The 115343-nt window shown below is 44.5% G+C and carries 106 protein-coding genes, 2 pseudogenes and 1 other annotated feature (1 of these 109 only partly in view); of the genes and pseudogenes, 60 read left to right on the top strand and 48 right to left on the bottom strand.

Annotation, left to right across the window (positions count from 1 at the left end; all coding sequences use genetic code 11):
* The first annotated feature begins 150 nt into the window (after nucleotides 1-150).
* The 7 genes from B5D54_RS00825 to B5D54_RS00795 all read left to right on the top strand — a co-directional run bounded on the left by B5D54_RS00825 (nucleotide 151) and on the right by B5D54_RS00795 (nucleotide 6086).
* Nucleotides 151-834 (top strand): DUF3334 family protein, encoded by a 684-nt coding sequence (locus B5D54_RS00825; RefSeq protein WP_078924578.1) that lies wholly within the window; start codon nucleotides 151-153, stop codon nucleotides 832-834.
* Nucleotides 835-1025: 191 nt separating this feature from the next.
* On the top strand, nucleotides 1026-1709 hold the full coding sequence (locus tag B5D54_RS00820) for a DUF2786 domain-containing protein (protein ID WP_078924577.1): 684 nt from the start codon (nucleotides 1026-1028) through the stop codon (nucleotides 1707-1709).
* 150 nt (nucleotides 1710-1859) lie between these two features.
* On the top strand, nucleotides 1860-2528 hold the full coding sequence (locus B5D54_RS00815; protein ID WP_078924576.1) for a YiaD family glycine zipper/OmpA-like lipoprotein: 669 nt from the start codon (nucleotides 1860-1862) through the stop codon (nucleotides 2526-2528).
* 215 nt (nucleotides 2529-2743) lie between these two features.
* Entirely contained in the window at nucleotides 2744-3745 is a 1002-nt protein-coding gene (locus B5D54_RS00810; protein WP_078924575.1) for a J domain-containing protein, read from the top strand.
* A gap of 163 nt (nucleotides 3746-3908) precedes the next feature.
* Entirely contained in the window at nucleotides 3909-4094 is a 186-nt protein-coding gene (locus B5D54_RS00805) for a hypothetical protein (RefSeq protein WP_078924574.1), read from the top strand.
* 308 nt (nucleotides 4095-4402) lie between these two features.
* Nucleotides 4403-4813, top strand: a complete 411-nt coding sequence (locus tag B5D54_RS00800) for a hypothetical protein (protein WP_078924573.1) — start codon at nucleotides 4403-4405, stop codon at nucleotides 4811-4813.
* 160 nt (nucleotides 4814-4973) lie between these two features.
* Nucleotides 4974-6086, top strand: coding sequence for a phosphoribosylaminoimidazolesuccinocarboxamide synthase (locus tag B5D54_RS00795; protein WP_078924572.1), 1113 nt, complete (start codon nucleotides 4974-4976; stop codon nucleotides 6084-6086).
* A 116-nt stretch (nucleotides 6087-6202) separates the two neighbouring features.
* Here B5D54_RS00795 and B5D54_RS00790 read toward each other — a convergent pair whose 3' ends face one another.
* Together B5D54_RS00790 and B5D54_RS00785 are read right to left on the bottom strand one after the other, a co-directional pair.
* On the bottom strand, nucleotides 6203-6580 hold the full coding sequence (locus tag B5D54_RS00790; protein WP_078924571.1) for a transporter: 378 nt from the start codon (nucleotides 6578-6580) through the stop codon (nucleotides 6203-6205).
* 200 nt (nucleotides 6581-6780) lie between these two features.
* The gene (locus B5D54_RS00785; RefSeq protein WP_078924570.1) at nucleotides 6781-9129 is read right to left on the bottom strand and encodes a helicase-related protein; all 2349 of its coding nucleotides are present in this window, start codon (nucleotides 9127-9129) and stop codon (nucleotides 6781-6783) included.
* 206 nt (nucleotides 9130-9335) lie between these two features.
* Here B5D54_RS00785 and B5D54_RS00780 point away from each other — a divergent pair, with 206 nt between their 5' ends.
* The 10 genes from B5D54_RS00780 (at nucleotide 9336) to B5D54_RS00735 (ending at nucleotide 21742) form a co-directional block, all read left to right on the top strand.
* Entirely contained in the window at nucleotides 9336-11024 is a 1689-nt protein-coding gene (locus tag B5D54_RS00780; RefSeq protein WP_078924569.1) for an NAD-dependent malic enzyme, read from the top strand.
* Between the two features lie 109 nt (nucleotides 11025-11133).
* Nucleotides 11134-11457: a DUF3392 domain-containing protein gene (locus tag B5D54_RS00775; RefSeq protein ID WP_078924568.1), complete on the top strand. Its 324-nt coding sequence runs from the start codon at nucleotides 11134-11136 to the stop codon at nucleotides 11455-11457.
* Between the two features lie 86 nt (nucleotides 11458-11543).
* Entirely contained in the window at nucleotides 11544-12176 is a 633-nt protein-coding gene (locus B5D54_RS00770; protein ID WP_407834921.1) for a SanA/YdcF family protein, read from the top strand.
* 60 nt (nucleotides 12177-12236) lie between these two features.
* Nucleotides 12237-13064, top strand: a complete 828-nt coding sequence (locus B5D54_RS00765; RefSeq protein WP_078924566.1) for a DUF2797 domain-containing protein — start codon at nucleotides 12237-12239, stop codon at nucleotides 13062-13064.
* Nucleotides 13065-13301: 237 nt separating this feature from the next.
* A complete protein-coding gene (locus B5D54_RS00760) occupies nucleotides 13302-13766 on the top strand; it encodes a MarR family winged helix-turn-helix transcriptional regulator (RefSeq protein ID WP_078924565.1) in 465 nt (154 codons plus the stop codon).
* Between the two features lie 12 nt (nucleotides 13767-13778).
* Nucleotides 13779-15122 (top strand): MATE family efflux transporter, encoded by a 1344-nt coding sequence (locus B5D54_RS00755; protein WP_078924564.1) that lies wholly within the window; start codon nucleotides 13779-13781, stop codon nucleotides 15120-15122.
* A gap of 78 nt (nucleotides 15123-15200) precedes the next feature.
* Nucleotides 15201-16166, top strand: coding sequence for a thioredoxin-disulfide reductase (trxB, locus tag B5D54_RS00750; protein ID WP_078924563.1), 966 nt, complete (start codon nucleotides 15201-15203; stop codon nucleotides 16164-16166).
* Between the two features lie 110 nt (nucleotides 16167-16276).
* Nucleotides 16277-18064 carry a heme ABC transporter permease/ATP-binding protein CydD gene (gene cydD, locus B5D54_RS00745; protein ID WP_078924562.1) on the top strand — a complete coding sequence of 596 codons (1788 nt, stop codon included), beginning with the start codon at nucleotides 16277-16279 and terminating at the stop codon, nucleotides 18062-18064.
* Nucleotides 18057-19778 (top strand): heme ABC transporter ATP-binding protein/permease CydC, encoded by a 1722-nt coding sequence (gene cydC / locus B5D54_RS00740; RefSeq protein WP_078924561.1) that lies wholly within the window; start codon nucleotides 18057-18059, stop codon nucleotides 19776-19778. Before cydD ends, cydC begins: the two co-directional genes overlap by 8 nt.
* A 260-nt stretch (nucleotides 19779-20038) precedes the next feature.
* Complete coding sequence (locus tag B5D54_RS00735) at nucleotides 20039-21742, top strand: hypothetical protein (protein ID WP_115174004.1); 1704 nt, start codon at nucleotides 20039-20041, stop codon at nucleotides 21740-21742.
* Between the two features lie 89 nt (nucleotides 21743-21831).
* Here the strand turns inward: B5D54_RS00735 and rluB are convergent, their stop codons facing one another.
* The 3 genes from rluB to rnm all read right to left on the bottom strand — a co-directional run bounded on the left by rluB (nucleotide 21832) and on the right by rnm (nucleotide 24480).
* Nucleotides 21832-22866, bottom strand: a complete 1035-nt coding sequence (gene rluB / locus B5D54_RS00730; protein WP_078924559.1) for a 23S rRNA pseudouridine(2605) synthase RluB — start codon at nucleotides 22864-22866, stop codon at nucleotides 21832-21834.
* Between the two features lie 118 nt (nucleotides 22867-22984).
* Complete coding sequence (locus tag B5D54_RS00725) at nucleotides 22985-23605, bottom strand: L-threonylcarbamoyladenylate synthase (protein ID WP_078924558.1); 621 nt, start codon at nucleotides 23603-23605, stop codon at nucleotides 22985-22987.
* Between the two features lie 2 nt (nucleotides 23606-23607).
* On the bottom strand, nucleotides 23608-24480 hold the full coding sequence (rnm, locus tag B5D54_RS00720) for an RNase RNM (RefSeq protein WP_078924557.1): 873 nt from the start codon (nucleotides 24478-24480) through the stop codon (nucleotides 23608-23610).
* A 95-nt stretch (nucleotides 24481-24575) separates the two neighbouring features.
* Between rnm and trpL2 the strand changes: the two genes are divergently transcribed.
* The 12 genes from trpL2 (at nucleotide 24576) to B5D54_RS00660 (ending at nucleotide 34990) form a co-directional block, all read left to right on the top strand.
* Nucleotides 24576-24686 (top strand): tryptophan operon leader peptide, encoded by a 111-nt coding sequence (gene trpL2, locus B5D54_RS17520; protein ID WP_078924556.1) that lies wholly within the window; start codon nucleotides 24576-24578, stop codon nucleotides 24684-24686.
* Nucleotides 24633-24733: a sequence feature (Trp leader region), on the top strand. It overlaps the preceding gene by 54 nt.
* An 86-nt stretch (nucleotides 24734-24819) precedes the next feature.
* A complete protein-coding gene (locus B5D54_RS00710; RefSeq protein ID WP_422398709.1) occupies nucleotides 24820-26373 on the top strand; it encodes an anthranilate synthase component 1 in 1554 nt (517 codons plus the stop codon).
* 11 nt (nucleotides 26374-26384) lie between these two features.
* Nucleotides 26385-26966 (top strand): aminodeoxychorismate/anthranilate synthase component II, encoded by a 582-nt coding sequence (locus B5D54_RS00705; RefSeq protein ID WP_078924554.1) that lies wholly within the window; start codon nucleotides 26385-26387, stop codon nucleotides 26964-26966.
* Between the two features lie 81 nt (nucleotides 26967-27047).
* Nucleotides 27048-28046: an anthranilate phosphoribosyltransferase gene (gene trpD / locus B5D54_RS00700; RefSeq protein WP_078924553.1), complete on the top strand. Its 999-nt coding sequence runs from the start codon at nucleotides 27048-27050 to the stop codon at nucleotides 28044-28046.
* 6 nt (nucleotides 28047-28052) lie between these two features.
* A complete protein-coding gene (trpCF, locus tag B5D54_RS00695; protein WP_078924552.1) occupies nucleotides 28053-29474 on the top strand; it encodes a bifunctional indole-3-glycerol-phosphate synthase TrpC/phosphoribosylanthranilate isomerase TrpF in 1422 nt (473 codons plus the stop codon).
* A gap of 62 nt (nucleotides 29475-29536) precedes the next feature.
* Entirely contained in the window at nucleotides 29537-30727 is a 1191-nt protein-coding gene (trpB, locus tag B5D54_RS00690; RefSeq protein WP_078924551.1) for a tryptophan synthase subunit beta, read from the top strand.
* Nucleotides 30727-31536: a tryptophan synthase subunit alpha gene (trpA, locus tag B5D54_RS00685; RefSeq protein WP_078924550.1), complete on the top strand. Its 810-nt coding sequence runs from the start codon at nucleotides 30727-30729 to the stop codon at nucleotides 31534-31536. The genes trpB and trpA overlap by 1 nt, the downstream gene beginning before the upstream one ends.
* 262 nt (nucleotides 31537-31798) lie before the next feature.
* Entirely contained in the window at nucleotides 31799-33001 is a 1203-nt protein-coding gene (nhaA, locus tag B5D54_RS00680; RefSeq protein ID WP_078924549.1) for a Na+/H+ antiporter NhaA, read from the top strand.
* Between the two features lie 161 nt (nucleotides 33002-33162).
* Nucleotides 33163-33711 (top strand): septation protein A, encoded by a 549-nt coding sequence (locus B5D54_RS00675; RefSeq protein WP_078924548.1) that lies wholly within the window; start codon nucleotides 33163-33165, stop codon nucleotides 33709-33711.
* Nucleotides 33712-33804: 93 nt separating this feature from the next.
* Entirely contained in the window at nucleotides 33805-34206 is a 402-nt protein-coding gene (gene yciA / locus B5D54_RS00670; RefSeq protein ID WP_078924547.1) for an acyl-CoA thioester hydrolase YciA, read from the top strand.
* A 95-nt stretch (nucleotides 34207-34301) separates the two neighbouring features.
* On the top strand, nucleotides 34302-34598 hold the full coding sequence (locus tag B5D54_RS00665) for a YciI family protein (RefSeq protein ID WP_078924546.1): 297 nt from the start codon (nucleotides 34302-34304) through the stop codon (nucleotides 34596-34598).
* Nucleotides 34599-34600: 2 nt separating this feature from the next.
* Nucleotides 34601-34990, top strand: coding sequence for a GspS/AspS pilotin family protein (locus B5D54_RS00660; protein WP_078924545.1), 390 nt, complete (start codon nucleotides 34601-34603; stop codon nucleotides 34988-34990).
* Nucleotides 34991-35042: 52 nt separating this feature from the next.
* Here the strand turns inward: B5D54_RS00660 and metE are convergent, their stop codons facing one another.
* The gene (gene metE / locus B5D54_RS00655; RefSeq protein WP_078924544.1) at nucleotides 35043-37334 is read right to left on the bottom strand and encodes a 5-methyltetrahydropteroyltriglutamate--homocysteine S-methyltransferase; all 2292 of its coding nucleotides are present in this window, start codon (nucleotides 37332-37334) and stop codon (nucleotides 35043-35045) included.
* Nucleotides 37335-37579: 245 nt separating this feature from the next.
* Here metE and metR point away from each other — a divergent pair, with 245 nt between their 5' ends.
* Nucleotides 37580-38491, top strand: a complete 912-nt coding sequence (gene metR / locus B5D54_RS00650; protein WP_078924543.1) for an HTH-type transcriptional regulator MetR — start codon at nucleotides 37580-37582, stop codon at nucleotides 38489-38491.
* 20 nt (nucleotides 38492-38511) lie between these two features.
* On the opposite strand, the gene B5D54_RS00645 is transcribed toward metR, so the two are convergent.
* A complete protein-coding gene (locus tag B5D54_RS00645) occupies nucleotides 38512-38706 on the bottom strand; it encodes a DUF4250 domain-containing protein (protein ID WP_078924542.1) in 195 nt (64 codons plus the stop codon).
* Between the two features lie 87 nt (nucleotides 38707-38793).
* Nucleotides 38794-39501, bottom strand: coding sequence for an HI_1241 family integral membrane domain (locus B5D54_RS00640; protein WP_497012640.1), 708 nt, complete (start codon nucleotides 39499-39501; stop codon nucleotides 38794-38796).
* Nucleotides 39502-39696: 195 nt separating this feature from the next.
* Here B5D54_RS00640 and B5D54_RS00635 point away from each other — a divergent pair, with 195 nt between their 5' ends.
* Nucleotides 39697-42450, top strand: coding sequence for a M16 family metallopeptidase (locus B5D54_RS00635; protein WP_078924540.1), 2754 nt, complete (start codon nucleotides 39697-39699; stop codon nucleotides 42448-42450).
* Nucleotides 42451-42513: 63 nt separating this feature from the next.
* Here the strand turns inward: B5D54_RS00635 and B5D54_RS17185 are convergent, their stop codons facing one another.
* Together B5D54_RS17185 and B5D54_RS00630 are read right to left on the bottom strand one after the other, a co-directional pair.
* A complete protein-coding gene (locus B5D54_RS17185) occupies nucleotides 42514-42672 on the bottom strand; it encodes a hypothetical protein (protein ID WP_167514887.1) in 159 nt (52 codons plus the stop codon).
* A 67-nt stretch (nucleotides 42673-42739) separates the two neighbouring features.
* On the bottom strand, nucleotides 42740-43129 hold the full coding sequence (locus tag B5D54_RS00630; protein WP_078924539.1) for a VOC family protein: 390 nt from the start codon (nucleotides 43127-43129) through the stop codon (nucleotides 42740-42742).
* Between the two features lie 306 nt (nucleotides 43130-43435).
* Between B5D54_RS00630 and B5D54_RS00625 the strand changes: the two are divergent.
* A pseudogene (locus B5D54_RS00625) lies at nucleotides 43436-45593 on the top strand (YgiQ family radical SAM protein); the annotation flags it as partial.
* Nucleotides 45594-45754: 161 nt separating this feature from the next.
* Here B5D54_RS00625 and B5D54_RS00620 read toward each other — a convergent pair.
* The 3 genes from B5D54_RS00620 to B5D54_RS00610 all read right to left on the bottom strand — a co-directional run bounded on the left by B5D54_RS00620 (nucleotide 45755) and on the right by B5D54_RS00610 (nucleotide 50522).
* Nucleotides 45755-47623 carry a methyl-accepting chemotaxis protein gene (locus tag B5D54_RS00620; protein ID WP_078924537.1) on the bottom strand — a complete coding sequence of 623 codons (1869 nt, stop codon included), beginning with the start codon at nucleotides 47621-47623 and terminating at the stop codon, nucleotides 45755-45757.
* Nucleotides 47624-47958: 335 nt separating this feature from the next.
* Nucleotides 47959-49053: a 3-phosphoserine/phosphohydroxythreonine transaminase gene (gene serC / locus B5D54_RS00615; RefSeq protein WP_078924536.1), complete on the bottom strand. Its 1095-nt coding sequence runs from the start codon at nucleotides 49051-49053 to the stop codon at nucleotides 47959-47961.
* A gap of 206 nt (nucleotides 49054-49259) precedes the next feature.
* Nucleotides 49260-50522, bottom strand: coding sequence for a DUF945 family protein (locus B5D54_RS00610; protein ID WP_078924535.1), 1263 nt, complete (start codon nucleotides 50520-50522; stop codon nucleotides 49260-49262).
* A 262-nt stretch (nucleotides 50523-50784) separates the two neighbouring features.
* Here B5D54_RS00610 and B5D54_RS00605 point away from each other — a divergent pair, with 262 nt between their 5' ends.
* The 3 genes from B5D54_RS00605 (at nucleotide 50785) to B5D54_RS00595 (ending at nucleotide 54172) form a co-directional block, all read left to right on the top strand.
* A complete protein-coding gene (locus B5D54_RS00605) occupies nucleotides 50785-52719 on the top strand; it encodes an ATP-binding protein (protein WP_078924534.1) in 1935 nt (644 codons plus the stop codon).
* A 17-nt stretch (nucleotides 52720-52736) separates the two neighbouring features.
* A complete protein-coding gene (locus B5D54_RS00600) occupies nucleotides 52737-53234 on the top strand; it encodes a response regulator (protein ID WP_078924533.1) in 498 nt (165 codons plus the stop codon).
* A gap of 389 nt (nucleotides 53235-53623) precedes the next feature.
* Nucleotides 53624-54172, top strand: coding sequence for a hypothetical protein (locus B5D54_RS00595; RefSeq protein WP_078924532.1), 549 nt, complete (start codon nucleotides 53624-53626; stop codon nucleotides 54170-54172).
* 66 nt (nucleotides 54173-54238) lie between these two features.
* On the opposite strand, the gene B5D54_RS00590 is transcribed toward B5D54_RS00595, so the two are convergent.
* The gene (locus tag B5D54_RS00590; RefSeq protein WP_078924531.1) at nucleotides 54239-54826 is read right to left on the bottom strand and encodes a TfoX/Sxy family DNA transformation protein; all 588 of its coding nucleotides are present in this window, start codon (nucleotides 54824-54826) and stop codon (nucleotides 54239-54241) included.
* A gap of 373 nt (nucleotides 54827-55199) precedes the next feature.
* Between B5D54_RS00590 and B5D54_RS00585 the strand changes: the two genes are divergently transcribed.
* The 5 genes from B5D54_RS00585 (at nucleotide 55200) to B5D54_RS00565 (ending at nucleotide 60655) form a co-directional block, all read left to right on the top strand.
* Complete coding sequence (locus tag B5D54_RS00585) at nucleotides 55200-56120, top strand: HDOD domain-containing protein (protein WP_078924530.1); 921 nt, start codon at nucleotides 55200-55202, stop codon at nucleotides 56118-56120.
* Between the two features lie 20 nt (nucleotides 56121-56140).
* Nucleotides 56141-57046 carry a LysO family transporter gene (locus B5D54_RS00580; protein WP_078924529.1) on the top strand — a complete coding sequence of 302 codons (906 nt, stop codon included), beginning with the start codon at nucleotides 56141-56143 and terminating at the stop codon, nucleotides 57044-57046.
* Between the two features lie 130 nt (nucleotides 57047-57176).
* Entirely contained in the window at nucleotides 57177-57689 is a 513-nt protein-coding gene (locus B5D54_RS00575) for a hypothetical protein (RefSeq protein ID WP_078924528.1), read from the top strand.
* Nucleotides 57690-57818: 129 nt separating this feature from the next.
* The gene (gene panP, locus B5D54_RS00570; RefSeq protein WP_078924527.1) at nucleotides 57819-59474 is read left to right on the top strand and encodes a pyridoxal-dependent aspartate 1-decarboxylase PanP; all 1656 of its coding nucleotides are present in this window, start codon (nucleotides 57819-57821) and stop codon (nucleotides 59472-59474) included.
* Nucleotides 59475-59800: 326 nt separating this feature from the next.
* Nucleotides 59801-60655 carry a MurR/RpiR family transcriptional regulator gene (locus B5D54_RS00565; protein ID WP_078924526.1) on the top strand — a complete coding sequence of 285 codons (855 nt, stop codon included), beginning with the start codon at nucleotides 59801-59803 and terminating at the stop codon, nucleotides 60653-60655.
* Nucleotides 60656-60708: 53 nt separating this feature from the next.
* Here the strand turns inward: B5D54_RS00565 and B5D54_RS00560 are convergent, their stop codons facing one another.
* A complete protein-coding gene (locus B5D54_RS00560) occupies nucleotides 60709-61959 on the bottom strand; it encodes an iron-containing alcohol dehydrogenase (RefSeq protein WP_078924525.1) in 1251 nt (416 codons plus the stop codon).
* Nucleotides 61960-62258: 299 nt separating this feature from the next.
* Between B5D54_RS00560 and B5D54_RS00555 the strand changes: the two genes are divergently transcribed.
* Nucleotides 62259-62525 (top strand): GrxA family glutaredoxin, encoded by a 267-nt coding sequence (locus tag B5D54_RS00555; protein WP_078924524.1) that lies wholly within the window; start codon nucleotides 62259-62261, stop codon nucleotides 62523-62525.
* Nucleotides 62526-62694: 169 nt separating this feature from the next.
* Nucleotides 62695-64371: an aspartate:alanine antiporter gene (locus tag B5D54_RS00550; RefSeq protein ID WP_078924523.1), complete on the top strand. Its 1677-nt coding sequence runs from the start codon at nucleotides 62695-62697 to the stop codon at nucleotides 64369-64371.
* 75 nt (nucleotides 64372-64446) lie between these two features.
* Here B5D54_RS00550 and fabV read toward each other — a convergent pair whose 3' ends face one another.
* From fabV to psrA, 3 genes are all read right to left on the bottom strand, one after another.
* Nucleotides 64447-65649, bottom strand: a complete 1203-nt coding sequence (gene fabV / locus B5D54_RS00545) for an enoyl-ACP reductase FabV (RefSeq protein WP_078924522.1) — start codon at nucleotides 65647-65649, stop codon at nucleotides 64447-64449.
* A gap of 190 nt (nucleotides 65650-65839) precedes the next feature.
* Entirely contained in the window at nucleotides 65840-68122 is a 2283-nt protein-coding gene (locus B5D54_RS00540; protein WP_078924521.1) for an acyl-CoA dehydrogenase, read from the bottom strand.
* Between the two features lie 60 nt (nucleotides 68123-68182).
* Entirely contained in the window at nucleotides 68183-68809 is a 627-nt protein-coding gene (gene psrA / locus B5D54_RS00535) for a TetR family transcriptional repressor PsrA (protein ID WP_078924520.1), read from the bottom strand.
* A 414-nt stretch (nucleotides 68810-69223) separates the two neighbouring features.
* Here psrA and B5D54_RS00530 point away from each other — a divergent pair, with 414 nt between their 5' ends.
* Nucleotides 69224-70117, top strand: a complete 894-nt coding sequence (locus B5D54_RS00530; protein ID WP_115174058.1) for a 1-aminocyclopropane-1-carboxylate deaminase/D-cysteine desulfhydrase — start codon at nucleotides 69224-69226, stop codon at nucleotides 70115-70117.
* A 21-nt stretch (nucleotides 70118-70138) separates the two neighbouring features.
* On the top strand, nucleotides 70139-70414 hold the full coding sequence (locus tag B5D54_RS00525) for a DUF1496 domain-containing protein (RefSeq protein ID WP_078924518.1): 276 nt from the start codon (nucleotides 70139-70141) through the stop codon (nucleotides 70412-70414).
* 2 nt (nucleotides 70415-70416) lie between these two features.
* Here B5D54_RS00525 and B5D54_RS00520 read toward each other — a convergent pair whose 3' ends face one another.
* The 6 genes from B5D54_RS00520 to B5D54_RS00495 form a co-directional block, all read right to left on the bottom strand.
* The gene (locus tag B5D54_RS00520; RefSeq protein WP_078924517.1) at nucleotides 70417-71865 is read right to left on the bottom strand and encodes an NAD-dependent succinate-semialdehyde dehydrogenase; all 1449 of its coding nucleotides are present in this window, start codon (nucleotides 71863-71865) and stop codon (nucleotides 70417-70419) included.
* Between the two features lie 104 nt (nucleotides 71866-71969).
* Nucleotides 71970-72689: a carbonic anhydrase gene (locus B5D54_RS00515; RefSeq protein ID WP_078924516.1), complete on the bottom strand. Its 720-nt coding sequence runs from the start codon at nucleotides 72687-72689 to the stop codon at nucleotides 71970-71972.
* Nucleotides 72690-72894: 205 nt separating this feature from the next.
* On the bottom strand, nucleotides 72895-74106 hold the full coding sequence (arsJ, locus tag B5D54_RS00510) for an organoarsenical effux MFS transporter ArsJ (RefSeq protein WP_078924515.1): 1212 nt from the start codon (nucleotides 74104-74106) through the stop codon (nucleotides 72895-72897).
* A 49-nt stretch (nucleotides 74107-74155) separates the two neighbouring features.
* Nucleotides 74156-74650, bottom strand: a complete 495-nt coding sequence (locus B5D54_RS00505; protein ID WP_078924514.1) for a cyclin-dependent kinase inhibitor 3 family protein — start codon at nucleotides 74648-74650, stop codon at nucleotides 74156-74158.
* Between the two features lie 11 nt (nucleotides 74651-74661).
* On the bottom strand, nucleotides 74662-75663 hold the full coding sequence (locus tag B5D54_RS00500) for an ArsJ-associated glyceraldehyde-3-phosphate dehydrogenase (RefSeq protein ID WP_078924513.1): 1002 nt from the start codon (nucleotides 75661-75663) through the stop codon (nucleotides 74662-74664).
* A gap of 26 nt (nucleotides 75664-75689) precedes the next feature.
* Nucleotides 75690-76031 carry a metalloregulator ArsR/SmtB family transcription factor gene (locus tag B5D54_RS00495; RefSeq protein ID WP_078924512.1) on the bottom strand — a complete coding sequence of 114 codons (342 nt, stop codon included), beginning with the start codon at nucleotides 76029-76031 and terminating at the stop codon, nucleotides 75690-75692.
* A gap of 335 nt (nucleotides 76032-76366) precedes the next feature.
* Here B5D54_RS00495 and B5D54_RS00490 point away from each other — a divergent pair, with 335 nt between their 5' ends.
* The 5 genes from B5D54_RS00490 (at nucleotide 76367) to phoU (ending at nucleotide 81841) form a co-directional block, all read left to right on the top strand.
* Nucleotides 76367-77389 (top strand): substrate-binding domain-containing protein, encoded by a 1023-nt coding sequence (locus B5D54_RS00490; RefSeq protein ID WP_078924511.1) that lies wholly within the window; start codon nucleotides 76367-76369, stop codon nucleotides 77387-77389.
* A gap of 65 nt (nucleotides 77390-77454) precedes the next feature.
* A complete protein-coding gene (gene pstC, locus B5D54_RS00485; RefSeq protein ID WP_078924510.1) occupies nucleotides 77455-78840 on the top strand; it encodes a phosphate ABC transporter permease subunit PstC in 1386 nt (461 codons plus the stop codon).
* A 16-nt stretch (nucleotides 78841-78856) separates the two neighbouring features.
* Nucleotides 78857-80227 carry a phosphate ABC transporter permease PstA gene (gene pstA, locus B5D54_RS00480; protein WP_078924714.1) on the top strand — a complete coding sequence of 457 codons (1371 nt, stop codon included), beginning with the start codon at nucleotides 78857-78859 and terminating at the stop codon, nucleotides 80225-80227.
* Nucleotides 80228-80281: 54 nt separating this feature from the next.
* On the top strand, nucleotides 80282-81073 hold the full coding sequence (gene pstB / locus B5D54_RS00475) for a phosphate ABC transporter ATP-binding protein PstB (protein WP_172459900.1): 792 nt from the start codon (nucleotides 80282-80284) through the stop codon (nucleotides 81071-81073).
* Nucleotides 81074-81097: 24 nt separating this feature from the next.
* Entirely contained in the window at nucleotides 81098-81841 is a 744-nt protein-coding gene (phoU, locus tag B5D54_RS00470; protein ID WP_078924508.1) for a phosphate signaling complex protein PhoU, read from the top strand.
* A 181-nt stretch (nucleotides 81842-82022) separates the two neighbouring features.
* Here the strand turns inward: phoU and arsB are convergent.
* The 4 genes and pseudogenes from arsB to B5D54_RS00450 form a co-directional block, all read right to left on the bottom strand.
* Nucleotides 82023-83043, bottom strand: a pseudogene (gene arsB, locus B5D54_RS00465) (ACR3 family arsenite efflux transporter).
* 218 nt (nucleotides 83044-83261) lie between these two features.
* On the bottom strand, nucleotides 83262-83498 hold the full coding sequence (locus B5D54_RS00460) for a thioredoxin family protein (RefSeq protein ID WP_078924507.1): 237 nt from the start codon (nucleotides 83496-83498) through the stop codon (nucleotides 83262-83264).
* 8 nt (nucleotides 83499-83506) lie between these two features.
* Nucleotides 83507-84523, bottom strand: coding sequence for a permease (locus B5D54_RS00455; RefSeq protein WP_078924506.1), 1017 nt, complete (start codon nucleotides 84521-84523; stop codon nucleotides 83507-83509).
* Between the two features lie 184 nt (nucleotides 84524-84707).
* Entirely contained in the window at nucleotides 84708-84887 is a 180-nt protein-coding gene (locus B5D54_RS00450; protein ID WP_078924505.1) for a hypothetical protein, read from the bottom strand.
* A 258-nt stretch (nucleotides 84888-85145) separates the two neighbouring features.
* On the opposite strand from B5D54_RS00450, the gene B5D54_RS00445 reads away from it, so the two are divergent.
* Nucleotides 85146-86870 carry an SgrR family transcriptional regulator gene (locus tag B5D54_RS00445; RefSeq protein WP_078924504.1) on the top strand — a complete coding sequence of 575 codons (1725 nt, stop codon included), beginning with the start codon at nucleotides 85146-85148 and terminating at the stop codon, nucleotides 86868-86870.
* Between the two features lie 38 nt (nucleotides 86871-86908).
* Here B5D54_RS00445 and B5D54_RS00440 read toward each other — a convergent pair whose 3' ends face one another.
* Together B5D54_RS00440 and B5D54_RS00435 are read right to left on the bottom strand one after the other, a co-directional pair.
* Nucleotides 86909-87469, bottom strand: a complete 561-nt coding sequence (locus B5D54_RS00440) for a sigma-70 family RNA polymerase sigma factor (RefSeq protein WP_078924503.1) — start codon at nucleotides 87467-87469, stop codon at nucleotides 86909-86911.
* Between the two features lie 68 nt (nucleotides 87470-87537).
* On the bottom strand, nucleotides 87538-87858 hold the full coding sequence (locus tag B5D54_RS00435) for a metalloregulator ArsR/SmtB family transcription factor (RefSeq protein ID WP_078924502.1): 321 nt from the start codon (nucleotides 87856-87858) through the stop codon (nucleotides 87538-87540).
* Nucleotides 87859-88103: 245 nt separating this feature from the next.
* Between B5D54_RS00435 and B5D54_RS00430 the strand changes: the two genes are divergently transcribed.
* Together B5D54_RS00430 and B5D54_RS00425 are read left to right on the top strand one after the other, a co-directional pair.
* Complete coding sequence (locus B5D54_RS00430) at nucleotides 88104-89594, top strand: SulP family inorganic anion transporter (protein ID WP_078924501.1); 1491 nt, start codon at nucleotides 88104-88106, stop codon at nucleotides 89592-89594.
* Nucleotides 89595-89604: 10 nt separating this feature from the next.
* Nucleotides 89605-90453 (top strand): universal stress protein, encoded by an 849-nt coding sequence (locus B5D54_RS00425; RefSeq protein WP_078924500.1) that lies wholly within the window; start codon nucleotides 89605-89607, stop codon nucleotides 90451-90453.
* Nucleotides 90454-90529: 76 nt separating this feature from the next.
* On the opposite strand, the gene B5D54_RS00420 is transcribed toward B5D54_RS00425, so the two are convergent.
* The 5 genes from B5D54_RS00420 to B5D54_RS17180 form a co-directional block, all read right to left on the bottom strand.
* On the bottom strand, nucleotides 90530-92167 hold the full coding sequence (locus tag B5D54_RS00420; RefSeq protein WP_078924499.1) for a BCCT family transporter: 1638 nt from the start codon (nucleotides 92165-92167) through the stop codon (nucleotides 90530-90532).
* Between the two features lie 201 nt (nucleotides 92168-92368).
* Nucleotides 92369-93592, bottom strand: coding sequence for an MDR family MFS transporter (locus B5D54_RS00415; protein ID WP_167514889.1), 1224 nt, complete (start codon nucleotides 93590-93592; stop codon nucleotides 92369-92371).
* A gap of 133 nt (nucleotides 93593-93725) precedes the next feature.
* Nucleotides 93726-94493 (bottom strand): ABC transporter ATP-binding protein, encoded by a 768-nt coding sequence (locus tag B5D54_RS00410; RefSeq protein WP_078924497.1) that lies wholly within the window; start codon nucleotides 94491-94493, stop codon nucleotides 93726-93728.
* Nucleotide 94494: 1 nt separating this feature from the next.
* The gene (locus B5D54_RS00405) at nucleotides 94495-95547 is read right to left on the bottom strand and encodes a FecCD family ABC transporter permease (RefSeq protein ID WP_078924496.1); all 1053 of its coding nucleotides are present in this window, start codon (nucleotides 95545-95547) and stop codon (nucleotides 94495-94497) included.
* Nucleotides 95548-95565: 18 nt separating this feature from the next.
* The gene (locus B5D54_RS17180) at nucleotides 95566-95709 is read right to left on the bottom strand and encodes a hypothetical protein (RefSeq protein ID WP_154115722.1); all 144 of its coding nucleotides are present in this window, start codon (nucleotides 95707-95709) and stop codon (nucleotides 95566-95568) included.
* A 234-nt stretch (nucleotides 95710-95943) separates the two neighbouring features.
* Here B5D54_RS17180 and B5D54_RS00400 point away from each other — a divergent pair, with 234 nt between their 5' ends.
* From B5D54_RS00400 to B5D54_RS00390, 3 genes are all read left to right on the top strand, one after another.
* On the top strand, nucleotides 95944-97029 hold the full coding sequence (locus B5D54_RS00400) for an ABC transporter substrate-binding protein (protein ID WP_078924495.1): 1086 nt from the start codon (nucleotides 95944-95946) through the stop codon (nucleotides 97027-97029).
* Between the two features lie 174 nt (nucleotides 97030-97203).
* Nucleotides 97204-98136: a homocysteine S-methyltransferase family protein gene (locus B5D54_RS00395; RefSeq protein ID WP_078924494.1), complete on the top strand. Its 933-nt coding sequence runs from the start codon at nucleotides 97204-97206 to the stop codon at nucleotides 98134-98136.
* Nucleotides 98133-99485 carry a basic amino acid/polyamine antiporter gene (locus B5D54_RS00390; RefSeq protein WP_078924493.1) on the top strand — a complete coding sequence of 451 codons (1353 nt, stop codon included), beginning with the start codon at nucleotides 98133-98135 and terminating at the stop codon, nucleotides 99483-99485. Before B5D54_RS00395 ends, B5D54_RS00390 begins: the two co-directional genes overlap by 4 nt.
* Before the next feature lie 2 nt (nucleotides 99486-99487).
* On the opposite strand, the gene B5D54_RS00385 is transcribed toward B5D54_RS00390, so the two are convergent.
* The 4 genes from B5D54_RS00385 to B5D54_RS00370 all read right to left on the bottom strand — a co-directional run bounded on the left by B5D54_RS00385 (nucleotide 99488) and on the right by B5D54_RS00370 (nucleotide 102881).
* The gene (locus B5D54_RS00385; RefSeq protein ID WP_078924492.1) at nucleotides 99488-100345 is read right to left on the bottom strand and encodes a D-amino-acid transaminase; all 858 of its coding nucleotides are present in this window, start codon (nucleotides 100343-100345) and stop codon (nucleotides 99488-99490) included.
* 10 nt (nucleotides 100346-100355) lie between these two features.
* Complete coding sequence (gene dgcA / locus B5D54_RS00380; protein ID WP_078924491.1) at nucleotides 100356-101330, bottom strand: N-acetyl-D-Glu racemase DgcA; 975 nt, start codon at nucleotides 101328-101330, stop codon at nucleotides 100356-100358.
* On the bottom strand, nucleotides 101330-102334 hold the full coding sequence (dgcN, locus tag B5D54_RS00375; RefSeq protein WP_078924490.1) for an N-acetyltransferase DgcN: 1005 nt from the start codon (nucleotides 102332-102334) through the stop codon (nucleotides 101330-101332). The genes dgcA and dgcN overlap by 1 nt, the downstream gene beginning before the upstream one ends.
* Nucleotides 102335-102641: 307 nt before the next feature.
* Complete coding sequence (locus B5D54_RS00370; RefSeq protein WP_139364764.1) at nucleotides 102642-102881, bottom strand: hypothetical protein; 240 nt, start codon at nucleotides 102879-102881, stop codon at nucleotides 102642-102644.
* Nucleotides 102882-103158: 277 nt separating this feature from the next.
* Between B5D54_RS00370 and B5D54_RS00365 the strand changes: the two genes are divergently transcribed.
* Nucleotides 103159-104532 (top strand): alanine/glycine:cation symporter family protein, encoded by a 1374-nt coding sequence (locus B5D54_RS00365; protein WP_078924488.1) that lies wholly within the window; start codon nucleotides 103159-103161, stop codon nucleotides 104530-104532.
* A 63-nt stretch (nucleotides 104533-104595) separates the two neighbouring features.
* Complete coding sequence (gene alr / locus B5D54_RS00360) at nucleotides 104596-105684, top strand: alanine racemase (RefSeq protein ID WP_078924487.1); 1089 nt, start codon at nucleotides 104596-104598, stop codon at nucleotides 105682-105684.
* 197 nt (nucleotides 105685-105881) lie between these two features.
* On the opposite strand, the gene rcnR is transcribed toward alr, so the two are convergent.
* Nucleotides 105882-106154, bottom strand: a complete 273-nt coding sequence (gene rcnR, locus B5D54_RS00355; protein WP_078924486.1) for a Ni(II)/Co(II)-binding transcriptional repressor RcnR — start codon at nucleotides 106152-106154, stop codon at nucleotides 105882-105884.
* A gap of 156 nt (nucleotides 106155-106310) precedes the next feature.
* Here rcnR and B5D54_RS00350 point away from each other — a divergent pair, with 156 nt between their 5' ends.
* Nucleotides 106311-107387 (top strand): nickel/cobalt efflux protein RcnA, encoded by a 1077-nt coding sequence (locus tag B5D54_RS00350; RefSeq protein ID WP_078924485.1) that lies wholly within the window; start codon nucleotides 106311-106313, stop codon nucleotides 107385-107387.
* A 183-nt stretch (nucleotides 107388-107570) separates the two neighbouring features.
* Here the strand turns inward: B5D54_RS00350 and B5D54_RS00345 are convergent, their stop codons facing one another.
* From B5D54_RS00345 to rsxA, 8 genes are all read right to left on the bottom strand, one after another.
* Entirely contained in the window at nucleotides 107571-108110 is a 540-nt protein-coding gene (locus B5D54_RS00345) for a flavodoxin (protein WP_226970338.1), read from the bottom strand.
* A 135-nt stretch (nucleotides 108111-108245) separates the two neighbouring features.
* Complete coding sequence (locus B5D54_RS00340) at nucleotides 108246-108500, bottom strand: RnfH family protein (protein ID WP_078924483.1); 255 nt, start codon at nucleotides 108498-108500, stop codon at nucleotides 108246-108248.
* Between the two features lie 2 nt (nucleotides 108501-108502).
* A complete protein-coding gene (locus tag B5D54_RS00335; protein WP_078924482.1) occupies nucleotides 108503-109183 on the bottom strand; it encodes an electron transport complex subunit E in 681 nt (226 codons plus the stop codon).
* A complete protein-coding gene (locus tag B5D54_RS00330) occupies nucleotides 109176-109784 on the bottom strand; it encodes an RnfABCDGE type electron transport complex subunit G (protein WP_078924481.1) in 609 nt (202 codons plus the stop codon). The genes B5D54_RS00335 and B5D54_RS00330 overlap by 8 nt, the downstream gene beginning before the upstream one ends.
* Nucleotides 109785-109786: 2 nt before the next feature.
* On the bottom strand, nucleotides 109787-110782 hold the full coding sequence (locus B5D54_RS00325; protein ID WP_078924480.1) for an RnfABCDGE type electron transport complex subunit D: 996 nt from the start codon (nucleotides 110780-110782) through the stop codon (nucleotides 109787-109789).
* Nucleotides 110779-112356, bottom strand: a complete 1578-nt coding sequence (gene rsxC, locus B5D54_RS00320; protein WP_078924479.1) for an electron transport complex subunit RsxC — start codon at nucleotides 112354-112356, stop codon at nucleotides 110779-110781. The genes B5D54_RS00325 and rsxC overlap by 4 nt, the downstream gene beginning before the upstream one ends.
* A gap of 9 nt (nucleotides 112357-112365) precedes the next feature.
* Nucleotides 112366-112893, bottom strand: a complete 528-nt coding sequence (locus tag B5D54_RS00315; RefSeq protein ID WP_078924478.1) for an RnfABCDGE type electron transport complex subunit B — start codon at nucleotides 112891-112893, stop codon at nucleotides 112366-112368.
* Between the two features lie 13 nt (nucleotides 112894-112906).
* The gene (rsxA, locus tag B5D54_RS00310; RefSeq protein ID WP_078924477.1) at nucleotides 112907-113482 is read right to left on the bottom strand and encodes an electron transport complex subunit RsxA; all 576 of its coding nucleotides are present in this window, start codon (nucleotides 113480-113482) and stop codon (nucleotides 112907-112909) included.
* 294 nt (nucleotides 113483-113776) lie between these two features.
* Here rsxA and nifL point away from each other — a divergent pair, with 294 nt between their 5' ends.
* Together nifL and nifA are read left to right on the top strand one after the other, a co-directional pair.
* The gene (nifL, locus tag B5D54_RS00305) at nucleotides 113777-115318 is read left to right on the top strand and encodes a nitrogen fixation negative regulator NifL (protein WP_078924476.1); all 1542 of its coding nucleotides are present in this window, start codon (nucleotides 113777-113779) and stop codon (nucleotides 115316-115318) included.
* A protein-coding gene (gene nifA, locus B5D54_RS00300; RefSeq protein WP_078924475.1) for a nif-specific transcriptional activator NifA crosses the window boundary here: on the top strand, nucleotides 115315-115343 show its start. Its footprint extends 1570 nt past the window's final position; the window shows 29 of its 1599 coding nt (coding positions 1-29); it begins with the start codon at nucleotides 115315-115317; the stop codon falls past the right edge of the window. Before nifL ends, nifA begins: the two co-directional genes overlap by 4 nt.

Here is a 115343-nt window from a genome sequence, read left to right as displayed (position 1 = left end):
TAAAACAATTTGCAGATGTTCGTTGACAACCTACTCATAACCAGACATAAGGGCTATGATTAGCCAATACCTGCAGCATGTTTACTGTATATTCAACGAAGAAAGGTATAATTCCATTTCCGTTATAAATGAGTCTCTACGAGCATACTTATGAGAAAAAATAAAATCGTTACAACCGAAGATATCTTATTAAAACTTTGCCAATCTGTTTCTTCAGTACTGTCATCAGCCACCGGATCAAGCATTACCTATTCTGCGATGGTTCAAAAAATCAGCAAAACGTCACTTAAACCCGATTTCGGCTGTTTTGTTTTGTTTGATGGTGGCTTTTCAGGCTTAGTCGTAATCAATTTTACCGCCAAAGCGGCATTAGAAGTCTATTCTCAGTACATGCGCAATATGGGCATGCCAGAAGAAGAACTCGCCGTGTTACACACCTCCGATGAAGTGGGTGATGTGTTAGGTGAGCTGATGAACCAGCTCGTGGGTGATTTCACCAATAAAGTCCGTAAAGAGTTGCAAACCAACATCACCCAAAACCAGCCCAAAATGCTGTCGTTAAACAAACAAGTAATTCTCTCTGTAGATACCAATCTTGATCGGCCACAAGCTCGTCGAGTCACGTTCTCAACCGCAAACAATAATATTTTCTACCTAGAACTGGCCATGGATAAAACCGAATTTATTCAACTTGAAGAATTTGAAATTCAAGATGATGAAAGCCCAGACTCCATTTTGGAAGCAACCCAACAAAAAATGTCATCAAAACCTCATGAAGACAATACCTCCAATATAGACCTCGCTTCCGATCTCCTCGATGAACTTGGCCTATGATCTTATTCAAATAGCCCCACCACCGTGAGCGGTGAACGATCTAAAATCGTGATTACCGCTCACAACCCCTCTCTGAGACTTAAATAGCACTCCAGTCTGCATATGTCTGTTTCACTTCCCTTTAATTCCTACAAGAAAAACGGTAAAATAGCTGACTTTTCTCAACGCCATGGAACCGTTTTTACAACTCGATGGATAAACAAAAAGCCTTAAAGAAAATTGCGAAATGCCTTGAATTAGGTAATTCAGCAAATGTGAATGAAGCCGCGAATGCCATAAAGATGGCTCACCGACTTATGCTCAAATATGGTCTGGATAAAGACGATATTGAGTTTATCAAAATGGGAAAAACCCAATCCACCCACTTACTTCCAGCTTCTATCAGCTCTGGAATTTTGCGTGTTATTCGAGGCATTAATACTAAATTTGGGGTAGAAGCGGTCTTACTGAATCACAAAGGCTTAAAGCGGGTTGAATTTATTGGCGAAGCGGATCGCGCCATCTTTGCGGCTTTTGCTTTCGATATTATCTACCGTGAAATGAATGAACATACCGGGCAATTTCGTAACAGTTTTGCCGGCAGTGGCACGCCTGCCAGTGAAGTCTCTCGCCGAGTAAATTCCTTCCTCTCTGGCTGGGTTGAAGGCGCTTTAGAAAAGCTTCCCACCATCACGCCGGATGAAGACTCAACCAATAAAATCAATAATTACATTGATAAAGAGTTTCAAAATATTGACCGCGAAACCTTTAAGCAACAATTAAGAGAAGCGATGAAAAACCTCACCGCAGATTATGAAGTTGGGTTAAAAAAAGGGCGTAGAATCTCGGTCAACCGCCCGATTGATGGTGCTCAAGCCCCCAAATTATTAAAGTAATTAACCTAAAAATCGTAAAGATAGCGTAAAATTGCCCACCTTTGATTGACATTGTTCGGTAATTTTTGTTTATTCCACAACACTTCCCAAGCAATTTATCAATACGGGTAAAAAGGGAATCTTAAGCCAAATACATATGGAGAGACGGCCTTGAAGAAAATAACTCTGGCAATGGCACTATTGATTGCGCTATCGGGCTGTGCCGCAACGCAAAGACAAAATGCGACCACAGGAGAAACAGAAACCAATTCCGCCACGAAAGGGGCATTATTGGGAGCTATCACAGGTGCCGCAGTAGGTTTAGCCAGTGGCGATAACGCGAAAGAACGCCGCCAACGCGCTTTAGTTGGAGCAACGGGCGGTGCCGTCGTAGGGGGTGGGATCGGTTACTACTTTGATCAACAAGAAGCCGCCTTACGTGAAGAATTACTGAATTCTGGAGTTCAAGTCGAGCGCGTAGGTGAAAACCAACTCCTGTTACGTTTAGAAAATGGGATTGGTTTCCAAACGAACTCTTATCAGTTAGATCCCACTATTCACAACACCTTACGTGGGGTCGCCAAAATTTTGGTTGAATACCCAGAGACCAGTTTAGTGATTGATGGACATACCGATAGCACGGGCAGTGATACCACAAACCAGATCCTTTCGGAGCGCCGAGCAGAATCGGTTCGTTCTTTTCTTCTTTCGCAAGGTGTCGCAACTGGGCGAGCCATTGCACGCGGTAACGGCAAGCGTTACCCCATCTGTACCAACAGCACCGCAGAAGGTCGAGCCTGTAACCGCCGGGTTGAAATCCAAATACTGCCACTGAAATAAATCGCTAAGACTTCAGTGCCAGATGACAACACACTAAATAATAAAGTGTGAAATTCTTTGCTGATGACTTTGAAAGCCCTTTTAGGGCTTTTTTATTTTCATTTCCAGCCACCTAGTGTTAAACGCAAAGCAATCGGCATATTGAAAACGGTGACGTATACTGGACACATAGGGCTATTTTCACAAATACTTTCGTTAACAAGGAATGTTTATTGATGAGACGGTGGATAGTACGGCTACTGATTGTGACGGCAATACTTCCCTCTTTGGGAATAGCAACTGAATTGACCTTATTACAAGAACAAGCCAGACTCGGTGATGCAGAATCCCAATATCAACTGGCGCAACACTACCAATTCGCCTCAACCGATACCACCACCGATCAAGATCGCCTTTACTGGCTTACACAAGCTGCGGAGCAAGGGCATATATCAGCGATGGAGCAACTCACTTACTACTATTTAGCGGAAACAGAAAACCCCGAACACTTAGAAAACGCTCTGCGTTGGCTGATAAAATTAACCAGCTTAGGTCAGACTCAAGCTGCCATCACCATCGGTGACATGTATCAACAAGGCCGACCTTTTCCCGAAACATTCACCATGGCCGAACTTTGGTACTACAGTGTTGCGGATCGAGAGCCTGACGCAGAACAACGTTATGCCTTTCTATTACAGAAGAAGTTTGACCAACAACGAGCAAAACAAATCTCCAACATGACAGCGTTAGAAAAAGCCAGCGTCTATCCGCCCTCGCCGGTATTACCCGTTGCCGATGTAACCCCCCCATCCCCCCGAGAGCTTGATTCTCCCAACCTATTGATTGTTGTCTTGCTTTTGATTATCGCGGTGGGGGCATCTTCTTATTTATTTCTAAAACGTTACCCACGCTTACCTCAATCTCCCCACCTAAGCCAAGTGGATCAGTTACATGAGCAAGCTCGAATTATTCAGCAACAAAAGCGACAATTAGAGAAACTCTATCGAGAACTTACTCGCCGTCAACAGCAACAAAACCATCAACAGCATGAACAGCAATGGATCGTCGCCTGCGCACTTTTTGGGTTTTCTCCCGACCAATTACCCAATGAGCAAGCGATTAAAGCCCGCTATAAACAATTATCAAAAATTTATCACCCCGATGCACAAGGCAGTGATGAGGAGATGAAACGCCTTAACCATTCACTCAACTTAATTCTACAAAAACGCAACAAATAAAGATTACTTATTCATTAACTTTGACATTCCACTTCATTTTCTTGAATGAAAGCTTGCAAAGCAAACGATTAACTTCGCAGTTTTATAACAAATAGTTAACTTAACACTCTCTTTATGTGATAATTCGCCGCGATAAAACACCGCGACAATCAAGGTGGGGGAAATGTTTAATATTGAAGGTACATGTGACTGGTGTAAACAACCAAGACTACTGGCTAAGCATGAATATATTGATGGGAAAGCCCATTATGCTTGCCAAAATTGTAATGATTTCGCTCAAATGGATGTACGACTTTTTAATTTAGCTGAAATCGCTCAACAAGAACGACGAGCCGCACAACAAATGTAAAAAAAGCGCCATATGGCGCTTTTTTTACATTCCTCTCACCCTCTTCGTTTTCACCATTTCAGAAAGCAAGCAAAAAGCAACCCTACATGTAGAGGACATGAAAATTTCTGGTTGATCACAAAACCACCAACTTTTCTCCACTTTATGACCTCGTCAAATAGGAATAAATATATTATTTATCAACTAGATAAAATACAGCCATCAACAACACTTACTCTTTAGCTTCATAAATTCAGTAATTATGACTTGATCCAAATAGCAACCCATAATACTGTATACGCATACAGCATGTATGAAAGGACAGTATTATGCTTAACGCTCATTTCAATCACACTCTTATGGTCGGTAAACGCTCTCCTTCCGTATCTTACCCGACATCATCCGTCGGTAACGAAATGGTCGGTAACGGAATAATGGCGAAGTTGGCTAATTTGTCGCAGAAAAAACAGTGGATTTTTTATACTGCGCAATGTCCTCGCCCCCAATATCATGAATTGGCAGCCCACCAGGTACAATGCGAAAAAATTATTCACCTAAAAGCTTCTCAAGCTCAGTCAGAAATTGAGATTGTCATCAAAGCGATTTTATCCAAAAATGCGAGCGCAATCGTCGCGTCTGGTGAGATTGATATTGTTAGCCAAAAATTACTGACTCAAATGGGAAAAGAGAATCAATGCGATGTTTTTTTCCTTACCCCGCTCATCCACCCCTTTCACTAGACAGTGAGAGGTTTACTGGATAAGTTAATTTAAGCAATCGTTTGCTTTTTTCTGGCGAGCATCGAGAATTCTGGTATGATGCGCTCAGTGATAACGGCACCTGCTCTAATGTAGGCGCTTTCTTTTCCCTACGACGTTTAACCCAGATAGGAATGTCTCAATGAGCCTTGCTGATCAAGTTCTTGCCGTCAATGACGACCTCCCAATTCGTACTCATCAACCTGTTCATAGCGGTAAAGTTCGCTCCGTTTACTGGCTAACGGAACACGATAGTAAACGTCTGATTCAGCAAAAGGGCTACCCTATTGCTGAAGATGCGCCTTTAGCCATTATGGTGATCAGTGACCGAATTTCAGCCTTTGACTGTATTTGGCATGCTGAAGGCGGTGTCCATGGTGTTCCCGGTAAGGGAGCGGCACTGAACGCTATCTCAAACCATTGGTTTAACTTATTTAAGCAGCAAGGCTTAGCGGATAGCCACATTGTGGACATTCCTCACCCATTAGTGTGGATTGTACAAAAAGCAAAACCGGTCAAAATTGAAGCCATCTGTCGTCAATATATCACGGGGTCCATGTGGCGAGCTTATGAAAAAGGGGAACGAGAATTCTGTGGAATTGCGTTGCCAGAAGGATTAGAAAAAGATAAAGCATTACCAGAATTACTGATCACCCCCTCCACGAAAGGGATTTTAAAAGGCATTCCGGGTGTCCCGGAAGCGGATGATGTCAATATCACACGCCAAAATATCGAAGCAAATTTTGCGGCCTTCAACTTTAGCCAAGCCTCAGATATCACTCTCTATGAAACCTTACTAAAGCAAGGCTTTGCTGTAATTAGCCAAGCATTGAAAGAGATTGGACAAATTTTTGTTGATACTAAATTTGAATTTGGTTACGTCACCGATGCCAATGGGCAAGAGAAATTAATCTATATGGATGAAGTGGGAACGCCTGACTCTTCACGAATTTGGGATGAACAACACTACCAAGCCGGAAAGATAGTGGAAAATTCCAAAGAAGGCTTCCGTCAATTCTTGCTCAACTATTTCCCTGACCCTGATATTTTGTTAAACAAAGAACGTATGCCAGAACGTGAGGCGCTTGCACGTGATAATGCCCTCCCACTTGAAGCGCTCATGGCTATTTCACATACCTACCTTGGCATCGCAGAAAAAATTGTGGGCCATCCGATTGAGCTGAGTCACCATCCCAAACAAGAGATTATTGATATTCTGCGTGATCAGTATGATTTGATCGACGAAGACCAGTAAAGGGTTCAGAAAAAATAATGACAAACGGTGAAACGTGCCACAATCGGCAAGCTTCACCGTTTTGAAGACTTCATCGTTTAAGCAAGAGAAATACGGATAATACGTAAAAATCTAAGCTATAACGTGATCATAAATTCATCCATCTCCAATACTTTGATCTGCGAAGCACTTTTCTCTTGAATCAACGTAATTTGCTCCGGCTCTAGTGGATAGGGCATGACCAATTTTAGCTCATCAATCCCTTCTGACTTAGCCAATTTCAGTAAAGTGATCAAATTGGCCTCATCACTTCGACGACTGGATAAGCGCCGTAAAGCCATATCCCATAGCCGCTCTTCCTGCGTTTGGCTGAGTTTTACCGTATCTTGCCAAACGGTACCAAAGATGGGTGTGAACGATAATAACGCCTCTGAAAACGTCCATTTTTTACGACAAGACACACCTAAAAAGTTTGTGTAATCAAACACTACAGCGACTCGTTGTAATTGGTCCATATCTTCCTCGATATCAGTAGTATCCTACTTGTTTACTATTATGCAGGAATTCTCATATAGCAATATGATATATAAAAACAATCTTTTATGCTTACGAATTCAAACGACGAGGAATATAAAAACCAAGGTAATAACAAGCTATGTACAAATCCACCTCAATATGTGTCTTGTTGATTAATATTTCGAATGGTAAAGAAATCTTAGTAAATATCAATCACTCGGCTTGCTTTCTTAAATTGAATCCGATAACCCTCCCAGCGCGGTAATTCCCAACGTTTAGGGGCGGTTTTACGTAGCCCACTCTGGTAGATAACATAGATCCACTTTCGTTTAGGATGGTATTCAACTGAGAGTTGTAAATCGCCTAAATACAACTCAAAAGGATAACGTTCCGAAAAGTTTGCTTTCTCCCAGTAAGGTATGCCTTCAAAGGGGAAATCATCGGCACTAAATAGCTCAAGTTCGGCTAATGAATGGATCCCCAATTGAGTCAGTTGGTCGGTAAACCACTGCTCAAATGTGATTGAGTGGTGCTCATGAGTCGCACTGTCTAAACCTAAATCGACATACAGTTTCCAGAGTAAAATTTCCTGCTGACGCTGCTTGGCAAAACCGGGAAAACACTGCTCGCTCGTCACCATATCCAGTAAAGATTTTACGGCCAACTCGCCTTCAGCTTGGACCTGTTTCTGCGCTATCTCCCGCCCGGCATAGTAGAGTTTCAACACCGTCAAAAGCGTGCCATCTTGTGATTCCGTTTCAGCTTGCCGCCACTCCCCCAAGTCTAAATGCTCAATGGCTTGTTGCTCTATCGGCATCATCACCGTAGCTAACGTCATTGTTTGCTTGATTCCCCGACCAGGAAGTGAGTGGTGATCCAGAACTAATGCCGCTTCATGCTCAGTAGAGAATCGACTATTTCGACCAATCAACACTTCCATTTTTCCATTCCCCATGGCCTCTTTACGTCGAACTCTACGTACAAAAAGCAACTCGGGATGTATACGGGCAATGGCATAAGCCAGTTGCTGGTGAGAATATCGAGAAGCCACTTCCAACTGGGGCAATTGATAGATCTGCCGCATCTGTTCGGCCAAGCCTTGCGCTTCATGTAATGCCTCCGTTTCAATGCTAATACCCTCAAAGACGGTTCCACGAACCAGTTGAATCAATAACTGGGCATCACAGCGCAGCGGTTCTTGTTGGTTCAGTTTTTCGCGTTGCTCTTCACTAGGCAGCAATGTGTATAAACTGGCTGGTACAGATAACGCCGCGGTAAGGTCGATCATCGCTTCTTGTAAGCTTTTCTCTGCCATACGGGCAACTAAGTCAGCATAAAGCGCATCTATCGGCAGTGGCGCTATTTTTTGTCCATGCTCAGTAATCACACCATTTTCACTGATCGCTTGCATGGTCACTAACTGTTCAAAGGCTTGCTGTAGCGATTTTTCTGGTAATGACTCAAGAAACGTTAACTGCGTAATAGGTCGGCCACAACTGGCTGATGCCAGCATAGGCTCAAGTAGCGATTCTCGCTGCATTTCAGCGGGAGTCACTGCCTCTAATGCTGCATGTTGGCCATATAGACGCACCGCCACCCCATTCATCACACGCCCTGCGCGTCCCGCCCGTTGCTGCGCACTGGCTTTGGAAATGGCTTTTAACGTGAGTGTTGTGCGACCATTTCGTTGTTCGGTTCTTCGCTCTAGTCCACTATCGATAACATAAGCAATATTCGGAATGGTTAACGAGGTTTCGGCAACATTGGTAGCCAGCACCACCTTCTGCTGAGGCTGTGGATTGAGCGCTCGATGCCTATCTTGCTCACTAACGGAAGCATGCAGCGGTACAACCAATAAAGAAGACTGCCCCGCTAATAATTGCTGGCACTGACTGATTTCCTTCCGCCCAGGTAAGAAAACCAAAATATCGGCGGGAGTGTGTTCTCTCGCATGTCGCACTTCGTGTACCACTCGTTCAGCCAACCGATAGCTTGCCGGTAATTGGTGGCTTTCTTTACTGTGATATTCAATCACCACTTCATACTGCCGTCCATCCGCTTGTAGGCGTTTGGCATTCAGGTAATGCGCTAAGCGCTCTCCTTCCAGAGTGGCAGAGGTCACCACTAAACGTTTATTTGCCTGTTCACGCAGTAGCGCCAGCAGCAGATCGCTGTCCCAACGCCGCTCATGAAATTCATCAATGATCACGATATCAAATGTCGCCAACCCCTCTTCCGCCAACCACCGTAAAGCAACCCCGGGAGTCACAAACACGATTTGACTCTGCTCGTTATAACATGACTCCAATTTAATGGCGTAGCCCACTGTTTGACCCACGGATTCAGAATGTTGCTCTGCTAAAAACTGGGCAAGAGAAGTGCAAGCGATCCGCCTTGGTTCAATCACCAACACTCGCCCTTGTTGTGCGGCCCATAGTGGTAAACAGGTAGACTTACCTGAGCCCGTTTGTGCCTCTACAACAAGATGCTGATGAGGGAGCGTAGATAAAAAATCGGAGTATAAAGATTGAATCGGGAGATGAGGCATAGTGCACAAGAATATAGGCAAGAGAGGTGGGTCAATAGTAACGGAAAATACGTCACTTTTCGTCCCTTTTCGTTGGTCTGAGATCGGTTATCAGCCCTAATTAACATAATCAGCGGAAGGTTAGGGCTTCTCTATTTACAAGCGAGTCGATAAGCCGTTATCATTTTTGAGTTCCTTGTTCCCATCACCCTACTATAGGTCGAAAAATGAATAACGATAAACGTCCGCTTTACATTCCTTATGCGGGCCCTGCCCTGCTCAGTACTCCTTTATTGAATAAAGGCAGCGCTTTTAGTGCAGAAGAGCGTGCCTCTTTTAACTTAGAAGGTTTGTTACCCGAGTCAACAGAAACCATCCAAGAACAGGTGGTTCGTGCTTATCAACAATACTGTAGCTTTGAAAGCGATATGGATAAGCATATTTATCTACGTAATATCCAAGATACCAACGAAACCTTATTTTATCGTTTAGTACAAAATCACATTTCCGAGATGATGCCGATCATCTACACCCCTACCGTCGGGGCGGCATGTGAAAACTTTTCAAATATTTATCGTCGTGGTCGCGGCTTGTTCATTTCTTATGCTAACCGTGATCGTATTGATGACTTACTAAACAATGCAGCAAACCATAACGTTAAAGTCATCGTTGTCACCGATGGTGAACGCATTTTAGGGCTTGGTGACCAAGGTATTGGTGGCATGGGGATTCCTATCGGAAAACTATCACTCTATACCGCCTGTGGAGGCATTAGCCCAGCCTATACTTTACCCATCGTGTTAGATGTAGGTACAAACAACCCACAACGCCTGGCTGATCCTATGTATATGGGCTGGCGTCACCCACGCATTACCGGCATTGAATACGACAATTTTGTTGAAGAATTTATTCAAGCCGTACAACGTCGCTGGCCAGAAGCCTTAGTTCAGTTTGAAGACTTTGCACAAAAAAATGCCATGCCCCTACTTGAGCGTTATAAAAATCGCATCTGCTGCTTCAATGACGACATCCAAGGCACAGCAGCAGTCACCGTGGGTTCACTACTCGCAGCATGTAAAGCGGCAGGAAGCAAGTTGTCTGAACAACGTATTACTTTCTTAGGGGCAGGATCTGCTGGTTGCGGGATTGCCGAAGCCATCATCGCCCAGATGGTTTCAGAAGGTATTTCCGATGCACAGGCCCGTTCTCAAGTCTATATGGTAGACCGTTGGGGCTTGTTGGAAGAAGGAATGCCTAATTTACTCGATTTCCAACAACGCTTAGTTCAGAAAAAAGCCAACACGAAGAAATGGAAATCGGAAGGTAATGGCTATTCTCTTCTCGATGTCGCTCGTCAGGCAAAACCCACGGTATTGGTTGGTGTTTCGGGAGCTCCTGGCTTATTTAGTGAAGAAGTGATTAAAGCGATGCATGCTCATTGCCCACGTCCAATTATTTTCCCACTTTCCAACCCAACCAGCCGAGTAGAAGCAACACCTGCTGATATTATTCGCTGGACGAATGGTGAAGCGTTAGTCGCCACCGGTAGCCCTTTTGATCCCGTCTTACATGACGGTAAAACTTATGCCATTGCACAATGTAACAACAGTTATATTTTTCCTGGTATTGGGCTTGGTGTCCTCGCTGTCGGCGCGAAACGGGTGACCGACGAAATGTTAATGGAATCGAGCCGAGCACTGGCTTTATGCTCTCCATTAGCGATCAACGGTCACGGTCCACTGCTTCCACCGTTAGAGTCCATCCATTCGGTCTCGAAAAAAATCGCGGTAGCGGTAGCGAAAAAAGCCATTGAACAAGGTGTCGCTTTAGAAATTACCGATGAGGCTCTAGAGGTTGCTATCGAGCAACATTTCTGGCAGCCTTCTTATCGTCGATACAAACGTACTGCTTTCTAATTGGATTACAGCCCGTTAAAAGGTGAGAGAGTCAGCCAAGTAGGCTCCCTCTCACCATGAAAAATAGAGATAAGCCCCTGTTTGGGGCTTTTGTTACTAGAGCACAGATATGCTGAGTTTTTTTGCCCCTGCTGGCCACTATATCGCCCCTTACCTTGCTGAGATTTCAATGGCACTCATTGCCTGTTTACTGGTCATGCTGGGTGGAGAAATTAATGCCCTGTTACGTCGGATAATGTTAAATCAACACTTTATTCTGAGAACACTGGCCTTTATTGCTATCAACGCATTTGGTTATGGATTAATCATTGTTAAGGCGAGCCCTTACTTAACTCGGACACTTTCTCATTTAGAGCGAGGCATGATGTTTAGCATTGTTATCATCAGCTTTGTCGTGATAGGCCTATGGGCACAAAAAAATCGTCAAATTTAACCATTTTTCCGCTTATTCGCCGCCTGCGAATTGGCTTTTGGTTACGTAGAGGCATCACCATTCTAGGCTTAGTCAGCCTTACGGTAATGATCGTCATTTTTAGCCTCGACCGCTGGGTCAGTTGGAAAGCACAAGATCAGATTATCAATAACCCCCAGCAACTGCCTCATTTTCAAGTTGCCGTTGTACTGGGTACCAGTAAATATCTCGGTCGGACTCTCAATGCCTATTACCTACATCGAATTGATGCCGCCATTGAACTATACCAACAGCAGAAAGTGACCCATTTTTTACTCAGTGGCGATAATGCTCACCGTTCATATAACGAGCCATGGACCATGAAGCGAGATCTACTCAAAGCTGGGGTGCCGGATGAGGTCATCTATCTTGATTATGCCGGATTTAGAACCCTCGACTCCATTGTGCGCGCTAAACATATTTTTGATACCGATGATTTTTTAATCATCACTCAACGCTTTCACTGTGAACGTGCCTTATTTATTGCTAAGCACCATAATATTAACGCAACCTGTCTAGCGGTTCCGGGCCCAAGCAACGCTTCTGGCTTTAAAGTTCGTCTGCGAGAAGTCTTTGCCAGAACCAAGGCATTTTTAGATCTTTATCTATTTGATACTCAGCCTAAATTTTTAGGCCCTAAAGAACCGATAATATTAGAAAAATTCATAGAAGAGCCCATATCAGAGTCACCATTAAATTAATTGGTACCATTCACGACTCAAAAAAATGAGTCACCCGCATTTAACCCAATGAGTCATACCATGTCTTTCACTGTTTGCGGCGTATTGCATAAAATGCGCACCCATCTTGATACCCAGGTTCATTATCAACTGCCCGTTGGTGAGCATTTTATCGATCTCAATCCCTTGATTGGCAAAACACTCACCCTACAGCATACAGGTAATATTTATTGCTGTGCTTGCGGAAAGAAAACCAAAAAAAGTTATTCACAAGGCCATTGCTTTCTTTGTATGAAAAAACTAGCCAGCTGTGACATGTGCATAATGAAACCAGAAACGTGCCATTTTGATCAAGGAACTTGCCGAGAGCCTGAATGGGCACAGACTCACTGCATGGTTGATCACTATGTTTACCTTTCTAATACCTCTAGCTTGAAAGTCGGCATTACACGCCATAACCAGATTCCAACACGCTGGATTGATCAAGGAGCCACGCAGGGTTTACCTATCTATCAGGTCAAAACGCGTCACATTTCTGGATTAATTGAGGTTGAACTCGCCAAACATATTGCCGATAAGACCAACTGGCGGACACTCTTAAAAGAAGAAGGATCGCCACTGGCTCTCGTGGAAAGAGCTGAAGCACTCAAGCCCCTTTTGGATAAAAAAATTACCGAAATTAAACGGCAGTTTGGCGAGGATGCGGTTACAGAAATCAACCACAGCACGACAGAGATGAAGTATCCGATTCAACAACACCCAAGCAAAATTATCTCGCACAATTTTGATAAACAACCGCGGGTAACAGGACAACTACAAGGTATTAAGGGGCAATATTTAATTTTTGATAGTGGGGTCATCAATATTCGAAAATTTACCGCTTATGAAGTGGAAGTGATCCATGATTAAACGTTATGCCACCTAAACCCTCTGAGCAGAAGATCACCTCTTCTGTACTTGCCTAGGATGACGGATACATACTATCGAGAGTGTTTGGCTGACGGTTTAAGTCTTTGCGAATGCTCATGACATAAATAAAAACCGTATCGACATTCCCTCTCCCAATCTGAATTTACCGCTTGTAGACAAAAATATTGTTAGTTAGACTAACTAAAGTTTAAATAAACCCACCAGAGTCAGCTTCCTATGGATTTAAGATACAGCCTACAAAGGTTAGAGTGGCATTTATGGCACCACTGGCGTGAACAGGCAAAACATAATGGCAACTTAGATCTCACCAGCAGTGAATTACAATATATCTATACGCTTCTTTCTCATTCAGACAAAGGGCTACGCTTAACCGAACTGGCTGAGCTGATGAAAGTCAGTAAGGCATCAGCAAGTACAATGGTCAACAAACTGCAAAAACAAGGCTATATCATTCGCAAACCTTGCCCAGAAGATGCTCGAGCACAGCGACTGCTACCCAGCCCAAAGATGTTAGTGATGCAGCAGTATGAAAGCCATGTCTATCAATCTGCCATTGAGCATTTTCAGCAAACATTAACTTACGATGAGCTAACGCAATTAGAACAGTTGCTGAGCAAAGCTTGCCGTGATTTAGATTTAGGGGAAATGGAGCCTCCTCAACTCGCATCTCGCCCCTATTAAATGAGAAATAGCATGATAAATTTACAACAATCCTCCGTAGGAAAAGCTTTTTGGCATTACACCTTACCCTCTATTGCAGCGTTAATGGTGAGTGGGACATATCAAATTGTGGATGGCATCTTCATTGGCCATTTCATTGGTGGGGATGGTCTCGCCGCCATCAGTCTCGCTTGGCCGTTTGTGGGCATCTTACTCGCGTTTGGAATGATGATAGGCATGGGAGCTGGCGCACACGCTTCACTAAAAATGGGGGCAGGTCAACGATCTCAAGCCAGTCACTATTTGATGCATGCTCTCTTATTATTGATGGTTGTTGGCTTACCTTTAGGTTTCCTATTGCATTTTTCCAGCCCCCTATTTTTGGATTTTCAAGGCGCAACTGGCGGTGCTTATGACCAAGGTACCGATTACCTTTACTGGATGATGGCGGGAGCCCCCATTGTATTAGGAAGTATCGCCCTCCCTCTTTTAATCAGAAATGCAGGAGCCCCTCGCTTAGCCACCATCGCTATGGCAATAGGAGCGCTTTGCAACATCGCATTCGATGCACTCTTCATCGGTTATTTCCAGCTAGGGTTACAAGGAGCAGCATTTGCAACACTGATAGGGGAATGTATTTCTGTCGTTATCTGTTTGAACTATCTCCTTAGCCGCCGCAATCAATTACCATTTTCTTGGCCAGCCTTTCAGTGGCAAAACTCGGCAGTACTCGATATTCTTAAAACAGGCCTATCAAGTATGCTGATGTATCTCTATGTCAGTTTCTCGATTGTGTTACATAACATGTTATTGCTGCATTATGGACAAGCCATTCATGTAGCGGCCTACAGTATTGTGGGGTATTTGATTACTTTCTACTACTTGATGGCAGAAGGAACGGCAGGAGGGATGCAGCCCTTAAGCAGTTTTTACTATGGGGCTAACCTAAAAAACCGAGTTAAAGCCGCCTATAAAATTGCCTGTTTGTTTACATTAGGTAGTGGCGTGATACTGGTACTGGCGATTCAATGGTCACCCAACTTTTTTGCTCAATTCTTTATTGCACCAAATGATGAGGCCTTGCTTACAACGACAACCTGGGCAATGCGACTATTTTTATGTGCCATGTTTTTGGATGGTTTCCTTGTTTTGACCGCAACTTGGTTTCAGTCTCTTGGGCTAGGTAATAAGGCGACCTTCATCACGCTCAGCAATATGCTCATTCAAGTCCCATTTTTATTAATCTTACCTCAATTTTGGGGGCTAAATGGTGTCTGGCTCGCCGTCCCTCTGTCCAATATCTGCCTCTCATTGGTCGTGGGTTATATGCTATTTCAACAGTGGAAAGCATTAGGGTATTCATCTGAAGAACAATAACTTGCTGCAATACTTTTCATTACCTTCAATATTTTCTACAATCGATTAACTTTTTTAGCATTCAACCGCGGAGTCATCATGAGCGTCGTGAAACACTGTAAACTTCTTATCTTAGGCTCAGGCCCAGCTGGTTATACTGCGGCTGTCTATGCTGCACGAGCTAACCTGAATCCCGTTCTTGTCACTGGGATGCAACAAGGTGGTCAACTCACCACAACCACAGAGGTTGAAAACTGGCCCGGTGATGCCGAAGGGCTTACTGGTCCCGATTTAATGGAGCGCATGAAAACACATGCAGAGCGGTTTGAAACTGAAATCATCTTTGACCATATCCATCAAGTCGACTTTTCTCAGCGCCCTTTTCGCCTCAAAGGTGATGGTAGCGAATACACTTGTGATGCGTTAATCATCTCAACCGGAGCCTCCGCGAAATACCTTGGTTTAGAATCAGAAGAAGCGTTTAAGGGACGAGGAGTTTCCGCTTGTGCCACCTGTGATGGTTTTTTCTATCGTAACCAAAAAGTAGCGGTAGTTGGAGGAGGCAATACCGCTGTTGAGGAAGCCCTTTATCTGTCAAATATCGCAGCAGAAGTCCACCTAATTCATCGCCGTGATAGCTTCCGCTCTGAAAAAATCCTGATCAATCGTCTGATGGAAAAAGTGGAGAGCGGCAATATTATTCTTCATACCGAAAGAACGCTAGACGAGGTACTCGGCGATGAAATGGGCGTCACAGGCGTGCGTTTAAAAGATACCGTATCGGGTGATTGTGAAGAGTTGGCCGTGATGGGCGTTTTTATTGCAATTGGACACCAACCCAACACAGATATTTTCCAAGGTCAATTGAACATGAAAGATGGGTATATTTGGGTACAGTCTGGCCTTGAAGGTAATGCAACACAAACCAGTGTAGAAGGTATTTTTGCCGCTGGTGATGTGATGGATCATAATTACCGTCAAGCCATTACTTCGGCAGGTACCGGCTGCATGGCGGCATTGGATGCGGAACGCTATCTTGACAGCTTAAACGACAATACCCCCTAAGTATCGCCATCTTAGGTAGCAACTCTCTAACCCAGCGGTATATCCGCTGGGTTTTCTTTTGTATACTAGCGGACTTCCGTTCCTATAATAATTATCAATAAGCCTTCAAAATGGATAAGAAAAAGCAACGTAGCCTCAATATATGGCTCAAACAGCAAAGTAAACGAGCCAAACGCTGGCTTATATTTGCCATTGGGTTAGGGGTTATATCAAGCCTATTATTGCTCGCTCAAGCCGCGTTTATCGCCACAATTCTTCACCAGTTAATCATCGAACAGGTGGATAAACACACTCTCATCCCTCAATTTGCAGGGTTAGCTATCATGGTGGCGTTGCGCTCAGGTTGCTCATGGGGCAGAGAAATTGCAGGTTTTCACGCCGGAAAAGAGATTCGAGTCTACATCCGGCAACTGATTTTTGATAAGTTACGCACACTAGGTCCCGCTTACATTAAAGGTAAACCCGCAGGCGCTTGGGCTACCTTAACGCTTGAGCAAGTCGAAGATATGCACGACTTTTTTGCTCGCTACTTGCCACAAATGTCACTGGCAGTGTTGATTCCGTTTATCATTTTAGTGGTCGTTTTTCCTGTCAACTGGGCTGCGGGGTTAATCTTCTTGATCACCGCGCCATTAGTCCCTTTTTTCATGGCATTAGTTGGGATTAAAGCCGCAGATGCCAGTCGTAAAAACTTTAAGGCTCTACAACGTTTATCTGGTCACTTTTATGACCGTTTACAGTCAATGACGACGATTCGACTGTTTGACCGAACCCAAGCGGAAACCGAACAAATGCGCGGTGCATCCGAAGTGTTTCGTAAACGAACGATGGATGTATTACGTATCGCTTTCCTCTCTTCCGCTGTATTAGAGTTTTTTACCTCAATTTCCATTGCTATCACTGCAGTTTATTTTGGCTTTAGCTTTATTGGAGAGTTGAACTTTGGCCACTATGGCGCTGGGGTGACACTGTTTGCAGGCTTGTTTGTGCTGATCCTTGCGCCTGAGTTTTATCAACCGCTGCGTGATCTCGGCACTTTCTACCATGCAAAACAACAAGCGGTAGCGGCGGCTGAAAGTATTGTCGATTTTTTAGCCATTGATATTGAGAAAGTACGTTCAGGTAGTCAGGTACTGAATAATCAAGAGCCCATTGAGATTATTGCTCAAGATCTGTGCGTATTTAGCCCCAAAGGGCATCCACTTGTTGGCCCCGTCTCTTTTACCTTATCCAGAGGGCAAACGACTGCATTGGTCGGGCCCAGTGGGGCGGGTAAAACTAGCCTAGTAAATGCCATTCTTGGCTTTATGCCTTATCAAGGAAGCCTAACCATTAATGGTGTAGAGTTAAATCAATGTGATCATCATACTTGGCGTTCACTCATCAGTTGGATAGGACAGAATCCACTATTACTGCACGGCAGTATACGTGACAATGTCACGCTTGGAAGACCTCAAATTGATGATCAACAGCTACAACAAGTGTTAGAAGAGGCTTTTGCTAGTGAATTTGTCAATCATCATGGCTTGGATTACTCCATCAGTGATCGATCCGGAGGGCTATCCGTTGGTCAAGCGCAGCGTCTCGCCTTAGCAAGAGCGATGATTCAAGATGGTATGTTCTGGCTGCTGGATGAACCCACTGCCAGCTTAGATGCCCGAAGTGAACGCTTAGTGATGCGTAGCTTAGATAAGCAAATCGCCCATAAAACAGCGCTGCTGGTGACCCACCAACTTGAGCCCCTTCGCTCAGTAGATCAAATATTAGTAATGCAAGATGGCCAGCTTGTACAAGTAGGAAATTTTACTCAGCTCAGTCAGCAAACCGGGCTGTTTGCTTCCATGTTAACGGCGAGCCAAACAAGAAAAGAAACAGATAAGGGGAATTTAGATGCGTGATTTACTACCCTACCTCAAACTGTATAAAAAACATTGGTTTGGCCTATCGCTTGGCATGTTGCTAGGATTTTTAACTCTCGGAGCGTCCATGGGCTTGCTCACACTTTCTGGCTGGTTTCTATCGGCCGCGGCCGTTGCTGGGTTAACCATTGCACGAGAAACATTCAACTACATGCTTCCTGGTGCTTTTGTTCGTGGTTTTGCTATGCAACGCACCGCTGGGCGCTGGGGAGAACGAGTCGTCAGCCATAACGCCACGTTCAAATTGTTGACGGATCTTCGGGTTTTCTTTTTCAAAAAATTGGCCCCATTAATTCCAGGTCGAATCTCGAACCTACGTGATGCTGATCTATTAAATCGCCTTGTGGCCGACATTGATGCGATGGATCATGTTTACTTGCGTCTAGTTAGCCCTGTGACCATTGGTGTTTTAGGAATTGCAGCGTTAACTGCCTTGATCTGCTGGTTTGATTTTACCTTAGGGCTGATACTCGGTGGGATATTACTCAGCTTATTAGTTATCTGGCCTCCCGTCTTTTATCTATTGGGGAAAAATAACGGGCAAGGTTTAACTCAACACAAAGCTCAAATGCGTATTGCAGCTTTAGATTGGTTACAAGGCTACAGTGAACTGGTTATTTTTGGGGCAGAAGCTCACTATAGAAAAGCCGTTTTTACAGCACAGGATAAATTACTGTACAACCAAAAAATCAATGCTCATTTTACTGGCTTAGCTCAAGCCCTATTACTGCTTGCAAATGGTTGGGCTCTGGTATTGATGCTTTGGCTGGCGGCTGATGGAGTGAATGGCCAAGCACCCGACCCAATGATTGCCTTAATCGCTTTTGCGACCATGGCGAGTGTTGAACTACTTATGCCCATTGCAGGGGCCTTCCAGCACCTAGGGCAAACCTTAACCTCCGCTCGACGTTTAAATGAGATTATCCTCACCGAGCCTGAGGTCGTTTTTTCTCAACAACCAACCTCACATTCTAATCAATATGATATCTGTTTTGATAAGGTATCTTTCCATTACCCAGACAGCCAACAAAAGGTATTAAACCACGTTAACCTGACCGTTCCTGCGGGAAAGAAAGTAGCGATTGTGGGGCAAACTGGCTCAGGGAAGTCCACCTTAATCCAACTTTTATGCCGTTATTGGGATGTGCAACAAGGGAAAATTACATTGGGAGGCACTCATTTGCCCGCGTGGAAAGAAAGTGACTTACGTTCCGCAATCAGTGTGGTTAGCCAACGTGTCGATATTCTAAACGGCAGCCTACGCGATAACCTGCTGATGGCAAAACCTCACGCGCAAGAGAGTGAACTTTGTCAAATACTTACCCATGTCGGCTTGAGTAAATTACTCGATGGCTCAGGCTTAAACACTTGGTTAGGAGATGGAGGCCGTCAACTTTCTGGTGGAGAAAAACGTCGTATTGGTATCGCAAGAGCCTTATTACATAATGGCCCAATTTTATTACTGGATGAACCAACCGAAGGGCTAGATAAACAGACTGAGCAGCAAATCATGGCATTACTGCAAACACACTTTGCTGATAAAACGGTCATTTTTATTACCCATCGATTGGTCGACTTAGAATCCATGGATACGATTTGTTTGATTGATCAAGGAGAAATCGTGGAGCAAGGCAATCACTCAACGCTACTTGCTCAGCAAGGCCGCTACCATCAATTGTACCAGACCTTATAACCCTTTCCTCGTGTGGCTCTTGGCAAGAAAACGTTGCCGGGAGCTTATCGGCAGAAAAGGAACGAACCTCCCGATTCTCCCCCAGCATGTAGCAAAGATATAAATAACACATTGATCTCGTTGTTTATTTATATATGATACCTTCCCTATAGCCATTATTTTTTACATCTCATCTATGGTAATGGATATAACCTTTATTGATTCAATTACAACAAAAACTCTTTATCTAAGGATTAAGAGATAAAAAAACGGAGTTGCTAGTGAAAAAACTATTACTTGCCTCAGCGGTCGCTGCCGTCGCAGTGGGTGGCTACTATTATAGCTCGGGTTCGAACGTTCCATCTGATCCACTATTTTCCTTGATCCCCGCAGACTCACCATTGGTGGTAGTGCAAACAGAAGCCTATGATCACTTTGAATATGTCAATGCCATGGGCGCCTCTGAGGAAAGTTTGTATGATCTATTTACTGGTATAGAACTGACCCCAGAACAAGATTTTCTTGTTGCTTACTTAGAAGGCTACATACAAAGCGCGACTGATAAACAGGCGCTGAAAGCGTATTTAGGTGCACCTGATAAAGTAAAACCTGTTTTTTATACCTTAGGTATGATCCCTGTCTATAAGATAGAACTCGAGAATACCGACGCATTCTGGAACACCATTGATAAAACTGAGCAAGAGACGGGAGCCTCTCACCAGCTCGGCAAACAGGATGATATTGAATATCGTCGCTATAAGCTAAGTCATGAAGATGCCGAAGATATCGGTCTTGTTATTGCTGTCGATGGCAATATAGCCACCTTTACCCTTGACGTCCCTCTATTTCAAGACGTTAATCCGCTGAAATTGGCATTAGGTATCGACAAACCTCAGAAGGCTTTTGCTGACAGCAATATTCTAACCGCCCTGAAAAGTAAATATGGCAAGCAATACACGGCTTATGGTTACCTTGATCACCAAGAAGTGGTTAAGGGTTTTACCCAGCCTGCCAGTAATCTACTGGCCCAGCAAATTGATAGGCTACAACAGCTCTCGCCAGAACCCTTTATTGAAGAAATTCGCCAACCGAGCTGCCAAAGTGAGTTAGCAACCATCGCAGGTCATTGGCCAAGAACGGTTTCATTCGCGCGTTATCTTGCTCAAGATGGACAAGCAAGTGTTGATGGGAAAGTGGTCGTAGAAAGTCATAACCGAGTCATTCTGAATGCGCTCAAATCAATCCGAGGATTCATGCCTCAAATGACCGCACAAGACAGCATTTTTGAAGTAGGCTTTGGATTGGATGTTGAAAAATTAGCACCTGCAATCAATATGATTTGGCAAGATCTACAACAGCCCACTTATCAATGTGAATGGCTGTCGGAAATCCAGCAAGATATGGGAGAAGACAACCCATCCATGATGCTAAGCCTTGGTGCGAGTATGGTAAATGGAATGAAAGGAATGCATTTCACATTAAATGACATGACATTGGATACACAAAATCCATTTGCCCTACAGTTTGAGAAACTCGATTTCCTCTTTACCTTGTCAGCAGAGAACCCAGCGGTATTACTACAAACCGCTCAGATGTTCATTCCTCAGCTATCACAATTGGCACTTCAGCCCAATGGTGATGCCGTGGATCTCTCCGCACTCATAGAGTCAGAAACTGGAATATCGGCTCCACTCTCAGCTCGATTGAATGATAAACACCTTGCCCTTTACTCGGGTGAACGATCTGAGACGAACTCACAACGTGTATTAGCCTCGCCTCTGACCGCCAAAGGTTTATTCCAATTTAGCGTGAATGCTCCACGAGTGTTAGAACTGATGGAACAGGTGTCAGACATGACGGGTGAATCTGTACCAGAGGATCTCAGCGCTGGATTAGGCGGAAATGCGGTGACTCAAGTTATTTTTGATGTTAATGATCATGGTTTCATCTTTGGTTATGAGCACCATGTTAAAACACAAAAATAATTTTAATTCGCGTTGAAATAGCAAGAAACCCGAGTAATGCTCGGGTTTCTTATATTGATAGCCATCATATTGACGACAACAGTGCACACTTAACGACGAGGGGCTTTTCCACCTTGAGAGCGGCGGCTGCTTGGGCGTCCTTTTTGCTCAACACCGCTATTACGCGTACTTGAGGCAGGTTTGCGACGGCCAGTTGTCGTACCATTGGTTGTCGGTGTTTTATTGGTTGTCGTACCATTTGTGGTACGGCTTTGCGGTTTCGTTGAACCTGTAGTTACACGCTCTTCATGACGACGCACCGCACGACGAATTTTCTGACTACGTGACCGCTCACGCTTACGAGAAGTATTGTCTTTAGACTGATCAAGCATGGTTTCTCGTTCTGGACGTAGTTCAACCAGTTCACGCAAATAATTCACTTGCTTAAGATCGAGCTCCATCCAACCACCGCGTGGTAATTTCTTATCTAAGAAAATATCCCCGTAACGTACCCGTTTCAAACGGCTGACCGTGGTATCTTGAGATTCCCACAAACGACGAACTTCGCGGTTACGTCCTTCGTTAATCACCACATAAAAGGTATGGTTCATACCTTCACCACCCGCATAGACAACATCTTCAAAACGGGCTAAACCGTCTTCAAGCTGCACACCTCGAACTAAATTACGGACTTTTTCTTCGTTAATTTCGCCAAACACACGGACTAAGTATTCACGTTCAACTTGACGGCTGGGGTGCATCAAACGGTTCGCTAATTCACCATCCGTCGTAAACAGCAGTAAACCCGAGGTATTCGCATCCAGACGACCCACTGAAATCCAACGAGAGCCACGAATTTTGGGTAGGCGATCAAACACCGTACGACGACCTTCTGGATCATGGCGAGTACATAACTCCCCTTCCGGCTTGTAATATGCCAGCACACGACAAATGACCTCTTCCTGTGCTTTTGCCGAAACTGCATGCCCATCGATACGTACGACCGCATTTTCATCGTCTAGGCGTTCGCCCAGAACAGCTACCTTGCCATTAACACTTACACGTCCAGCTCGGATCAGAGCTTCAAGCTCTCGACGAGAACCATGACCAGCACGTGCTAAAACCTTTTGTAACTTTTCGCTCATTTATCTACCTATGATGTCGTCTTCTCAGACGTCGAATGACAATATGCGACGTTAAAATCGCGGTCGCGCATTATGGCAAATTATCAGGAGAAAAGCATCCGTTTTATGCATCACCACCTTACTCAAACGGTGCCGGGTCTCCTGCGCCTAAGCGAGCCACACGCATCTCTTCCTCACTAAAATCAATAACCGTGGTGGGCTGCTCTCCCAAGTAACCACCATTTAAAATAACATCGACCGCATGCTCTAAACGATCACGAATCTCTTCCGGATCCGCTTCCGTTGTTTCTTTACCGGGTAAGATCAACGAGGTAGACATCAAGGGTTCACCTAACGCTTCCAGTAAGTCTAGCGCAATTTTATTATCAGGGACTCGAATACCAATTGTTTTACGTTTTGCGTTCATTAAACGACGTGGAACTTCTTTGGTTCCTTTAAAAATAAAGGTATACGGCCCTGGGGTATTGTTCTTCAGTAAACGGAAAGCGGTATTGTCCACACGGGCATACAGTGAAAGCTCCGACAAATCACGGCATAACAGTGTGAAATTGTGCTTATCATCTAAGCGACGAATTTGGCAAATGCGCTCTAAAGCCTGTTTATTTTCTAGCTGACAACCCAGCGCATAACCAGAATCGGTTGGATAAACCACAACCCCACCGTTGCGAATAATGGCTACCGCTTGATTAATCAAGCGAGCTTGTGGGTTTTCAGGATGAACATAAAAAAATTGACTCATTATCATTCCTCATTATCGAGTCTCTCGACTCTAAGGTCTGGAAGATGTTTCCAATCTTTCCAAACCGGTTCAACGCCTGCGGGCAACCAGAGATTTCGCCCTAACTCCATCCACGGAGAAGGATAATGGAAATCACTGCCTTGCGAAGCGAGTAAATTATACTGTATCGCGTAATCCCCAAGGGTACGCTTCTCTTGTGGGGCCTGTTGCGGTTGAGCGACTTCCATCGCATCGCCCCCTGCCTCAACAAATGCGCTAATTAAGCGCTTAAGCCATTTTGCCGTCAAGTCATATCGACCCGGATGCGCTAATATCGCCTGCCCACCTGCAGTATGAATAGCTTCTATCGCGTCAGCCATAGAACACCAAGTGGGGGGAACATAACCTGGGTTATTACGGGTTAAATATTTTTTAAAGACTTGCTGCATGGTTTTTACATAACCTTCATCCACTAACCATTTCGCAAAATGGGCACGCGTTATCGGCGCATCACCAGCAATCGCTTGTACTTCTTCCAGCACCCCAGGTCGAGTCGCTTTGGCTAGTCGTTCTGCTATCAACTCGGCTCGGTAAATACGGTGCTGCTTTTGCTTTTCAATCAACGTTGTTAATGCCACATTCTCAGGGTCAATATTCAACCCAACAATATGGATATCTTTATTTTGCCAGACGGTTGAAAATTCAATACCGTTAATCAAGGTAATCGGATATTGACCCGCTTCAATGTACGCATGAGCAGGAGACAAACCATCCACCGTATCATGATCGGTAATCGCCAATACATCGATATTGAATTCCAGTGCGCGATCAATCAATTGGTTGGGCTCAAAGCGTCCATCCGATGCTGTAGTGTGACTGTGTAGGTCAATTTTCATCATTTTTTCATTTTGTCTATTATTAAGGCTTGACTTTTTTCTCTCGCACTAGTTAACTAGTACACAAATACGAGAGTACAGTGCTAAGGCTTGCTATGTTACAAGAATTTAACTCAAACCCTAAATCTAATTTCAGATCAGTCAATACTGAACTGAATGGGTGGCGTATCTGGGTTAATGCCTGGCGGGCTCATGTGTACTTTTAGTTAAGCAACGCATTGATAAAGCCCGCTCCCACAGCGGGCTTTTTGTTCGCTGAATCAAAACAAATGACACGCGGTAAATCGCCCCTAAAACGTCACCGTATTGAATAGACAAGGAGGTCTTGTGAACAAGACCATGAACAGACAAAAACCAGCACCGATTCGCGTTATCAAGCAAGCGCTGGACTATACACAAGATCCCACCGCACTCTTTCACGCTTTATGTGAAGGGAAAACAGACTGCTTGCTGCTGGAATCAGCAGAGATCAACTCCAAACAAAATCTCAAAAGTTTGTTACTGATTGATGCCGCAGTACGCATAACTTGTATCGGTCATGAAGTGACATTTAAAGCCTTGAGCGACAACGGCCGCCACTTAATTCAAGTGCTGATGGAGCATCTCAATGAATCTGTCATCGCGCAGCAGCAAGAAGAAACTCTAACCTTAACCTTTTGCGCACCGTGCAATACGCTTGATGAAGATTCTCGTTTGCGTGAGGCTTCTTCCTTTGATGCCCTTCGGCTGGTTCAGCACAGTTTTGACCTCACCCAACAAGATAAACATGCCATCTTTCTCGGTGGATTATTTGCCTATGACTTAGTGGCGAATTTTGAACCATTAGGTGAGGCTCAAGCGATTAATCACTGCCCTGATTATGTTTTTTACGTGGCAGAAACACTGATGGTGGTTGACCACCAACAAGAAAGCTGCCAATTACAAGCCACCGCCTTTACAGCAAACACTGAGATTCATGGCGCACTACAGCAGCGTCTCAACCAAATAAAACAACAGGCGAGTCAATCGTTAGCTCAACCTGTAGCACAAACACTGGCAGAGATAGAGGTGACCACCAATATCAGTGATAACGATTTTTGTCACTTAGTCGAAGATCTCAAACAGTATGTGGTACAAGGCGATATTTTTCAGGTTGTCCCTTCACGCCGTTTTACTTTGCCCTGCCCTTCGCCGTTAGCCGCTTACCAACAGTTAAAAGTGAGCAACCCAAGCCCCTACATGTTCTATATGCAAGATGAGCATTTTACTTTGTTTGGTGCATCGCCTGAAAGCGCACTCAAATATGAAACGCACACTAACCAAATTGAGATTTATCCGATCGCCGGAACTCGCCACCGAGGGAAACGAGCCGATGGCACGATTGATTTTGATTTAGATAGCCGAATTGAACTGGAATTACGCTGCGATAAGAAAGAAAACGCCGAACATATGATGCTCGTCGATTTGGCTCGTAATGATGTTGCGCGGATAGCCAAAGCGGGCACTCGCCATGTTGCAGATTTACTAAAAGTGGATCGATATAGCCATGTGATGCATTTGGTTTCTCGTATTGTCGGTCAGTTGCGTGACGATCTTGATGCGCTACACGCTTATCAAGCCTGTATGAATATGGGCACCTTAACGGGAGCACCGAAAATTCGGGCAATGCAACTGATTCGAGACGTCGAACAAGAACGTCGAGGTAGCTATGGGGGTGCCGTCGGTTACCTAACCGGTGAAGGGGATTTGGATACCTGTATTGTTATCCGCTCAGCGTATGTCGAGAATGGTATTGCTCATGTTCAAGCGGGTGCCGGTGTCGTTTATGACTCTGACCCACAATCGGAAGCCGATGAAACGCGAGGAAAAGCCCAAGCCGTTATTTCTGCAATTCAATTCGCGCACCAAGGATAAGGATAGCGATCATGGCAAATATCATTTTTATCGATAACTTTGACTCCTTTACGTATAACTTGGTCGACCAATTTCGTTCACTCGGACATCACGTCACCATTTATCGAAATAATATCGCGGCTGCCGTTATCGAGCAGGCTATCCAACACCTTGATAATCCGGTACTCGTGTTATCTCCGGGCCCAGGAGCCCCCTCTCAGGCAGGAGCCATGCCCGACATTCTTCAACGCCTGAAAGGAAAAGTCCCCATGATCGGGATCTGCCTCGGCCATCAAGCGATGGTGGAAGCATACGGCGGCATTGTAAGCGGAGCCAATGAGATTGTTCATGGCAAAGTTTCAATGATGGAACATCAACAGCACCCTATTTATCAAGGCTTAGCCTCACCACTGGCGATTGCTCGTTATCATTCACTCGTCGCCACTCAAGTGCCCGAATGTTTAACCGTCACCGCACAAGTCGATGGCTTAGTCATGTCTGTCGTACATGAACAAGACAAAGTGTGCGGATTCCAGTTTCATCCCGAGTCCATCATGACCACTCAGGGAGCCACTTTATTAAAAAATGCCATTAATTGGGCTTTAGGACAATAAACCGTCGATAACCGCCATTTTACCCCGCTCTTTATAAGTAAATCTAAATGCGGGTCTTCAGGGATACGGAGAGATAACATTATGCAACACATTATCAATAAACTTTATCAACAACAGCCACTTAGCCAGCAAGAGAGCGAAACGCTCTTTACCGCCATTATCCGTGGTGAATGCGATTCCGCATTAATGGCAGCGGCATTAACGGCGCTTAAAATTAAAGGGGAAACCCCCGCAGAGATTGTGGGAGCCGTCCGCGCTTTACTCGCTAATGCGGAATATTTTCCACGCCCTGATTATGACTTTGCCGATATCGTGGGTACGGGGGGAGATGGTGCCAATACCATTAATATTTCGACTACCTCCGCGTTTGTTGCCGCGGCTTGTGGCATCAAAATCGCCAAACATGGTAACCGGGGAGTCTCCAGTCAATCAGGATCCTCAGATCTCTTAGACGCATTTGGTATTAACATGACCATGAGCGCGAATGATTCACGTCAAGCTCTGGATGATTTAGGCGTCGCATTCTTATTTGCTCCGCAATATCACGGTGGCGTTCGCCATGCGATGCCTGTGCGCCAAAGTATGAAAACTCGCACCATTTTCAATATCTTAGGCCCTCTCATTAACCCAGCGCGTCCCAATATTGAATTGATGGGAGTCTACAGTTTAGATTTAGTTCGTCCTATTGCAGAAACCATGTTACAAATAGGGATGAAGCGAGCCGCTGTGGTTCATGGATCAGGATTAGATGAAGTGGCTATTCATGGTGAAACTCATGTTGCTGAAATCAAAGATGGAAAAATTATTGAGTACACATTGACGCCAGCCGATTTTGGTTTAGACACCTACCCACTGGACGCGATTCAAGGAGGCACTCCACAAGAGAATCGCGCCATCATCACCAACATTCTAACTGGCAAGGGAACACCTGCTCAAATGAGCGCCGTTGCAATTAACGTTGCCCTCTTGCTACGCTTGTTTGGCTTTGAAGATCTCACCGCCAATGCCCAGCGAGCCATGGATGTCATGAATTCCGGTAAAGCCTACCAATTGGTTCAACAACTAGCAGAGCGAGGTTAAATTCACATGTCTGAGCATGATGTATCCCAGCAATTATCCGAACATATCTCTCTAAAACACACTCAAATGGCGGAAGTGTTGGCAAAAATCGTAGGAGATAAGGCTGTCTGGGTGGCTGAGAGAAAACTCGCTCAGCCTTTGGACACCTTTCAATCATTACTTTCAAAAACGGATCGAGACTTTTATCAAGCCCTTAATCAGAGTAAAACCGTTTTTATTTTAGAGTGTAAAAAGGCTTCCCCCTCGAAAGGGTTGATCCGTGATTCATTTGACTTAGATTATATCGCTTCGGTTTATCACCAGTATGCTGATGCAATTTCAGTGTTAACCGATGAAAAGTATTTTCAAGGTAACTTCGATTTTATTGCCCGAGTTCGCGCTCAAGTCTCGCAACCGGTGCTGTGTAAAGACTTTATGATTGACCCTTACCAAGTCTATCTCGCTCGTCATTACGGCGCGGATGCGATTTTACTCATGCTCTCTGTTCTTAACGATGAACAATATGGCCAATTGGCCAACATTGCTCATGAACTGGGAATGGGAATATTAACCGAAGTCAGCAATGAAGAAGAATTGCAACGCGCAATTGCACTCAAAGCCAAAGTGATTGGCATTAATAACCGTAACTTACGTGACCTTTCCACCGACTTAAATCGGACAAAACAGCTCGCACCACAACTACCAAAAGAGTGCATTGTTATCTCAGAATCCGGTATTTATAACCATCAACAAGTTCGTGATTTATCTCAATTTGCGAATGGTTTTCTTATCGGCAGTTCATTAATGAGCCAAGACAATGTTGAACAAGCGGTACGTAAAGTCATTTTGGGTGAAAACAAAGTCTGTGGATTAACCCACGCCGACGACGCCGTGAAAGCTTATCAGGCTGGGGCCGTTTATGGTGGGTTAATTTTTGTTGAGCAATCAAAACGTTATGTTGATAAAGAAGCGGCACGTCTGACAATGAGTGGCGCACCACTGCTTTATGTTGGCGTATTTCAAAACCACCCGATTGATCAGATAGTGGAACTGGCAAACGAATTAAATTTAACGGCCGTTCAGCTTCATGGTGATGAAGATCAAACCTATATTGATGCACTGAGAACTCGTTTACCCGAACAAGTAACAATTTGGAAAGCTTATGGCGTTGCCGAAACCGTCCCACCTTTACTTAAGCACGTTGAACGACATTTGCTTGATACCAAGGTTGGCGCTCAAACCGGTGGCACAGGGCAAACCTTTGATTGGCAACTCATTACTCAGCCACAGCACATTATGCTCGCCGGGGGAATTACTCCTGACAATGTGAAACTAGCCGCAAGCATCGGCTGCCTTGGCGTCGATCTGAATTCGGGCGTTGAAAGCGAGCCGGGAAAAAAAGATGCAGCGAAATTGCAACAAGCATTCAGTGCAATACGAGAATACTAATAATTTTACTTTTGAATAATAAGACATGGATATCATGTCATTGAATGTGAAGGAATAAGAGCATGGCAAAACTTAACGCCTATTTTGGCGAATACGGTGGTCAGTTCGTACCACAAATTTTAGTTCCAGCCCTCGATCAACTGGAACAGGCATTCATTGATGCTCAGCAGGACCCTGAGTTTCGTTCCGAGTTTATGACGCTGCTGCAAGAGTATGCTGGTCGTCCAACGGCACTGACGCTCACTCGCAACATCACCAAAGGAACCAAAACCAAACTTTATCTCAAACGTGAAGATCTCTTACATGGTGGCGCACATAAAACCAACCAAGTTTTAGGTCAAGCTCTGCTCGCTAAGCGAATGGGAAAACATGAAATTATCGCAGAAACAGGTGCTGGGCAACATGGCGTAGCAACCGCCCTTGCCTGTGCTCTGCTCGGGTTAAAATGCCGAATCTACATGGGAGCCAAAGACGTAGAACGTCAAAGCCCTAACGTTTTCCGTATGCGTTTAATGGGCGCAAAAGTGATTTCCGTTGATTCAGGTTCTGCCACCCTAAAAGATGCCTGTAATGAAGCAATGCGTGATTGGGCATCCAGTTACGAAACAACGCACTATTTATTGGGCACTGCCGCTGGCCCTCACCCTTTCCCAACCATCGTGCGAGAATTCCAACGCATTATTGGCGAGGAGACAAAAAATCAAATTTTAGCCCGTGAAGGTCGATTACCTGATGCGGTTATCGCTTGCATTGGCGGTGGTTCAAACGCTATTGGCATGTTTGCCGATTTTATTGACGAAGCTTCGGTTCGTTTAATTGGCGTCGAACCCGCAGGAAAAGGGATTGAAACCGCTCAACACGGAGCCCCACTGCGTCATGGCAAAACCGGGATTTTCTTCGGCATGAAAGCGCCACTGATGCAAGATGAAGATGGCCAAGTTGAAGAGTCTTACTCCATTTCAGCAGGGCTAGACTTCCCTTCTGTGGGGCCTCAACACGCACACTTGCATGCAATTGGCCGAGCTGAGTATGAAAGTGCCACCGATGATGAAGCGCTAGACGCTTTCCAATTGTTAGCTCGCCAAGAAGGAATCATTCCAGCGTTGGAGTCATCTCATGCTTTAGCTCATGCAGTCAAAATGGCGTATGCAGAACCAGAAAAAGAACAGTTATTGGTCGTGAATTTATCGGGTCGAGGCGATAAAGATATCTTTACCGTCCATAAGATTTTAGAAGACAAAGGAGTGCTGTAATGGACCGCTATCAATCGCTTTTTCAGCGTCTTGCTGACAAAAAACAAGGGGCTTTTATCCCGTTTGTGACCATGGGCGACCCTTCTCCAGAACAATCACTGCGCATCATGCAAACATTAATTGATGCGGGTGCTGATGGTTTAGAGCTCGGGATTCCTTTCTCTGATCCTTTAGCTGATGGCCCAACAATTCAAGCCGCAAACATTCGAGCCTTAGCTGCGCACACAACCCCTGAGGTATGTTTTAGCTTAATCGCTCAGATCCGAGCAAACAATCCAGATTTGCCGATTGGGTTATTAATGTATGCCAACCTCGTGTATTCGCGTGGGATTGAAAACTTTTATCAACGCTGTCAACAAGCAGGGGTCGATTCTGTGCTGGTTGCCGATGTTCCAACCAATGAGAGCCAACCCTTTGTGGCGGCGGCAGAAAAATTTGGTATTCAACCGATTTTTATCGCCCCACCCACGGCCGATGACGCCACGTTACAAGCCGTCGCTCAATTGGGCAAAGGTTATACCTATTTACTTTCTCGCTCAGGGGTAACAGGAGCGGAAACGAAAGCGAATATGCCGGTAGATACGCTCTTGCAACGGCTAAATCAATTCCAAGCGGCACCCGCACTGCTTGGATTTGGTATTTCAGAACCAGAGCAAGTCAAACAAGCTATTCAAGCTGGGGCAGCCGGTGCCATTTCAGGCTCAGCCGTGGTAAAAATCATTGAGAAACACATCAATGAACCAGAAAAAATGCTGACTGAGCTGCACACCTTTACCGCAGCAATGAAAGCGGCAACTTTAAAAGAGTAACGTGACTCCATCTTAAGTTTTCATGGTTATCTCAGGCGACGCTATAGGTCGCCTTTCTTCACTCTCACTTTTGCAAGTGTGAGGTGACTCTAAAAACAAGCAATCAAACCAACAAGAGCCCTGTCAATTCGAAAAAACCAAATGTTAAACAATATTTAATCGATATAAACGACATGAATATTTATCCAGTCAACTATCATAGGCGAAGTTGCTGAGTTTTTACTCTGTTTTATAAGCCCAAACTGATTATGGATGAATGACAATGTATAAAAGGATAAAATATTTTCTTACCAGCGATCCCGCTAGCGGGATATTGCTGCTGCTTGCCGCCATCACGGCTCTTACCATCGCTAACTCTCCCCTGCAAGCCTCCTACCAATCATTGCTTAACTTTTATCTATTCGGGATCAGTGTCAGTCATTGGATTAATGATGGACTTATGGCGCTATTTTTCTTGATGATTGGTTTAGAAGTAAAAAGAGAACTTATCGAAGGTTCACTAAACAGCCGTTCCAAAGCGATGCTCCCAGCAATAGCAGGTCTAGGTGGTATGTTATTCCCTATTATCATTTTTCTATTCTTTAATTATAAAGATCCTATTGCTATCAATGGATGGGCGGCACCGGCTGCAACCGATATCGCTTTCGCATTAGCTATTCTGAGCCTATTGGGTAAGCGAGTACCTGTAGAATTGAAGGTTTTTTTACTGGCTTTAGCCATTATTGATGATTTAGGCGTTATCTTTATTATTGCCATCTTTTATAACAGTGAACCTTCAGGTATGATGCTCCTGTTTGTCTTAACCATCAGCCTGTTTTTGTTCTTTTGTGGTAAAAAACAATTTTCTTCCCTTGCCCTGTACTTCGTTCTATTTATTGTTCTCTGGTTTACGGTGTACCACTCTGGTATTCATGCAACCTTAGCTGGCGTCATCGCTGGATTCTTAATACCTCAAACCTGCCGAGCAGGGAAAAGCCCCGCAAAACGTGTAGAGCACCTACTCAACCCTTACGTTGCATTTTGTATTCTACCTCTGTTTGCTTTTGCAAACTCTGGCGTTACCTTTTCCTCCATCCAAGCCATTAGTGACTATAGTCACTTGCCATTAGGCATTGCATTAGGATTATTTGTTGGAAAACCTATTGGAGTATTCCTATTTAGTTGGTTAGCCATAAAACTCGGCATTGCGCAGCTTCCCCAACAAGTCAATATGCGGATGATTCTTGCTGTTGCCGTGTTATGTGGTATTGGCTTTACTATGTCTATTTTTATTTCGACTTTAGCGTTTCCCGCCGAGCAAAGTGTCATGGTTGACTATACAAAAATTGGTATTTTGATGGGGTCCAGCGCTTCTGCACTACTCGGGTTTTCTATGTTATCAAGAGCATTACCCTCGGTTGTCGCTCAAGAAGTGCCAGCATCGAGCCTCACCAACACTAAGTTACAGCAAAGCCGCCTAGAATAGGCTATGTATCCTATGGCTGAGCCTCAAATGACTAGATGACTAGCCTGTTAACGACTTGCAGGCTAGCTCAGTTATTTTGTTTCAAAATATCTTTAGCTGTTTAGCTCATCCCATTATTTCGATAGACTGTGCGTAATGTATAAATTGGATCTTACACGATAATGAAACAACTGCTCGACTTTATCCCACTGATTATTTTTTTCGCCCTGTTTAAGATTTACGATATTTATGTCGCAACAGGGGCACTCATCGCCGCAACTGCGATACAAATTATCGTCACCTATTTTCTGTTCAAAAAGGTCGAAAAAATTCAGCTGATTACTTTTGCGTTGGTCACTGTTTTTGGGGGAATGACCATCTTCCTGCATGACGATAATTTCATTAAATGGAAAGTCACCATTGTTTATTTAGTCTTCGCTTTAGGGTTAGCCATTAGTCATTGGCTTGGCAAGTCAGCGATTAAAGGCATGCTTGGTAAAGAACTCACGCTACCTGAAACCGTATGGGCAAAAATAACCTGGGCTTGGGTCGCCTTTTTCCTAGTATGTGCAGCCCTTAATATTTATATCGCCTACCAATTATCATTGGATGTCTGGGTCAACTTTAAAGTTTTCGGTTTACTCGCTGCGACTTTTGCTTACACCCTATTGACGGGTTTTTACATCTATAAACATCTCCCCAAAGAACAAAATAGCTCTAAACATTCTTAACTATTTTGAGTCGGGAATGATTTTCTGGTTATAATTAGCTCCCTTTTTCAGCGGCCCTTTCGGTCGCTGTTTTGTTTGTTGTGGATGCCAAAGATGAATCAGGAAGTCAACTCCCCTAAAGGCCAGCTTTTACTCAGAACGCTTGCCATGCCCGCTGATACTAATTCTAATGGGGATATTTTTGGTGGCTGGATTATGTCTCAGTTAGACCTAGCAGGCGGTATTCTTGCCAAAGAAATTTCCAGCGGAAGAATAGTCACCGTCTCAGTTTCAAGTATTACCTTTAAAAAACCCGTAAAAGTCGGGGATGTGGTATGCTGCTACGGCGAATGTACAAAAATCGGCCGAACATCCATGTCCATTAATCTTGAAGTATGGGTAAAACCAATAAAAGAAGATGGCGTTCTTGACCGATTTCAAGTATGTGAAGCAACGTTTAACTATGTTGCAATTGATGCAGAAGGTCGACCAAGGGCAATAAACCCCCACCCTTGATCACAGAAATAGACTAAGGTTCGTTTTAAATAATTTTAATTTCAGTACATTACCTACCTTAGCACCTTCTCTTAAACCATTATAAGGATATCAATATGTGGTATGTTATTTTTGCTCAAGATGTGGAAGATTCACTGGCTAAACGAATGAGTGTTCGCCCTGAGCATGTCGAGCGCTTGCAGCAGTTACGCGATGAAGGTCGGTTACTTGTCGCAGGGCCTCTCCCTGCAATTGATTCAGAAGAGCCCGGTGAAGCTGGGTTTACAGGTTCAACGGTCATTGCAGAGTTTGACTCTTTATCAGCGGCACAAGCTTGGGCTGATGCTGATCCTTATAATAAGGTTGGCGCTTATGCTCAAGTTATCGTAAAACCGTTCAAGAAAGTTTTTTAAGTATGAAGAAATCGTTACTGAGTATCACAAGCCTTGCTTTTCTTCTGCTGAGTGGATGTAGCTCGACGGGTGATCAACAAAAGCACCTTGAACTGTTAGCTGCCAATCGTGCTAGTGTACTTAATGCTGAACTGCCTATTGAACAAGGTCCGCTCAATATTATGCGCGCCAGCTCTAAAGGCACAACCATAGAAATGATGATGATCTACAATACTGATCAGCAAGGGGCACAGTCTATTACTCAAGTCATGGATACCAGTGTACAACGATTCTGTTCCAGTACGGATATCCGTGCAAATCTAGATGTTGGCATCAGTTATCGGCTACAGGTGCGTAACCCTAGGGGTCAACTGATGGTGGATCAAATCGTCACAAAGTCCCAATGTAAATAATAAATATATAAAAGGCCTCCACAGAGGCCTTTATGATTAATAATCGTCCTATTTATTTTCTTTCCTGCCATTCTTCACGTAACGCTTTAGCGGCCAGTACTAAGTTGGTTAATGCGGCCTCCACCTCTGGCCAATTCCGTGTTTTTAGGCCGCAATCTGGGTTTACCCATAACCTTTCAACAGGGATTTTCTCCGCAGCTTTACGTAACAACCCTTCAATCCACGCTTGTGATGGAATGTTAGGGGAGTGGATATCATACACACCCGGCCCTATGGCATTCGGGTAATTAAACTCTTCAAATGCTTTCAGTAATTCCATATTCGAGCGCGAGGTTTCAATGGTAATCACGTCCGCATCAAGCGCGGCAACAGAATCAATAATTTCATTAAATTCGCTATAACACATGTGAGTATGGATTTGCGTTTCAGGTCGAGCGCTCGCTGCTGATATTTTGAAAGCTTGCACTGCCCATTGTAAATAAGCTTGATGATCCCGTTTCTTCAATGGTAAGCCTTCACGAATCGCAGGTTCGTCAATTTGGATAATATTGATGCCTGCATCCTGCAAGTCAGACACTTCATCACGTAGCGCCAATGCTAGTTGCTGAGCAATTTGCTCCCGAGTAATGTCTTCACGTGGGAACGTCCAACAAAGAATCGTGACCGGCCCAGTCAACATCCCTTTCATTTGTTTGCTTGTGAGTGATTGTGCATAAGTTGACCACTCCACCGTCATAGGCTGCTCTCGTTCAATATCGGCCACCACAATGGCAGGTTTCACGCAGCGAGAGCCATAACTCTGCACCCAACCAAATTGTGTCGTTTGGAAACCAGCAAGATTTTCAGCAAAATATTCCACCATATCATTACGTTCGGCTTCCCCATGCACCAATACATCCAAACCTAGAGCTTCTTGACGTTGAACCGCATCGGCAATGTGCCCTTTAAGTGCATTCACATAATCGGTTTCGGTCAGATTTCCTTGTCGATAAGCACTTCGTTCAGCCCGAATATCTCCCGTTTGTGGAAAGGAGCCAATGGTTGTGGTCGGTAATAGAGGTAGGCCTAGCACTTCTTGTTGATGGTAAGCTCGCTCTGCATAAGGTGCACTTCGCTCAGCAAGAGCATCCGTAATACTGTTAAGCCGAGCTTGAACTTGAGGCTTATTAACATGAATAGCTTGCTTACGCGCAACAATAGGCTGACTGTAAGTCTCACATGCCAATATCGCCGCATGGTCACCATCTAATGCTTGACCCAGTAAGGAAACTTCAATCAGTTTTTGTTTCGCAAAAGCAAACCAGCTACGGACTTCTGGTGAAAGGTTACCTTCTAGTTCTAGATCAACTGGGCTATGGAGTAGAGAACAAGAGCTGGCAACCCATAAGCGATCCCCCAACTGTGCTTTTACTGGCTGAAGTTGATTGAGCTGTGAAGCGAGATCGGCTCGCCAGACATTCCGTCCATTCACCACACCTGCCGATAGCACCCAATCTTGAGGAAGTTTTGCTAACACCTCACCCAATTGTTGTGGAGCCGCTGAAAGGTCAATATGTAAACCATTCACTGGAAGTTCAATAATCTTATCTAACGTATCACTCACGGAATCAAAATAGGTGGTCAGCAGTAACTTCACCTCTCCTTGAATGACTTGATAAGCCAGTTTAAAGGCCTCTTGCCATGGTGTTTCAAGCTCAAGAGTGAGGATGGGCTCATCAATTTGTACCCAAGTCACCCCCTGTTTGGCTAATTTAGCTAAAATCGCCTGATAAGCAGTGAGTAGACGAGGCAGTAAGGTAAGCCGATCGAACCCCTCCTCTACTTCTTTTCCTAAATAAAGGTAACTTAATGGTCCAAGAAGAACAGGTTTTACCTGATGTCCGGCTTTGACGGCTTCATTCACTTCATCAAACAATTGTGGCCAACTTACCTCAAAACTATCTGTGGCACTGAATTCCGGCACAATGTAATGGTAGTTGGTGTTAAACCATTTCGTCATATCAGAAGCGGCACTGCCACTACATCCACAGCTATTTTGTGACTGACCACGCCCGACTCGAAACAGCGTATCAAGGTCAGGGAAACCATGGCGATGGCGTTGGGGAACATGACCAAGCAAAAGTGTTGTGGTTAATACATGATCATACCAAGCAAAATCACCAGCGGTCACAAAGCTCAACCCCGCTTCTTGCTGCTGTTGCCAATTTTGCTGACGAATGCTCTGCCCAACCTGTTGGAGCTGAGATTGCTCAATGTCTCCACGCCAATACTGTTCGAGGGCAAATTTTAGCTGACGTTTTTCACCAATACGTGGGTAACCGAGAATATGCGTTGTCGTTGCCATGTGTCTTATCCTTTTATTTATGATGGGTGCAGACATTAAAAGATGTCTGGATGGCTAGACTATCGCGCTGCGTGGCTATGAATACAATCGCCAATTATTCAACTTGTTTATTAGAAAAATTCATGTTTATAAAACATATCATTCGTAGGATTAACAAAAAACAGCCATCTAGATGTTTACACTGATAAAAAAACCACGTAAGTTTAAATAAATTAATAATAAAAAAAGAAAGATGAAGGTGACACATGATCGAACTTAAACATTTAAGAACCTTAGTTTCACTGCGAGAGACAGGTTCCTTAACCGCCACAGCCACGGCTTTGCACCTAACTCAGTCAGCCTTATCTCATCAAATTAAAGATCTTGAAGCTCGGATCGGTGGCCAACTTTTTCTCCGTAAAACACGCCCAGTCCGCTTTACGTCTGAAGGAAAAATTTTGCTTAATGTGGCCGACGAGGTGCTGCCGCGGTTAGCTAGAGCAGAAAATGAACTCGCTAGTCTGAAAGAAGATGTGAATGGGCGTTTGCACATGGCGATTGAATGCCACTCTTGTTTCCAATGGCTAATGCCTGCCCTGCGTGAATATCAATTGGCTTGGCCCAGTGTTACGCTCGATTTTTCTTCAGGGTTTGGTTTTGAACCTTTACCTGCACTCCTGGCCGGAGAGTTAGACTTAGTGATCACCTCAGATATTTTGCCGCGCTCAGAGGTACATTATGAACCTTTATTTGACTTTGAAATGCGTCTTATCACGGCGACCAATCATCCTCTCGCCGATAAAACCGTCATCACACCACAAGATTTAGCCGAACAAACCATGCTGTGTTATCCCGTACAAAAACAGCGCTTAGATGTCGTCAAACATTTTCTTCACCCCGCAGGCGTAGAACCGGCGAAATGGAAGCAAGCAGACAATACCTTGATGCTGGTTCAAATGGTGTCAGCAGGATTAGGGGTGGCAACACTACCCAACTGGGCGATCAGTGAATTTTCACGTCAAGGACTTATCACCAGCAAACCATTGGGCCATGGGTTATGGCGTCGGTTATTTGCCGCAACCCGCCACAGCGAAAAAGACAAGCGTTACTTACAAGCTTTTTTTGCTATCGCTCGCCAACAATGCAAAAGCCACCTTGACGGGATCAAGATGGCTTAAATTATGCGGTAAACGGTGTATCAATACGATTTAAACTGGTTGGTGAGAGGATCATATCTAAAGCCTAAATTGCTCAATTTACCAACCACATGTTCTTCATTCATCTCATATACGGATACGAGTTCATCCAAGCTATCACACTCTAAACGCAATTTCTCATTGATAATACCCAATAGAATTGCGTCATCAAGACGGCTAATGTTGCTTAAATCCATCATCCTGCTCCTTTCTCGTCGCCCTGATAGTAAGCTTAGTCGCAATTTAACGAATGAAAAGTGATTTCCCTCTCGAAATATCGCCCACTATAAATAGAGACGGTAGAACCCCGTCACAGCAACCAGCATCAGTAATAGCGCAATCAACAATGGTGCTTTTGCCACAGGCTTTACCAACAGAAGATGCCAGCACCAAGCAAAAATACCCGCTACCAATAACGAAAAGCTCACCAGTAACGGCTGGATCATAACTGAAAGTTGATCAGGTGCTAGTTGGTATGCATAAGGCACAATGCAGAGCGTTGTCACCATCGCAGATAAAATCCCCGCCACCGGTAAAATGCGGTGAAAAGCTTGTAAGCGGGTTCTAGCCACCGTCAACAGTAAATGACCAAGTAGAGCGCCAAGCAAAAAAACACTACTAAACAGTGTGATAGCCATTGACCCGTTTAATGACTGGGCCATCACTATAGCAACAAATGCCAAAGCTAAGCCATCGGCAAGGTACAATACCCAAAGCGGCCCTTCGTGACGTGTTTTCTTTGTTTGTACTTGAGAATAAAAATACAGCAAAGCAAAGACGATTAAACACGATTCGATTTTCAACGAAGCAACCGCAAGCCAAAGAACCGCAAGTACTGGCAACACCTTATGCAACCGGCCTCGTTGCCCCGGACAGATATCACCTTTAACCAACACTAACGTCAGTAATAATTGTGTGCCAAGCAGCATTGAAGCGACGACACTCAGTAAGGAATAAAGCATACATTTTTCATTAATAAAGAAAACTTGAATAGATGATATCAAAAGCTACTGAATTCTGCCTATCGCTTTACCCGATAATTGACTATTTCAACGATAACATCATGTCCCACTGACACTTTTATTATTGCAGTAAATAGGATTCGTTATTTGCATCGAAAATCAAATTACTCAAACTCATAAGCCTTGGATATTTGTTTATAGTGGGAGAAAAATCATGAGGTTATTATGAAAATACATCTATTGGCTGGAATGCTATGCATACCTTTACTCGGCTGCATCACACAGGCTCCCTCTACCCCTTTACAAGCAGATCAACAATGGATAACAGGACAACTTGAAAATGGACTGACCTACCATCTCTACCCAGATCATCATCAAGCGGTATCCATCCGTCTATATCTTCATACGGGGTCACGACAAGAATCCCATACACAAGCTGGCTATGCACACTTTATTGAACATATGGCATTTAATGGGAGCCTCCACTATGCTCACAATGATGTCATTACAATGGTGCAGCAAGCAGGAGCCAGCTTTGGCCCCGATCTTAATGCCTATACCTCTTATCAAGAAACCGTTTATACGCTGGATTTACCCGATAATCTCGCCGTAGACAAAGCGTTACTTTGGTTTAGAGATATTGCCGATGGGCTCACCTTCTCTCCGCAAGAAGTCGAAAAAGAGAAAGGGGTAATTATGGGAGAGTTTCGCCACCGCTATCGGGAAGAAAAGCCATTAGAACAACAATATTATGAACATTTGATTGCAACAACCGATTATGCCGAACATGACGTACTGGGTACGAAAGAACAGGTTCAGCAAGCCTCACCAAAAAGTCTCCAAACATTTTACCAGCAGTGGTATCAACCTCAATTAGCTGAAATAGTCATCACGGGTAACATAACGCTAGAGCAAGGGGAAGAATGGATTCAACGCTATTTTGCCAACTGGAAGAAAGGCACAACACCTCGACCAGAACCTGCGAAAAGACGCCAACAAAACCTGCAAGACTACGTTGCATATGTAGCAACTGGCGAACATGCGAGCTTCTCATTACTGATTGATCGAGGCCGTCATTCTATTACGACTCACGAACAATTATTAGACCATCGATTAGATAATATTGCTGAACAATTAATTGATCAGCGCTTAAAGGCGGTATTTCGTGACAGCGCCCAACTTCATTCACAATTGTATGCCATGAGCTATCCTGTGCTTGATCAACGCTACACTTTGATTGGTAGTACATTCCCCTACCAGCAGCGTTCTCTTGTACAAGAACTCATCTTATCTACGCTCTCTTCACTACGTGACTTTGGTATTACACAAGAAGAATTAGAGGCTCAGTTGCACCCATTCAAAGATGATCTCCAGTATGCAGCACAAAATAAATATGACTTATTCCCCAATCAACATGCCAATCATCGCATTTGGGCCATAGCCAACCAACAAGTTCTGCAGAGTACTCTCGACTTTCAATATGGGCTTAAACAACTACTCAACACCGCAACCGTAAAGCTGGTCAATCAACGTTTAAAGCAGTTACTGCATAGTGATGCTGCCATCATTATTGGAGCAGACAAACAAGAGAGCGTTGAACAACTTACTGATGAATTTAGCAAATTAAAAAAATTAAGAAAACGTCGCGGGATGCAATTCAATACAGCGGATATTGATGCCATTTTACACCAACCAACTCAGCCTGGAGAAATTATCACATCCCAATCAATTCATAGCGATCCCGAGATCATTCAGTGGCAACTCGAAAATGACGTCAATGTTTATCTCTATAGAACCTATAGCAATAAAAATCATGTACACCTTTTTTATAGCCGCGTTGGTGGGGTTGCCTCATTACCAAGCGAACTTTATTCAGCCGCCGATATCACACCAATGGCCTTAACTCGCTCAGGAATTGGCACCATGGATGGATCACAGGCTAACAGCTATATGAAAAGAAAAAATATGTCGATGGCATTTATCATAGACACAACAACGCACTGGTTAAACATGGGCTTCAATAAACAAGATTTAGATGATGCTCTGGCCTTTATTCATCAATTTTCTACGGATCCTAAGCTTGATAAAGCCCAATTAGTCACAGCGACGCAAACCCACCAAGAAAACTTGCGTCAATTTTTGACCACTCCACTGGGCCAATTTACACATGAGGTCAACCTCGCCTCTTATACCAAAGATAGCTATCAACAACTACGCTATTTAGAAGGGCAGCCCACTCCCACTTTTGAACAAGTGCTGCACGTTCATGCACATCTGTTTAAACAAGGGAAATTCAACCTCATTATTGTGGGTGATATTGCCCCATCCGACATAACCCCGCTATTACGCCAATACATCGCCAATATCCCACTCACGGTACAACCGCCAGTAGAGATTAATCCACGCTTTAAACCGTCACTCAACAACAAAATAGAAAAAGCTATCAATACTGAAGATAGTGCCATCGTCATTCATCGTTATATAGCACCCGATATATCCAACCAAAGTACTAAAAAGCTCTTCCTCGAAGATATGCTGCACCGTTTAGCCACCCAAAAATTATTAGCTAATATCCGAGAGAGCAAAGGGTTGGATTATACCCCTATTCTTTACGTCATTAATAAGGACGGCGAACCCTATTCTGATTGGCTGATGATTGCACATGTTGCCCCTGCTAATGTGACGCAAACAGAACAAGCCTTTCAAGAGGTGATCACCCATTTAACGCAGAGTATTAGTGAAGAAGAGACTCAGACGGTCGCTAAACAGTTAATCGTGGCACTTAAATCCATTTATGATAAACCAGAACAGATGGCCTTTATGCTCAACCGCTACATTACCCATGGCTATGGTTTTGAAGGATTAATGAACATAGAAGTAACGACTCAAAGTATTACCGCTCAGGAGATGCAGCAAAGAGCGCTAGAAATCTTTGGTGATGGGAGTACAAGGCAAGTCAGTATTATGCTGCCCAAGTGAAGGATAAAAAAGCCAAGCATTATCCTGCTTGGCTTTTCCTATGTTTAGATGGCCTTTTTTCAACTACAGTTCAGGTTTGTCGGCTTCTCGTCGCGGTTTCTTCGGCATAAAGAAACCACAAGCCGGGCGCTTGGCTTGAGTAGGCTGTTCCCAAGCACCACACAAATCATACTGATTTTCAGAGGTGCGAGTAAACTGGCGGCATTGGCCACAATAGTTCACCTTATGACTCCTTATTTAGAGGGCTAACCAAAATACAACCTTACCAATAAGCTTTTTACATCAATATCTAGCGGTGACTGCTCATTACATGTGCCGCACACAATTTATTCCCTGCCGGATCACGAAGATAAGCCAGATATAAAGAACGCTGTCCATTCGTTCTCACCCCCGGTGGATCCTCACACTCGATTCCGCCATTGGCTAAACCTGCCGTATGCCATTGATCCACTAAGTCTGGGTTAGCGGCTTTAAATCCAATCGTCATTCCATTACCGTGCGTTGCAGGCTCCCCATTAATGGGCTTCGTAATCACAAAAACACTCTCTGGATGTAAATAAACACACCGCCCTTTATTGTCAATAACACCGGGGTTGTAGCCAAGAGTTCCCAAAATTGCATCATAAAAACGCTTAGATTGTTCTACATCATTTGCGCCGAGCATGACATGACTAAACATGGTCTATCCTTCATTGTTAACATCGTTCATTTACTCTGCAATAGCGTATAAATATTGTCAAAGACTCTGCTAAAAAATGGCAACACTTACCACCATTCTTTTACCTGTTGGCTTACAGAAGTAGGTGTACTTTACCAATAACATGGTAAACTGCTGCGCTATTTTATGTGGCCTACTTTTTCACCAATAAGGCACCACTAAAAGACCAAAACAAAAATAGGGTGAGAGACCCCACAGGGCCAATGGATAGCCAATAATGATGCGCTAAACCTTCGCCTCGAAGCCATGAGAGTAAGAGTCAACCAAATGATTTTAAAGAAAATAAATGAACACAAAAAATACTGGGCTGAATGCTTTGGTATTGCTCCTTTCCTTCCAACCTCGCGTAAAGAGATGGAGGCTTTAGGATGGGACAGTTGTGACATTATTATCGTCACCGGAGACGCCTATGTCGATCACCCCAGTTTTGGGATGGCGATCATTGGCCGCTTACTCGAAGCTCAAGGATTTAGAGTCGGAATTATTGCCCAGCCAGAATGGCAGAATAAAGACGCCTTTATGGCTCTCGGCCAGCCCAACCTATTTTTTGGTATTACTGCGGGCAACATGGATTCCATGATCAACCGCTATACCGCAGATAAAAAGCTACGCCACGACGACGCTTACACTCCCAATAATGAGGGAGGGAAACGCCCAGATCGAGCCACTCTCGTCTATTCTCAACGTTGCCGTGAAGCTTATAAAGAAGTGCCAATTGTTCTTGGCGGTATTGAAGCAAGCTTACGCCGTGTTGCACATTATGATTATTGGTCCGATAAGATTCGTCGATCTGTTCTGTTTGATGCCAAAGCGGACATTCTCCTGTTTGGTAACGCTGAGCGCGCTTTGGTGGAGGTTGCACACCGACTCGCAAATGGTGAAACAATCACGACCATGACCAACATTCGCGGTACTGCGATAAACCTGCCACACGCTCCCGACAATTTTACCATCATTGATTCCTCTCGTATTGATAAACCGGGCAAGCCGTTTGTGCCAACCAATCCTTACGATGTTGAAACCCTATGCGAAACCCAAGCAAACACATCACAGGCCGAGGCAAAACCGATTACAGTTCGAGCTTCTCGTCATGATGCATTAACAACAGCCGTTCGTTTACCCTCTTATGAAAAGTTGATTAACGACCGTATTTTATACGCGCATGCGAGTCGGGTGCTGCATTTAGAGACCAACCCTTATTCTGGTCGAGCATTAATTCAAAGCCATGGCAACCGTGAATTATGGGTAAACCCAGCACCGATTCCATTAAGCACGGAAGAGATGGATTACGTTTTTGATCTGCCTTATGCTCGTATTCCACATCCTAAATACGGTAAAGCCAAAATTCCGGCTTACGACATGATAAAAACTTCCGTCAATATCATGCGCGGTTGTTTTGGAGGCTGCTCTTTTTGTTCCATTACCGAGCATGAAGGACGTATCATCCAAAACCGTTCTAAAGAATCCATACTTGGTGAGTTGGCAGCTATTCGAGACAAAGTTCCCGGCTTTACGGGGACAATTTCCGATTTGGGAGGGCCGACCGCCAACATGTATCGCTTAGGTTGCTCGGATCCGAAAGCAGAAGCGAACTGTCGCCGCCCCTCTTGTGTGTTTCCCGGTATTTGTCACAAACTCAACACCGACCATAAACACACCATCGATCTTTACCGAGAGGCCAGAAAAGTCCCCGGTATTAAGAAAATTCTCATTGCTTCTGGGGTTCGTTACGACTTAGCGATTGAGTCTCCAGAATATGTGCGAGAACTCGTGACTCACCATGTGGGCGGTTATTTAAAAATTGCTCCTGAGCATACCGAAAAAAGACCACTGGATTTGATGATGAAGCCGGGAATGGGCACGTATGACCGCTTTAAACAGCTCTTTGAAAAATACAGTGCGGAAGCAGGTAAAAAACAATATTTAATACCTTACTTTATCTCAGCTCATCCCGGAACCGAGGATGAAGACATGGTCAACCTTGCGTTATGGCTAAAAAGTAATAACTATGAATGCGATCAAGTACAAAATTTTTATCCATCTCCCATGTGTAATGCCACCGCCATGTACCACTCACAAGTGAATCCACTTAAACGAGTGAAATATAAGAAGCGGGAAGATATTACCGTGGCAAAAGGAGAGCGCCAACGCCGGTTACATAAAGCATTACTGCGGTATCATGACCCTCTAAACTGGCCGATGATTCGTGAAGCTTTAGTTGCTATGGGTAAAAAACATTTAATTGGTGATAGGCCTGGCTGCTTAGTGCCCGCTGAAGATAGCGACCCATCGACCCCTGCTCAGCGTCGAAAATCCGGTCGTCATGGTTCAAACCGCTTTGCCACTAAACATACTAAGCAGCAACCCGGCTTTGATGCGCTAAAAGGCAATAAACCCAGTCAGGCTCGCAGTGGTAAACCCAACCCTAAAAACCGCTCGCAAACGCAAGCCAAAGCAGGAGCAAAAGGGAAGAACTCCGCTCGACCATAATAAGAAACGTTTCAAATAAAGAACTCAGGTGCAAGCACCTGAGTTCAAACCATGGCAGACGGGTGATATTGTATCAACACCCTGAAAAACCAACTCTTACACAATAAATTTGTTCATCACTGCATCTTGGCGACGAACATTGTCCAACTGCTCCTGCATTTGTTGATTCGACTGACTAGCGGTATCGGATACTTGAACGGATAAATCTTTGATTTTCACCGTATTTGCATTGATCTCTTCGGCCACTAAACTCTGTTCCTCCGCCGCAGAGGCGATTTGCATATTCATATCCGTGATTTGCTGAATAGCTTGTCGAATACGAAGCAGTGCATCATTGGCTTCGCACGCTTTAGCCACGGTATCGGTCGCGGTATCTTTACTTTGTTTCATCGCCCCCGCTACAGCACTAGACCCTACTTGCAGTTGCTCAATCATACTACGAATTTCTGTTGTCGATTGCTGAGTACGTTGAGCCAGCGTTCGTACTTCATCAGCAACGACAGCAAACCCTCGCCCGGATTCTCCAGCCCGCGCCGCTTCAATTGCCGCATTCAAAGCCAGCAAATTGGTTTGGTCTGCAATATCGTTGATGACTTTTAAGATGGTCTCAATGTTTGAGGTTGCCACTTCCAGTTGCTTGACTTCTTCAACCGCTTGGTCAATACGCGAAGCCAACGCGTTAATGGCCTCTGTCGTGTGGTTGACCACTTCAGAACCTTCTTCTGTTGCATTATCTGCATCTTGAGCCGCAGAAGCGGCACCCTGTGCATTGCTCGCCACATCATTAGAGGTCGTTGCCATTTCATGCATCGCGGTCGCTAACTGTTCGACCTCATACATTTGAGTTTGCATGGCTTGAGTCGAGGCTTGTAAACCATGAGCGGTGGACTCTGTGCTGCGCATAATTTGCTGACCAATTAGCTTTGATTCACTAATGAGCCGTTGCAACGTTTCGGTAAATTGATTAAAACCTGTGGCTAAGCGAGCAAATTCCACATCGGTATTGGTATCGAGCCGCTTTGTTAAATCTCCCTGACCTGAAGCCACATCTTGTATTGCCTCATTCAATGTATCGAGAGGTCGCATTAATACTCGAAGTATCAGTGAAAGAATCAACGTACTGATCACGAGTGCAACGATTGAATAAATCAGGGCTCGATGCCGCAGATCATCAATAGCGGCAAAGGCAATACTTTCATCCAGCAAGACACCAATTGACCATTTTTCACCTGGGATATCGACAAAACGTAATTGGTAATATTGACCATTTATCTTTATTTCTTGCACATCATGGCTAATTTTTACCTGAGGTAAAAAGTCTGACATCGGTTTACCGTTTAACCTTTCATCAGGGTGCGCCACTAAAGTCCCATCATCAGCCACAATAAAGAGATAACCTGCATCAAATAACGAAACCTGATTCACAAGTTTCGCCAAAGAGACCAAACTCACATCAAAGAAAATGGCCCCAGAGAATCGTCCTCGATAATTCACAGGAGTGGCGATTGAAATTAAAATTTCTCCCGTTGATGAGTCTGCATAGGGGGCCGTTATGGTCAACTTACCCGCATTTTTCGCATCTCGATACCAAGGCCGAGCCCTTGGATCCCATGTGACACCGGGGTCCCAATTAGGGTCACTCCCTACATAAGACCCATCTTTCTCATACCCCAAACCTACAAGAATAAAGCTATCTTTCAAGGAGGATTGCCTTAAAACATCGGCGACATGGTTTGGGTCCATATCCACTTGCACTAATTCAGTGACATATTGTGCAAGAACTTTACTTCCATTGAGGTCTTTACTCACCGTACTGCGCACACCGGCGACAATCTCTTCGACACTCCCATTCACCTGCGTTTCTATTTCTTCCCGTATCGTGAAATATTGTTGGGTGGACAATAATGCCAAGGTCAACAACAGCATGGCCGATGATGCTGCAACCACTTTATGGCTAAATTTCATGGTTTATCCCTCTAAGTAAGTTATCTCTAAGCTGCACCGTTCATTGTGCAATTCCCTTTACTACCTTAGGCACATCGGTAAGCAATCACTTGCTTCCCTGACTGAACGAAAAGAGTTTACTAAGCCATTAACACCAAGCCATGGTCGGTTTATTATTATGCTCACTACTGAGTATGAACCAAGAAGAATCACTTTTCCTGATAAAAACATAGAAAATATCAATACAAGCAATAACAAGACAGGAGAAATCATTCACAGAAGAAATAGAAACGGCATAAAAAAGAAAAGGCTCACCAATGTGAGCCTTGATAGAAAAACGTTTGTTTCCGAAACGATTAAGCGTACTGAGCTTCAAACTCTTTCATGAAATCGACCAGCGCTTGTACTGCTTCTAATGAGATTGCATTATAGATAGAGGCACGCATTCCCCCGACTACACGGTGCCCTTTTAATGACAGTAAACCACGCGCTTCTGCCAATTCTAAAAAGGTTCCATCCAACTCTGGTTTTGCTAATTGGAATGGTACATTCATCAATGAACGATTATCGGGGTGAATACTGTTACGATAAAAATCCGATGAATCAATATAGTCATAAAGTAATGCCGCTTTAGCTCGGTTTACTTTCTCGATCGCTTTTACGCCACCTTGCTCTTTTAGCCATTGAAAAACCAGACCTGAAAGATACCAAGCAAACGTGGGTGGCGTATTGAACATCGACTCTTTTTCAGCAAGAATTTTATAATTCAATGTGCTAGGCAATGCTTGACTGGCGAAATCCAGTAAGTCATCACGCACTATCGCTATACAAATCCCCGCAGGACCAATATTTTTCTGAGCGCCTGCATAGATAACACCATACTTAGAAATATCAATTTCACGTGAAAGAATGGTAGAAGACATATCTGCCACAATCGGTTTATCTGTAATGGGGAGATCATTGATTTCAATGCCATCAATGGTTTCATTTGGGCAAAAATGCACAAAAGCAGCATCAGGGTCTATCTTCCACTCACTAGCAGGAAGTACCGCAACTTTTCCGTCTTTTTCGACTTTTGCATCAAAAACATCGACATTACAGTATTTTTTCGCTTCTTTCACTGCACTTGCTGCCCAATAGCCAGCATCAATGTAGGTTGCGCTCTTCGCCTGACCAAGTAAGTTCATAGGAACGGCCGCAAACTGAGCTCGAGCTCCCCCTTGGCAAAATAAAACTTTATAGTTATCAGGGATAGCCAGCAAATCACGTAAGTCTTGCTCCGCCTGTTGCGCCACTTGAATAAAAGGCTTGCTGCGATGGCTGATTTCCATAACCGAAACGCCAAGGCCATTCCAGTTAACAAATTCAGCCTGTGCTTTGGCCATTACCGCTTTAGGTAATGCAGCGGGACCCGCGCTAAAATTAAAAACAGTGTCCGTATTCGGCTCCATGTGTTCCTTGCTCCTGCTATAAAAAATATGATGTCGCATACTATAACTCGGTAGAAGAGATTGAAGAAGGTTCAAAGATACCGTCTTCGTCAATTCTACCTCTGAGGTCTGTTGGATATACCACTTTTTGATCCAGATAAAAAGTCACAAAAGAGGCTTTAAACCTCTTTTATTCATCTATCGGTAAAATAAGCGCAAGATAGCGTTTACTGGATCATCAGTGGCATCATTAATGCCATTAATGGCACTTGCTTGCCACTCGCAAAGAACAGAGAACCGCCTTTAATCTCCGCCTTTAACTGATACCCTCGGTCATCATGTGTCGCCATCTCCATCATGACTAATTCATCCAACCCCTGCTGGATAAATGGGTAATCTTTGACAAATTGTTGTGACACAAAAATATCACCATCTCCATTTAACGCTGAAAAAACAACCCCTGGCTCTTGTAAAATATTATGAGTTCCTTCCGGAATCGTCAGGCTCCATTTAGCCGCCAACTCACCTTGATTCATTTTCAGAGCCAGTTGATTCAGTGTTAAATGAAACCCTTGAGAAAACAGCTTTTCAACCAGTGGCAAAGCTTGATTGAGCGCCACATGAGATAAGCTTGGGTAACCTTGATAGAGTTCGGATAACTGTAAAAATGCCTCCCGATCAACCTCTCCAAGGGTGAAATCAAAGGTGACATCACGAATTTCACCTTCGTCCGTTTTAAATCGCTCGGCAGTAACAACATGCTGGCTGGTAAAGCGTTGTTTTTTCGCATCCATGGATGAGTGGAATTCATAGGTGGCTTGACTAAGACTTAATGCGTTGGCCTGCCTCTCATCATTGAGCATAACACTGCCCACCGCTATTTTTTGTTTACCGAGCCAAAATCCCTGCTCTTTTTTACCTTTGCCTTCAGCACTGATATTAGCGAGTTGCACTTGCTCCCCGTTCACAAAATCCATCACTATCGACGGAAAACGTAGTGAGTAGCTTATCTCCCCAAAAACGGTAGCGGTTCCTTGAATATTCGACGGTGTCACCGATAGCGTAAACGCTTGCTCTCCACCAGACTGATACAACCAATTATCCAAATTAACTTGAAAATCGGTATTTCCATTTAAACGAGTCTGAGTTTTGACCTGAAGAGGAATACTGGCTTGATCTAATAATGTTGATACCGCAGAAAGGCTAAAAGCATGATGCTGAATATCGCTCTTTACTGTCCACTCGCTGGGTAAACCTTGTTGTTCAAGACGTTGTTTCATCTGAGAATCTAAAAGGGTGTATCGAGTGATTGCGCTGGATGACAGATAGCCGCGATCATAACTCACCAACTCAGCATGAAGCTGATCGTTACTGAGGTTATCCACCCCGTTTGTTACTAAGTTTTGACCTATTTGCCCTACCGCTAAAGGCCAACATAAAACCAGAACAACCGCGCCACCCACAGCACCAATTCGTTTAAGTGTTTTCATAAAATTAAGGAGTTCCTTGTTATATTGTTAAGCCTTGTTCAGAACTTAGACAGACGAAAAGAGATCACCGCTAAAGGCTTGTAGATCATAACCTGATTGTATCGATTCGATAAAAAAATATGTCAGTAGACAATAAAATTATCGTCTGTAGCGAATTTGACAGCCCATTCTACAGAATCAAGGTTCTTAAACCCAGCTCTCAAATTGGCAAACGAAAATTTGTTACAATCCTAGAACCGTGAATAAGAGGTCAGAGAACATCGTGAACCAACATGCGCTACTTTGTCTAGACAATAACCCCGTCAGTGTTGAACAGTGGCGTCATGAATTAAGCGCTTTCACCACTAAGTTTGACCTCTACACGGCAGAGTCATTTGAAGAAGCTGAACAAGCTCTTGAGTTTATGGAAGATCAGGACCAAGTGGTCGCCTTAGTCATTGCCAGCCACCACCAAAGCTTTGATGGTGCTAATTTTCTCGTTCAGTTAGATAAACTCCCCCACACCCAAAATGCTCGAAAAATTTTAATCAGTTGTGGACAAGATATTCAAGCCATTCTTAATGCCGTCAATGAAGGACGTTTAGATTACTGTTTAACGAAACCGCTACAAGATAACGTTTTATATAAAACCGTATATCAAGAACTCACCAGCTACATTTTAAAATACGATAAAGAGAACATTCTTAGCTACAGTACCCTCCTTGACCAAACTCGGATTCTTCGGGCCCATATTGATAGTAAAATGCACCTCTATCGGGAAGGCTTTATCAGTGATTACCACCGCTTAACCGATCATCAGTTAGCGGAACAAGTGATTGGCGCTTTACACCAATTTTTTGACAAAGAAGATGAGACTCACGCCTGTCGAACTTATTCAGCCGAACACTTACTCACCAAAGAGGGCGAAGAAAACCAATTTTTGTGGTTTATTACCTCAGGGGAGGTCGCATTATACAAAAAAGATGATCAGGGCCAGCAAAGAGAAGTGGTACGGCATAATAAAGGCAATTTAGTTGGTGGCATGTCTTTTGTCACTGGTGAGCCCTCTTTCTCCACCGCAATAACCTTAACCAAAACGGAAGTCATCAAGCTGGATCGAGATGTTTTTGCCAAAGTCATGCATAACGACACTCAGCTATTGCCTCTCTTTACCAATTTACTATTACGCCATTTTAACCGTCGCTTACAACGCAGCATTAATACCAAATTACAACTGCAAAAAACGATTGAATCATTAGAATCCGCCCATCAACAGTTGCTTGAGAGTGAAAAAATGGCCGTTCTCGGCCAGCTCGTGGCGGGTGTGGCTCATGAACTGAATAACCCCGTGGCCGCTATCTTAAGGGGAAGTGATACCTTACGTGCCCATGTTGAACAATTACTCTGTGATGTTCCTGTACCATCACTCGAGAGTAAAGGTGCGCAACTGCTCCAACAAGCCTTACAAGCCAAACCCGTTTCAACCGCGGAAGAGCGTTTACGAGCCAAAGCCTTAGATAGCCAAATCCACCATCGCTTACTGGCTAAAAAACTGGTGAAGCTTGGCTTAGACAATGACGATGCATTAATTCAACTCGCAAAAACACATCCTCAAAAAGCAGAACAAGCCATAGAAAAGCTAGAACGTTATTATCTTTCTGGCAGTAATTTACGCTCCATTCAAGTTTGCGCACAACGTATTGCAGACATGGTTAAAAGCTTAAAGAGTTATGCTCGTCAAGACGATGAAACATTTCATACGGTTGATATCCATGAAGGGTTAGAAGATACCTTGGTGATTTTTGAAAATCATTTAAAAAGGCATACCGTAGAAAAACATTATGGAGAGATCCCTTCGCTACGTTGCTTACCTATCGCTTTACAACAAGTCTGGACTAATCTCATCTCCAATGCGATTGAAGCCTTCCCTGAGCATGGCTTACTAAGAATTGAAACTGAGTTACATCTACGGCAAGAAAAACCTTACGTAGTCGTCAGTTTTACAGACAATGGCAGTGGCATTCCACCAGAGCTTCAGCAACAAATTTTTGCACTCAATTATACCACGAAGCGGGAAGGCCATTTTGGATTGGGCATCGGGCTGTCCGTTTGCCAGCAGATTGTCCATCAACATCAAGGTTGGATAGAAGTTGACAGTCAAGTCGGTGAATACACCACGATGCGGGTATGGCTACCCGCCTCTTCTGAGCTTGTATAAAAACCAAGGAGAAGATTATGCATAAATTACTCATTTTATGTGTTGATGATGAAAGAGAAGTCCTCAATAGCGTTATGCAAGATCTCAGCGATTTTGAAAGCCATTTTATTATTGAGGCGGCCGAATCCGTTGCCGAAGCCAAAGACGTCATTGCCGATTATCAACAACAGCAAATACCGTTAGCACTCATTTTATGTGATCACATCATGCCCAAAGAAACTGGCATTCATTTCCTGATTGAGCTGAACCAAGAAGAACAAACTCGAAAAACACGTAAAGTTTTACTGACAGGGCAAGCCGGGTTAGACGATACCATCGAAGCCATTAATCACTCTAGCTTGGATTTTTTCATCAATAAACCTTGGCAAGCCGAGCAACTCTATCAAGTGGTGCGCGAACAACTCACGCAATATGTTATCGAACATGAACAAGATTTGATGCCTTGGATACAAGTACTGAATGCAGAAACCATTCTTAATGCAATCGCCGCCAATCGGATGAGCTATGGAGAATAAGTTCGTCATACTCTCCGATGCTAAGCTGATAAGAGACTCTCAATAAAATGAATATTTAATGATAAACCTTATTTAAATGGCATTTTATTTGCTTATTTTTTGTTAAGGTGACAAAACCCTGACATTTTTTGGTGGAGTTGTCATGCATCTGTGAATTATGATGATATGGCAAGCAAGTGGTATAATATGGCCAATTCACCAATTGCGTCAGTGAAAATAGCCTACTTCTGGGTAAACCCAGCGCATTTTATGTGATGTCCAAACAGTTTGAATCTTTCTTCAAATTGAACAGGGAAAGTTGAGTTATTTGTGAATGACACCTTTGAGTGATGGCGGGTATACCGCTTTTAACATGGAATTCATCATAAACAGATAGGCTTATCGAGATTATGCGCAAAACAATCCTGGCAACCGCCCTAATTTTTGCTTCAGCACAAGCTTTCGCTCAAGCTGACCCCAATAGCCCTACGGTTATGAGCAACTTTAATTACGACTACATCGAAGCTCGTATCGGCATTAGCCCAACCACTTATGGTGCTGGTATCAGTAAATCCGTTCATCCCAATGCCCATGTGATTGCGCGTATTGACTCAGAATTTGATGGTGATTTTGACTTAGCAACGGGTTTTGGTTTCCACGCTCCAATAAATAACTGGGCAGATTTCACTGGGGAGATGCTGTTTCGTTTACAAGATAAAAAGCATCAAGGCAGTGCTGATACAGGGATGGAAGTCAATCTGGGTGTTCGCCAATGGTTAGGCCCACAGTTAGAAGTGGGTGGTAAAGGCGGTTATGTCTCTATCGATGATAACGATGATTGGTTTGGTTCCGTTTTTGCTCGTTTCCATTCAACGGAACTTTTCTCTGTTGGTGCTGAGGCTCGTTTTAACGATGCTTATGGTGATCAAGTTATGTTTACGGCTCGCTTTAACTACTAAACTTAACCTTTTAATTTATAAATAAAAAAACCGAGACAATTGATCTCGGTTTTTTCTCACCATGATTTAATGGTGCTGACAATACTCCAATAGCTGCCGTTTTTTAGGTTCTTGCAACAACTTCCAGTGTACACCTTCAATGGCTCCAGCAAATTTCCACAATAGTTTTACATCAACATCACTACCATACACTTGCCGCACTTTGCTAAATACTTCAGGAGCACCAAGCTGGATAAAGGTGTCCACATCATCGACTCCCGCTTTTTTCACCATACGCTCCAGAGTTAACTGCATATTCGGTAAATCGCGTAAACGGCGGCTAGCCTGAGATTTTTGAAAATTACGTTGTTCTATCGAATATTGAATAGAACGCCGAATAATACTCTCTAGGTCAGGGTGGCGTTTATCAAACAGTTCCGTAATGTCATAATAATTCACCGTGGCGGTCGTTTGCTTCTTAACATGGCGGAACTTCTCACACCCTAAGTCCATAAGCTGTTGATCCAACTCTTCACTACCACGAATGAAAATCGTATCTTCCGTTAATAATACATACATGGCATCTTCTTGAAATAAACCAATACCACCAAACATAGAACGCTTTTGGTAAGCGCCAAACTTAATTACATAATCAAAAAATGTATGCTCAATCATCTCCATGGATCCTTTAATCATCGTCCCCGAGTCACAAAGATCACCAGAAGCAGCAAATTATAGCGAATAAATGTCGATTTCCATCGCAAGCTTATTTTTACCACATGCCTGCGTATTGATTTTTACCTATCATAGTTAACGAAACAAAATAAGTCCGGACTTAACTCACAGCAAATAAGTTTCAAAAATATATTTATGAGATGAGGTTCACAAGCTCACACTATTTAGCCTTACAATTCGATAGATTATTCATACAAAATGTCAGGTCAGTCATTAAATTGAACATTTCTCCATTCATTCCCTCGTTAAAAGGTTGCGTCTATTGATTTCCCCTCGGTAGAATGGCCCGACTTCCCGTATTTAATCGCATTCAATGAACCATTTATCGTTTTACTGGCTGCCAGAAAATAAACAGCAGCTTATCCAAGGGTTGAAAAGTGAATTTGCTCAGCTCGTTGAGTCGTCCATCAGTAATGGGCAGATCTCTCTCCCCCCAATCCCTGATGTGGTTATTAAAATACAGACGATGTCTCGCTCTGAATCAACGACGATTATTGATATTGCCACCTGTTTAACCGATGACCCTAGCCTAGCCGCGGTAGTGATTCGTATTGCCAATTCGGTGGTTTTTAACCGACGCAATATTACCTGTACCGATTTAGTGACGGCCGTCTCCCGTTTAGGTATTAATCGAGTACGTGACATTGTCACGGCTCAAGCCATCGAGCAACTTAAACATTCCGTCAATTTGAGTGCTCAATGCAATAAAATGTTAACCCACAGTGCTCATATTGCCCGTGAACTGGGTGCAACGATGGTGCTGGTAACACAACTTTTCAAACGAATAGAACCCGAATACTACTCATATCTTGAACAAGAAAAAGCCTTACTTGTCGGTCTGTTGGCAGATATTGGCCTATTTTGTCTCGTCAATGAGTATCATCTTTATCTTGAAAAAGGGCACTATCTTGACTCAGAGATTGCCCTGCAAATTTTCCATTCCAACTGCCCGACAACCAGTAAACTCGTGCTAAAGCATTGGGGGTTCGATAATGATTTTCTGGAAGTGGCCTGCAACCAACAATTAGTGGATCATTGTCAAGAAGTCAGTTACCTTGATGTCGCTCGCATTGCCCATCATTTACTCATGTTTAGAAAACAAGATGATGCATTAGATGAGCATGACGTTGAAATCAATGCAACTGGGGCGGAAGTGCTTTACCACTTAAGTAATCTTGATGACAAAGAGTTTCGCTCCCAGCTCAAAGCCGTGATTAATGCCAGCGGCTTCTAATTCACACTGCTGAGGAATATATGCTTTCAGGGATGTTGTTTATCTTTGCTCCATTGGTTGTGGGGTATCTTTTTTCTATCTCTAATAAAAACTGGCTTGCTACCCTTAATCAAGCGACCGTCTCACTGGTCTATGTCATCCTATTTTTAATGGGCCTAAGCCTTGCGGCATTAGATAATTTAGGCAGTAATTTACAGCTCATTTTGAAGTTTTCAGGTACCTTCTTTTTAGTGATCGGGTTATGTAATTTACTTGCCCTTCCTTGGGTAGATAGATTTTTACCGCTTGATACCCAAACCACACAAACCAAACTGCCCCTTTCAAGTATGGCACTTGAATCTCTTAAATTGATTTTTGTGGTTGGCGGAGGCCTGGCCATAGGCGTATTACTCAGTTTCGACCTCTCTTGGGTAGAGAAAGCCAGTGAGTGGATTTTATTGGTTTTACTTTTTTTTATTGGCATTCAGCTTCGCAACAGTGGTTTAACACTCAAACAAATCCTTCTCAATAAACACGGTATGATTATCGCGTCGGTGGTCATTATAACGTCTTGGATTGGAGGAAGTATCACCGCTTTTATTCTTGAAATTCCGCTCTATCACGGGTTAGCGATGGCGTCTGGGTTCGGGTGGTACTCTTTATCTGGCATACTGATGGGCGATGCCTTTGGGCCTGTTTATGGGGGCGCCTCTTTTCTGATTGAACTGAGCCGAGAGCTTATCTCTTTAGTACTAATTCCAATGCTGATTGGCCGTAAACCTTGTACTTCAATCGGCTATGCCGGAGCTACCGCCATGGATTTCACTCTCCCCGTTATACAAACCACGGGGGGAGTTCGATGTGTGCCGATTGCGATTGTCAGTGGGTTTATTCTGAGCTTATTAGTGCCTGTATTTATGTTGTTCTTTGTCTCTCTTGCAGGCTAGATCTCAGGAATCAAACAACATATCCTTTACAATACACAAACATAATTGAGTAATGCCGATTACTTAAGTATCAAATAATACGCTTCAATAAAGAAGCGAACCTTCTCGTCTCACAAGGAATACTACTGCTATGAAACGCTCTATTGTCATGTTGATACTGACCAGCCTCTCAATGACAGCAACCGCCGCCGACAATCAATGCCTAGCCAAAAAGTATGACGCTTACATTGACGCGTCTTTGGTTTGGTATCAAAACCTCACTGAGCTGACAACAGAAACGTATCCTGAACTCGCGGAAGTTAGCCAGTGGTTTCTAGCCGGACGCCAACACCATTTTGACTTGAATCGTACTGCGGTGCACTACTACCTTGAACACCAACCCGAGAAAGTCGCTACCTCTCAATCGATTGAATCTTGGCTTAAACTCGATCAACAAGATATCAAGACTCTCGCCATGCGTAATGATGAATTAGGACAAAGGGCAAAACTAACCTTTGGTGATCGGCAAAGTCAACCACACGAAAAAAATTACCAGTTACGTTCAGCGTTTGCCGAATTGCTTAGCCACCCAAAGCAGATAGAACCTGCTCTCAATCGGTATAATGAAGCGATAGCCAAAGCCGAACGTATTCATTGCCAATAATCAGTAATCTCTCTCTTTCTTAAACCTGTCATGGAGTAAGATCTAAGCGAATTAAGGCGGGACATTCGTTCCGTTTTCGTTTAGATTGTTGCGCTTGACGACCTACAGCTAAAAATATAATGACACGGTATGGTATCAAAATACAAAACGGCAGATGCAAGCTTTGATAACCTGCTTCGCATCTTTACTGTCCCTGAAGGGCCAGATTCAACGCTCACTCGTATTGAGGAAGAACTGTCGCGCAATTTGAATCAATTTTTGCGTGAACATATTGTCGCTGAAGAGAAGCCATTAAAAGAGATCGAAAAAGATTTCTCTGATCCACATATTCCGGAATTACCTGAATTTGTGTCCGATCATACTCAACATTTAATGGATACCTTAGTGTCTCAATCGGTGCATACTGCATCGCCCAGTTTTATCGGCCATATGACATCGGCTCTGCCTTACTTTTTGATGCCGCTGTCAAAAATCATGATCGCCTTAAACCAAAACCTCGTCAAAATCGAAACCTCTAAAGCATTTACTCCTCTTGAGCGCCAAGTCTTAGGCATGCTGCATCGTCTTATTTATGGTCAGTCCGACTCTTTTTATCAGCAGTGGATGCACAGTGCCGATCACTCACTCGGGGCTTTTTGCTCAGGTGGAACCGTTGCCAATATTACCGCATTATGGGTTGCCCGTAACAATGCGTTAAAAGCACAAGGGGACTTTAATGGTGTTGAGAAAGAAGGCCTCTTTAAGGCTATGCAATACTATGGCTATCAAGGATTAGCTATCTTGGTTTCTGAACGTGGTCACTATTCATTAAAAAAAGCGGCTGACGTGTTAGGCATAGGTCAAGATGGACTTGTCTCAGTCCAGACTGATGAAAATAACCGCTTATGTCCAAATGATTTGCAGCATAAGATTCAAATGCTCAAAGCAAAGAACATTCGTCCTTTTGCTGTCATTGGTGTTGCAGGAACAACGGAGACGGGGAATGTAGATCCACTACGTGAAATTGCGCAAATCTGTCAAATTGAACAGTGCCATTTCCATGTCGATGCCGCATGGGGAGGCGCAACCTTAATGTCGGATACCTATCGTCATTTACTCGACGGTATTGAGCTGGCAGATTCTGTCACCATTGATGCACACAAGCAGCTTTATATCCCAATGGGAGCGGGCATGGTGTTATTTAAAGATCCCAATGCCATGAAAGCCATAGAGCACCATGCACAATATATTTTACGCCAAGGATCCAAAGACTTAGGTAGCCATACTTTGGAAGGCTCTCGCTCTGGTATGGCGATGCTAGTGTATGCTAGCATGCACATTATCAGCCGGGCGGGTTACCAACTGTTAATTGATCAAAGCGTTGAAAAAGCAAAGTATTTTGCTTCTCTGATTCAAGAGCAACATGACTTTGAACTCGTCTCACAACCCGAGCTCTGCTTGCTAACTTATCGTTATTTGCCCGAGCGGGCTAAACAAGCGTTACCCCATGCCTCAGCGGAGGAAAAAGCTGAACTGAATATTCTGATCAATGCCTTAACCAAATTTATTCAGAAGAAACAGCGGGAAATGGGTAAATCTTTTGTTTCACGAACACGTCTAAATCCTCCCCGTTGGGATCATTTAGATACCCTCGTCTTTCGTGTGGTACTCGCCAATCCGTTAACAACTCATGAGATTTTACAGTCAGTATTGAAAGAACAAAGAGAAATTGCAGCGACTTTCGCGCCTCAATTACTCAAACAGATTGAACAGTATTGTCAGCAGATACTACCTTCACACCCTTAGTATTTGTGGCTGATTTCTGTCAAAGAGGAAGGAAAAAACTGAAAATTTCTTTCTTTTTGCTGTAATTTGTCCACCATAATAAGTCCTGAATATTCTTATTCTTGGCTTTTTAATCGCCAAAGCTGTAGTTTTTATGAAATTTAGTTTGAGGCTTGTCATATTCTCATCATTTGATAGTGTGTTTCGTTTCTGAATTACTACTGCTTAGGTTTATACTCACACTATGGCGTTGGTGAATGTGTTCTTTTGGAAATAGTTTATTTCCCTCCCCTAAACAAACACAAACGATGACCCAACGAGTTGTTCTCTAGGCCCGCGTGAACACTATGAATACATTAGAAAAAATTCAAAAAAATCTGGAAAACTTTAGCAAGTCGGAACGCAAGGTCGCCGAAGTGATCATGGCGTCGCCACAAACCGCCATTCATTCCAGCATTGCCACGCTGGCGAAAATGGCCGATGTGAGTGAACCGACCGTAAACCGCTTTTGCCGTCGTTTAGATACCAAGGGCTTCCCTGATTTTAAACTTCATCTTGCCCAAAGTTTGGCGAACGGCACACCCTATGTGAACCGTAATGTCGAAGAAGACGATGGTCCTGATGCTTATACACATAAGATTTTTGAATCGACCATGGCCTGTCTGGATGTGGCTAAAAATAGTTTAGATCCCATGCAAATTAATCGCGCCGTCGATCTACTCACCCAAGCCAAACGAATTTCTTTCTTTGGATTAGGCGCCTCTTCTTCCGTTGCGCGTGATGCTCAAAATAAGTTTATTCGATTTAATATTCCCATTACGTGTTTTGAAGATATCGTGATGCAACGTATGAGCTGCATCAACTGCAGCGATAATGATGTCATTGTGCTGATCTCACATACTGGGCGAACCAAAAGTCAGGTAGAAATTGCAAATCTTGCTCGTGAAAATGGCGCAACCGTCATTGCGATTACCGCCAAAGATTCACCACTCGATAAAGCAAGCTCATTATCGATTTGTTTAGATGTGCCAGAAGATACCGATGTCTATATGCCGATGGCGAGTCGCGTGGTACAAATGACGGTCATTGATGTATTGGCTACCGGATTCACGCTTCGCCGAGGATCAGGTTTCCGAGAAAACCTAAAACGGGTGAAGGAAGTCCTTAAAGACTCACGCTACGATAAATTATCGCAGTTTTAGATTCGTATTGAGTAACAAACGGAGCTAGATTAGCTCCGTTTTTTTACGTTCCCCTAAGGGTTAAGTTCACTTCCTTGCGTTAATACTTCTTCTTCTATCAGTTGCATTTTGACTTCATCATCAATGGAATCACGCTGAGCATTTCCCTCCCCATCACAAGAACAGACTTGGTGAAGAATATACACCAAGCGCTCATGAGTCAGAGGAAGCGGATTACCTTTAATGGCCTGAGAGCGCAATGCATCTTGCGCAACCTGCTCAAATGAGGTGGTGCAAACACCAAATTGAGTCAACTTGGGTAGTTGCAGTTTGTCCAACATCATTTGTACCCAGAGTACCCCGTCCTCAATATTGACATTTTTCCGTTTGGTTAATATTTGTGAAATTCGATAATAACGCTGCAAAATATCATGACGCGCTTCTTGCTTAGCCGCATTAATATTTTCACGCATCACATAAGGGGCTAAACGTGCCGTAATCACACTATGGGGGGCCTCTAACTTTCCACCCAGTGCCGAAGCCAAACCGTGAGCCGCCCCTAACTTAGCATTGGTAATCGCCATCCCTCCAAGCATCGCCGCAAAAGAGAGATCGGCTCGTGCTGTTTTTTCATCCCGACAACACGCCGCCACCGTAGAGCGCGCTAAACGACGAAGCCCTTCTTCACAAATCATATCCGTTAACGGATTCGGTTCCCCACAGACATACGCTTCCATTAAATGCGTGAAGGCATCCATTGCGCCGCGCCCTGAAGTATAACGATCGGTTCCATAGGTTAAACTGGGATCAATAATAGCCAGTGCTGCCAGCATATCCGGGCTACGTAAACTCACTTTAACTTTATCTTGCCCCGATTTTAACACCGCATTTTTTGTGACTTCCGCCCCGGTACTGGCGGTCGTGGGTATGGCAATGAAAGGCAATGGCTTAGTTTTTAATGGCACATTTCGCCCGACGACTTCAACATAATCATAAACGTTACCTTGATTAGGGATAATGGCCGCCAAAGCTTTACCCATGTCCAAGACGCTACCACCTCCTATCGCTACCACCACTTGAGGTTGAAAACGACGCCCCGCCATCGCGGCTTCTTCCACCATAGTAATGTTGGGTTCGCCATGAATAGCAATATGCTGATAACGCATGTGTTGTTGCTGTAAATAATCCGTGATTATCTGAGCTCGTTGAAGGTTTTTCCCTGACACTAAAAGTACGCTGTATCCATATTGATTGATCATGGATAACGAGTTTTGCAACACTCCCTCACCGAATATGATCCTATTCGATGTCATAAACTGAAACATGCAACCTCCAAACCCCAAGATTCCTTTACTTGATACCAGCTTGCGATGAATTGGCTGATCATTTTTTGATGCAGTGCAATGAGCGAAGAAATAAAAAAAGATTCATTAAAGAGTATGCACATCATCACATCCTGATTGTACGGTTGCACCCTGTTCCCACTAATGATGAGAATCAGCACTTTACTCCGCTGATGAAAAAATCAACCATCGTTTTTCTCTATCAGAACGAGAGCTAATTCACTCTTTATTTCCTAATTGGGATCGGGCATAGTGACGCAAACGAAATAGAGGAGAAAGTTATGTTCGTTGTGATTTTTGGCCGTCCGGCTTGCCCTTATTGTGTTCGAGCTAAAGAGCTCGCAGAAACGTTAAAAACAAAGCGTGATGACTTCAACTACCGTTATGTTGATATTCATGAGGAAGGGATCTCTAAAGCCGATCTAGAAAAAACCGTAGGTAAACCGGTTGAAACTGTGCCTCAAATCTTTATCGATCAACAGCACATTGGTGGCTGTACTGATTTTGAAGCTTATGCAAAAGAGCACTTAGGGCTGTTTAACGAATAACCCCTCTCAAACAACCATCAACCCCGCGACACATTAGCGGGGTTTTCTTTGTTCATTAGATTAGAGAATGCACAAAGATGGAAAATATCACTTATCTTTTTGCCTATTTACGATACAATCATCACAATTTAATCACCCTCCCTCTTGCGCGCTTGAACTGAGCTAAATTGTGAATATCGACGTTGTACTTTTGCTAGAACAAAACCCCATCCTCCTTATTTTCGTGGTCTTGGCGATTGGCCTTGCCTTTGGAAAAATCCGCTTTGGCAGTTTACAATTAGGAAACTCAATCGGCGTCCTGATTACCGCTCTTGTCATGGGGCATCTCGGTTTTTCCTTTAATGCTGAAGCGTTAACCATTGGCTTTATGCTATTTATTTACTGTGTAGGTATCGAAGCTGGCCCAAACTTTTTTGGTATTTTCTTTCGAGATGGCAAACATTATTTGATTCTCAGCTTAGTGGTGTTGATCACCGCAACATGGATAACCTATTTTGCCAGCCACTATTTCAATCTGGATTATGGATTAGCTGCCGGTATGATGGCGGGAGCTTTGACCTCTACTCCCGTATTAGTTGGGGCGCAAGATGCGCTCAATTCAGGGCTTGCGAATGTTCCGCGAAATATGGATTTGTCGCTTATTTTAGAAAATGTCTCAGTCGGCTATGCCATGGCTTATCTTATTGGTCTGATCAGTATGATCATGTTTGCCAAGCTGCTGCCTAAACTACAAAAACAAAATCTCTCTGATTCTGCTCAACAAATAGCACAAGAACGGGGGATCGGTGGACAACGTAAAGTCTATCTCCCCATCATCCGAGCTTATCGAGTTGGGCCGGAATTGGCCAACTGGGTTGATGGACGTAATTTGCGAGAGTTGGGGATCTACCGCCAAACGGGTTGTTATATAGAACGGATTCGTCGTAATGGTATTCTCGCCCACCCCGATGGTGATGCTATTTTACAAGAAGGAGATGAGATTGCATTGGTCGGTTTTCCTGATAGCCATGCCCGCCTTGATCCTAGCTTTCGTAATGGGAAAGAAGTCTTTGATCGTAACCTTCTCGATTTACGGATCACGGAAGAAGAAATCGTGGTTAAAAGTGACAGTATTGCCGGAAAACGCCTATCTGATCTTAATTTGTCTGAATATGGCTGTTTCTTAAACCGAGTCGTACGTGCACAAATTGAAATGCCGATGGATCTGGATATCGTGTTAGCCAAAGGCGATGTATTGCAAGTCAGTGGAGAAAAAAGCCGAGTCAAAGGCCTTGCGGAAAAGATCGGTTTTATCTCTATTCACAGCCAAATGGCTGACTTAATGGCATTTTGCAGCTTCTTCATTCTGGGTATCGTTTTTGGTTTAATTACCATGACCTTTGGCCAAGTCTCCTTCAGCTTAGGTAATGCGGTGGGGCTTTTATTATCCGGCATTACCTTAGGCTTCTTACGAGCGAACCACCCTACCTTTGGTTATGTTCCTCAGGGTGCTTTGAATATGGTTAAAGATCTGGGGCTAATGTTTTTCATGGTCGGCATTGGGCTGAGTGCCGGGGGAAAAATGTTTGAACATTTATCTGAAGTGGGCCCACAAGTCATTGGGCTCGCTTTTATTGTCAGTGTGCTCCCTGTGGTTTTTGCTTATTTAGTTGGTGCCTATTTACTGAAGATGAACCGTGCTCTACTCTTTGGAGCTATCATCGGGGCCAGAACTTGTGCTCCTGCTATGGATATCGTTAATGATTATGCAAAATCCACCATTCCTGCACTGGGTTATGCCGGTACTTACGCTATTGCCAATATTTTAATGACCTTAGCGGGCACCATCTTAATCATTTTAAACTAAAGCAACTCAACGAATTAAGAGACTAAAAAGGCGCAAACTGCGCCTTTTTGTCATTTTGGACTAGAATAATACCGCTTAGATATCAATCACATCGAACGCAACTTCTGGGCTAACGTCCGCATCATAGTCCACCCCATCAACACCAAAGCCAAACAGTTTTAAGAACTCTTCTTTATACAGCTCATAATCGGTCAATGTTTTTAGATTTTCGGTGGTAATTTGCGGCCATAGCTCGCGGCAATGCTGCTGAATATCGTCACGTAGCTCCCAATCATCTAAACGTAGGCGATTCTGCTCATCCGTTTCCGGCGCACTACCATCCGCTTTATACAAACGCTGACTGAACATACGGAATATTTGCTCCATACAGCCTTCGTGGATACCTTCTTCCCGCATCTTTTTAAAGACCATCGCAATATAAAGTGGCATCACTGGAATGGCGGAGCTTGCTTGAGTGACCACGGATTTCAGTACTGCGACATTAGCACTGCCCCCTTGCGCGGCAAGCTGCGCATTCAATGCCGTAGCAGCGCGATCGAGATCCATTTTTGCACGGCCCAAAGCCCCATCCCAATAGATTGGCCAAGTCAATTCGGTACCGATATAGCTATACGCAACGGTTTTACACCCTTGAGCTAAAACACCCGCTTCATCTAATGCTTGAATCCACAGTTCCCAGTCTTGCCCACCCATCACAGTAATGGTGTCTTCAATTTCCTGCTCTGTTGCGGGTTCAACACTGGCTTCAATAATGACATCTTTATTGGTATCCACCGCTGTTGAGGTGTACGTTTCACCAATAGGTTTCAGCGACGAACGGATCACTTCGCCAGTTTCTGGCAGTTTACGCACGGGAGATGCCAACGAGTAAACCACTAAATCAATTTGACCCAGATCTTGCTTAATAAGATCAATCGTTTTCTGTTTTGCTTCATTAGAGAAAGCATCGCCATTGAGACTTTTTGCATATAGACCTTCAGCCTGCGCCAACTTATCAAAGGCTGCCGCATTGTAAAAACCCGCCGTTCCGGTTTTTTTCTCAGTACCCGGCTTTTCAAAAAAGACCCCGATAGTCGCTGCACCACCGCCAAAAGCAGCAGCAATACGAGACGATAACCCATAACCACTAGAAGACCCAACAACGAGAACACGCTTGGGTGCATTGGCAATAGGGCCTTGAGCTTTAGTGTAGGCAATTTGTTCTTTTACGTTCGCTTCACAACCCACTGGATGGGTAGTGGTACAGATAAATCCACGAATTTTCGGTTTGATGATCATATTCAACTTCCTTCAAAAATCTCGGTTAGGATAAAAGTTTCAGCACCAGATCGCATCTTATTTCTGTCAAAATGCAGTTTTTTGCCAAGTGGTTGGAGCTGTTAATGATGATTTTGCCACAATCTGCCTAAAAATGAGACAAGGCCCCAAAATGAGGCCTTGTGAAGAGGGATAAAAAGACTATTCAAGTTTAAGCAACATGGTTCAATTTCGGTGGTTTGACCTTATGGGTCCGAACTTCTGACATGTCGTGGCTAAAATGGTCAACTTGAATCGCTTGATAGCGCAATTTATCTGCTGCCAAAATTGCCTCGACATCATCAGCGGTGAGTACACCAGCCGCTTTCGCTTGAGCTAAACGTTCAACCAACGGTCCTTTACGAGCCACTTTGCCCTCTTTGACTGCTTTGTGCATCTGGCGCTCTAAGCCTTTCACGCTGTACATAGCAAGGAATGCTTTTTCGATCAAGCCAACACTGTCATTCTCATCTTGCCCCACATAGCATAAATGCGTTAAGCGATCACGATGTGCTCCAGGAGTCATCAAGCTTTCCGCTATTCTCACGGTCAATTGATCGCTAGGTGCCTGATAATGATTACCCAATGGGAAAAGTAGCCCTTTCATGACCACACCAACCACTTTTTGTGGGTAGTTCCGATAAGCATCATTCAACGATTTTGCTGCATGATGTAAGCAATGCTGCATAGCATAGTGAACATAATCTAAATCAGCTTGCTGGCGTCCTTCATCTTCGTAGCGTTTTAACACCGCTGAAGCCATATAGAGATAACTAAGCCCATCACCTAAACGAGCTGAGATCATCTCTTTACGTTTCAGTTCACCACCGAGCGTTAACATGGCAAAGTCCGCACTCACCGCTAAAGCACGACTTAAACGTGTCATTTGCTGGTAGTAGGTTTTGGTTGGCCCGCTCATGTCTGCTTTAATAAAACGAGATCCCGTCAAAGCCGCCCCCAATGCACCAAAGGTATTTTTCAAAGCATGACCGATATGTTTAAACAATAACGCATCAAACTCTCTTGCACCTTGTTCTGTATCGGGATTAGCCGCCGCTTCCATTTCTTTGAGAACGTACGGATGACAACGGGTGGCACCTTGACCAAAGATCATTAAATTACGCGTTAGAATATTCGCCCCTTCAACGGTAATCGCAACAGGCACACCAAGATAATGGGAGGAAAGGTAATTCATCGGGCCATCTTGAATCGCTCTTCCGGAATGAATATCCATCGCATCATTCAAAATGGTACGACCAATTTCTGTCATATGGTATTTTGCTATGGCCGTAATAATGCCCGGCCGCTCTTTAAGGTCTAATGATGTGGTCGTCAGTGTCCGTGTCGCTTCGAGTAAATAAGTCAGTCCACCAATTCGACCTAATGCTTCAGCAACACCCTCAAATTTACCAATCGACATACCAAACTGCTTACGAACATACGCATAAGCCCCTGTAGTACGAGAGGTTAAATGCCCAATCGCGGTCCCCAGTGCTGGTAAGGAAATACCTCGTCCCGCAGATAAGCATTCCACCAACATCCGCCAGCCTTTGCCCGCATAATCAACACCGCCAATTAGCCAATCCATGGGGATAAAAACATCGTTGCCACGAGTGGGACCATTCATGAATGCCAATCCAAGTGGATCATGTCGTTCACCAATTTCCACCCCTTTATGATTGGCGGGAATGAGTGCACAGGTAATGCCAACGTCTTTTTGTTCACCAAGCAATCCCTCAGGATCTGACAATTTAAAGGCTAGTCCCAATACCGTTGCCACCGGAGATAAGGTGATGTAGCGTTTATTCCAACTTAAACGAACCCCTAATACTTCTTTTCCTTCATGCTTTCCGTAGCACACCACGCCTTGATCAGGAATACCGCCCGCATCGGAACCCGCTTCTGGGCCCGTTAATGCAAAGCAGGGGATTTCCGTACCATCGGCTAAACGTGGTAACCAGTAGTCTTTCTGTTCTTGCGTACCATAATGAGACAATAATTCTCCGGGTCCCAATGAGTTGGGCACCATCACCGTCACGGCCGCACTGATGCTACGAGTCGCAATTTTAGATACGATCGTCGAGTTTGCGAGGGCGGAAAATTCACGTCCACCATAAGCTTTCGAAATAATGAGAGAGAAGAAACGTTCTTTGCGCAGGAACTCCCATACTTCTTTAGGTAAATCCCGATCATGCTTGGTGATTTTATATTCATCAATCATAGAAAGAAGCGTTTCTAATTCATTATCCATGAATGCTTGTTCTTCTGCGCTCAAGGTCGGTTTAGGATAATGGTGTAATTTTTTGAAATCAGGTTTGCCAGAGAACAGTTCCCCATCCCACCAAACACTTCCCGCTTCCATTGCTTCTTTCTCGGTCGCCGATAACGGAGGTAAAACCTGTTTAAAGAGTTTAAAAGCAGGGTCACTAATCCATTTTCTTCTTAGAGAGCTCATAGTCAGATCCTTTTGTTCACTGGTTAATCGTTATATTTATTATTGTTGTATTGCGTTAACTTATTTCGCTGCCACACCGGCGGCCAAATAAGGAATAATATGATCGATCACTGAGTTAGCATCCACTTTACTACCAAAGTCATTCTCAGCGATCTCGGCTAATGCTTGGCTAGAAGCCATCGTAAAAACACAAGTTCCAAGGGTGAAATGTAACCGCCAGAATAAGGTCTCTCGTGTTAAATCGGGATTTGCTTTCATGACCGATTGAGTAAATAAATTTAATACCTCGTCATAACGGGTGGTGATAAACCAGCGCAAATGCCCTTGTACATCGGTATAACCTCGGCCTATCAACAGCATAAACCGACTGGTCCCATTAGGACGTACATGTTTAAGTGCCTTTAGTGGCCCTCGTAGTGCTTCAAAAACGGCTTCCATCGAATAGTCATCCTTAAGGTTAAGTTCAATCAATGAAGCTTTGACCGCTGGCATAAATACTTCAAGATAGCGGCTCAATACGGCGCGGACGAGGGTTTTCTTATCACCAAAATGATAATTGACCGAGGCTAAATTCACGTTAGCTTTACTGGTTATGGTACGAAGTGAAGTATCATTAAAGCCATGCTCTGCAAATAATCCTTCTGCAACATCGAGTATTTTTTCTTTGGTACTGCTTTTCGAAACCATTTCAATCATCCGTATCAAACATCTGTTTGAAATATACCCATGAAACAGAAGATTAACAAGCGCTTAACATCACACTTTTCAGCCATGGTCCGACCAGAGGAATTTTTTGTTACTTAACTGATTGAAAATGTATCTATTTAAGATATTTCTAAAAAAATACCATTAATTTTCGTTTTTTAAGGAACTCTTTCGATTTAGCCCGGTCTGATTTATCGTAGTTGACAGAGCATTAAGAGTTTAACGGCCGTCGAACTTTCTTCTTCACTGACAACCACAACGCTGCTTTTTCTTATTTAACTCCTATATTTTATCCGCCCAGTTCGACTTTGTTCTGGGCTTTTTTTCGTATCGAATACCGCTTAAGTGCAAGAAAGGGTATACTCTGCCGCTTCAATCTTTCAAACTTATCTTTCCATGAAACTGACTCATAGCCCTATCACGGAGCACCATTTTCAAGGCCACGCTTTCTATCTCAAACGCGATGATCAACTCCATCCACAATTTTGTGGTAATAAAGCCCGTAAATTTCTTTCCTTACTGGAAATGGACGCGCCCGATATCACCACTTTAGTCAGTTATGGTTCCGCGCAAGCAAACTCGCTCTATTCACTGTCGGGTTTAGCCGCCATTCGTGGCTGGCAATTAGAATATTATGTTGGCCATATCCCTCACTGGCTAAAAAAACGCCCTATTGGTAATTACCGTGCCGCGTTGGATCTTGGTGCTAAGGTAATAGAGACAGGGGGCTTGTTTCCTAAACATCCTCACCAGTACATCCTGCACGTACGTCAGCCCGATGAACATTGCCTATTTATTGAAGAAGGAGGGCGCTCTCCTCTAGCGGAATATGGCATAAAGCAACTGGCCCATGAACTGCTGGAATGGATTCAACAACAGCCAAAGCAGCGCTGGGTTGTCGCCCTACCTTCCGGAACAGGTACCACTTCTCTCTATTTACACAAGGCCTTAAGGGTCCATGATATTGCCGTTATCACCTGTCCATGTGTGGGTGGGGAAACCTACCTTCAGCAACAGTGGCAACAACTTGGAGAAAGCCATCATCCGATCATTCTTTCACCTGAGCGAAAACACCATTTTGGGCACCTTTATCACGAAGATTACCAAATATGGCAGCAGTTACATGAGCAAACTCATGTTGAATTTGAACTCTTGTACGATCCTTTGATGTGGCGCTGTTTAATGGATTGGTTACCGCAGCATAATGATCTATCGTTAATCTATATCCACCAAGGGGGATTATTAGGTAACGAAAGTATGCTTCCCCGCTATCAGCGACAATGGGGTTAAGGTAAAAGAGGAGTGCTTCTCATGCTTAAAAAAACACTGGTGATCATGACCTTGCTGACAAGCCACACAGTGCTGGCAGAATCAAACCATACGTTACCCAAAACCGTGCTACTTGAGCACGGTAGCACCCAACGTGTTTGTTACTATCAAGATAAAGCCTATTCTGAAGGGGCAATTTTACCCATAGGGCAGACCGTGCTGATTTGTCAGCGAGCCAACAAGTTTGAAACCAATGGCTCACTGAAATGGCACCCGCTCAATGTACAAACCACTACACCCAAACCGCCATTACCTTAATGTTACAAACCACCCATTAAGGTATATTTTACCTCTTGATACTCTTCTAGCCCTTGTTTCGCGCCCTCTCGTCCTAAGCCAGACTCTTTCACGCCACCAAAGGGAGCAACGGTGGTTGAAATTAACCCTTCATTGATACCCACAATACCACTTTCTAATTGCTCGCTCATTCGCCACGCCCGTGCATGTGACTGAGTGTAGCAATAGGCGGCTAAACCAAAGTGACTGCGGTTGGCTCTTTTAATAACTTCTTCTTCAGTGCTAAAACGAAATAGGGCAGCGAGTGGGCCAAAGGTTTCCTCATGAGCCACCAGCATATCATCACTCATTTCGGTTAAGACATGAGGAATAAACAACCGACTTCCCGCTTCTGGTAATGTACCAAACGCCACTTTGGCTCCTTTTTCTAAAGCATCTTCAATGTGGCTACGCACTTTATTGACCGCAGCATCATTAATTAATGGTCCCATTTGGGTCCCATCGGCTAATCCATTGCCCACTTTCAGTTTACGCACTCGATCAATCAGCTTAGCCGTAAATTGTTCATAGATACTGTCATGCACATAAATACGATTGGCACACACACAGGTTTGCCCTGCATTGCGGAATTTCGCAATCATAGCTCCTTCAACCGCAGCATTAATATTGGCATCCTCAAAAACAATAAAAGGGGCGTTACCACCCAACTCCAAAGAGAGTTTTTTTACATTGGAAGCCGATTGTGCCATTAAAATTTTTCCAACCCGAGTTGAACCCGTAAATGAGAGTTTGCGAATAAGAGGACTTTCGGTCAAAAGTTGTCCAATCATGACGGCATCACCAGTGACGACTTGCAATAATCCGGCAGGTAGCCCAGCGCGTTTCGCTAACTCGGCGAATGCCAAAGCCGTAAATGGTGTCTCTGGTGCAGGCTTTAATATCACTGCACATCCAGCAGCAAAAGCGGGAGCACATTTGCGGGTTATCATTGCGGCCGGGAAGTTCCACGGTGTGATCGCAGCCACGACACCAATGGGCTCACGAGAGACCAAAATACGCGCATCGGCTTTATGTGTTGGTACCATCTCACCATAAGATCGCTTTGCTTCTTCCGCGAACCATTCCACAAAACTCGCTGCGTATGTAATTTCTCCTTTCGACTCTTTAAGAGCCTTCCCTTGTTCAAGCGTCATGATCTGGGCTAAATCTTCTGCATGCTGCTCAATCAAGTTAAACCATTGGCGTAAAACCATAGCGCGGGTCGCCGCAGTTTGCTTTGCCCATTGACGCTGCGCCAGTGTTGCAGAAGCGATAGCCTCCGTGACTTGCTGCGCGGTTAACTCTGGCACCGTACCAAGTACTGAATGATCGTAAGGATTGGTGATTGAGGTCGTTTTCCCCTCGCGGCTCTGGACCCATTGTCCATCAATAAAACACGCTTGCTGAAATAGGTTGGGATCGGATAAGTGCATACTTGTCTCCTGAAAACGTCCGACAATGACAAAATGAAAGCCAGCATATCAGTAAACTGGCTTGGTTTCATGGCTTGAATCGGGCTAAACGGTGACGCTAAATGCTACTCCTGACTTAAAATCAGCCGAGCATTGTGGGGCTGGAGAGGCCGGTTATTATTCCCCATCATTGCGTGAAGAGCCGATGCCTGTTCAACAGAAAGGGTTTTCGGCTGCTTTAACACCAACCAACGAACGCCTTCACTACACGGTGGTGTGGTTAATGAACCATTAAAACGGTAGAACTGGCCGAGTGAAGGTAATAAAGATTGAACATCAAAGCCGTTGCTCAATTCCATGCTTTCCCCCACGTTAGGAAGTTTCACCATTAATTGAGATAAGGCGGCGTTGGCTTCACCTCGCTCAAACATAACCGCAAGAACGGCGATATTTCCAGCCTCATCGGTATGCACAAAATGGGCTTCAAGTGGATATTGCTGACCTTGAAGTCTATTTTCTGATGGTGTGTGAAAATGGAATTGTCGAAGGGTAAAGGTAACGCCATCCAGCAACCATTGGTTTTCTCCAGATACCGAGGCTTGCAGTGTATGCCCGTTATTAGTCAGCCCCGAAATAACCCCTTGGTAATGAATATTCAACGGAGCTAACTCAGATTTAATGGCCTGAGTGACATCAATTGGGCTTTGATTTTTCCCCTCTTCACATATTTGGGAGACTTGCCCCCAATGTTCAGGAGCATGCTCACCTTGATAGCCCCAGTCCGCCGCCTGAATGGAAGCCGATAAAACCAGAGCCATCGACGTTGTTAGTCGTAGTAATTTCATTCTTATTCCTTGAATGTTGATTTTTCAGTACAAACCCGACCTGAGCAATAAGGCCGGAGAGATAGATAAAGAACCCCTACCCATCCTGTTGAAAAATAGTATTACTGAATGCCTAGCGCTACTAGCTATCTCTCTGATCTATATTGAAAACTTACTATGATAAAACCGAAAGCTAAACAGGATATTCATGCTTTGATAGGGCTTTTTAACTGTGCTGTGCTTTCGGTAACCACAATGAAATCAATGTGGTGAGAGACAAAAAGACAAAGGAAACCCATAAACAGGCAGCAAGTCCCCAAACTTGAAATACCCAACCAGACAGTATGGTCCCAATGAGTCGCCCCATCGCATTCGCCATGTAATAGAATCCAACATCCAAAGAAACCCCCTCTTCTTTGGCATAGCTGACAATTAAATAAGAATGCAGTGAAGAATTAACCGCAAAAATGGCACCAAAGATCAAAAGCCCGAAGACGATCACCAGCTCAGGTTGCCATTGCATTTGAATACTGTAAGCAATCCCTCCAGTGATCAATGTCAACAACGCTGCCCAGCCAATAGCGGCTTTTCCATCTGGCACCTGACCTGCCGCTTTACCCGTGATCCGAGGAGCAAATCCTTGCACTATACCGTAACCAATGACCCATAAAGCAAGAAAGCCACCCACGGTACTGTGTCCCCAACCAAACACCGAGCCTAAGTAAATCGGCAATGCAATCACAAACCAAACATCCCGCGCTCCAAACAAAAACATTCGAGCAGCAGAGAGAATATTTACCCGAGCAGATTTAGAAAAAATGTCGGAAAACTTAGGTTTGGCTTTCGCTTTACCCATCTCAGCTTGCAGCATCAATAAGCTGCCAACAAAAACAGCACTCAGAACTAGAGCCATGGCTAGAACGGCATATTGAAAGCCAATCCAGGTTAACAATGCGCCTCCTAAGAAAAACCCCGCTCCTTTTAACGCATTTTTTGAACCGGTTAACATGGAGATCCACTGATATAACGCCCCTTGTGCATCATCCGGCACTAACGTTTTAATCGCGCTCTTGGCGCTCATTTTATTGAGATCTTTTGCAATACCAGACAATGCTTGTGCCGCCATCACCCAAGGAACCGTTAACCACATAGGCGGAACTGCCAGCATTAAAAGGGCGATGATCTGCATACCAAGGCCAATATTCATTGTCCGGTTTAGCCCGAGCCGAGCACCAAGCCAGCCACCAATCAAATTGGTCACAACCCCAAAGAATTCATAGAATAAAAAGAGAGAGGCGATGGCTAAGGTCGAATAACCCAAATCATAAAAATACAACACGACCAACATCCGCAACGCGCCATCAGTAATCGTGAAGTTCCAGTAATTAAACGTCACCAACATATACTGACGTATTGAAGAATGAAGTTGAGACAACATGTGAGTTCTCGCTAAGAAAAGAGTGGCTAGCGCCACTCTTGTTAAAGGGTTACTTTTTGGCAATCCGTTCGATATAGTCGACTTGTACCGGCTTAGTAAAAGCGCCAGGGCGCAACGCTTGAACTTGATGGATAATACGTGCCAGCGGCCAGCCTTTTTCTAACAATAAGTGCGCCGCCAATAATCCGGTTCGCCCGGAACCACCGAGACAGTGAAAAACGACCTTTTCACCATTCTCTATCGCACGATGTAAAGCTGGGCTTATTTGTGCCCACTGGCTAGCAAATACAGCATCGGGGGCGCAGTCATCTTCAATCGGGGCATGAAACCAGTGCATGTGAGCCTCTTGTACCCGCTGAGCTAACTCGCTCACCCCCTGTTGCTGCATCTCATGCTCATTGATGGCCGTCACCACCGTGGTTCCCCCTACCGCTTTTAGCTGCGCAACACTGTCTGCTAATGACGTGCCTTTCGTGCCAGGGCAAGGGGTTAAGATCAGCGCTGCACCATTGTCTAGCGGCAATTCCCATATTGGATGTGTCATGTTTTTCTTCCTTATGCCAAACCCACTTTACGAACTAACTCAGCCGTACGAGTGGCGTAACCCATTTCGTTATCATACCAAGCATAGATTTTCACCATCCGTTTACCGACCACCATGGTTGAAAGCGCATCAACGATGGTTGAACGCGGATCCCCTTTATAATCAATCGAAACCAGTGGCCGTGTTTCAAAGCCAAGAATGCCCTTCAGCTCATTGTCTGACGCTTCTTTGAGTAGCGCATTGACCGCTTCTGCACTGGTATCACGTTTCACATCAAAAATAATGTCCGTTAAAGAAGCATTCGCTAGCGGGACTCGCACCGCGTGGCCGTTAATTCTCCCCGCCAAATCAGGGAAAATTTCGACGATTGCTGTTGCGGAACCGGTTGTCGTTGGAATCAAGCTCATCCCGCAAGCACGAGCGCGACGAAGATCTTTATGGGGGGCATCCAAAATGGTTTGAGTATTGGTTAAATCGTGAATCGTCGTAAAAGAAGCGTGTTCAATGCCGAGTTTTTCATGAATCACTTTAACAATCGGAGCGATGCAGTTGGTCGTACAAGAAGCAGCCGTCACGATGCGATGTTCTTCGGGGTTAAAGCTATGCTCATTCACTCCCACCACAATATTAGCAATCCCCGCTTCTTTGACGGGGGCAGACACCACAACCCGCTTCACCCCTTGAGCAAGATACTGGTTTAAATATTCACTTTTACGATGCACTCCTGTCGCTTCAATCACCACATCACACCCAGACCAATCCACTGCATTAATCGCTTGTTGTTGCGTTGTGTGAATCGATTTTCCATCGATGATCAGAGCATTACCCTCTGCTCGAACTTCATGCTGCCAACGCCCCTGTACCGAATCAAACTCAAGTAAATGTGCCAACGTAGCAGCATCACCCGCGACGTCATTGATCTGCACAAATTCCATGTCCGGCCAATCATACGCTGCACGTAGAGCTAACCGACCGATACGGCCAAAACCATTAATTCCTACTTTAATCGACATAATTTTTCCTTCTTAAAACCGTATTTTTAGACACAGCACTGTGGGCGTAACTTCATCGCCGCTAAGCGAACCATGTCTTGCTGGTACTCTTCTTTTAAACAGTTGGAATCCACTAATCCTTGAATCTGCTTTCTCATCCAGCCTGGGAGATGTTCTGAGAGACGATAGAAGACCCACTGCCCTTGTCGAACATCCACCACCACACCACTTGAACGCAATAAAGCCAAATGGCGCGAGATTTTCGGCTGACTCTCTTGCAAAGCCTCGGTCAACTCAGCAACACAAAGCAGCTGTTCACGGGCGATCATTAATAAACAGCGAACTCGAGTTTCATCTGCCAATAATTTAAAAAATTGATGAGGAAGCATAGTTATTACCTTATATGGATATGCGTATATCATAAATTTAAAAGGGAGCACGTCAATGCAAGAACTGCGATTGTCATAAAAGTTTCATATAAAAGAAGCCTGCAATAGAGCCGTCATCATAGAGTCACACCACCGTCATAGCATGGTTTCATCTAGCCCCTTTCATTCCGAGTCACCTTTATCCCCTTCCGGCCTGTCACATTATTGTCATATAAGATCCATTTTACTGTCACACAAGCCGATCAGAATTCAACTTAGTTAAACCAAACAAAGCCGCTTACGGAAGGCTAACAAGCCAAGGCGGTTTACAATATGAAATTAACGAGGGAAATATTATGAAGTTTGGACGCAACGCGCTATTGCTTGCCTCAACCATCGCCACGGCTATCTCAGCACCTGCAATGGCCCGAGAAACTATCCAAATTGCTGGCTCTTCCACTGTGTTACCGTTTTCATCGATTGTCGCAGAAGAATTTGGTCAAACGTTCGCCCAATTTAACACCCCAATTGTGGGCTCTGGCGGCTCTGGTGGTGGTTTACGTCAATTTTGTCAAGGTGTGGGAGTGAATACTATTGATATCGCTAACTCTTCACGAGCCATCCGTCCGAATGAATTAGAGAATTGCCGAGCAAACGGAGTAACGGGTGTCATTGAAGTGAAGATTGGTTATGACGGCATTGTTTTCGCGTCACGAACCGATAGTGGTAGCTTCGCACTTAAGCCTGAGCATGTATTTAAAGCGGGCGCAGCGCAACTTCCTCAAAATGGCAAAATGGTCGCCAACCCATACACCAACTGGAAACAGATTGATTCATCTTTACCTGATCAAGACATTCTATTGGTGATCCCTGGTTCAAACCACGGTACCCGTGAAGTGTATGAAGAGAAAGTCGTGCATCCAGGCTGTGAAACCTTGGCTGAAGTGAAAGCGATGGGTAAAGAGGCGAAAACCAGTTTTTGTAATGCCATTCGCACAGATGGCCGAGTAGTTGAAGTGGCGGGTGACTACACAGAAACCTTGGCTCGTTTAGATGCACAACGTAACGCTGTCGGCGTCTTTGGTTTAAGTTTCTATGACCAAAACCGTGACCGCCTCAAAGTGGCTACCGTTAATGGCGTTACCCCAAGCCTAGAGACAATTGCAACGGGTGAATATCCTGTTTCACGCCCTCTGTTCTTTTATATCAAAAATGCTCACGTTGGTGTTGTTCCTGGCCTACTTGAATACGCACAATTTTTCGTAAGTGAACAAGTCGGTGGTATGGGAAGCCCACTAGAAGCGGCTGGCTTGATTCCAATGGATGAAACCGAACGAGCGCAAGTAAGTAACACTATTCGTAACCGTAAAACACTGTAACACCCCAGTGCAGTAAGAGATGTCACATTCATCTCTTACTGCTTGGTGAATTAAGGTAAAAAATCATGAGCAATATGATGCTAATGGTGGTGGTACTGGCGGTGATGGCTTTGGCTTATCAACTTGGCTTAACGCGCAGTAAAAAAGTAGCATCAACCAATACCGGATCTAATCAACGCCTGCATTCTCGTCCTGTCTATCACGGCATGTTGACTTTACTATGGGCCGTTGTCCCAGCCTTTTTGGTACTTATTCTATGGACGATTGTCTCCCCCGGATTGATTCAAAATTTAGTGCTCAACAGCTTACCTAGTGAATATCAACCCGAAACGGCTGACCATGCTCGGGTATTGATGAATCAGCTCCATAACTTAGCCAGCGGCTTTGCGGTCGCCAGTGAATTCAGTGAGTACCAAATTCGTGCCGCTGATTACTTACAGCAAATTCAATTCACCAGCCATCTTCTACTCAGTAGTTTAATGGCAACCTTAGCCGCAACAGGGGTGGTTTTTAGTACGCGCCGTATTCGTCCTGACTTACGCGCTCGAAATCACGTTGAACGAGCCCTACATATTGTCTTAATTCTCTGCTCTGGTATTGCGATTCTTACCACGGTAGGCATTGTGCTCTCTATGCTGGGAGAGGCTTTTCGTTTTTTCAGTTTTGTTGACCCGCTCGATTTTTTCTTTGGCACCACTTGGAACCCCCGATTTTCAACCGTAGGGGTAAGTGGTCAAACTGGGTTTGGTATGCTTCCCCTATTATGGGGCACTTTTATGATTGCGCTTATTGCCCTTGCGGTGGCCATTCCTATTGGATTAATGGCGGCAATCTACCTTGCGGAGTATGCACCTAACCGTGTTCGCTCCGTTGCTAAACCCCTTATCGAAGTCTTAGCGGGAATTCCGACGATTGTTTATGGTTTCTTTGCATTAATCACCGTCGGTCCATTTCTCTCCGAATTAGGCGTTTGGCTCGGTGTCAGTATTCGAGCAACCTCAGCCTTGACCGCAGGTATCGTACTTGGGCTGATGATTATTCCATTTATCTCCTCTCTTTCGGATGACATTTTAACGCAAGTTCCCAAAACATTACGTGATGCCTCATTGGGATTAGGAGCGACAAAGTCGGAAACGATTCGTAAAGTGGTGTTACCCGCAGCCCTACCCGGTATTACTGGAGCTGTTCTTCTTGCGGCTAGCCGAGCCATCGGCGAAACGATGATTGTCGTTCTCGCAGCGGGTAATAGCCCGGTGCTTACCGCAAACCCGTTTGAAGCCGTATCCACCATGACGGTAACCATTGTTAATCAACTAACGGGCGATCTCGATTTCTCTAGCCCACAATCACTGGTTGCGTTTGCTTTAGGCTTAACCCTGTTTGTGATCACCCTGTTTCTTAACATCATCGCTTTGATGATTGTACGTAAGTACCGTGAACAATATGAGTAATGCCATGGACAGTATCATGCAAAATTTAACAACCGCTTCCACTGATGACTCAATACAGCGAGAGCAAACGAAGCAACGAATTGCTCAATCATTAAAGAAACGTCATGCCAGTGAACGACGATTCAAAGCCTTCGGTATGGGAGCCGTCGGTTTAGCCCTCAGCTTTGTGCTGATACTCTTTGTTTCTATTCTTTCAAAAGGCATTCCGGCTTTTTGGCAGGCAACGCTTACTTTAGATGTTCACTTTGATCCGCAAATCGTCAACATCGAACCCAAACCGATCCAAGGACACAATGAGACATCCGCTGAATTCCATCAGCGTATGCTGGCTTGGCAAAGTAATGTTGGCATGGTCAATTTTAATCGCATCATTATGAATAGCTTAGTAAAAGAGCTGCCCGAAGCGGCCCGCTACCAACGTGATGCTCTGCGTCTCGTGACCAGTGGTGAGCGCTTTGCTTTACGCGATATGATAGTCAATGATCCTTCTCTTGTGGGGCAGACCGTGCGTCTGAATCTCTTAGCGGATGCGAATGTCGATGTTTGGCTAAAGGGCAATATTGACCGCGATCTCCCTGATTCTCGTCAACAACTGAGCGCTCGCACTCGGGCTTGGGCCGATCAATTGGCTGAACGTGGCGTGATTGAAAACAAATTCAGCACCGCACTCTTCATGAATGTGGACTCTCGCAGTTCGCTCGCTTCAGCCGGCCTTGCGGGTGCCTTTATGGGCTCTGTCTTTATGATGTTGATTGTGATGGTGTTAGCCGTACCGATTGGCGTAGCGTCCGCCATTTACTTAGAAGAGTTTGCCCCTAAAAACAAACTGACTGATCTCATTGAAGTCAACATCAATAACTTGGCAGCGGTTCCATCCATCGTGTTTGGCTTACTTGGTGCTTCCGTATTTATTTTGTGGTTTAAACTGCCGTTATCCGCCCCGTTTGTTGGAGGGTTAGTGCTAACTCTAATGACCTTACCGACAGTCATCATTGCCACACGTTCAACGCTCAAAGCGATTCCCCCTTCGATTCGCCAAGCGGCACTGGGGATTGGCGCGTCGAAAACGCAGGCCGTATTCCACCACGTATTGCCTCTCGCCCTGCCCGGCATCTTAACGGGTTCCATTTTAGGTATCGCCCAAGCATTAGGAGAAACCGCACCGCTGCTTCTCATCGGTATGAACTCCTTTGTCGCCAGCATTCCAAGTACCCCCATGGATCAATCTACCGCCTTACCCGTACAAATATTTCTTTGGCAGGGCAATGAATTAAGAAACTTTTTTGAAGCACGAACATCCGCAGCCATCACCGTATTGTTGGCACTGATGATTACCCTAAACGCGTTGGCCATTTGGTTGCGTCGACGTTTTGAAACACGTTGGTAAATCAATATGATAAGTGAAGTAGTAATGAAAAATCCGTCTATAATCAGCCCGCAAATGGTCCGCCAACAATCCAAAGCCAGTGTGGTGAAAAGCACCAAAATGGCGGCTCGTGATGTCAAAGTGTTTTATGGCGAAACCGAAGCGCTACACGGCATCAATATGGATATCACAGAAAATGAAGTCGTCGCTTTTATCGGCCCTTCTGGTTGTGGCAAATCCACCTTTTTACGCTGCCTGAATCGAATGAACGACACCATTGATAGTGCTCGCGTCACCGGCTCCGTCACCCTAGATGGAGAAGATATCTATCATCCAAACTTAGACGTCGTTCAGCTACGCGCTCAAGTGGGAATGGTGTTTCAAAAACCCAACCCCTTCCCGAAATCCATCTATGAAAACATTGCTTATGGCCCTCGTTTGCATGGGTTAGTCGATAACAAAAATGATTTGGATGAAATTGTAGAAAACAGCTTACGCCGTGCAGGATTATGGAACGAAGTGAAAGACAGGTTATCGGCACCGGGAACGGGTATGTCAGGAGGGCAACAACAACGCTTATGCATTGCCCGCGCCATTGCCGTAAACCCAGAAGTGATTCTGATGGATGAACCTTGCTCCGCATTAGACCCCATTGCAACGTCCATCATTGAAGACTTGATTGATGAGCTCAAAGGCAGCTATACCATTGCCATGGTGACCCACAATATGCAGCAAGCTGCACGAGTGTCAGACCGAACCGCATTTTTCCATATGGGTAACCTTGTGGAACTCAATGATACCCGCGAACTCTTCACGAACCCTCATGATAGTCGCACAGAAGATTACATTACCGGTCGCTTCGGTTAATTGACGATTTTTTAGGAGAAGTTTATGCCAACTCATCGTATCGATGGGCACACCTCACACAGCTACAACAGTGAACTGCGTTCTATTGTTGATGGGGTTGTTAATATGGGCGATTTGGTGATTACGCAAGTTCGCCATGCCTTAAATGCGTTTATGACAGGTGATACCACCCTTGCTAAGCAAGTGATTGAAAACGATCATAATATTAACTTACTTGAACTGGCGATTGACCAGCAATGTATCGACATTTTGGTCAAGCGTCAGCCCGCAGCGCGTGACTTACGTGCCGTGTTCTCAATAATGAAAGCGATTATGGATCTTGAGCGTATCGGTGATCAATCCAAACGCATCGCTCATGCCGTTTTGCGCTTAAAAGAGCATCATCCGGGTAAAAAGAATTACTTTGATGGAATCGAGTTGCAAGAAGATGCGTTTGAACAGATCAATGCGCACGTCATTAATATGCTACAAAAATCCATGGATGCGTTTCATAACATGAACGCAGAAGAAGCCTTACAAGCCGCGATGTTAGACAACCACATCGACAACAGCTATGGGGAAATTTTACGGCAGAATGATAAAGATATGCTGGTTCAAGGGACACATTACCAAACAATTTTGGAAATTACTTGGATTGGCCGAGCAGTAGAACGTATTGGTGACCATGCTCGTAATGTCTGTGAGTACACCATTTATTTTGTGAAAGGGCTGGATGTTCGACATAAGAAAGATGATGAAATCGCTGAGCTATTAGCAAAAAAACTCTAATCGGTGCTTTACGACTGACCCCAATATGGTAATTTCTGTGCAAGCAGACATCTATAGCCTAAAAAACAGGGATCCCCGCCGACGCGCGGGGATAACAGGAATACATTTTATTCGCCATAAAAGGTCAAATACACCCAGTTGGCTACTTATGGCTAAGCCACCCCACTATCGGTTTAAAAGGTTACTCCTCAAACCAATGGCGAGTACGGTTAGCAAACCATACCAAACTCAACATCACGGGCACTTCGACTAAAACACCGACAACCGTCGCCAAAGCAGCACCCGAATGTAAACCAAACAGAGATATTGCAACCGCAACCGCCAGTTCAAAAAAATTGGAGGTTCCAATCATACAAGCTGGCGCAGCAACGTTGTGCGGCAAACTTATTTTCTTAGCAATAAAGTAAGTGATCGCAAAAATACCATAGGTTTGAATTAATAGAGGAATAGCAATGAGTACAATCGCTTGCGGCTTAGAAAGAATCGTTTCTGCTTGAAATCCAAACAGTAGCACGACCGTTGCTAACAAACCGATGATCGACCATGGTTTCATTCTCGCTAAAAAGACATTGAGTTGAGAGTGATCATTCGCTTTATCCAACCGCTGGCGAGTCAAAGCACCAACAATCAGAGGGATCAACACATACAGCACAACGGAGAGTAACAAGGTATCCCAAGGAACTGTAATATCGGTGATGCCAAGTAATAACCCTGCAATCGGAGCAAAGGCAAAAATCATAATGATATCGTTAACAGAGACCTGAACTAGTGTGTAATTCGCATCCCCTTTGGTTAATTGACTCCAGACAAACACCATGGCTGTACAAGGGGCCACTCCCAGCAAAATCATTCCTGCAATATATTCATTCGCTGTTTGTGGATCGACCCAATGAACAAAAAATACCTTAAAGAATAACCAGCCTAGAAAAGCCATGGTGAATGGTTTCACTAACCAGTTAATCACCAAGGTTAACACTAGACCTTTCGGTTTTTTGCCCACATCTTTAATCGATGAAAAATCGATCTGTACCATCATTGGGTAAATCATTAACCAAATCAGTACAGCAATCGCAATATTGACTTGCGCATATTCAAATTTCGCTACGAGAGTAAAAAAATCGGGGGGCAAGAGAGCCTAAAGCAATACCAGCCAGAATAGCCAATCCTACCCAAACGGATAGGTAACGTTCAAATAATCCCATGAGGGGTCTCCAACTCAATAGAAATGAATCTCGGTAAGAATCAGCGAATCACGGTATCCGTTCACCGAAGAATTCGATGTCGCATCCCATTCGAGACATAAACACATATGAAATATCATATATGTTTATGTCTTATGGTCAATAAAAAAATCACCCCATATTTCATAAAAGACAAAGACGATCGTATCGTCATCTTTGCTGTTACTATGGCACGCTGTCTAATCAGCAAGCCAAGTGGCAATCATATTCGGTTTAGGCATTCCCCCTGCATGAACAACCTTCTCATCCATCACCACCCCTGGTGTCGACATCACACCATAATTCATAATAGTTTCAAGGTCGGTTACTTTCTCTACTTTAACCTCAACGCCTTGTTCTCCCGCCATTTTTTCAATTAACTGAGCGGTATTGACACAATTCGCACAGCCAGATCCTAACACTTTAAATATTTTCATTTTTTCTCCTAAAACTGCCAAAAAGATAAATTAAATATCCACCCGATAATGGTGAATGCAAATAAAAGCAAAGCAAATAAGATCCCGAGCAAACGCCATTGCATCACTTGTTTAAGCATGACAAACTCCGGAACACTTGCCGCAACCGTACTCATACAAAAAGCCAATGTTGTACCAATAGGAAGGCCGTTTTTCAGTAAACTCTCCATAATTGGGATCACACCTGTCGCATTAGAATAAAGAGGAATCCCGACCAACACCGAGGCAGGCACTGACCACCACTGACCAGCACCGAGATGGCTTTCAATCCAACCCTCTGGCACAAAGCCGTGCAAACCGGCACCAACACCGACGCCAATAAAGACCCATTTCCAAACTCGGCCTACAATGTCTTGCATCTCTTGTCTGGCGAAATCATGCCGCTGAGCAAAAGATAGCCCAGATTTTGGTTCCGGTGCGGTTATCTCACCCATTCCATCGCCTTTCCCACTATTTTGTTGCTGTGCTTTTTTCATGGCTTTAGAGGCAAAAGGCTGTAACCAGCGTTCGGCACTAATGGCATCTAAAAACCAGCCACTCAAGATACCAATCAGCATGCCAACCACGACATACAGCAGCGTAAATTTCCAGCCAAGCAAACTAAAGAGCAACAAAATGGCTATTTCGTTGATCAGCGGCGAAGTAATTAAGAACGCCATAGTAATGCCAAGCGGGATCCCCGCAGAGGTAAAACCGAGAAATACAGGAATGCTCGAACAAGAACAAAATGGGGTGATAGCCCCAAAAAAACTGCCCGTAAAGTAGCCATAGAAACGTATTTTTCCGGCTAAATACTGACGTACTTGTTCCACATTTAATGAAGCGCGAAATAGTGCAATCACATAAATCATCACCACCAGTAGTGCCATAATTTTTGTGGTGTCTTCAATAAAAAAGTGCAGAGCATCTGCCAATTTGGTGGCGGGATCTAAAGCAAATATATCGTAAGTTAACCATGTCGCCAGTTGGGTAAAAACGTCAAACATCACTATTCCTCATGCCATTACTGCCGATAGTTTTAAGATCATCAGCAAGTCGTTTATCTATAAGACGGAAAGATGAGGAAAAAGACGCAAAGTTTTTTCTTAGAAAAAGAAGGGAAAGAAAAATGGCACCTTATTTGTGAACTTGATGGGGGTCAGGAGCATAACAAAGTAAGGTGCCATTGGGTTACTCATTGGAAGGGGTTTGCCACTGGCATAACTGAATCATCATGCTTAGGGCCATTCTTTCCCATCGATTCTGGCTCAGAGATAACCGCTGTTGGTAATACTCAGCCATAGGCCCACCAGCACAACGTTTGGAACTTGTCACGTTTCTCATCACTAATTCTTTGGTTAGGCTCTTCATGGTACTTCCCTCTCTCAACATGGAATAAGGTTATTATCCCCAATTTAAGGAAATGAAAAACTGAGATAATTATTTATTTTTATTCCGCATTTAAAGAGAGAAAGTGAATAAATAGAGAAAGAATCTCTAGCATTGACTACTGGCTTCCATATAACTCATTATATTAATGCTAAAAATGAACATTAATGATAAGTAAACAGAGAAGTTTTTCTTTTAACATAAAAAAACAGGAACAACAAATAACTAGGAGATCCTATTTTGTCTATCCTAAATTTGTATCGATACTATCTTCGCTTACAGGAATATGGTATTGAAAAAAATTCAGCCACTACACTTGATGAAATTGCCGATAAACTCTGCACCAGCCCACGCTATGCCAGAAGTTTACTACGTCAAATGCAAAAACATCATTGGCTTACATGGCAACCCAAGGTAGGGAGGAACCAACGTTCCACTCTCTGTTTAACTCAGCCCGCGGATACTCTAAAACAGCAACTCGCCAGTGATTACATTTTACGCGGCCAATATAGCAAAGCATTAACACTGCTTGAGCATAATGAGCAACTGTTTGCCCGCTTACTCCAACACACTTCAGGTGCCTCCATGCACCAAGGGCGATTACATATCCAACTGACTTATCGCCGCTCTTTTCAGCCGCTGCTACCTCATCTCCCACAACGTAACAGTGAGCGCTTTTTACTTCGCCAAGTGTACGCTTGCTTAGTACGCTGTGATGCAGAAGGCCAGATACAACCAGAACTGGCTCATCACTGGCACTATGATGCCGAACGTTTTCAATGGCGGTTTCATCTGCGTCCAGAACTGACGTTTCATAATGGACAACGGATTGATGCTCAAACCATTGTCGAGCTGTTCCAACTTTTGCAGAAACAGCCTGATTACCAAGAAGCATTGGCCCACCTTCAGCATATTAGTGCACCACACTCAAGAGAGGTATTGTTTGAATTTTCACAACCTGATCAAGGCTTTGCTGGATTAATTAGTGGTGTTCAGTATTCAATTCAGCCACCAGAACAACTGCGAAGTCAAACAATGCCATTAATCGGGTGTGGGCCGTTTAAAATACAGAAACAGACAGATAAGCAATTAATACTCAATGCTTTTGAAGATTATTATGGGTGTCGTTCGCTGTGTGATGAGGTGACAATTTGGCTATTTGATCAAGATACAGGCCAAGAAGTGAGCGCCATTCCCCATTCCGGCCGAAGCTGTCAATACTATGTCTCCACAACGTCATCAAGTATAGCGCCGGAGCAAGTAAACCAGTATTCTCGCCAAGAAGAAGGTGGTATTTTTTTATTGATTAACCAAAATGCAAAAAAACCGTTGACGGCACCTCAAAGACACGGGGTACTCCAACTATTTGAACCTCGCCACCTTTCAGAATGTTCACCTTATAATAATCTTGATCCCGCTTACCATATTCTGCCCTTTTGGCCAAAATTGTCACGATTACCCTGCCAATCCAGCTCACTGCCCGAACACATTACGATAGCGGTTTACGACTATGTTGTTTTAGTGGAATACGCCCAAACAATGGCAAAGCAATTAGAACACCAAGGCGTAACGGTGACCGTTAAGCAATATGACTACCAAACACTCACCCACCATGCCTCTCAAGGTTTATTAACCGCCGAACTGGTACTAACGAGTCTCAATTTAGATGATAACCGCCATACCAGTGCTTATCAGTTTTTATACAGTAACCCACTGCTTCACTCCTGTGTGGGGCCACAAACTAGCCAATGGTTAAAGGAGTCTCTGATTCAATTACGCGCCAATACCCCTGTCTCAGATTATTTAACCATTTTGGAACCGTTTGCCTCGAGCCTGATTCACCATGGGCTGATTCATCCATTGTTCCATGAAAAGCAAGTGCTGCATTTTCATAATTTAATTAACAATGCGGCCTTGACCGCTTGGGGATGGCCTGACCTTAAACAAGTTTGGACCTGTGGTTGAAGAGAAAAACGGGACGTCAACGTTACAAAACTGTCGTACTAGTCTGGTCGAGGAACAAAACAGCACACTCGCTGCTGATCATCAAAACGAATTTGACATTGAGTTTTCAAGGTTTGGCGTAACTTTTCTCGGGCTCGCTGAATGCGAGATTTTGTCGCTGATAAACTTAAACCATGCTGCTGAGCAAAAGCGTGCTGGCTCATTCCGTTTAGATCACATGCTTCAATGATCATTTTATCTACGGGATCTAAACGTCGCAAAGCTTTGGGTAAGCACTGCGCAAGGCTGTCTACTGTTGGAGCCAAATCCTCCATCTCAGCCACCTTTTCAATCCACGATTCATCAAAACTTAGCTTCTCGTTTGCTCGCCATTGATCCGTTAATAAATTGGATGCAACCCGAAATAACCAAGCTCGTTGATGGGTGATATCACAAAAAGCACGCTCTTGTTGTAACGCTCGTAAAAAAGTCTCTTGCAGTAAGTCAAACGCTAAATCGTGATCTTGGCACTGCTTAAGTAGCCAACGAAAAAGTGCTGACTCTGACCGATGCCAAGTGTCCAGTAGGCATGGCATCGGTGTAGAATGAGTCGAGTTCATTATGCGTTATTTCATCCTATTTCAATCGTCACTCAATTTCCTATCACAGACCCCTCCACACCTCGCCTTTAACAAGGCTGAGATCCCAGTTTATACAGTTCAGCTTCAATCAAAGAGGGGTTTTGTATCAATGTAAGCTGTAATACTTGATCCATCCATTCAGGTAATTGTGGGTGTAATTGATAATAGACCCACTTACCGCATCGTTCATCCATCACTAAACCATGTTTTCTCAGCTCAGCTAAATGACGCGATACTTTGGGTTGGCTTAACTGAAGTGCATTCATTAAATCACACACACAAAGTCGCTCTTTTTTCTTTATTAATAACAGTGATTTAAGCCGCGTTTCTTCGGCTAACGATTTATAAAAACTTAATGGTTCATGCATGATTTCAAATATGGAAAAACGAATATTAAGGCAAACCCTAAATCCATAGAATCAAAGAGTCAATCATTGAACCTTATTCATTCACCCTATCAGGAGAATACTTCATTGACCTTTACACGATGAATGACTAAGATCCCTCACTCAAATACCCAGCAGGAGACCCAGTGGATGCCACTTACGCCGCCCTAGAACCGCCTTCACCTCTCACTTCACACCTTTTTATTCCATTTTTATAGAGAACAAACATGTTACAAAATATTAAGCGCAATTGGTTTTCCAATGTGCGAGGGGATGTTTTAGCCGGTCTTGTGGTTGCGTTAGCGCTGATTCCTGAAGCGATCGCTTTTTCTATTATTGCCGGCGTTGACCCTAAAGTCGGTCTGTACGCTTCTTTTAGTATTGCCGTGATTATCGCCTTTGTCGGCGGCCGCCCTGGAATGATCTCTGCCGCAACGGGGGCCATGGCATTATTAATGGTCACCTTAGTCAAAGAACATGGCTTACAATATCTGCTAGCGGCCACCGTACTAACCGGCATTTTTCAAATTGCGGCAGGTTACTTAAAATTGGGTAATTTAATGCGCTTTGTTTCTCGCTCGGTCGTAACTGGGTTCGTCAATGCGCTGGCAATTTTAATTTTTATGGCCCAGTTGCCTGAACTGACCAATGTCACTTGGCATGTCTACGCAATGACGCTCGGTGGCCTTGCCATTATCTATCTTTTCCCCTATCTCCCCGTGATAGGGAAAATGCTGCCTTCACCACTGGTCTGCATTATTTCACTGACGATTATCGCCATCAGCTTTGGTATCGATATCCGGACAGTAGGTGATATGGGCGAATTACCCGATACACTCCCCGTCTTTTTATGGCCAGAAGTGCCGTTGAACCTTGAAACTCTGCTGATTATTTTGCCCTACTCGGCAGGGCTTGCCGTGGTTGGTTTACTCGAATCGATGATGACCGCCACCATTGTCGATGATCTAACCGATACCAGCAGTGACAAAAACCGTGAATGTAAAGGCCAAGGTGTAGCAAACATTGCTACAGGTTTTATCGGCGGCATGGCCGGCTGTGCGATGATTGGCCAATCGATCATTAACGTAAAATCTGGCGGACGAGGTCGTTTATCCACTTTCTGCGCTGGGTTATTTTTATTGATCATGGTGGTCTTTTTAAGCGACTGGTTAAAACTTATCCCCATGGCAGCGTTGGTGGCCGTGATGATCATGGTTTCCATCGGTACATTTGCTTGGGGTTCGATTAAAGATCTTAAATCTCACCCTATTTCGACCAATATTGTCATGATTACCACCGTGGTAGTGGTGGTCTTCACCCATAACTTAGCGATCGGGGTTGGTATTGGAGTATTACTCGCCTCACTGTTCTTTGCTAACAAAATTGGCCGTTTTATGGTGGTGAAAAGTGCTCTCTCTCAAAATGATGCCGAACGTATTTATCATATTGTTGGACAAGTCTTTTTTGCCTCGTCAGATCAATTTATTAAGTCATTCGACTTCAAAGAGGTGATTGAGCGTGTCACTATCGACCTCTCAGCCGCTCATTTCTGGGATATCACCGCGGTATCCTCATTAGATAAAGTGGTCATAAAATTTCGCCGTGAAGGCACCGAAGTTAACCTTGTGGGTATGAATGAAGCGACCGCCACCATTGTGGATAAATTTGGGGTACACGATAAGCCTGAAGAAGTTGAAAAACTCATGGGCGGACATTAAGGAGCAAGTCATGACAAATATTATTGCCTGTATCGATGGTTCTAGCTACTCACAGTCAGTTGCGGACTTGAGTATTTGGACTGCGCAAACTCTGTCTGCACCGTTAACGCTTTTACATGTGCTCGACAAATCAGAACGAGAAACTGAGCCAGAGCTTTCGGGGAATATTGGCCTAGGGAGCCGTGAGCATCTATTACAAGAGCTGATTGAGTTAGATGAAAAACGAGCCAAAGTGGCATTAAGACACGGAAAGGCACTACTCAATGAGTTAGAAACCAAAGCATTAGAGTCAGGCTTTTCTGATCTCAATAAATTACAAAAACATGGTGATTTACTAGAAACGCTCCTCGATATGGAGCAAAACATCCGCGTACTTGTGGTCGGTAAATCGGGCGAAATGAACCAAAGCAATACCAAAGCGGTGGGTTCACAATTAGAGAGTGTTGTTCGTACTATTAAAAGTCATATTCTCGTCGCTACTGGAGACTTTACCCCTCCCGATAGCTATCTATTAGCTTTTGATGGCAGTGAGATTAGCCAGAAACTGGTTGAAAAAGCTATCAAAACCCCACTATTAAAAGGGATGAAGTGTCACTTAGTGATGGTAGAAGATGCCAATGACAAAGCGGTGGCTTTTGCAAAAGCGGCCCAAAAACTGCGAGAAAATGGCATTGAGGTGGTTGAGGCCAGCTTAACAGGTGAAGTCCACCGTGCGATTTTAGATTACCAAGAGAAAAATGCGCTGGGTATGATTGTTATGGGGGCTTACGGACATTCCAAACTCCGCCAGTTTTTTGTCGGCAGCAACACCACAAAAATCATTGTTGAATCTAACGTTCCTCTATTACTGATTCGCTAACGACCGAACACTCTGTGAGTGTTCATCATCCAATAAAAAGCCCTAACGATGGTTAGGGCTTTTTTATCGATCTCGATTATTTGGCTTTTCTTGGTTCGCTCATTAACCCTTTAATTAACGAAACTGCCGCGACTAACAATACGATAGTAAACGGAAAACCGGTGGTAACGGCCATCGCTTGCGCCGCCGCAAGCCCACCACCTAACATCAGAGAAATCGCCACTAAGCCTTCAAACGTACACCAAAAAATACGTTGTGGTGTTGGTGCATCCACTTTACCGCCCGCCGCTATGGTATCAATCACCAAAGAACCGGAATCTGATGAAGTAATAAAGAAGACCACTACCAGAATGATCCCAACAACAGAAGTGATACTCGCTAAAGGCATTGCATCTAACATCGCAAACAGTTTGACAGGTAAATCCGCACCGATCACCGCCTGATAGCCATCATTCACGTATTGGCTAATAGCCGTACCACCAAAAGCTGTCATCCAAAAAACACAAACCGTCGATGGAATAAGAAGCACACAAACAATGAATTCACGTACGGTACGTCCTCGAGAAACTCGCGCAATAAACATCCCGACAAAAGGTGACCAGGAGATCCACCATGCCCAATAAAAGGCGGTCCAACCTTGTGAGTAATTAACATCTTCTCGAGCAAAGGGCATCGATAACTCAGGCAATGTCGTAATATAGGCAAGAATATTGTCAAAGAACCCCGTCAAAATAGCGATAGTCGGTCCAGCGATCACAATAAATAACAGCAATAAAGCAGCAAGCCCCATATTAATTTCAGATAAGCGCTTAACCCCACTATCAAGGCCAGCCACTACTGAAATTAATGCAAACGCAGTAATCACGATAATCAACACCACTTGGGTGGTGTCCGTTAATGGTACCCCAAAAAGGAAATTCAAACCGGTAGCGGCTTGAGAAGCCCCATAACCCAGCGAAGTCGCAAGCCCAAATACCGTAGCAACAACGGCTAGAATATCAATGATATGCCCTGTCCAACCCCAAACACGTTCACCAAATAAAGGGTAAAAGACCGAACGCATCGTCAGTGGAAGCCCTTTATTAAAAGAGAAAATCGCCAATCCTAAAGCCAGTAGAGCATAAATTGCCCAAGGGTGCAGTGCCCAGTGATAAATGGTTGCCGCCATCCCAAGACGACGAGCCGCTTCGCTATCGCCAGCCGCTCCTCCTAATGGAGCCCAATCCGTCCTGACTCCATTTTCCAATACCGGACCAGATAAAGCACTACCGAAGTGAGACATCGGCTCCGATACCCCAAAGAACACCAAACCAATTCCCATGCCGGCAGCAAACAGCATCGCAAGCCAACCCGCATAAGAATAATCAGGCACAGCATCGGTTCCGCCAATACGAACTCGTCCTAGTGGTGACACCACTAACCCTAGGCAAACTAAGACAAAAATATTACCGGAGAGTAAGAAAAACCAATCCAAATGTGAAGTTAGCCAACCTCTCATATGAACAAACAAGGGTTCCACTTGTTCTCGAAAAATCAGCGTGGCAAACACAAAGATAACGATAGCTAACCCGGATACCGCAAACACTCGGTTATGGATATCTAGCCCAAAAGGACCAACCGATACCACAACGTTATCCTGTCCAACCGTATAGTCTGTATCGATTGGATTTACCTTGCCACTCGGGCGAGGAATTCCACCATTATCACTACTCACATATTCCTCCTCATAACGTGATCATCAAAACCAAAGCCGTCATCTAAAAATAGGAGTTTTCAGCCATTCTGTCTGTTTTTTTAGCAAAAAACGGGCATAGTCATTGCTGCCAATGAACACATTGTATTGATAAAAAGCATTTATGAATAACATCAAAGCATTACAGATACAATGCCACTTAGAAAACCAATTTCATAAAGCTCACCTTGAATGAGCAAGCGAAGAAGCACGCTGAACTTGATAATAAAGCCATCCTCCAGACAGCATGCCTAATAAAGCCAACGTTAACCATATCCAATTTGCAGAGAAATGTTGGTCTAATAACCATCCGGCAGAGCTGTTTCCGACAAAAGCAAACAGCCCTCCAATACAAGATTGCAGACCATAGTAACTGGCTAATTTTTTTGACGGTGCGAAATTTGGTACATAAGCACCCAGCAATGGGAAAACCATCATCGATCCCAAGCTAAGCAGTACTGCGCACAAGATAAAAGGCAATGCAGGCCACAATGGAAAGGAGAAACTGAGAATTAAAAAGGCACAACCCATAATCGTCATTCCCCACCCCATGCCTTTTGCCGTACCAAAAGAGCGGTCTATCCAACGGCTGATAGACATTTGTAAGGTGACCCCCATGAGGGACGCTATCATAAAAACCCAAGTAATCACGCTAGGGTCATTGGTTTCCGCCCTTGCATGAGTCGGAATCGCCATATAAAGCTGGTGGAATAGCACTTGATAGATAGACGCTGCAATAACAAAGGCCATAAACGGTTTGTTGCATAACATCAGCCCCCATTCCCGCCAAAATGCCTGACGAATAACCGGCGCACTTTCCGCTTGCTGAGGTAAGAAAAACCACTGCAATACTAACAATAAAGCAAACACTCCCGCAGCCAACACCCCAACGAAAATAAAGCTAAAAGACAATAACGTGAGGCCAACTAATGGCCCCATCAGCATCCCAGCTTCACTGGCGAGATTTTGTAGAGCAAAAACGCGATTACGTTGCCGACTTTCTGGGTATTCCGCCGCAAGATAGGCTTGGCTACTCGGCGTAAATAATGCGCCCGCAAACCCAGTAGCAAAGGCGCCCATAATGATCCAACTCAACTCACTACTCACAGCCAGCAGCAAGAAACCAACAATCCTGACGATACAACCCAGTAAAATCATCGGCTTATAACCGAAATGATCCCCTAACGTTCCGCCCACTAAGAATAACCCTTGCTGACTAAGCACGCGTAAACCAATCACAAGACCGATATAAGCACTACTCAATCCTAAGCTTTGCAAGTGATCTGCAAGGTAGGGCATCAACATATAGAAGCCAAGGTTAAAACTCAGGCTATTGGCCACCAACACTTTTCCAGCGGGGGACAAGCTTTGCCAATCTTTTAATGTGGAAGTCAGAGAACGGCGCATTATTTGACTAGCGCCTTCTCTTCACCGAACTGAATCATGTTTATCCTCTTTATTTTTATCGCTGTCATCGTGTGACTAAAAACGTCCTAAGGCCCATTATCACAACCAGCCTCAAGCCTTGTATTTCTCTTCCCTATGCCGAACGTCGAGTACGAACAAAAGGAACCCCTCTATCGTCCACCAGTACATCCGCATCCACTTGATACAATTGGTATATCAATTCGGAAGTCAGGAGATCTTGCGGTTTTCCTTGGGCTAACAACTGCCCTTGTTTCATCACTAAAAGGTTATCCGCATATTGCGCGGCAAGATTAAGATCATGCAACACCATAACCGTGGTGTATTGATGCTGACGGGTTTGGTCAACCAAATGCTCAAGCAACACATGTTGGTGGTGTAAATCGAGCGCACTAACGGGTTCATCCAACATTAAGATGGAAGGATTGCGCATCAATGCTTGAGCAAACAAGATCATCTGGCACTGCCCTCCACTTAAGGTTCTGACATCTCGATGCGCCAAATGACGTAAACCTAAACGAGAGAGGATCGACAGGCCATCATTCAACATCCTATCATCAATGCGCATACTCAAGGCATCCAAACGCCCAAGCAAAATCACTTCAATCACCGACAAGTTGACATCAAGATGAATGTCTTGTGGCATGTAACCAAACTGTTGACGCCATTGCGCAAGATGGTGCTTATTGAGTCTCTGTTGATGAAAACGGATCTCACCTTCTTGCCACCGTATATCACCAAACAAGGTTTTGAGTAAGGTACTTTTTCCTGTGCCATTGGGGCCAAGAATTGCCGTTACTTGACCCGGTTGTAATGAAAAACTCACCCCATCCGCCAAGACTAAATCACCAAATCGAACATGAAGATTGTTAACTTGTAACATATTAACGCGCCTTGCCAATAATGAGCCAAAAGAAAAAGGGCACTCCAACAATGGCGGTCACAATACCAATTGGGAACAGCGCTCCTGGAACAATTACTTTCGATAAAACAGAGGCGGTAGAGAGTAAAAATGCACCGATTAAAAAGGATAAGGGAAGAAAGAAACGTTGATCCTCACCGACCAAAATCTTAGCGATATTGGGAGCGACAATACCAATAAACCCAATAATACCCACGAAGCTGGTCACCGTGGCCGTCATCAGTGCAACGAGAAATAATGTTTTTAACCTGAGCCGAACAATATTCACCCCGAGGCTTTTTGCCCGCTCTTCCCCTAAACGCAGTGCCGTTAACTTCCAAGCATCTTTTAGTAACAGTACAACACTCAAACTGACCACGACAGCGGTGATCATCAAGTTATTCCACGTTGCTTTCGATAAACTGCCAAACAACCAAAACAAAATTTGCTGGCTTAGCTCCGGTGAAGAGATGAACTGCACTAAGGAGAGTAAAGATTGAAATAAAAATAGCAAAGCGATACCGGCCAAAATCAACTGCCCAGAACCAATATGACGAACCGATGCAAGAGCAAAGAGAAAGCAAGCAGAAAGCATACAGCAAACAAAAGCGCCTAAGGGAACCGCAAAATGGCTCTCTATCCCTAGCGAACCAACATAAAGTACTAAAGCGGCACCAAATCCAGCTGCGGCAGCCATTCCCAACGTATAAGGGCTCGCCATTGAATTATTCAACAACGTTTGCATTTCTGCACCGCCCACCCCAAGCGATCCACCAACGAAAATGGCCATCAATGCAATAGGCAATCGTAAATTTTTGACAATCACTTGTGTGGAAGCATCAACCTGAAAAGGAAGCCCCATCCATTCCAGTAATGCATGCAGTACCGAGGTCACATCGATCATCGAGGGGCCGGTCATAATATCTAGAATAAAGGAGGCGATGAGCAATAAACCGAAGCCAAATAACATCCAACTACGGCGACGTTCACTTGCTCGCTGTGTTATGACAGCATCTTGTAATACATCAGAGATCATTTTTATTCGCTCAGTCTTTTAGTCACCAAGAACAACAGGGTGGGAGGAAAAGTCGATGGCAACCTGACAAGCGAGGAAACCGTCGTGCATATTTATTTTTGAAGTCGCCAAACCTGATGGCGCAGTAATGGTAAAAGAGGTGAGCAAAGTCTTTCTTTTCATTCTTATTTTCTCGAATAAGCCTGTGGGTGATTAATCGTACAAGCATTGAATCTGTGCGCATTACGCTGACTTAGCTGCGAATAATAGCATTCAACAAATGATAATTACTACCGTTCAAACAGTCTAAATAATAACTATTTGCATAATCATTTAATATATTCTTATAATCATTTCGAAAATCTAACGCGATCCAGCGCTCAACCCTTATTTAATGGCATATAAAGAGTTTACCGTATGTACAAAAAATTCCTGCTCATGGCTTCACTGGCTTTTAGCGCCACAGCCTTCTCAGCGGTGACCACCGTTACCGATGTATTAGAAAGGCAAGTCACCTTTAACGCTCCCGCTCAACGCGTTATTGTTGGGTTTTACCCTGAAGACTATATGGCGATTGGTACAGAAGCGGCCTATGACAACGTCGTTGGTATGTCAAAATACATCTGGCAAGCTCGGCCAGCCAACTGGGAGATGTATGTTAACCATCGTCCCTCACTGGATGATATCCCTGAAATTGGCCGAGTGGATACCAATTCATTTTCGATAGAAAAAGTGATCAGCCTAAACCCTGACCTCATCCTATTAGCCGATTGGCAATATAAGGCCTTGAGCACGGAAATCTCTCGCCTTGAAGCAATGGGCATTCCTATTGTGGTTGTCGATTATAATGCTCAAACGGTAGAACGGCATGTAAAAAGCACTCAACTGATTGGCATCATCACGGGTCAAGAAAAACGGGCTGAAACCATTGCGAATGAATATCAGGAAAGTGTAGAGAAGATAACTCAACGACTGGCTGCGGCAAATAAACCTCAACCAAAAATCTATACCGAATATGGTGCAACCGGTGTGAATGAAGTGGGCTACACCTTTGGTAAAAACATGTGGGGGGCTATCTCAACCATGGCGGGTGGCGATAATATTTCAGCCCCTTATGTCGAATGGTGGGGAAAACTTAACCCTGAACAAATCATTGCCAGTAACCCCGATGTGATTGTCATTACAGGGTATGAGTCCGGCACCGCCAGCAATGCAATGCTCATAGGGCAAGACGTACCCGAAGAAACGGCAAAACAACGGCTAGCGGGCTTTAAACAGCGGCTGGGTTGGTCTTCCATTAATGCAGTAAAAAACAACCGGATGTATGCCGCCTATCATGGTGCATGTCGAACCATTATGGATGGCGCAATGATTCAGTTTTATGCCAAGGCGCTCTACCCTGATGTCTTTACTGATCTCAACCCCGAGCAAGCCTATCTGGATTTCTATCAAAAATATTTACCGGTTATCCCTCAAGGCACCTTCGTCACTCAACTTCCTTAATCCTCACCCATTGAGCCTAACGATACCGTTAGGCTCAATGCTTATCGATTCATCACCCATCTCAATCAATCATTTTTAATCACAAACCATTTGTATTTTTCTTTCTTTTGATTTAGCCTTTTAGCCGTCTAAACATCTAGACTTTTTGAATTCTAATTATAATGAGGGATGACTATGTCAACGCATGCGGTACGAATATTGGACGGGGGAATGGGGCGAGAGTTGGAGCGCCGGAAAGCACCTTTTCGACAACCTGAGTGGTCGGCACTTGCTCTAATGGAAGCACCAGAAATCGTGGAAGAGGTACACCAAGCGTTTATTGAGAGCGGAGCTCAGTTGATAACCAGTAACAGTTATGCACTTGTCCCTTTTCATATTGGTGAAAAGCGTTTTAGCTCAGAAGGGTTAGCTTTAGCTGATCTCGCAGGGAAAGTGGCACGTCAAGCCGTCGTCAACGCTCATCATCCGGAAACCTTGGTTGCGGGATCTCTTCCACCACTGTTTGGTTCCTACCGCGCAGACCTCTACCAACCAGAAAAAGCAGAACAGATAGCCACGCCACTCATTCAAGGCCTCACTCCTTATGTGGATCTTTGGCTGGCTGAAACTCAAAGCTTAATTGAAGAAGCATTAGAACTGCATCGATTAGTCAAAGCGTTAGATAACCATAACAAACCTTTCTGGGTCTCGTTTACGCTTGAAGACAGTGAGGCGACAACATCCCCCACCCTACGCTCTGGTCAATGTGTAGAAGAGGCGGTCAAACAAATGGCCAGCAGCGGTGTTTCGGCCATCTTATTTAACTGTTGTCAACCCGAAGTGATTGAAGACGCCCTCCGTGTTGCGAAACATACCTTGACTCAGCTTGGCCACTCTAATATTGAACTTGGCGCTTATGCCAATGCTTTCCCTCCTCAACCCAAAACCGCCACGGCGAATGATGGATTAGATGAGCTACGTGATGACCTCACCCCACTCAGCTACTTAGATTGGGCTCAGCGATGGCAACAACAAGGCGCTTCTTTGATTGGAGGGTGCTGCGGTATTGGCCCAGAACACATTGCACTCTTAAGCCAACATTTTGCCTCAAGTGAGGTGCGCGGATGAAAGGAAATCAAAAACTTGGCCTAACCATGTTAACCGCATTGGTTTTCAGCTCTATGGTGGGCGCTGGTGTCTTTAGCCTGCCACAGAATATGGCTGAAGTCGCAGGGGTTGATGCGATTATTACGGCATGGTTCATCACCGGCATTGGCATCATGCTGCTGGCAGGATGTTTCCTGTATTTATCACGATTAAAACCCGATCTTGATGGGGGCATTTATACCTACGCTCGAGAAGGATTTGGGGAGGTAGCTGGATTTATCTCTGCATGGGGTTATTGGCTCTGTGCCACCATTGGCGTCGTTGGTTACTTAGTGGTAGCCTTTGCGGGCCTAGGGGCTCTATTGGATACTCCCGAGCACATCATTTTTGGCGATGGTAATACGCTAAGTTCCTTTATCGGCGCTTCACTCGTTTTGTGGTCAGTCCATTATCTTGTCTTACGAGGTGTTAAACAGGCAGCATTAATTAATTTACTCGCCACGATAGCTAAAGCTCTTCCTCTCTTAGCCTTTATAGTGGTGGCTTATTGGGCATTTGAACCCGCCACCTTTCACTATGATCGAGCCGGAGAAAACTTAAATACCCCTTTTATTGATCAAGTTAAAAATACCATGCTGATCACTTTATGGGTCTTTACCGGAATTGAAGGGGCCATCGTTTTATCGCTGCGGGCTCGCAAACGCAATGACATTGGCAAAGCGACGTTCTTAGGTGTCTTGTTCGCTTTGGTGCTTTATGTGGCAGTCACCTTATTAGCGCTCGGCGTCATGAGCCGTTCCGATGTCGCAGGGCTTTCAAACCCATCCATGGCTGGCATCATGGCACATCTTGCCGGAGGCCCGGGACGGCTATTGATCAGCCTCGGGCTTATTGTGTCGGTCCTTGCCTCTTATTTAAGCTGGATACTTTATGCCGCAGAAGTGCCTTATATTGCTTCGCAACACGGTGCTTTTCCAAAACGTTTTACTCGAACCAATGAACGTGGAACCGCTACGCATGCGCTGATGCTGACCAGTTGTACTATTCAATTTTGCTTATTGATGATTTTATTTACTGGAGAAAGTTACAACGCGTTAGTTTTGCTCTCAACGTCGATGATTCTTATCCCCTACTTTCTTGTTGGGGCTTATCTGGTTAAGGTTGCTTTCAAGCAGCAACTAAGCTGGAGGATAACTCTGGTTGGAATGGGAGCCAGCCTTTATGGAATCTGGCTTATCTATGCCGCTGGGTTAGACACGCTTTTACTCTCAAGTGTGCTTTATCTGCCTGGGCTTATCTTATTCTTCTCTACTCGGCGCAAGGCACCCAGCGCAAAGCTGGGTGAAATCACGAAAGAGCATAGCTCATAAATTTATTGAGCGAACTCAAGGGCAGTCTTGATATAGATGTCGCGTAATCTCAGTGAAATCTCACCGGGTTTACCCTCACCAATCGGCTTACCATCAATCGCTACCACGGGCCAAATGAACGTGGTAGCCGAACTGATAAAAGCTTCTTGGGCGGCATATGCTTCTTCGATAGTGAAAAACCGCTCTTCAACCACCATCGAATATTCTTTGGCGAGAGCCATGAGTGAAGCTCGTGTTATTCCATGAAGAATATCATGACTCAGAGGACGCGTGACCAAGGTTCCTTCTTTAGTAACAATGTAAGCGTTACTCGATCCCCCTTCGGTCACAAACCCCTCTTCAATCATCCATACATCTTCAGCGCCTGCCAAATGTGCAGCATGCTTTGCCATGCAAGCGGGGAGTAAACTGGTGGTTTTAATGTCACGACGACGCCAGCGGATATCGTCGATAGAAATCACTTCGATACCCGTTTTAACTTTCGGACTTTCAATCAACTGGCGTGCTTGTGTGAATAACACAAGAGTCGGCTTAATCTCTTCACTATAAGAAAAATCTCGATCACCTTCTGAGCCACGCGTTAACTGAAGATAAATTCCCCCTTCGACCAAACCATTTTTTTCAATCAGTGTACGCTGGATTTTCGTTAACTCGTCTCCTGTCACTGGCAGCCTTATCCCAAGCTCTCTGGCAGAACGTTCGAGTCTGGCTAAGTGCCCAGAGTGATCGATCAATTTTCCCTTTAACACCGCGGTGACTTCATAGACGGCATCTGCAAATAAAAAGCCGCGATCAAACACTGAAATGGTTGCCGCCGACTCTTTCACATACTCGCCATTTAAATAAACTATCCGTTCCATCACTTTTCCTTTAACCCCATAATTCAAACTTGAAAGGCAACATCACATTGCGCTCAAATTCAAAACCAGATTCGATATCTTGAGCCAGCAGTAGCGGCCCATCTAAATCCACCATATCTACCCCTTGCGCCACAACAAATGCAGGAGCCATACTCAATGAAGAGGAAAGCATACAGCCAACCATGACACTTAAACCGGCGGCGCTTGCTTCCGCTTTTAAAGCCAGCGCTTCGGTTAATCCACCTGTTTTATCCGTCTTAATATTGATCATGTCGTACCGTCCGATAATGTCGGGTAAACTCGCTCGATCATGACAAGATTCATCCGCACAGAGAGGAATCGGACGTGGCAAATGCGCAAGTATTTGATCTTGATGAGCAGGAAACGGCTGCTCAATCATCGCTACCCCCAATGTTTCCAACTCAGGGATCAAGGCTAAATAAATGTCAGGCGTCCAAGCTTCGTTAGCATCAAGTACGATCCTCGCACTCGGCGCTCCACGGCGAACGGCTTGCACTCGGGCAAGATCTTCCGGACCACCCAGTTTCAATTTTAACAGGGGGCGATGTGCATTATCTTTCGCTGCCTGTTCCATGTTTAACGGTGTATCAAGCGACAAGGTATAAGCGGTTGTTAATGGACTCGCTTGAATACCCGTTATATCCCAAATCGACCGATTCGATAACTTACACTCTAAGTCCCACATCGCACAATCAATCGCGTTACGCGCGGCCCCCGAGGGAAGCCTCTCCTGCAATTGAACCCGTGTTAACCCTGCTTTAATCTCTGGAATTACCGACGCGATTTGCGCTAATACACTCTCTATAGATTCACCATACCGACCATAGGGAACGCATTCACCACGCCCCACGCCTCCTTGACTTTTCATTTCAACAATTATCGTGTTGACGCAGGTTTTACTGCCACGAGCAATGGTAAAACTGCCTCGGATCGGCCAACGGTGGGTATGCAGACAAACCTCCATTAGACCTCCGCTAACTTATCAACAACCCGAGCGACGCCTTGGCGAAAAGGATCCACAACCGGTAGTCCAAGCTCCGATTCCACTTTGTCCATATAGGCCAAGGCTTCCTCTTCTTGCATTGCCGATGTATTAATAGAAACCCCCACAAATTTTACTGCCGGATTTGTCACACGAGCGGTGGCTAAATTCGCTTCCATACACTGTTTTAGATCAGGAAGAGGATACTCAGGAAGGCCTCGCATATGCGTACGGGTTGGCTCATGACAAAGCACTAAGGCATCGGGTTGTGAACCATGAATAAGGCCGGTTGTCACACCTGCATAAGAGGCGTGGAAGAGAGATCCTTGACCTTCAACCACATCCCAATGCTCTTCTGTCGATTCCGGCGTAATGGTCTCAATCGCACCGGCAATAAAATCGGCGACCACGCAGTCCACACTCACACCCCCACCGGTAATAAGAATGCCCGTTTGCCCCGTCGCACGAAAATCCGCCTCCATACCACGAGCTTTCATCTCTTTTTCTAACGCTAAAGCCGTATACATTTTACCCACAGAGCAATCGGTTCCCACCGTCAACACGCGCTTACCTTGACGTTTTTTACCATTTGCAACGGGGTAAACCTGAGTCGGATAACGCACATCCAATAACCGAGTGCCTTTTTTCTCAGCCGCACTTACCAATTCAGGAATATCCGCCAATTTGTTATGCAATCCCGCCGCGATATCCATTCCTGCTTCGATAGCCGTCAACAATACCGAGATCCACTCTTGAGAAATCAGCCCCCCTCGGTTAGCCACACCAATAATCAAAGTTTTTGCACCTCGATTAACGGCTTGCGTAATATCCATCTCTTCTAAACCGACATCAGCATTGCATCCCGCCAAACGATATTGACCAATACAATACTCTGGACGCCAGGTTTTAATTCCTTGCGCCACTTTCGCAGCCAGCGCATCGGCAGCATCCCCTAAAAAGAGTAAATAAGGTTGTTTAAGTTCCATCTCGATTTTCTCCACAAAGAGTCATTAAATTAGAATAGTGATTAATCTCATATTTCACTAAACATCACAGTGCAAAATTCGTGACAAAAAATGAAAACCCGTAAAGAAAAATCAAGAAGAAATGCATTAAAAGCACAAAATATAGAATAAAAACTCACAAATTCAGAATAATTAATCACAAAGAGCAATGGGCGCGACAAAATCCAGAAATTCATTAAACACCAATAATAAACACAATATCGACATAATAATCCAAATTGAAAACATAAATACTAATAATACAATTTCATTCTCTTCCCCTAGAGTTTTATGTAAATAAGCCTCCTGAAAATAAAACTAGTGATTTAAACCAATAATATTTCATTCTATAAATTTTAATAAATCGTGATAACCCTCTCATTCCCTGATTACATTTATCACTCTCTTCATTTTCATCTTCATAAAAAGATGAATAACAGGCTAAAAATAGCCATTTTGGTGCATTTCTGACTAATTCTAGTGCATGGTTGTACATTATTAGCCCATAACTTATAGCAACAAATTCCATCCTCACATCACCCCGTCAATAAAACAGTCAATACACCACTCACCCCATAACAACATTATCGTTCGAAAATAAATAAATAATAAGAATATTATAAAAACATCACTCCATTAAATAAACATGGATAGATTATCCACCTATTTTGTATGGAAATTTAACGTATAAAGAGGATTCATCAGCGAGAAACCACTTGATTAAGCGCCGTACTGGTCTGCAAATTGCTTAGTCAGTCTAAAGGTGAGCAATAACTTATTTAATTAACTTCTTATGGTGAAAACAGATGGAACTGATTCAACAACTCATTAGCCAAGTCAATGGTGTTGTATGGGGCCTCCCCATGCTCGTCATTATATTAGGTATTGGTATTTATCTAAATATTGGCTTGAAATTCATGCCCTTTTTTAATATTGGTCGCGCCTTTAAACTATTATGGAAAGGCAGAAAAAATACTCAGGATCAGGGTGGTGAAATCCCTCCCTTTCAAGCATTAATGACTGCCCTCTCCGCCACAATTGGAACCGGTAATATTGCAGGTGTCGCTACTGCCCTCTTTATTGGAGGGCCAGGAGCACTATTTTGGATGTGGATGACTGCGTTGCTGGGTATGGCCACCAAGTATTCTGAAGCCGTATTAGCCGTTAAATACCGAGAAACCGACCGCCATGGGAACCATGTTGGCGGCCCCATGTACTACATCAAAAATGGGATGGGTAAGAAATGGGCTTGGCTCGGAACCGCATTTGCTTTGTTTGGCACCTTTGCCTGTTTTGGGATTGGTAATGGCGTTCAAATTAATTCGATTGCTCAAGTCATGCACTCCACCTTTGACTTTTCTCCTTTGATTGTTGGGCTCGTTGTCATGACACTTTCAGGTGCCGTCCTTTTAGGGGGAATTAAGCGCATCGGGGCTTTTGCTGGTGCCCTTGTGCCATTAATGGGCATTGCTTACGTTGCTTGCGGATTAATTATTTTACTGCTTAATGTCGATAAAATCGGAGGCGCAGTTGCCCTTGTGCTAGAACAGGCCTTTACTCCAACTTCTGCTCAAGGGGGATTTGCAGGAGCGACGGTCTGGATGGCGATTCGCTTTGGTGTGGCACGGGGTGTTTTTTCTAATGAAGCAGGCTTAGGTTCAGCCCCCATTGCTCATGCCAGTGCACAAACCGATGACCCAGTACGGCAAGGTTTAATTGCGATGCTGGGAACGTTCATTGATACCATCATCATCTGCTCCATCACTGGTTTCGTCATTATTATCTCTGGGGAATGGACCTCAGGAATGACAGGAGCTGCGCTCACGTCAGCCGCATTTGATCAGGTCATTCCTGGGTTTGGTCGCTATCTGGTTGCTATTAGTTTGGCTATTTTCGCCTTTACCACCATTGTTGGCTGGTCTGTCTATGGCGAACGCTGTGCCAGTTACCTCTTCGGCACCAAAGCAGTGCTCCCCTTTCGTATCATTTTCGTCTTGGTGATTCCTGTGGGTGCCATAATGGAACTCAACTTGATTTGGCTATTGAGTGACACGTTAAACGCCATGATGGCTATTCCTAACTTAATCGCACTTGGTTTATTAAGCCCTGTCGTGTACCAAGCCACCAAGCATTATTTTGCTCGCCAAATACCACAAGATCCGGCTAAAGCAGAGTATTAATCATATCGACGCCTTCTGACTAAAACAGAAGGCGTACGCAAAAAAACCGATTAGGAATGATTTATGATCACAGCGGAAGCCGTTATCAATTTGGCTGCCCTTCGCCACAACTATGAGCAACTGAAGCAAAAATGCGGAAATAAACCCATCATCGCCGTACTCAAGGGAGATGCCTATGGGCACGATGCTCTTAAAACAGCGCAGGCTCTACCCCAAGCAGAGATGTTTGCTGTTTCTCGCATAGAAGAAGCGCTTGAATTGAGAGAAGGGGGCATTACTCACCCTATCCTGTTGCTTGAAGGATGTTTCTGCCCGGCAGATTTACAACACGCATCGGCTCTGGGATTAGAGACGGTGATTCATTGTGAAGAACAGCTAGCGCATCTTCAATCAACCCCTATCTCAACCCCTTTAAAAGTTTGGCTAAAACTGGATACAGGGATGCACCGCCTTGGCATTCACCCCTGTGAACTGCACGATTACATAACGCAGCTCGAAGCCACTCAAAAACTGAGCGGCCCTGTCGGATTTATCAGTCACTTGAGTTGTGCAGATAACCTCACCTCACCAGCAACTTCAGCACAGGTTGAACTCTTCTTAGCACAAACGGCCCATTATGCAGGGGCAAAAAGCATTGCTAACTCAGCAGGTATTCTTTACTGGCCAGAGTCCCACCTTGACTACATGCGTAGTGGTATTGCGCTTTACGGCATCAGCCCAAATCAAAATGATACCGGTCAGGATCACGGCTTACGCTGTGTCATGACCTTACGCTCTCAACTCATCGCTATACGCAAGCACAAGAGCCAGCATTCGGTTGGCTACAATCAATCTTGGACGGCGCCACGAGATACACATATAGGGGTGATAGCCATGGGCTACGGAGATGGTTACCCTTGCTCCGCGCCCACAGGAACACCGGTTTATATTAATGGCCGTCTTGTGCCCATTGTCGGCCGCGTGTCTATGGATATGATCACGGTCGATCTCGGCCCAAATTTACAAGATAACGTCGGAGATAATGCAGAATTTTGGGGTGAAAATTTACCCATAGAGCATGTCGCTAATCATATTGGCACCATCGCCTATGAATTAGTGATTAAGCTAACGAAGCGGGTACACAAACGATTTATGGCCGAGCCGTTAAGCTAGTCGGAGTGGTTGCTGAAACCAATGGGGCTGGTTCAATATTCACGCTAAGATCGCTATCAAAACCAGCGAGAAGAATTTCAATCCGTATCATAAGGTTAGGCCGTTTACCCAAATTGCTCACCGTAATTTGGGTATTTCTATTTTAGAATTTTATGAAAGCTTAGATTCAGATTACATCACACATTGTAACCACGGCATTATTTGATATAGGAGTCGAGAACTTTCAGCACGATTTCCATATCAGCTTCACGTTGACTTTTCTCTTCCTCAAGGACTACATGTTCAAGCAGATGACCTTTGATCACTTCTCGCATCAAACCATTCACCGCGCCTCGAATCGCCGCTATCTGCTGTAGTACATCGTGGCATTCATGCTCTTCTCCTAGCATTTTTTTCAGTCCATTGACCTGACCTTGTATTTTGCTAACTCGAGTGCTGAGCTTTTTCTGATCTCGGGTTGTATGTGACATGGCTTCTCTTCTTTTGAGTTATGGGCGGCTCGGTTCTAACCAATAATGTAGCACTCAACTTATACTTGGGGGTAGTATTTGATACTGGGGGGTAGTATTCGATACTCAAGGGGAGTATAGTTTTCATAACATTTGACATCGCCACAGAGAACACCAATGGATTTTACTGCACTACTACAACAAGGTAACGGCTGGTTCTTTATTCCTAGTGCCATTTTACTCGGGGCTTTACATGGCCTCGAACCCGGTCACTCAAAAACGATGATGGCGGCTTTTATTATCGCGGTTAAAGGCACGGTCAAACAGGCAGTGATGTTGGGGTTGGCCGCCACACTTTCTCACACGACGATTGTCTGGTTAATCGCTCTTAGCGGGATATACATCAGCCAAAAATTCACAGCTGAGGCGGTTGAACCATGGATGCAACTCATCTCGGGAATCATTATTGTTACAACCGGTTTATGGATGTTCTGGCGAACGTGGAGCGGGGAGCGTGCTTGGCAAAAAGCGCATAGCCATACTCATGAATGGACGACACAAATTGTCGATACCGGACATGGGCATGTATCGCTTTCTCTTGTCGCAGCAGGGCTTCATCATCGTTTTCAGTTACGAACAATCAGCGGCAAGCCTTTAATGGCTGAAAACGTCAAGATGTCAGCACCCTACAAAGACCAACAACCTATTGATACTTATAGCTTTACTGAACGGGATGGATATTTGGAATCGACGATGCCTTTTGAAGCCGCTGATGATTTTTCTGTGACATTGATGATTGGACACCACGATCATAGTCATGATTTTGATGTCCATTTTCATGCAGAAACGCACTCAGAAGGTGATAATAAGGAATACCAAGATGCTCATGAACGCGCACATGCTTTAGATATTCAAAAACGTTTTGAGAATCAAGACGTGACCAACAAACAAATACTACTTTTTGGTTTAACAGGGGGGTTGATTCCATGCCCTGCGGCAGTCACCGTTCTGCTTATCTGTTTGCACCTTAAAGCAATGACGCTGGGGGCCACCTTGGTTGTATCATTCAGCATTGGTTTAGCAATAACGCTGGTTGCTGTTGGCATTGTAGCGGCAGTGGGAGTGCAAAAGGCAACATCGAAATGGAGTGGTTTGAACGATGTCGCTCGTCGCGCTCCTTACTTGTCGGGAGTTTTGATCAGCGCTGTCGGCTTATACATGGGGATGCATGGGTACACCTCTCTCATGAGCTAAGCTCTGCGGTAATGATGGCTCTATCTTTGGTTTAAACACCGTAATCACTTTATGTTGATGCAGAGTGGTTCTATCATTAAGCCAAACTCGCCTCTACAAGAATCCGTCTCGTAGAGGCGAGTTTTATGGTGTACTCATCAATCGGTCAATTTGCACAGGATGAATGTTAGCGAACAAATTGGATCAGAGCGCCATTTCCGCTTTGATCTGCTCAACCCACTCTGCGATACGCTGCTCAGTCAGACTTGATTGATTATCTTTATCTATCACCAACCCGACAAAGTCATCACCATCAACCGCATTCGACGCGGTAAATTCGTACCCTTTCGTGGACCAGAATCCCACCATCTCTGCACCGCAGTTGGCAACATGATCATATAATTCACCGAGTGCATCAACAAACTCATTGCTATAACCCACCTGATCACCCAACCCGTATAACGCAACCTTTTTACCCGAAAGATCCATGTCTAAGAAATTGGGTAGAAACTCTTCCCAACTCTCTTCCTGACAATCGGTAGAGAGCCCAGGAAGTTGCCCCTCACCTAAAGTTGGCGTACCCAAAATTAGGTAGTCATAGCGAGTAAATTCATCGGTATCGACGCGGTTAATATTTTTCGGTTTATCCGCTATCTCGTCACCGAGTTGTTTCTGGATCAATTTGGCCACTTTGCGAGTGCTACCCATATCCGTACCAAAGAAAATGCCTACTTTACTCATCATTAGCTCCTTGCTTAAATTGCTATCATGTTAGGGATAGACTGCAAAACACCTACCACACACTTACATCAATATTTTCAATACGTTAGATAAATCAACTTTCAAAAAACATCCGACATAATGTCGTAAAGGAGACAATTAATCGTCGTCCTCATCTTCAGGCTGCCAAATTAACGGGCGATATATTTCGACTCGGTCGCCTTCTTTAAGCTCACTATCTAACGGGGTAGCCCGACCAAAAATCCCCACTTTTTGTTTGTCTAGATCGATATTCGGAAACATCTCTAGAAGATGAGAAGCCTGAATCGCACTCAATACCGTTGCGTTCTGGTCAACATCAACGGGTAACCATACCTGTTCATCAGGTAATGCGTAGACAACACTGACTTTCATGGTTACCCCTTAGCGTTATGTGCGACCGCCGAGACGGTGTTTACCACCCCAGATTCATACTTTTGTTTCAACGCCAGAACCAAACCCAACACGAGAAAGCCTCCCGGAGGCAAAATCACCAACAGCAAGCCCTGATAATCCTCAATGATGACCATTTCTAAAAATGCAAAGCGTTCACCCAACAGTAGATGTGCATGACTAAATAAGGTCCCACTACCCAGAATTTCTCGTATCGCCCCGAGCACCGTCAGTACCCAAGTAAAGCCTAACCCCATAAATAGACCATCCATAACCGAAGGCATAACTGCATTTCTACTCGCAAATGATTCGACACGACCAAGAATGGCGCAGTTGGTAACTATCAACGGAATGAATAGGCCTAGCACTTTGTGCAGAGAATGAAGATAGGCATTCAGCAATGCATCCGTCATCGTGACAAGAGTGGCGATAATAATAATATTCACCGGAATGCGAACGGTTTTACTGATGAGTCCTTTCGCCATTGAGTTCAGGGTATTCGCAGCAACCATGACTATCATACTGGCCAAGCCAAGCCCCAAACCATTGGTCGCACTACTGGTTACCGCGAGTAAAGGACAAAGAGCCAGAGACTGCTTTAGTACAATATTATTGCCCCATAGCCCTTGTGAAATAATGTCTTTATACGGATTGGTTTCACTCATTGTTCGCTCCTTGATAAGATTGAAGTGCTAACAACGCCTGATGCACACCTTTGACTACTGCTCTGGGTGTAATCGTTGCACCACTGAATTGGTCAAAATCTCCCCCCTCTTTTTTGACTGCCCATGATCCCGTGTTCTCTAATGTTCGTTGGTCAAAACTGCGTATCCAGCCACTTTTTTCAGCTTCAATTTTGTCCCCCAATCCCGGTGTCTCACTGTGACTGATTATTCGTACACCAATAATCTCACCACTAAGACTGACTCCGACGAGAAAACGAATCGTGCCGCTATATCCCTCCTGTTCGCCTCGAATTACCCAATCGATCAGTTGCTGATTCTCATCTTCCACTCGATACAGTTTGAATGGCTGACCTTCAAACTCAATCCGTTGGAAGTTCGAAAATACATCATTCGAATAGGCTTGCCCCGCAAGCACCTCCTTCAATAGCGCTTGTTGATCTTCTAAGATACGCTGTACAATGATCGGCTTGGTTGCCCCATTTGTAACAAACAGAAGTAATGCTGCGAGTGCACATGCCCCAGAAAGTAATATGACCTGATACGCAATGTGCTCTTTAAATAACAGGGGTTTGGCTTCCATGATTATTTCTCCGTCACTCGGGCGGTACCAAATACCTTTGGCCGCAAGTAGTAATCAATTAACGGGCTAACCGCATTCATAATCAGCACCGCAAAAGCCACACCTTCAGGGTAGCTGCCAAAGACTCGAATCAACCAAACGAGCAGGCCACACCCCAGCCCATAGATAAGCTGCCCACGAATACTGGTTGGAGAAGTGACAAGATCTGTGGCGATATAAAATGCGCCCAGCATGGCTGCGCCACTGGTCAGATGAATCCACGGCGATAGGTAAACTTCAGCGTTAATCAAATGGCTTACTAACGCAGGTATTGTCAGGCCAAGCATGAAGGTTACCGGTATCGCCCAGTGAATAATGCGTCGCCAAATCAGATAACCACCACCACACAGAATAAGTAAAGCGCTGGTCTCACCTAAGCTTCCGGAATGTTGCCCAAAGAACTGTTCCGTCAACATGACAGGCAACGTTCTTTCCGTGCTGAGCGCCGTCGCCGCCGTCATTCCATCAAAGTTCAGCCAAGCATCAGGCACCGTCACTAAGTTGTTACTTAAATCTATCGGCGTTGGAACTGCCCACTGAGTCATTTGAACAGGGAAACAGATAAGTAGCATGACACGCGCTAGCATGGCAGGATTGAATACGTTCTGCCCTAACCCTCCATAGCTTTGTTTCCCCAAAATAATGGCAAACATACTGCCAAAAATCGCCAAGCTGAGAGGAAATGAAGGTGGTAAGCTCATGGCGAGTAACAACCCCGTCAATATCGCCGAACCATCAAAACACGCGCTCGGCTTCTTGTTCATTGCCAATAGGCATAAACATTCACTGATGATGCAGGTTAAACAACAGACGGCTAGCAATGCCATACTATTGCGGCCAAACTGAAAGCCAGCAAATACACAAGCCGGTAATAACGTTAAGATAACGAGATACATGATTCGTGTAGATGAGCTCCCATTATGAGCAAATGGGCCAATGATTGAATCATACTTGATCATAGCGCTTGCCCCTTCTCAGTGACGTTATCTTGAGGTAACACTCGGGCCGTACGTGGTGGCCGAGCGGTGCTTTCCGGACGGCTCGGTTTTTCTGGTCGCTCAGGTAGAGCATTTCGAGTGGGTCTCGTGACTTTTCTAGCCGCTTTCATTTTCTTCTCTTCGGCCTCAAGCGCGAGACGCTGTTTTCGGGATTCATTGAGTTCTTTAACATGAGCGGCCCTTTGATCCATAAATGCCTGAGAGGCAATCACACCTTTTGCGTGCATAAAGTACTGAACTAAAGGAATCGAAGAGGGGCAAACATACCCACACGCACCACAAGACAAGCAATGATTCACCCCTAGCTCTTCCGCACGTTTAAAGTCGGAAACTCGGGTGTATGCGGCCATTTGAAATGGCATCAAACCCATTGGACAAGCACGAACACATTGCCCACAACGAATACACTCTTGATGTTTAGTTTCAATGAATACCTCATCTTCCGTTAACGCCAAGATTCCACCGACCGTTTTATCCACAGGCACCTGCATTGATGGAATAGCGCTCCCCATCATCGGTCCGCCAAAAAGTAATCGCTCTGTCGATTCACTGACCCCACCACAGTAATTGATCACTTCATTCACTGGCGTTCCTATAGGCACCTCTACATTTTTAGGTTCGGCGATCCCCTTTCCACTAACGGTGATAATCCGCGAAACCAAAGGACGACAAAATCGCACCGCATGGTACACCGCCCTAACCGTAGAAATGTTGTTAACCAAAATACCGACCTGAGTAGCACGTCCTCCCGGAGGAACCTCTTTTCCTGTCAGCGTTTTGATTAAGTGCTTTTCAGAGCCCATCGGATAAATACTGGGCACCTTGCGCACTTCAATGGAATCCATTTCACTCGCGGCAAAACGGAGCGCAGCCAACGCAAGGGGTTTATTATCTTCCACCCCAATAATTGCCTTTTGTGCCCCACTGGCAATCAACATCATCTGTATCCCTGAGATGACTTCTTCCGGAAAGGTTTGCATGGTTAAATCATCACTGGTCAGGTATGGCTCACATTCGCCTCCGTTAATGATGAGGGTATCTACGTTGGAATGCCTTGAAAATTTCAACTTAATCGCAGTGGGAAAACCTGCACCACCCAGCCCGACAATGCCCGCTTTGGCAACACGATCAATAATGGTGTCAGCGTCTAAGTTCTGAATGACTTCCCCCGAAGAGGAGATGCCCCATTGTTTATCGTTATTGGCACGAATCACGACCGTGTCACACTTCACTTTCGCAGGGTGCGCCGTAATGTGTGGAATAATGGCTGTCACAACACCATTTACCGATGAATGCAAAGGTGCGACAAAATCCGTAAGACCAACCGCAATCAATTGCCCTCTTTGCACCGGTTCCCCCGGTGTCACTAATACTCTCAACTTTGCACCTGAACGTGTCTGCAAAGGTAAGTAAATATTCCTAGGCCAGAAATGACGATCAATACATTGGTCTGACGTTAACTCTTTATAAGCTTTGGGATGAATACCGCCATTAAATGGTTTGTTCCACACATTAAAATTCCTCACACTGGACATGATTCACTCCTAAACTGGCAACGAAGGCTTGGGCCAATACCAAGTCGATACCGACGGTGTCACCTCAGACATGGTTAAGCACCCTCGGGGACAGGCTTTTTCACACAACTGGCACCCCGTACAAACATCTTTTAGTACCGTATGTAACTGTTTCGGCGCACCGACAATGGCATCAAAAGGGCAGGCTTTGTAACACCGGTTACATCCGTTACACTGTGCCTCATCAATACAAGCCACCCATTCGGTGTCTTGGTCATCCACATCAATAGAAACCCCAAGCAACTGGGCAACATGTTGAGCAAGTAACGCCCCGCCGGGCGGACAACATGTCGGACTCAGCTCACCGGAGACCATCTTTTCCGCTGCTTGACGGCACCCCGCCTCTCCACACTGACCACATTGGCCTCCGGGTAACAAGGCTTCGACTTTATCTATCCTTGGGTCGCCTTCAACATGGAACACTTTTGCGGCGTACCCAAGCGCAAGCCCAAGAAACGCTCCGAGAACAACAAAAAATATAAGCGTTGTAAGTAACATGACTTAACCTCGTTTATGCCATTCCCGAAAAACCCATAAAGGCCATCGACAAAAATCCCGCTGTGAGAAATGCTATCGGAGAACCTTTAAATGCCGCAGGAACCTGACTTAACATAAGCTGACTGCGTAAACCTGCAAAAATGCTAATCACGAAGAGAAAACCTAAAGCAGACCCAAAGCTGAACATCACGGTATTGAGAAATGACAGATTGTCTTGAACCGCCAGTAGCGTGACCCCAAAAACGGCACAATTGGTGGTGATAAGCGGTAGAAATACACCAAGAGATTGGTAAAGGTCGGGAAACGATTTTTTAACGTATAACTCCGTAAACTGAACAACGGCGGCAATGACCAAGATGAAGGATATGATCCTCATAAACTCAAGCTGCAATGGTTTCAAAATCGCAAACTCAATGATCCAGCTAGATACCGCGGCTAAGGTCAGTACGAAAATCGTCGCTATCCCCATGCCTACCGCACTGGTAATTTTGCTCGATACCCCCATAAACGGGCACAAACCCAGAAATTTGGCTAAAACAACATTGTTTACAAATGTCGCACTCAGAAAAATGATCAATCCCTCGGACATAACAACACTCCACTCACTTCCATTCACGAGGATGGTGCATAGCCTATGCCAAGGGCAGTTTTTGCACAGCAATGGAACAAACACCCCTGAAAAGACCGCATTAGTGAGCGGGTGGTACGCTTCTCTTCCCTCCCATCGAGGTGTCATAAAACCAACAAAATTCGCTTGTTCGAATGAATAATTGTCCGAAATCAAACAAACCTTTATTTCATCAAGCCCGACACGACTGACTTGGGTACGTGGAATAGGAAATGCATCGAGAGGGTATATCGCCAAACGGATAGGGAAAGACGTATGGAACAACTTGATAGTTTACTACCCAAGAGCAATACCGCGCTCTTTGACATACAAGCGTTTGAACAGATCGTTGCACATGCTCCTGTCGCCATCAGTATTACCGATAAATCTGGCAACATACTGTTCATTAACCAGACATTTAGCCAAATCACTGGCTATACATCACATGAACTGATTGGTAAGAACTCGTCGTTACTGTCGTACAAGGCAACACCTCAACGCGTGTATCAACAAATGTGGGTCGCCATTACCAGTGGGGATCACTGGCAAGGTCAGCTGGTAAACAGAAAGAAAAATGGAGAACCTTATATTGCTGAAATGTCTATTTCTCGACTTAAAGAACACAAGGGTGAAACACGTTACTACGCAATCCATCGAGATATTACTGAACAACATCAACGAATCACTGAACAAAAAAACCAGTTCACACTTTTCCAAGCGATATTGAATGGTTCATCGACCGCTATCGCTCTGATTGATGCCGCCAACAAACTGCTGGTCAGTAATAAAAACTATCAGCGAATAAAGAACAGTCTTCACCACTCCCCCATCGACTTATTGCTAGATAGCATTCAAAGAGACTATCAGCAGAGTAGCGTCGTTGAATTTATCGGCGAGCATACCAACCGTACGCAGAATATCTCCGTTCGAAGTGAAGACGGTCAATGCGAACGATGGTTTGAATTTACTTTGGTTAAAATCCCCGTTTCAACCATCAACATTGAGCACTACTTTATACCGAACAGCAATGATGACTATGGCGTCATCTCGATTACCGAACGTACCAAAGAGAAACTCTTGGTTGAAGAACGACGAATTAATGCCACCAAATTGATGGTGAGAGACAATAAGTATGTCCACGCCATGCAAGAAGCACTAATGGGCACCTTGCATCAATTACAGGGGCCTTTCAATGTCATTAATTCTGCGGTAAACATTCTAAAACGCACTAAAGCTTATTGCCCCGGTTTAATTGCTATGGATGATGCGATGGCAAGTGCTAATGCAGCAATGCAAGAGATCATGCTCGCCATCCCGGAAAGAGAAAGAGAAACTCCGCAACCGGTCAATCTTAATGAAACCATTCGTGATTCATGCAGCATCAGTAATGATGAATTAATGAGACTGTCCATCAACTTAGAACTGAAGCTGTCTCCTAAGCTTTCCTCTATTAACGGTACGCCTCACAGACTGATTCTCGCCTTAAAGCAACTCATCGATAATGCACTAGATGCGATCAAGTATGCTAGGCCATCAGATAGGACCCTATTCATTCAATCTTATGAGAAGGATGGAGAGATCATGGTGGATATTGAAGACAGTGGTTTAGGCATTAAAGAAGATCTTCGTCTAACCGTATTTCAACCATTTTACAGTACCAAACCAAACCATCAATCTGGCTGCCGTGGTATTGGGCTTTCAATCGTGCAGCAGGTGCTCAATGAACATTCCGCCACCATGACGATTTCAGACAGTCGTCGTCTACATGGTGCAAGAATCTGCTTAACCTTTCCCATTAATCGCGGTAAGTCATTATGATAGAAGAACAGACTCTTTTAGATTT

The organism is Vibrio cincinnatiensis DSM 19608 (assembly GCF_900167345.1).
GTDB classification, from domain to species: domain Bacteria; phylum Pseudomonadota; class Gammaproteobacteria; order Enterobacterales; family Vibrionaceae; genus Vibrio; species Vibrio cincinnatiensis.
The sequence above is the reverse complement of the archived record's forward strand: the minus strand, read 5'-3'. Positions and strand labels throughout refer to the sequence as shown.

Bases quoted from the DNA above. Each gene is read 5' to 3' on its own strand.
- B5D54_RS00825 (WP_078924578.1), top strand. From the start codon at position 151: ATGAGAAAAAATAAAATCGTTACAACCGAAGATATCTTATTAAAACTT.
- B5D54_RS00820 (WP_078924577.1), top strand. From the start codon at position 1,026: ATGGATAAACAAAAAGCCTTAAAGAAAATTGCGAAATGCCTTGAATTA.
- B5D54_RS00810 (WP_078924575.1), top strand. From the start codon at position 2,744: ATGAGACGGTGGATAGTACGGCTACTGATTGTGACGGCAATACTTCCC.
- B5D54_RS00805 (WP_078924574.1), top strand. From the start codon at position 3,909: ATGTTTAATATTGAAGGTACATGTGACTGGTGTAAACAACCAAGACTA.
- B5D54_RS00800 (WP_078924573.1), top strand. From the start codon at position 4,403: ATGCTTAACGCTCATTTCAATCACACTCTTATGGTCGGTAAACGCTCT.
- B5D54_RS00795 (WP_078924572.1), top strand. From the start codon at position 4,974: ATGAGCCTTGCTGATCAAGTTCTTGCCGTCAATGACGACCTCCCAATT.
- B5D54_RS00790 (WP_078924571.1), bottom strand. From the start codon at position 6,580: ATGGACCAATTACAACGAGTCGCTGTAGTGTTTGATTACACAAACTTT.
- B5D54_RS00785 (WP_078924570.1), bottom strand. From the start codon at position 9,129: ATGCCTCATCTCCCGATTCAATCTTTATACTCCGATTTTTTATCTACG.
- B5D54_RS00780 (WP_078924569.1), top strand. From the start codon at position 9,336: ATGAATAACGATAAACGTCCGCTTTACATTCCTTATGCGGGCCCTGCC.
- B5D54_RS00775 (WP_078924568.1), top strand. From the start codon at position 11,134: ATGCTGAGTTTTTTTGCCCCTGCTGGCCACTATATCGCCCCTTACCTT.
- B5D54_RS00770 (WP_407834921.1), top strand. From the start codon at position 11,544: ATGATCGTCATTTTTAGCCTCGACCGCTGGGTCAGTTGGAAAGCACAA.
- B5D54_RS00765 (WP_078924566.1), top strand. From the start codon at position 12,237: ATGTCTTTCACTGTTTGCGGCGTATTGCATAAAATGCGCACCCATCTT.
- B5D54_RS00760 (WP_078924565.1), top strand. From the start codon at position 13,302: ATGGATTTAAGATACAGCCTACAAAGGTTAGAGTGGCATTTATGGCAC.
- B5D54_RS00755 (WP_078924564.1), top strand. From the start codon at position 13,779: ATGATAAATTTACAACAATCCTCCGTAGGAAAAGCTTTTTGGCATTAC.
- trxB (WP_078924563.1), top strand. From the start codon at position 15,201: ATGAGCGTCGTGAAACACTGTAAACTTCTTATCTTAGGCTCAGGCCCA.
- cydD (WP_078924562.1), top strand. From the start codon at position 16,277: ATGGATAAGAAAAAGCAACGTAGCCTCAATATATGGCTCAAACAGCAA.
- cydC (WP_078924561.1), top strand. From the start codon at position 18,057: ATGCGTGATTTACTACCCTACCTCAAACTGTATAAAAAACATTGGTTT.
- rluB (WP_078924559.1), bottom strand. From the start codon at position 22,866: ATGAGCGAAAAGTTACAAAAGGTTTTAGCACGTGCTGGTCATGGTTCT.
- B5D54_RS00725 (WP_078924558.1), bottom strand. From the start codon at position 23,605: ATGAGTCAATTTTTTTATGTTCATCCTGAAAACCCACAAGCTCGCTTG.
- rnm (WP_078924557.1), bottom strand. From the start codon at position 24,480: ATGAAAATTGACCTACACAGTCACACTACAGCATCGGATGGACGCTTT.
- trpL2 (WP_078924556.1), top strand. From the start codon at position 24,576: ATGTTACAAGAATTTAACTCAAACCCTAAATCTAATTTCAGATCAGTC.
- B5D54_RS00710 (WP_422398709.1), top strand. From the start codon at position 24,820: ATGAACAGACAAAAACCAGCACCGATTCGCGTTATCAAGCAAGCGCTG.
- B5D54_RS00705 (WP_078924554.1), top strand. From the start codon at position 26,385: ATGGCAAATATCATTTTTATCGATAACTTTGACTCCTTTACGTATAAC.
- trpD (WP_078924553.1), top strand. From the start codon at position 27,048: ATGCAACACATTATCAATAAACTTTATCAACAACAGCCACTTAGCCAG.
- trpCF (WP_078924552.1), top strand. From the start codon at position 28,053: ATGTCTGAGCATGATGTATCCCAGCAATTATCCGAACATATCTCTCTA.
- trpB (WP_078924551.1), top strand. From the start codon at position 29,537: ATGGCAAAACTTAACGCCTATTTTGGCGAATACGGTGGTCAGTTCGTA.
- trpA (WP_078924550.1), top strand. From the start codon at position 30,727: ATGGACCGCTATCAATCGCTTTTTCAGCGTCTTGCTGACAAAAAACAA.
- nhaA (WP_078924549.1), top strand. From the start codon at position 31,799: ATGTATAAAAGGATAAAATATTTTCTTACCAGCGATCCCGCTAGCGGG.
- B5D54_RS00675 (WP_078924548.1), top strand. From the start codon at position 33,163: ATGAAACAACTGCTCGACTTTATCCCACTGATTATTTTTTTCGCCCTG.
- yciA (WP_078924547.1), top strand. From the start codon at position 33,805: ATGAATCAGGAAGTCAACTCCCCTAAAGGCCAGCTTTTACTCAGAACG.
- B5D54_RS00665 (WP_078924546.1), top strand. From the start codon at position 34,302: ATGTGGTATGTTATTTTTGCTCAAGATGTGGAAGATTCACTGGCTAAA.
- B5D54_RS00660 (WP_078924545.1), top strand. From the start codon at position 34,601: ATGAAGAAATCGTTACTGAGTATCACAAGCCTTGCTTTTCTTCTGCTG.
- metE (WP_078924544.1), bottom strand. From the start codon at position 37,334: ATGGCAACGACAACGCATATTCTCGGTTACCCACGTATTGGTGAAAAA.
- metR (WP_078924543.1), top strand. From the start codon at position 37,580: ATGATCGAACTTAAACATTTAAGAACCTTAGTTTCACTGCGAGAGACA.
- B5D54_RS00645 (WP_078924542.1), bottom strand. From the start codon at position 38,706: ATGGATTTAAGCAACATTAGCCGTCTTGATGACGCAATTCTATTGGGT.
- B5D54_RS00635 (WP_078924540.1), top strand. From the start codon at position 39,697: ATGAAAATACATCTATTGGCTGGAATGCTATGCATACCTTTACTCGGC.
- B5D54_RS00630 (WP_078924539.1), bottom strand. From the start codon at position 43,129: ATGTTTAGTCATGTCATGCTCGGCGCAAATGATGTAGAACAATCTAAG.
- B5D54_RS00620 (WP_078924537.1), bottom strand. From the start codon at position 47,623: ATGAAATTTAGCCATAAAGTGGTTGCAGCATCATCGGCCATGCTGTTG.
- serC (WP_078924536.1), bottom strand. From the start codon at position 49,053: ATGGAGCCGAATACGGACACTGTTTTTAATTTTAGCGCGGGTCCCGCT.
- B5D54_RS00610 (WP_078924535.1), bottom strand. From the start codon at position 50,522: ATGAAAACACTTAAACGAATTGGTGCTGTGGGTGGCGCGGTTGTTCTG.
- B5D54_RS00600 (WP_078924533.1), top strand. From the start codon at position 52,737: ATGCATAAATTACTCATTTTATGTGTTGATGATGAAAGAGAAGTCCTC.
- B5D54_RS00595 (WP_078924532.1), top strand. From the start codon at position 53,624: ATGCGCAAAACAATCCTGGCAACCGCCCTAATTTTTGCTTCAGCACAA.
- B5D54_RS00590 (WP_078924531.1), bottom strand. From the start codon at position 54,826: ATGATTGAGCATACATTTTTTGATTATGTAATTAAGTTTGGCGCTTAC.
- B5D54_RS00585 (WP_078924530.1), top strand. From the start codon at position 55,200: ATGAACCATTTATCGTTTTACTGGCTGCCAGAAAATAAACAGCAGCTT.
- B5D54_RS00580 (WP_078924529.1), top strand. From the start codon at position 56,141: ATGCTTTCAGGGATGTTGTTTATCTTTGCTCCATTGGTTGTGGGGTAT.
- B5D54_RS00575 (WP_078924528.1), top strand. From the start codon at position 57,177: ATGAAACGCTCTATTGTCATGTTGATACTGACCAGCCTCTCAATGACA.
- panP (WP_078924527.1), top strand. From the start codon at position 57,819: ATGGTATCAAAATACAAAACGGCAGATGCAAGCTTTGATAACCTGCTT.
- B5D54_RS00565 (WP_078924526.1), top strand. From the start codon at position 59,801: ATGAATACATTAGAAAAAATTCAAAAAAATCTGGAAAACTTTAGCAAG.
- B5D54_RS00560 (WP_078924525.1), bottom strand. From the start codon at position 61,959: ATGTTTCAGTTTATGACATCGAATAGGATCATATTCGGTGAGGGAGTG.
- B5D54_RS00555 (WP_078924524.1), top strand. From the start codon at position 62,259: ATGTTCGTTGTGATTTTTGGCCGTCCGGCTTGCCCTTATTGTGTTCGA.
- fabV (WP_078924522.1), bottom strand. From the start codon at position 65,649: ATGATCATCAAACCGAAAATTCGTGGATTTATCTGTACCACTACCCAT.
- B5D54_RS00540 (WP_078924521.1), bottom strand. From the start codon at position 68,122: ATGAGCTCTCTAAGAAGAAAATGGATTAGTGACCCTGCTTTTAAACTC.
- psrA (WP_078924520.1), bottom strand. From the start codon at position 68,809: ATGGTTTCGAAAAGCAGTACCAAAGAAAAAATACTCGATGTTGCAGAA.
- B5D54_RS00530 (WP_115174058.1), top strand. From the start codon at position 69,224: ATGAAACTGACTCATAGCCCTATCACGGAGCACCATTTTCAAGGCCAC.
- B5D54_RS00525 (WP_078924518.1), top strand. From the start codon at position 70,139: ATGCTTAAAAAAACACTGGTGATCATGACCTTGCTGACAAGCCACACA.
- B5D54_RS00520 (WP_078924517.1), bottom strand. From the start codon at position 71,865: ATGCACTTATCCGATCCCAACCTATTTCAGCAAGCGTGTTTTATTGAT.
- B5D54_RS00515 (WP_078924516.1), bottom strand. From the start codon at position 72,689: ATGAAATTACTACGACTAACAACGTCGATGGCTCTGGTTTTATCGGCT.
- arsJ (WP_078924515.1), bottom strand. From the start codon at position 74,106: ATGTTGTCTCAACTTCATTCTTCAATACGTCAGTATATGTTGGTGACG.
- B5D54_RS00505 (WP_078924514.1), bottom strand. From the start codon at position 74,650: ATGACACATCCAATATGGGAATTGCCGCTAGACAATGGTGCAGCGCTG.
- B5D54_RS00500 (WP_078924513.1), bottom strand. From the start codon at position 75,663: ATGTCGATTAAAGTAGGAATTAATGGTTTTGGCCGTATCGGTCGGTTA.
- B5D54_RS00495 (WP_078924512.1), bottom strand. From the start codon at position 76,031: ATGCTTCCTCATCAATTTTTTAAATTATTGGCAGATGAAACTCGAGTT.
- B5D54_RS00490 (WP_078924511.1), top strand. From the start codon at position 76,367: ATGAAGTTTGGACGCAACGCGCTATTGCTTGCCTCAACCATCGCCACG.
- pstC (WP_078924510.1), top strand. From the start codon at position 77,455: ATGAGCAATATGATGCTAATGGTGGTGGTACTGGCGGTGATGGCTTTG.
- pstA (WP_078924714.1), top strand. From the start codon at position 78,857: ATGCAAAATTTAACAACCGCTTCCACTGATGACTCAATACAGCGAGAG.
- pstB (WP_172459900.1), top strand. From the start codon at position 80,282: ATGGTCCGCCAACAATCCAAAGCCAGTGTGGTGAAAAGCACCAAAATG.
- phoU (WP_078924508.1), top strand. From the start codon at position 81,098: ATGCCAACTCATCGTATCGATGGGCACACCTCACACAGCTACAACAGT.
- B5D54_RS00460 (WP_078924507.1), bottom strand. From the start codon at position 83,498: ATGAAAATATTTAAAGTGTTAGGATCTGGCTGTGCGAATTGTGTCAAT.
- B5D54_RS00455 (WP_078924506.1), bottom strand. From the start codon at position 84,523: ATGTTTGACGTTTTTACCCAACTGGCGACATGGTTAACTTACGATATA.
- B5D54_RS00450 (WP_078924505.1), bottom strand. From the start codon at position 84,887: ATGAAGAGCCTAACCAAAGAATTAGTGATGAGAAACGTGACAAGTTCC.
- B5D54_RS00440 (WP_078924503.1), bottom strand. From the start codon at position 87,469: ATGAACTCGACTCATTCTACACCGATGCCATGCCTACTGGACACTTGG.
- B5D54_RS00435 (WP_078924502.1), bottom strand. From the start codon at position 87,858: ATGCATGAACCATTAAGTTTTTATAAATCGTTAGCCGAAGAAACGCGG.
- B5D54_RS00430 (WP_078924501.1), top strand. From the start codon at position 88,104: ATGTTACAAAATATTAAGCGCAATTGGTTTTCCAATGTGCGAGGGGAT.
- B5D54_RS00425 (WP_078924500.1), top strand. From the start codon at position 89,605: ATGACAAATATTATTGCCTGTATCGATGGTTCTAGCTACTCACAGTCA.
- B5D54_RS00415 (WP_167514889.1), bottom strand. From the start codon at position 93,592: ATGCGCCGTTCTCTGACTTCCACATTAAAAGATTGGCAAAGCTTGTCC.
- B5D54_RS00410 (WP_078924497.1), bottom strand. From the start codon at position 94,493: ATGTTACAAGTTAACAATCTTCATGTTCGATTTGGTGATTTAGTCTTG.
- B5D54_RS00405 (WP_078924496.1), bottom strand. From the start codon at position 95,547: ATGATCTCTGATGTATTACAAGATGCTGTCATAACACAGCGAGCAAGT.
- B5D54_RS17180 (WP_154115722.1), bottom strand. From the start codon at position 95,709: ATGAAAAGAAAGACTTTGCTCACCTCTTTTACCATTACTGCGCCATCA.
- B5D54_RS00400 (WP_078924495.1), top strand. From the start codon at position 95,944: ATGTACAAAAAATTCCTGCTCATGGCTTCACTGGCTTTTAGCGCCACA.
- B5D54_RS00395 (WP_078924494.1), top strand. From the start codon at position 97,204: ATGTCAACGCATGCGGTACGAATATTGGACGGGGGAATGGGGCGAGAG.
- B5D54_RS00390 (WP_078924493.1), top strand. From the start codon at position 98,133: ATGAAAGGAAATCAAAAACTTGGCCTAACCATGTTAACCGCATTGGTT.
- B5D54_RS00385 (WP_078924492.1), bottom strand. From the start codon at position 100,345: ATGGAACGGATAGTTTATTTAAATGGCGAGTATGTGAAAGAGTCGGCG.
- dgcA (WP_078924491.1), bottom strand. From the start codon at position 101,330: ATGGAGGTTTGTCTGCATACCCACCGTTGGCCGATCCGAGGCAGTTTT.
- dgcN (WP_078924490.1), bottom strand. From the start codon at position 102,334: ATGGAACTTAAACAACCTTATTTACTCTTTTTAGGGGATGCTGCCGAT.
- B5D54_RS00370 (WP_139364764.1), bottom strand. From the start codon at position 102,881: ATGGAATTTGTTGCTATAAGTTATGGGCTAATAATGTACAACCATGCA.
- B5D54_RS00365 (WP_078924488.1), top strand. From the start codon at position 103,159: ATGGAACTGATTCAACAACTCATTAGCCAAGTCAATGGTGTTGTATGG.
- alr (WP_078924487.1), top strand. From the start codon at position 104,596: ATGATCACAGCGGAAGCCGTTATCAATTTGGCTGCCCTTCGCCACAAC.
- rcnR (WP_078924486.1), bottom strand. From the start codon at position 106,154: ATGTCACATACAACCCGAGATCAGAAAAAGCTCAGCACTCGAGTTAGC.
- B5D54_RS00350 (WP_078924485.1), top strand. From the start codon at position 106,311: ATGGATTTTACTGCACTACTACAACAAGGTAACGGCTGGTTCTTTATT.
- B5D54_RS00345 (WP_226970338.1), bottom strand. From the start codon at position 108,110: ATGATGAGTAAAGTAGGCATTTTCTTTGGTACGGATATGGGTAGCACT.
- B5D54_RS00340 (WP_078924483.1), bottom strand. From the start codon at position 108,500: ATGAAAGTCAGTGTTGTCTACGCATTACCTGATGAACAGGTATGGTTA.
- B5D54_RS00335 (WP_078924482.1), bottom strand. From the start codon at position 109,183: ATGAGTGAAACCAATCCGTATAAAGACATTATTTCACAAGGGCTATGG.
- B5D54_RS00330 (WP_078924481.1), bottom strand. From the start codon at position 109,784: ATGGAAGCCAAACCCCTGTTATTTAAAGAGCACATTGCGTATCAGGTC.
- B5D54_RS00325 (WP_078924480.1), bottom strand. From the start codon at position 110,782: ATGATCAAGTATGATTCAATCATTGGCCCATTTGCTCATAATGGGAGC.
- rsxC (WP_078924479.1), bottom strand. From the start codon at position 112,356: ATGTCCAGTGTGAGGAATTTTAATGTGTGGAACAAACCATTTAATGGC.
- B5D54_RS00315 (WP_078924478.1), bottom strand. From the start codon at position 112,893: ATGTTACTTACAACGCTTATATTTTTTGTTGTTCTCGGAGCGTTTCTT.
- rsxA (WP_078924477.1), bottom strand. From the start codon at position 113,482: ATGTCCGAGGGATTGATCATTTTTCTGAGTGCGACATTTGTAAACAAT.
- nifL (WP_078924476.1), top strand. From the start codon at position 113,777: ATGGAACAACTTGATAGTTTACTACCCAAGAGCAATACCGCGCTCTTT.